This window comes from Metabacillus sp. 113a (assembly GCF_050107635.1).
Lineage (GTDB): Bacteria > Bacillota > Bacilli > Bacillales > Bacillaceae > Metabacillus_B.
This window is the reverse complement of record NZ_JBNILJ010000012.1, coordinates 1-100,875: the sequence shown is the minus strand read 5'-3', so window position 1 is coordinate 100,875 and position 100,875 is coordinate 1. Positions and strand designations below refer to the sequence as shown.

Here is a 100,875-nt window from a genome sequence, read left to right as displayed (position 1 = left end):
GACATATTTCTTCTTTACGTCCTCAATCGGACCATTCTTTCTTTTCATCTTGGCCTCATCTCCTCTGCCCTCATTATATTTAGAATGAGAGGAGGTGTCCAAACTAGTTAGGGGGCCTGAGAGATATTATTAAATTTCGGCCGATATATCTGAATCTCGGTCGATATAATTAAATTTCGGCCGATATTTCCGAATCTCGGTCGATATAGTTAAACTTTGACCGATATATCCAAATCTCGGTCGATATAACAAAACTAAGGTCGATATATCAGAATCTCGGTCGATATAAAAAATTTCGGCTGATATATCTGAATCTCGGTCGATATAATTAAACTACGGTCGATATATCAGAATCTTGGTCGATATAACTAAACTACGGCCGATATAAGCCCGCAGCTGCATCAAAATCATGCCGAATAGAGCTCCAAAAGTCACCTATTGTCTTTCTGGATGAGTCTAAACGGCCTTCAGATGGCCAAAAGATTAGAATTTGGCGTTATAACTTCACCAGACTGTATTTTATAACACCTCTTATAAAGTGCCATCCATTACCGCCCAAAGGTGAAAAACCAAGCCCGGATATGGAGACCTGCAATGTTGAAGCTTCATGGATCAGCAATCAAGTACATCCTTTATCCTATTTAAACAAAATCGCACTGCCTCATGCACGTGCCTCTATACCGATCATCCGCATATTATGAGCAGCCAAGATATGTCTGAAAGACTAGCCGATTGTTTTGGTCGTGCATTAGTATCGAGTTAAATTTACTCGTCACTCAGAATTTGAAAAAGGGGCAGTCGGCAAAACAACAACCCGCCCCTGCCGCACGTGCTCTGCCTCTAGCCCTGTTAGTCCTGCTGCTTCATGGACTGGAACATTCCCAGCATCATAGAGGCCATCTGCAGTGAATTGGAAAATTGGGCAACTTTGTGTGGTATGGTCTTTTGATAATAATGCATCATCGCCAGATTCATCTCTTCCTGGGCCTGCGGATTCCTGGATAGCTTTCTGTACCATTGCGGCTGTTCTCTCAAGAATTTAATAATCTCGGGTTTTGATTGGATATAATCCTGTACCTCTTTTCTCATCCCTTAGTCCTTTCTGAAGGAGAATGGGCCGCTCCCTCCTGCAGAAGGACCCCCTCCAGACCCTTTTGATACACCAAATGTTTCAAGCAGGTTTTGAACAGCAGATACTGCATTGCTCATTTTACTAAGGCTCACGTTCATTTCATTTGCATCCATGTTTTTTACTGCAGAGAAAAGCTGTGTGACAAACCCTTTTTCTTCCGCTGTTTCTTTTGGTTCTTCACTTGATTTGTAGTCCTTCCAATACTCATCCTGCTCACCGAGAAGGTACCAATTTTCGTAAAATTCCTGCCAGGTTTTACTGCCTGATTTTGCTTCTCGAATTATTTTCGGATGTTTTCGGACGAATTCCTTAAACTCTTCAATTTTTTGATTCTGTTTTTTTACTGCCATATGTTTCACCTCTTATTCATGCGCCTAGTATAGTGTAATCCGTATAACCGAAAGTGGTTCGCCCAATTTTCCCTGCCGGCCCCAGCAAATTATTGGTAAACTATAAAAAAAGACTCGGAGAGGGATGCAGCAATGAATAAGAATCAGCTCAATCAGAAGACAAACGAAATGATCGGCCAATTAAACCAAACGGAAACAGAGGAACTCCATTTATTGCTCGAAGCCATGAAACGTAAAAAAGAGAAGAACGGAACGTACATTGGCGCTCTCCTTCAGGCAGAAGGAAAAGAACACGGTGATGAATTTACGATTACCATTCCGAATACAGTACTTATCCAAAATTCACTCGAAATTGTTCATGGCGGTATAACGGCAACACTTGCGGATTCTGCTATGGGAACACTCGCTCACAAACAGCTTCCTGAATCCCTCGCTGCCGTAACCTCCGAGCTGAAAATGAACTATACCGCTCCGGGAATCGGCGCTTTCTTCACCTGCACAGCTAAGCTGATCCATAAGGGATCAAAAACGATGCTTCTTGAGGCGAGAATTTTCAGAGAAGACGGGAAGCTAATTGCTTACAGTACCGCTACCTTTTTTATAATTGAACGAAAAAAATGATAACCTCCACCGGTTATCATTTTTTACTTGCCTATAAAATTTTGTGTGTAGTAATCTTTATAGACCCCTACGCCGATATGTGTAAAGTCTTTATTCAGCATGGCTTTCCTATGCCCTTCGCTATTCAGCCAGCCTTCCGCAGAAGCAATGCTGTCCGTGTAATGGGCTGCTATGTTTTCCCCGGCTGTCTGGTAGGAAATGCTGTCCCGCTGCAGCCTGTCGGCGAGTGTGCCGGCCGAAGGAGACTCGTGAGCAAAGTATTCTTCGACAGCCATATCCTTGCTATGGGAATATGCAGTCTTGGAAACTGCTTCATCATACTCCAGCAGTTCCAGTCCATGCCGCTTCCGCATTACATTGGTTATATCAAATATTTGCTGTTCCTGGGCATTCCCGATTTCCTGCTCTTCTCCTTCTTGAACAGGCTCAGCGCTGATCAGCTCCCCGCGGTAAACCACTTCATACGGGCGCTGCTTAATAAACGTTTCTTTATCAGCAGCCCTTATGCTTGAAAGGGTTCCATCAAACCGGTCAATATAAAGCTGTATAACCACTCCATCTGTCTCAATTACCGGGCGTGTGTTCATATCTTCCTCTGATAGCTCAAAGCGGTATGAGTTTCCATTATGCTCCATTGAAAGAGTAGAAGAAACCGGTGCCTTCTGGTAAACCTGGCTGAGTGGTTCACCAATCTGATAAGGTTTTATGTCAACACCCTCTCCGATTGCATAAACAGAAACAACCTTATCGGATAAGACTCCAATTTGGATGTATTGATTGCTTCCTCCATTATAGATCCACCAGTGATAATCGAATTGTGAAGGATCTTTTCTTACAGGCTCTCCAAGCTGATCTAACACCTGATCAGAGGATTTTCCCATGAGTGAGAGGATGCCTTCTTCAGGCATTTTAAGTTTTTCGTCATCTGTTTCTTCGCTCGCAAGCTGCGTTTCCTGTTTTTCTTCTTTCCGGTCAGGCGGGTCCTCCGCGAATTTTATAAAAACGGTATATGTGCTAACGATAATTGCGATGACTAAAATGGTTTTTACGATTCTTTTCAGTTAAATTCCCCTCGCTTGTGTGAGTAAGATTTTGATTCTGTTACCTGTCATTTAATCAGAAAAAGAACCCAATTACAATCAATTAGATGGGATCTTACAGCAAATTATGTATAATCCATGTTCAATCCTGAAAACTACTCGGCTTTTCCAAAATTATCTAACCTTGGATTGAAAGTGCAGATGTTTCATACTATTATTAAGATATGAAAAATAAGCGTTTTCATAAAGCTGAAGGGGGAGTTAAAAAAATGAAGTTTGAAGGCACAGGCATAGACAATTTAACAGCTGAATTAACCCGCCTGGATGATGCGATGGAACAGCACGGCTTCATCCGAGCCGGCCAATGGGATTATGAAAGAGTTACGTATGACCGGAAGCTGGAACAGCGCGGGGAAATCTTTTATCTCAGGATCCAGGGCTTTACGACAGAGGGGGATACGGGCGGAAGGCACGCCATCGTCAAACTGATGACTCCGCTCCTCGGAAAGCATTATTATCCCCACGGCGTAGAGTATGGAGAAGGTGAAGATTTTCCAGAACAGATCGTTCAATCGTGCGAGAACACTTTAAAACGGCTGAAGCAGGAGCTTGAAGCGATTATACGATAAAGGATAATAGCCTGGCTATTGTCTTTTTTATTTAGCTGCGACCCAGGTTAAAAATGAATGCTCCTTCCGCTTGCATATCAGCCCGATCCTGCTGAAGATTCCGATCGTTTTATCCTGTTCCATATGACACTCTGTTGTAATGCGCTTTACTTTTTCCTGGCCAATCAGCCATTCAAAAAAGCTGCTTACCGCTTCAAAACCGAATTCTAAGCGATAATCAGGATCAATTCGAAAATCAAATTCAATTCCCCCCGAACTGTCCGGTTTTGAATAAATATAAAAATCCCCGATCATCTTTTTGTCTTTATGATGGATGATCAGCCAGATCCCCCACCCGTATTCAGATGGGTCCCGCTCAAGCCTCTCTATGTAATAAGGCAAAATCCCTTTGCTGATCAAAGAGGGCCAGTCTTCCGGTATGACGATAGGCGACCGCTTCGCCAGTTCTTTTTTGTGGAGAATCAGCGATTTCGCCAGATCCAGGGAACACGGGATAAGCAAGAGTTCGTCTGTTAAAATTTCCATCCGCTCGCCTCCTTCCGCGGAGAATAAAAAAAGGGTTACAGAATTATATTCTGCAACCCTTCTTCATTATGTTAAGCGATTAAACTTGCCCGGATGATCTCCTTAATCTGTCCTGTCATAAACCTTCAAAAAGGGTTAAAAACCGGTAATTGCTCTGATTAAGGTCGTCGTTTCCCCGCCGCCGTATATTATATATAAAAGCATATAAACGGTAACCCCGGTAACGGCTGTCGAAAACCAGATTACACTTGTAATCGGACCAAGCTTCCTATGCCTGATGATCTTCCTCCTGTAACCTGACCAGATCGAGATTAATCCAAAAACCCCTCCGGCAGCCGCAAGGAAAATATGAAAAATAAGAAATGAAAGATAAAACCCCTTAACCTCAGGCGGTCCTCCAAATGCAGTATTGCCGTCAAATACGGTTCGCGAGACATAGACAATAAAGAAAATCAGCGCAAATACACCAGCCCATGTCATGGCCTTGCGATGAGCTTCGATACGGCCCTTAGCAGCTAAATACCAGCCAATTGCGACGAATATGGCACTTATCACGATAAAAGCCGTGCTGATAGTCGGTAAAAGAGGCAAGTACATATTTGTTGACTCCTTTTTTGATAGGCTAGGGGTTAGCAAGGTCTCACTGGATTACCCTTTATCAGAGAGAATGGCCTGCAGCTCAAGCTTATCTTTTTCTCTTTCTTTTCTTACCCATTGGAAGAAGACAAAGCCAAGAATGGAGCCGTACACGATCTCCTGAATGATCTTCATGACAATGCCGCCCAGCTGCTGGTCCTCTGTTAGAGGCATGGAAGTAAATACTTCAGGGCCTGACAGATTTAAACCTGAGAGAGTTGCTCCAGGAACACAAAGCGCCATGGCTTCCATCCATGAGGCAGGATCCGAATAAGCAGAATAAAGGGGATCCGTTGCAAAAATGATAAGGGCGCATGCGGGTGTCAGCAAAACTCCGTTCGCAAAGATGTAACCAATTTTCAGAAGCCCTGACATTTCACCTGACTCCCCTCTTTTGCGGAATACGGGCCACCACATGCAAATGGAGGTGAAAAAGATAACAGCCGTAGCTGAGGCATGGTAAAATGGATTCGTTTTCACCACATCAAACACGAGCGGTGTATGGTATAAAGAGAAAATTCCGTTAAAAACAAGGATAGCCAATATTGGCTGAGTCAAAAATAGAAAACACTGCCTGAATGGCTTCCTCATTATAACCGCATTCCACATCCACCCCGGAATTCCTACAATCAGAAGCGGCGAAACGACCAGATACACCATAGCCATCTGAAACATATGAACACTGAAAAGAATATGTCCAAGCAAATCAACCGGGCTGCCTTTAAGGATATACAGAAGGGCCAATCCCCCGTAAAAAGCGGCTTGCTGCCTCGGTGCCGTCCTGGCAGAAGTCTTAAACCACCGGTTACGGTACCTGATCAGCAGATGATAGCCGGCAGCAGCCATGCAAAGGGCCAGAAAGTAGTAGGGACTCCATAAAGCTTCAAAGCCGAATAGCGATAAGTTCTCCAAGATGATCCCTCCTTTCTGGGCCCGCAAAGATAGGTATATCAGATGAATCCGACTAAATGAGCTTTGTTTTTAAGACGGCGGCCAGCCTCTCGAGGTCATAAGCCACTCATCCTGCGGAAGGAAGAACGTCTTCCTCCGGCTGATTGTCTTATGCTTGTCGAGGCTGCCCAAGCCGCCTCCGCTTTTCTTTTTGTCCAGCTCCGGGCGCTAGCGCTTCGGCCGCTTCCCTCTCTCGGTCAAGGCAAAATGCGCCTTTCGGTCGAGAGCTCCACCGTCTCTCAGCGCTGGGCAAGCGCCCTCCGCTTTTCTTTTCACCACCAGATGATGGTCATGAAGGTTAGGACGGTTAGGAATGCTACGAAAACTCCTGAGTAAAGGAACAGGGCTGGAGCTTCGTGTCCTTTATGGTTCATGTGCATGAAATAATATAGCTGAAATGCCACTTGTACCACCGCAAGCAGCAGAATAAACGGAACGGTGAACCAGTGTTCGATTCCTTTGTAGCCTACTGCAATAAAAGCAAGGATCGTGAGGAAAATCATCATACCGAATGAAACGACCTGATACTTCATGTCTTCAGCATTCTTTTTTTTCCGGTAGGCCAGATCGATTTTAGGATTTCCTGAGTTCTGATGTTGAGCCATTTATCCCACCATCCCCATTAGATATACAACCGTAAAAATAAATACCCAAACCACGTCAATAAAGTGCCAGTATAAACTTGCTACATAGTACTTTGGGGCGTTATAAAGACTGAGCCCCCGCTTATTGTTCCGGATAATCAAGGTCGTAATCCAGAGTAGTCCGAAGGTTACGTGAGCCCCGTGCGTTCCTACAAGTGTGTAGAATGCAGAGCTGTATGCATTTGTAGTGATCGTAAAGTCTTTCTCAGACACGTAATGGTAAAATTCGTAGATCTCGAGGGCAAGAAACCCTGCTCCTAAAAGGACGGTGATGCCAAGCCAGATCTGCATCTGCTTAAAGTTAAAGTTTTTCATATGGTACATCGCATACACACTGGTCAAACTGCTCGTCAATAATATCATCGTAGCAATAAAAACAATAGGCAGTTCAAACAGTTCTTCCGGCGGACCTCCCGTAGGGGATTCTCTTAGAGCAAGAAAAGTGGCAAATAGGGAGGCAAACAGGACCGTCTCTCCTCCGAGGAAGAGCCAGAATCCAACAAACTTGTTTTTCCCTTCAAGGGTTGCTTTTTCGGGAGAATCCGGGAATGTTTCGGCAGTCAGCTTTTCTTCTGCTTGCATTACGCCTTCACCCCTTTTTCATCATCTTCCAAATCTTCTTTATGAATATGGTATCCGTGATCGTCAACAACAGAGCGGAGGAACATCGCCCCAAGTGTAATGGCAAATCCAAGGAACAGTACAATCATGGCCCACGGCTCTTCCGTACGGTACATCAGGCCAAAAGCAGCTACAAACAAACCAAATGCCATGACAAGCGGAACGATTGAAGAGTTCGGCATATGAATATCCGATACAGGCTCAGCAGGTGTCATCCCTTTTTTGCCGGCTGTTTTTTCAACCCAAAGCGCATCAAGGCCGCGTACAAGAGGTGTCTGCTTAAAATTGTATTCCGGTGTTGGAGCTTCCACGGCCCATTCCAGTGTTCTTCCATCGATCCAAGGATCTTTCCCGGCGGCTTTGCCTTTCACAGCTGTCATCACAATATTGATCAGCAGGACAATCGTTGCGGCAGCCATAAAGGCAGCTCCAATCGAACTGACAAGATTTCCTGTTTCCCAGCCCTGGTTCGGCAGAAATGTGAAAACCCTTCTCGGCATTCCGTAAAGGCCGAGGAAATGCTGTATAAAGAAAGTTAAGTGAAATCCAATGAAAAACAATACAAATGTTATTTTCCCGAGCGTTTCGTTAAGGATCTTGTTAAACATCAGTGGCCACCAATAATGCGCCCCGGCAAACAGTGCGAACACAACTCCGCCAACAATGACATAGTGAAAGTGAGCCACTACAAAGTAACTGTCGTGATACTGGTAATCCGCTGCAGCACTGGCAAGCATAACTCCTGTCACTCCCCCGAGTACGAAAGAAGGGATAAATGCCACTGACCAAATCATGGCAGTCGAATACCTGATTATGCCTCCCCACATGGTGAACAGCCAGTTGAATATTTTAATGCCCGTTGGTACGGCAATGGCCATTGTAGCGACTGCAAAGATGGCGTTAGCAATCGGTCCAAGCCCAGTCGTGAACATATGGTGTGCCCATACCATAAACCCTAAAAACCCAATCAGAACTGTTGCAAATACCATGGAAGAATAGCCAAAGAGCCTCTTCTTTGCAAATACAGGAATAATATCAGAAAATATACCAAAGGCAGGAAGGATGAGTATGTAAACTTCAGGGTGTCCGAATATCCAGAATAAGTGCTCCCAAATAACCGTATTCCCTCCTTTTTCTGCCACGAAAAAGTTTGTATCAAACAATCTGTCAAACATCATGAGTGCAAGGCCTACTGTCAAAGCAGGAAAGGCAAATAGGATAAGTGCAGAGGCTACAAATGTCGTCCATGTAAAGAGCGGCATTCTCATAAATGTCATGCCGGGAGCTCTCATGTTGATAATCGTAACGAGAAAATTAATTCCCGCAATCAAGGTACCAATCCCGGAAATCTGCAGACCGAGCACATAAAAATCGATGCCGTGCCCTTCTGAATAAAGAGATAGTGATGCGTATGACGTCCACCCTGCATCAGGAGCCCCGCCTAAGAACCAGCTAAGGTTTAGAAATATCCCCCCAAAGAAGAAAAGCCAGAATCCCAGTGAGTTCAGGAATGGGAACGCCACATCACGCGCTCCTATCTGAAGAGGCACGACAGCATTCATGAATGCGAAAAGCAAGGGCATGGAAGCCAGAAAAATCATGGTCGTTCCATGCATCGTAATAATCTCGTTGTATAATCCTGCCTGCAGAAAACCGTTTTCCGGTACAGCAAGCTGTATACGGATCAGCATGGCCTCAAGTCCGCCAACCAGAAAGAAAAATCCCCCTGCGATTAAATATAAAATCGCGATTTTTTTATGATCAACGGTCGTCATATAATCCCAAACCGTTGCTCCAAACCCCTTTTTTTGTGCGATTGTACTCAATTCAAACCCTCCCCCTTTATAGCAGCAATGCCTACTCCACTTTCAATCCATTCATGTAAGCTGTAAGCGCTTCAATTTCATCGCCGGTTAATTCCGGATATTTTCCGGTCATCGTATTGCCCGGCTTGTATTTTTCAGGATCTTCAAGCCACTTTCGAACGTTTTCATCCGTATTCGGCAAAATACCGGCAACTTTGGTTCGATCGCCAAAATTCCCAAGGTTCGGAGCTGTCCGGACTTCTTCAGGCCGCTCATCGGATGGGGTTACAGCATGGCAGCCGATGCAGCTCTTTTCCTGGAAAAGCTGTTCTCCCTGTCTTTCTAAAGCAGTTTGAGGTGCAGACTTTGCCGATTTCATTTTCTCAGTCCACTGATTGAATTCTTCCCGGGGTACTGCCTTCACTTTAAAATCCATCAATGCATGTGATGGACCGCATAGCTCAGCACACTTACCGTAAAGGTATTCTCCGGCTTTACTCACCTTATCTGAGTCAAAAGTAAGCCAAAACTTATTTTTACTCTCTGTATTCGTATCCATTTTGCCTCCGGCTGAAGGAATCCAGAACGAATGTTTCACATCCGAAGCTACAAGATTAAAGTAAACCCTTTCATCTGTCGGCACAATTAAATCCTGGCTAGTAATGATTTTGTGGTCCGGGTATTCAAACTCCCACCAGTAAAGACTCGCTCTGACATTCACGACTAAAGCATCTTCCGGTTTACGGTTTTTATCTTCCATCGGTTCTACGTTTGCAAGTTCAAAGGTTGCTGCTACAACTGGCACCGCAAGGATAAGCAAAAGTAAAATAGGAATAACAGTCCAAATGATTTCTAAACGCTGATTTCCTTCCACCTGCTCCGGGATTTTCGCTTCATCCCCTTTTCGTTTTCGGAAGCGTACGATAACATAGAAAAAAATTACCGTTACGACCGCTACTACAACCACCATGATAATCGTGCTTAACATCATGATCCCAAACTGGTTTTCCGCTACTTCTCCTGCAGGCTGCAAGGTAGAAAGAAACGGTTCTCCGCATCCGGCCATAATGAGCGCTGATAAAATAAATAAGCTCAACAGACGCCCTGTTGTCCGCCATTTTTTCATACCCAAATCATACCCCTCTTCCAGTAATTTAATGATGCGCTACTGCAAACCTTTAGAATATTGAAAAAAATTAATTTATGGAAAATTCTTTTAAATAAAAGAATTTTTTACAGGGATCAGGATGAATAATGCGCGGCAGCTGCACACTGCCACGCTTATTCATTTGCTTAAACGATCGTGAAGAGGATCATAGATACGAAGAGGATCGTTAAATAGTTGAGTGAGTATATAAACATCCATTTGGCCCAAACCAGATCATCCTTCATCTTGAAGCCGGAGAGTGCCAGTACAATCCAGCCCGCATTCAGGGCGGTAGCTAAAATCAGAAATCCTGTTCCCAGATCATACAGATAAAATGGAAGTGGAAGAAGGCATGCGACCCAGACCATCATCTGTCTTTTCGTCATGGCAAAACCGCGTACGGCCGGAAGCATTGGAATGTTGGCTGCCTTATATTCATCCACTCTTTTCATTGCAAGGGCAAGAAAATGCGGCGGCTGCCATATAAACATGATCATAAACAGTACCATGGCCTGCACCGTAAGATTCGGATCTACAGCAGTCCAGCCAATCAGCGGAGGAACTGCTCCGGGAAGGCTTCCGATGACAGTGTTGATCGTATACCTTCTTTTAGACCACATCGTGTACAGAAAGACATACGAAAAGACACCGATTGCGCCGATTACGGCAGCCATCATGGTTGTCATCATCAAAGCCGCCATACCAAGAGCAATCAGAAAAATTCCAATCCATAGCGCCTGATTCGGTTCATACTTTCCTGTAACGGTAGGGCGGTTTTTCGTTCTTTCCATAATGGGATCAATATCCCGGTCGTAATAATTGTTTACTGCACAAGAGCCTGCCATGACAAGCGCAGAACCAACGAGCGCAAATACTACTGTATCCAGCGACGCCAGAAAGCTCTGGCCGCTGAAATAAAATGCAAGCCACAATCCCGCGAATGCAGTGATCATATTCGAATTTACAATTCCTATTTTTATGAGAGCCAGGAAGTCCTTCCAGGCGGAAGCCTTAGTGATCTCATGAGGACCGTGTTCGCTCATTGCTGTTTCGGCAGCTGTCCTCGTATTCGGCATAATACATCCTCCTTTGCTGTTGATGCCATTTATCCGGCATCCAAAACCTGTCTTATCACCAAAAATTTAGCCTGAATCTACTCATAATGATACAGGAAGTGCTTTGTGAACAAAATGCTCTAAATGATTTAAACAATAAATCGACAAATATTTATGGCGAAATCGTGAACATTATGTGTCAGCAAAGTGAAGATTTGTGTGAAACTAGACAGGAATCCAGCAATTTAATTTTAACATAAAATGATAGTGGAAGATAAAGGCTTTTTCAGGTTTTTATAACCTTCTTGCTGTCTCTGGGAAATCACCTTCCATTTACTGGTTTATTTCTATTTTAATGGTAATAAACCGGTCTTTTTTCAAGCGTTTTGTGAACAATAGGCCGAGCCTGTTGTATTTTAGCCGCTTATTTCTTACAATCAAAGACGTATTATGTCAAAATACGATTAAGATCCAATGTTTTGTTTCGATATAAGAATAAGAAGGTGAATGATTTGAAGCGTGTTATTGCATTAAAATGGCTGGCGGTTATTACCACGCTGGTTATGCTTGTGGTCCTATTGGGCGGAGCATTAGTTACAAAAACCGGTTCTGGAATGGGGTGCGGACGATCGTGGCCACTCTGCCATGGAAAATTTGTTCTGCTGCCCGGTGATGTTACACCGGAACTGCTCATAGAGTTAAGCCATCGTGCCGCGAGCGGCATCGCAGGAATTTTAGTACTGGCTCTTGCCATAGCATCCTGGAGGCTGATCGGCCATATTAGAGAGACTAAATTTTTAGCCGTGCTGGCAGTTGTCTTCTTATTGCTTCAGGCCTTTCTTGGTGCGGGAGCTGTCATGTGGGGACAATCAAGTGCGATGAAGGCCATTCATTTTGGCGTATCTCTCATTTCATTCGCTTCCGTTCTTATGCTCGCCCTGCTTATTTTCGAAGTAGACAGAAAATTTGATGCCAATTCTCTTATTATCGACAAGAAAATGCGGTTTCACATGCTTGGCGTTCTGATCTACAGCTATATTGTTGTGTATACCGGGGCATATGTTCGCCATCGGGGAGCCAGTCTGTCGTGCTCTAACTGGCCGCTCTGCAATGAGGGAGCGTTCGGGATGCCAGTCCGTTTCCAGGAATGGGTACAAATGGGCCACAGACTTGCAGCCGGACTCATCTTCATCTGGATCGCCTATGCCGCTTGGCAGGCAATCAAGCATTACAAGCACCAAAAAGCAGTATACTGGGGCTGGATCATTTGCTTCATACTCGTTTCCCTTCAGGCACTGTCCGGAGCACTAATTGTATTGACCGAGCTGAACCTCGCTATTTCACTCGCCCATGCCATTTTTATTTCATGTCTTTTCGGAGTATTAAGCTACTTCCTGCTGCTCATTTCGAGAAGCAAGGCAAATCAAATAAGGCTGTCAGAAAAGCAAACCGGTACAAATGAAGCTGGATAGAGATCCGTCATTACTAGGAAAAAAAGGACCCAGAGCATGCTCTGGGTCCTTTTTTCTGTCTGTCCTCAGCTGCGAGCTATCCTTCACCATTTACATGGCAGTACGCTTTCAGCTGCTGAGGATCATATGCCAGAGCTTTAGCGCTCAATCATAATAAGAGGGAGACGGCAGTGCAAAATAGAATTGAGGGCAACCAAAGCCTTTTCTGAAACTTCATTAAAAATATGAACCTTTATTTTTCATCCTTAAACATTTCAATTGCCAATTTTCTTTGTTTTTGATGGTCTACTATTGGTTCCGGGTAGTCTTTTCCAATCAGGCATGCCGCTTCCCTCTGGTCCTTGTCAGGCATTTTCCATGGTTCATGTATGTATTTGGAAGGTATATCCGCAAGCTCGTTTATATATTTACGGATATAGTCTCCTTTACTGTCAAACCGTTTGGATTGCGTTACAGGATTAAACACTCTGAAATAAGGGACAGCATCTGTACCGACGGAGGCTGCCCATTGCCAGCCGCCTATATTCGATCCGGGATCGTAATCGACAAGCTTGGAAGCAAAATAGTTTTCTCCGAGCCTCCAGTCAATCAGCAGATCCTTAGTTAGGAAAGATGCAGTAATCATCCGGAGGCGGTTGTGCATCCAGCCTTCTCTGTTCAGCTGCCTCATGCCCGCATCCACAATGGGATAGCCTGTCTGACCATCCTTCCACGCCTGAAATTTCTGCTCATCCTTATTCCAATCAAGCGACCGGTAAGCCTCGATAAATTCCTGATCTTTCGTTTCCGGGTAATTCGCAAAAATCATCTGATAAAAATCTCTGAATGCCAGCTCTCTGATATATGCTTCTTTGCTGTCTTCTGGAGCATCTGCCTGCTGAATAGCTGAAAAGACGGTCCGGGGAGAAATACACCCTGTCTTTAAATATCTGGACATCAGACTGGTGCCGTCGATCCCGGGTATATCTCTTCCTTCAGGGTATTCTTCAAGGGATTGATCCATGAATTTCTTCATTCTCTCCCTTGCTGCTTTCTCACCAATCTCCCAATCCTGTTCATCAAATCCTTTAGATAGCTTTTCGGCATCTTTCATCGCATTTTTTGAAAAGGGCTCCGCTTTCCTGGTAAACTTGCCCAGTTCATCAAATGACAATTTTTCACTCACAGGTTTGTCAAGTTTTTTCCAGGCTTTGTAGTAGGGGGAAAATACTTTATACACCGTACCGTCTTTTTTCCTAATTTCATTTGGACCATGTATGTATGCATCCTGAAAAGAATAGACATGAATTCCTTTTTCATCCAGCCAGCTGGTTATGCGCTCATCCCGTTCCTTGCCATAACCCGCTTCATCTTGATTAAAATATACAGCTTTTGCATCATTATGCTTGGACAGAAGCTGCTGAAATGCCTTTTCCGGCTCACCTTCCACCACCTGGAGCTCTGTTCCAAGCTTTCGGCATCTCTTTGCAAAGTCCAGCATTGTCGCCATAAAAAACTGATGGCGAAGGCTGTTGCTTTCATTTAAAAATTGCCGGTTTAAGTGAAAGGTAAATATTAGTTCGAAATGATGTTTTTTACAGTAAGATAAGGCTTCTGACAAGGCTTTATGATCTTGAAACCGGAAGTCTCTCCGAAACCAGACGATAACACTTCCCACTGCTCCTCCTCCTTTCTCCAAATGCATTCCCTTATTGGAAAGATTGTAACGGAATCATTAAAAAGAACATAGATTGGATGTGCTGAGGAACTTACAGCAAAAGAGCAGCCCCTAAGGACTGCTCTTTTGTTAGTTAGTGGGATAGCTCTATTAATAGGTCTCCGGTTTGGATTGCTTCCCCATTTCCAACATGTATATCTTTTACAGTGCCGGTGTACGGTGCCTGAACGGTTGTTTCCATTTTCATCGCTTCGGTAATCATCAGGTGATCCCCTTTATTGACTTTCTCGCCTTTTTGCACCAGTACTTTTATCACTGTACCAGGCATAGAAGCACCGATATGTTCCTGATTCGCGTGATCTGCCTTTGCTTTTGCAGCAACGGCTGATTTAATGCTTTCATCTTTAATGACTACTTCGCGCGGCTGTCCATTGAGTTCAAAATAAACGACCCTTGTCCCATCTGCTTGGGGTTCACCGATGGACACGAGCTTAACGATCAGTGTCTTTCCGTGTTCGATCACGACCTCAACTTCTTCTCCAAGTCTCATGCCATAGAGGAAAGTCGGAGTATCCAGTACAGAAACATCCCCAAACTGCTCAAATGTTTTCGCATATTCGAGAAACACCTTAGGATACAGTGCATGTGCAATTGCTTCAAAGCTTGTAACAGGTCTGTTCAAGGTTTGGAATAATTCCTCTTTGCTTCTGTCAAAATCAACAGGTTTAAGCAATTCGCCTGGCCTTACCCCTATTGGCTCTCTCCCTTTAAGAATTATTCGCTGCAGCTCTTTCGGAAAGCCGCCGTGAGGCTGTCCGAGATATCCTTCGAACATCTCCACTACCGAATCAGGGAAATCGAGTGATTCGCCACGCTCATAGACATCGTCTTCGGTCAGATTATTCTGGACCATAAACAATGCCATATCCCCGACCACTTTAGAAGAAGGAGTGACCTTTACTATGTCGCCGAAAAGTTCGTTCACCCGCTGATACATTTCCTTCACTTCATTCCAGCGGTCACCGAGACCGACTGCCTTTGCCTGCTGCTGCAGATTGCTGTACTGACCTCCCGGCATTTCATGCTGGTAAACCTCAGTATGAGGAGAAATCATACCGCTTTCGAAATCCTGATAGTATTTTCTGATACCCTCCCAGTAATGGGAAAGCTGCTCCAGAACCTCAACATCCAGCTTTGGCTGCCTATCCATTCCGGCAAGAGCATAATAGAAGGTGCTTGCACTCGGCTGTGAGGTCAGGCCTGCCATCGAGCTCACGGCTACATCGACAATATCTACGCCTGCTTCAGCAGCTTTTGCGTACATAAAGGTCCCATTCCCGCTCGTATCATGCGTATGGAGATGGATTGGAATGTCCACTGTTTCTTTTAAAGCAGAAATCAAATCGTAGGCAGCCTGAGGCTTCAGCAAACCGGCCATATCTTTAATAGCAAGGATATGCGCACCTGACTGTTCAAGCTCTTTCGCCATTTCTTTATAGTATTGCAGATCGTACTTTCTGCGTGATGGATCAAGAATATCCCCTGTGTAGCAAATTGCCGCCTCCGCTAGCTTTCCGCTGTCCCGCACCGCATCGATTGCCAGGGTCATGCCTTTGACCCAGTTGAGGCTGTCAAATATCCGGAATACATCAATGCCGGCGTTTGATGATTTTTCAACAAACTCTTTGATTACATTGTCCGGATAATTTTTATAGCCAACGGCATTGGAAGCCCGAAGCAGCATTTGAAGCAGAACATTGGGTGCTTGTTTTCTGACGGTCAGCAGACGGTCCCATGGATCTTCCTTAAGAAATCGGTAGGCTACATCAAATGTAGCACCGCCCCACATTTCCAGTGAGAAAAGCTCAGGCAAAAGCTTCGCAGTCGGTTCGGCAATTCTTTTTATATCGGCTGTTCTTAAACGGGTGGCAAGAAGCGACTGATGAGCATCCCGGAACGTCGTATCGGTCAAAAGAACCTGATGCTGATCTTTAATCCAGCTAACGAGCCCATCTGCTCCGCGTTCTTCCAGTATGTTTTTTGTGCCGCGTGGATAGTCGTCCAGCAGGCTGATCCCAGGAACAGGCGGTTTTTCAAAGACCGGTTTCTTTTTCTTGCCAATCCCAGGAAACCCATTAACCGTAACATTGCCGATATAGCTGAGCATTTTCGTTCCCCTGTCTTTCTTTTTAGGGAAAATGAAAAGCTCAGGTGAACTGTCAATAAAGGTGGTATCATATTGTCCGCTCAAAAACTGTTCATGCTTTACAACGTTTTCGAGGAAAGGAATGTTCGTTTTGATGCCGCGGATACGGAACTCTTTTAAATTACGGACCATTTTGGCTGCAGCCTGTTCAAACGTTAAAGCCCATGTGGAAAGCTTCACCAATAATGAGTCATAGTAAGGAGTGATAACTGCGCCCTGGAAGCCGTTCCCTGCATCAAGACGAACGCCAAATCCTCCGCCTGTCCGGTACGCCATGATCTTCCCGGTATCCGGCATAAAGTTGTTTAAGGGATCTTCAGTTGTTACACGGGATTGTATTGCGTACCCGTTCGTATGTATATGCTCCTGGGAAGGAATGCCGATTTCTTTGCTGTGGAGATCCATCCCCTCAGCAACCATTAGCTGCGTCTGCACGATATCGATCCCTGTAATCATCTCCGTAATGGTATGTTCAACCTGAACACGCGGATTTACTTCAATAAAATAAAAGTCATCGCCGGAGACGAGGAATTCCACCGTGCCTGCATTCAAATACTCTACTTTTTCCATTAGCCTTACAGCTGAATGGCATATCTCGAGCCGGAATTCCTCTGGAAGGGATACGCTGGGCGCAACCTCCACTACCTTTTGATGCCGGCGCTGAATAGAGCAGTCACGTTCGTACAAGTGAACGATGTTTCCGCTTTTATCCCCGATGATCTGTACTTCAATGTGCTTTGGATTTTCTATGAGCTTTTCAACATAAACCTCATCATTTCCAAATGCGGCTTTTGCTTCAGATTTTGCCCGCTCATAGGATTCCTTGACGCTTGCTTTGGAACGGACAATTCTCATTCCCCGTCCGCCTCCGCCCAGGGAAGCTTTAATGATAAACGGGTAGCCATGCTCATTCCCGAACTGAATGACTTCTTCCACCGTCTCAACTGGGCCGTCACTTCCAGGAATAACAGGTATGCCTGCTGACTCGGCCTGTTTTCTTGCCTTGACCTTATCTCCAAACATATCTAAGTGCTTTGACTCGGGTCCGACAAAAATAATGCCTTCCTGCTCACATCTTCTGGCAAAATGAATATTTTCCGAAAGAAATCCATAGCCGGGGTGGATGGCATCTACGCCATTTGCCTTGGCTATTTCAATAATTCCATCGATATCCAAGTAGGCATCAATCGGTTTTTTGCCTTCTCCCACGAGGTAGGCTTCGTCCGCTTTATAGCGGTGGTAGGCTCCAGCGTCTTCTTTAGAATAAATGGCAACCGTCCTTATATTCAGCTCTGTACAAGCCCTGAACACCCTAATTGCGATTTCCCCTCGATTGGCAACAAGCACTTTTTGGATTGTCTGCATGAGATATTTCTCCTCCTAAGGCAATTATATTAGTATGTCACTTTTAATAACAGTATATCACATTTTGCTGGACAAAGGTTTTTTATAGCCTGATGACGCCTTTTTAACTGGAGCCTTTACAGCCCCGCTTTTATACTTCTTTCGATAATTCACAAACATGGATACGTTGACAAGCAGGCCTGCCGAAGTCATTAACACAAGCATCGAAGAACCGCCATAGCTTATGAATGGCAATGTGACACCCGTGATTGGTATCAGTCCGGTAAGACCGCCGAGATTAATGCCTGCCTGAATGGCGATCATACTGGATATGCCGACTGCCAGCAGCGTACCGAATGCGTCTTCACACTGCCTGGCAATGTAAAACCCTCTGAAAATGAGCGTGCCGAGTAGACCAAGCACGAAAAGCACTCCTAGAATGCCAAGTTCCTCCGCAACAATCGACATTATAAAGTCTGTATGAGACTCTGGGAGGTAACCATATTTCTGTACGCTATTCCCAAGGCCAAGACCGGTAATGCCGCCTGATCCGATCGCGTACAGAGAATTTGCCAGATGGAATCCAGCGTCGTCCTCGTTGCTGAACGGGTCGGTGTAGCCTGCGAATCTTGATACCCGCTCGGGTGTGGCAAAGTTATCCCAGTTCATAAGGATAAAGGGACTGAATAAAGCGAGGATAGCCAGTCCCGCCAGCACAATTTTCATCAGGCTTTTCCAATTCATCCCTGAAGCTGAAACCATTGCCGACATAATCAAAGCAATAATCATAGCCGTCCCGATATCAGGCTGGATGATGATTAAAAAACAGATTGCTGTAGTAAAAATGAGCGGAGGCATAACGGCTTGTCCAAAGTGATTTATGTATGCCTGCTTTTTCTCATAAATAGCCGCCAGATAGATAATAATGCTCAACTTCACAAATTCCGCCGGCTGCATCGTAAAACCGGCAACCTTAATCCAGCTTTGGGCGTTGCCTGCCGTGTGGCCGTATACAAACAGCAGCAGCAAAAGCCCAATCGAAAGAAGCATAATCATTTTTAATAGCTTGTCAGTTAACAAGACCCGGTAAGGAATTGCTGCGGCCATAATAAAAGCGATGGTACCGATACAAACCGTAATCAGCTGTTTCTTGAAGAAGTAATCGTTTTCCGTTCCAAATCTTGCTGCTGCCGTAATCATGCTGGAGCTGTAAACCATCACCAGACCAAATACACACAGCAAAAAAACTGTAAAAATCAAAGTATAATCATATGATTTTAGGATTTTTCTTATCATAAACTCTCTTCCCTACTTTTTCAATTAATTCTTCAAAAAATTTAATATTTTCCGTATATTTAAATACAAGACGTTTCACAGCCTTTAAAACTATCCTATCAGGGTAAGCGGCATCGCACAACGAACGAATGGAGGAATTGGCCATCTAAAATTCCGGAAACATACCGAGTCTAAAGAATGTCTTTATAAGCTAAAAAAACTCAAACCATTGTCTTGCAAACAGTTTGAGTTCTAAGGTTTTTATTTTTTCGTAAATGCCTCATGCAAAGCAGATAACTCGCGTTCAAGGGAATCCAGAAGAACTTTTCCTTCGTGCTCAAATACCAGTCCGAGACGAACGGCAAAGTCAATTTCCCTGGATAATCCGAACATTTGCGTATCTAAAACCTCTTCATAGAGAGGGCATTGCGGCATAGTTAAATTGTCCATCTGAACCTTGATCAATTTCATGATTTTTTCAGCATCCGCTTTTAATAGAGCAAGCGCCTTCTCACGATGATCAATCGCAATCTCAGAAGCCAAATGAATCCCTCCGTTCCCGAGCGATTACCTCTAATCTATCTATTAATATTAAAGGGAAAAAAGGAAAAAAGCAAGGTATAATGGAGGACAAATCGTGCTGTTCTTCGCCAATTACCGGCACAGCTGCCGGATCTGCCGCTGCGCGATCCATGACAACCTCTGAGAAAGCGCTTATAATGGGTTTTGAGGAGTGATAGCCATGCATAGTATCATTACATTGACAGGCAAAGTAAAACATCCGATTACCATTGATCCAAGTGTGTGGATCTTTGACGAACGCAAAGCTGATCTTGAAACCTTTTTTACTGTGAATGATGAAACCTGCCATAATGACGAAGCGTATACGAAAGCCATTTCTAAGCATTGGGACCGCGAGATCATGCAAGGAAATGAAGCCCCTGCCCAGCCTGAGAAAAAAACGTTTAAGAAACAGGAAATAGCAAACGGGACTTTCGGGATTCGTTTTGCTCCCTTCTTGCTGAACGCAGAGCTGGAGGAATCCGCTTCCGAAGTTCAGATTCTCTCAAAAAATGGAACCGCTGTCCTCTCTTTGCGTGAAGCAGAGGAACTAGTCGCTTTATTCAGCAAAAATGGAAAACCTCTGAAAGATGACGGACCTTTACATTTTTATTTCGGAGATGGTTCCAATAAAGATCGCCCAATTAAAGGGGTTACAAAGATCATCGTAGCTTAACAAACTAAGCAGAGGCAAATGCAAAAAAGTGCTCAGAGTATGACTCTGAGCACTTTTTGCTATCCGGAGGTCTTTCCCAGCGCTTTAACGAGACAGCATTTTCTGTTTGCGGCCATGACTCAAGCCTTGTGAAGACCAGACAAATGCCTTACAGTAAATCTGCAGCGAGCTGGGCCAGGCCGGAACGCTCACCTTTTACAAGCTTAACGTGTCCTGCGATCTGCTGATCCTTAAATTTTTCCACCACATACGTTAAACCGTTATTGTATTCATCCAAATACGGGTGATCAATCTGTTCAGGATCCCCCATCAGCACAATTTTGCTTCTTTCCCCTACCCGAGTCAAAATGGTCTTAACCTCATGCTTTGTAAGATTCTGCGCTTCATCAATGATAATAAACTGGTCCGGAATGCTTCTCCCTCTGATATATGTCAAAGCCTCCACCTCGATGGATCCCATACCGGCGAGGATCGCATCCAGTTCCCCGGGTTTTTTTGTGTTAAATAGAAACTCAAGATTGTCATAAATAGGCTGCATCCAAGGACGGAGCTTTTCTTCTTTTTCCCCCGGAAGAAATCCGATATCTTTTCCAACCGGAACGATGGGTCTTGCAACAAGAAGCTTTTTAAACGTCCCCATATCCTCTGTTTGAAGCAGTCCTGCCGCAAGAGCAAGAAGAGTTTTGCCGGTACCGGCTTTTCCTATAAGGGTAACAAGCGGCAAATCGTTTCTCAGTAAAAGCTCGAGCGCCATCGTCTGCTGGACATTTCTCGGCCTTATCCCCCAAATATGATCATGGTCTGTAAAGAGCCTTTTCACTTTTTTTCCGGTCTTATCAACCATTCCCACTGCTGAGGCAGATCCGCCAAGGGCATCCTTCATAATGACAAACTGATTCGGATAAAACGGATGGTTCGTAACTTCTGTCAAAGTAAGCTCATTTTTCTCATAAAACCTGTCCAAGTTTCCCTTATCTATGTATAGGTCGAGGAAACCCGTATAAATATGATCCACTTCCACAACGCGGTCACTTAGAAAATCTTCTGCAATTAACCCGAGGGCATCAGCCTTTACACGGACGAGCGTGTCTTTGCTGACTATTATTACAGGCCGGCCGTTTTCTTTCGTTTTCTCTTCGTTTGAAAGGTTATTGGCTACAGCCAGGATGCGGTTGTCGTTCGTCTTTTCCACAAAAATGTCCTGTAATTCATGGAAAGACCGGTGGTTAAGCTCTATTCTTAAAACTCCGCCATTACGGAGCGGTATTTTTTCATGAAGCTTCCCTTCTTCCCGAAGCCCGTCAATCAGCTTCGAAACCTGGCGTGCATTACGTCCTACTTCATCCATATAGCGTTTTTTGGAGTCCACTTCCTCCAGCACAACGGCTGGGATGACCACTTCATTGTCATCAAATGAAAAAATTGAATTCGGGTCTTGCAGCAAAACATTTGTGTCCAGAACATAAACCTTATTCAATATTCCGCCTCCTAATCCGCATATGGCAGCCTGAGCCGCCTTCCCTCTCGTCACCAGTGCAAAGCCTGTTCACTAATCGTTGCTAAAATATATGATTTTGTGAATAAAGATAGAAGGTTAATTAGACAATAAAGTAAAAAGCCATTTAAAAGGAGTGCTCTTATGCTGCGATCGTTACTATATTCCGTCATTACTGCCCTTTTCATGCTGACAGCCTGCTCAGCAAATGAAAATTCCCAAGGTGAAACCTCCAGCGATTACAAATCTAAGCCCATTACAGTCAAGAACAGCATCGAACGCCCGGTAGAGCGTCAAACAGGACAGCAGATTTCGAAGCATCTTGTTGAAATCGCCAACCGTGTGCCTGACGTAAATGATGCGACCGCCGTTGTCCTGGGCAAATATGCCATCGTTGGGATTGATGTGAATGCAAAACTGGACAGAAGCAAAGTAGAATCCATCAAATACGCCGTGGCAGAAAGTCTTAAGGACGATCCATACGGGGCCACTGCCATTGTTGTAGCAGATGCAGATACGAACCAGCGTCTGCGCCAAATGGCGAATGAAATCCAGCAGGGGCGTCCGATCGGCGGCATCCTTGATGAGCTGGCTTCAATCGTTGGCCGCGTAATGCCGGATGTACCTAATGATACGATTGATAATCAGGAAAAAGAACCAACCGAGCAGGACAATGACCAGCTGCCTAAAAAAGAGCAGGATGAACTGGACAATGAACAAAACGACCAATCCAGAAAAGAAATTCAAAAGAATTGATTCCATACAGGGTGCAGACGCAAGCAGTTTGAGCTTTAGATTCCATTAAAACATGCAGCAGGTAAACGCATAAAAGCTTAGCCTGAAAATTTTGGGCTAAGCTTTTTTCATTGCGTCCATAACCTGCTGATCAAGCCGGGCAGCCGCCTTTTCGTCATACGTCTTTGCATACTGCGGTTCAGCAGATATTCGGGAACCGTAAAACATGACATCCCGGACCTCAGAAATTTCAAGCTCCACCAAAGCAAGCTTTAGAGGGACATTTTCAAGCTTCTCTTGTTTTACATGAGCATTTCCAATGATCGAATACGCAGACTCGTTCGCCAAAAGATTAATAACAGCAGCAGGATGCTTATGTATATTTTCTAAAATCCTTGAGCGGGTATCCAAAGCGAAATAAATCCTCTGCCGATCCGGCGCAAGCACCCATGATATTGCATTTACATTAGGTGCCCCCGTCTCTTGATCAATCGTTGCTATTGTCACAAACCTTTCCTTCTGCAAAGCATTAAAAAGCGGGTCAATCAGCTGATTCTCTACTTTGTTCGCCATATTCATCCCTCCAATGCTGCGGTATAGATCTATCATACCTATCATACCGATTTTTCACAAATGTTCCAATAAAAACTCTTACCGTAAAGCAACTTTTTCTGCCTGTGTTATAATCGGTCTATATAAACTGTTTAGAGGTGCTATCCATGAGAGTAAAATGTGTAATATGCGACCAAGTCCACACCATAGATGATGAAACCCTGCTGGCTAAAAGACTCCGCAACAGGCCCATTCATACCTATACATGCCCGGAATGCTACGACCGCATTGAGGTGCGAACGAAAGAACGCCTAAAAACTGGAAACTTCAGGTTATACCGCGATAAAGAAACCGGTGACTTCCTATCATGATCTTGCGGGGCGGGCTTTGCGGTCTGGCCGGCGGTTTTGCTCTTGGTTTTTTTCTAAAATGGACGCAGGGCGTAACAGGACTCACCGTTTATACCCTGCTCCTGAATATCGATTTTTTGTATCCATACCCGCTGCCCGAGTGGGTTGAATTTGCGATTCATTTAGGGGTAGCTGTTTTAATCGGAGCCGGGTTTGGAGCAATCGTTAAAAAAACCCGGATTTCACGTTTCAGAAACCAGCTCTTACTTGCTTCTCTCATAACTTTGCCAGCTGTGTTCTTATACTTTCCACTCTCATTACTAGCCATCAAAAGTGTCCCCTCTATCTGGAATGCTGCCGCTTTTGGATGGTGGTCAGCGGGGCATGCTGTTTTTGTCTTAGCTATGTGCGGGGGCGTATGGGCATTTACTTCAAAAAGAACAAATTAGATATCTGCTTCCCCTCGCAATACTCTCCTTATACATGGAATTTTATTTGACCCATCGTTTCTAGAAAGAGTGTTTTATTCAGCTTTAGATGAATGAATTAGACCCACATGCATTTTATTTCATTTTCCACAATCATGTAATTTGTCCGTGCCTTTATAGAGCAGGTACGCTTTTGCACGTGGAGCAGCCTGGACACAGGCATGTATATACATACCCCTATCCTATTTATATAGATAGACTTCCAAACCAAAAAAACCCCAATCCAAGGGGTTCACAAACAATAATTTCGATACCGGTCCGGTTCACGCCGCATCTGGTCTTTCATCACATCAATCAGCTCCGCAGGGAAGCGGGTGCGGTATTCTTTTCCGTTCTGCAGGCAGGTGATCCAATAAAGGCCCTCCTCCATTTTATAGGAGAGCTGATTGATTCCATGATCCTCTTTGAGAACGCTTTCAAAAAGTGCTGCGGTTTCAGCGGCAGATAGATCGTCAGGTCTGTCGAGAGCTACTACTTTAATAGAGAGCCAGTTATAGAGGGCATCCTGCAGGGATCTCATACGGACTGCTCCATTTTTTTATGGCGTCTTAGCCGGATTTTATAAATGATCAGGATCAGGGATGCGATGATTAGCCCTTCGGCTATCGGGAGAAAGATAGCTAGGAAGGTCAAGATGATGCAGCCGAGAAAAAGGAACAGATAAATGAGCGCGGCTTTAAGAGGCGGCAATTTTTTTGCGAAGCCCAGCTTAAACACAATAATAGAAAGAATTAGGACAACTGTGAGCATCGTCCATCCACCGGCAGCCGGGTTCAATGCAGTATAAATTAATTTCGCCACCGGCCACATGCTGCTGTATACATCCGGTTCCACATCGATTTCCTCCTATTCTGTTTTCCATATAAAAGAAAATGGTTTCTTTCAGAGTAGCAAAGAAACCATTTTCGGACAAGCTTTTATTCAGTTTACATGCCAGAGAGTTTCTTTTTCTTGGCAGCTCTTTCACGTTCGTTTTTATCGAGAATTTTCTTTCTCAAACGAATGGACTCAGGCGTTACTTCACAGTATTCATCATCATTCAAGTACTCGAGGGATTCCTCTAGTGTCATGATGCGCGGTTTTTTCATCGTTGTTGTTTGATCTTTTGTTGCTGAACGGACGTTTGTTTGCTGTTTCATTCTGCAGATGTTTACGACAAGGTCGCTGTCACGGTTATGTTCTCCAACGATCATTCCCTGGTAAACGTCTGTGCCTGGTTCAACAAAGATTACGCCGCGGTCTTCAATTCCCATGATTCCGTAACCGGATGACTTGCCGTTCTCCATGGATACAAGTACACCCTGACGGCGTCCTCCAACCTGGCCGGTCGCCATTGGCTGGTAACTGTCAAACGTATGATTGATAATTCCATAGCCGCGAGTCAGAGAAAGGAACTCTGTAGAATAGCCGATCAATCCGCGTGATGGAACCATGAAGATCATTCTTACTTGGCCGTTTCCATTATTGATCATGTCCAGCATTTCACCTTTACGGGCACCGATGGATTCCATTACTGCTCCTGTATAATCTTCTGGAACATCAATTTGAACGCGCTCCACAGGCTCGCAGCGGACACCGTCGATTTCCCGGACAATAACTTCAGGCTTTGACACTTGAAGCTCGTAGTTTTCGCGGCGCATGTTTTCAATCAGGATAGAAAGATGAAGCTCTCCGCGTCCCGAAACTGTCCATGCATCTGGAGAATCCGTATTTTCTACGCGCAGGCTGACGTCTGTCTGAAGCTGCTGCATAAGGCGCTCTTCAATTTTACGGGAGGTAACGAATTTCCCTTCGCGTCCAGCAAATGGACTGTTGTTTACAAGGAAAGTCATTTGAAGTGTCGGCTCATCAATACGCAGGATAGGAAGTGCTTCCTGGTGTTCTACCGGGCAAACGGTTTCTCCTACATTGATGTCTTCCATTCCGGAGACAGCAACGAGGTCTCCGGCGCGTGCTTCTTCAATTTCAACACGCTTCAACCCTTGGAAACCAAAGATTTTTGTTACGCGGAAGTTTTTCACTGACCCGTCAAGCTTCATGAGGGAGACTTGCTGGCCAACTTGCATCGTTCCTCTGAATACCCGGCCAATTCCAATACGGCCAACGTAGTCGTTGTAATCCAGAAGGGCTACTTGGAACTGAAGCGGATCTTCACTGTTATCAATAGGTGTCGGAATGGTTTCCATGATTGACTCAAAGATGCACTCCATGTTTTCTTCCTGTTCAGCAGGATCCGGGTTCATGCTCGCGGTCCCGTTGACAGCAGAAGCAAATACAACCGGGAATTCCAGCTGTTCTTCAGTTGCATCCAGCTCAATGAACAGGTCGATTACTTCATCTACCACTTCCTGCGGGCGGGCAGAATCTTTATCGATTTTGTTCACAACAACAATCGGAGTCAATTTTTGCTCCAATGCTTTTTTCAGAACAAAACGTGTTTGAGGCATGCATCCCTCATACGCATCAACAACGAGAAGTACACCGTCCACCATTTTCATGATCCGTTCTACTTCGCCGCCAAAGTCGGCATGGCCCGGCGTGTCCAGAATATTGATGCGTGTGTCTTTATATTGAATAGCCGTGTTTTTGGCCAAGATTGTTATTCCGCGTTCACGTTCCAAATCATTGGAGTCCATGGCACGTTCAGCAACCTGCTCGTTCGCACGGAATGTTCCAGCTTGATGAAGCAGTTTGTCTACCAGCGTCGTTTTCCCATGGTCAACGTGGGCAATAATCGCAATATTGCGAAGATCGTTTCGAAGTTTCACAATTTCATCTCCTATAATTTCAAAATACCCTCGATATTATAACACACACTGCTGGTAAAATAGAAAGTTTTTAAGTAAACTTAATTCAGAATCTTTTTTTATGTTAGGGGATGCAGCAAATGAAATCGGTTAAATGGAGATTTTTAGTGCTGGCCGTTCTGGCAGCAGTGATGATGATGATGATTGGAATTTCTGTCGGTCTGAGGAGTATCCTTGGCATCGTGGCCTCTATTATTGGATTGTGCGCAGTAATGGGCTTTGGTTTTGCAACGAAGAAGAGAATGCGGGAAAAGGGACTTTTATAATATAAATAAGACCGGGAGGACAGCCTCTGCGGTCTTATTTTTGTATACGCGATTCTGCTGTTTCAGCATCTACAAAGGAAAAATTAATACCATATATTCCTTATCCCCGATTTTCTCAAGCTTGTATTGCTCAAATCCGCCTGCGCTTAAAAATCGGATCCACTCAAGCCTGGCTTCCGGAACTCCAGCGAACAAAACTTTGTGTCCTTGAAGCCTCAATTCCTTTCCGATCAGAGAAAGGATCTCTTTTCCCGTTCCGCGGCCTCTGAAATCCGGATGAACCAAAATGGTGCCAAGCCAGGCCTTTTCATTGGAAGGAACCCACTCTGCTAAAAAGGAAATGGCCAGCGGAATGCCATTCTTCTCCCATATTCTCCATTCTCCCTGGTACATTTCATGCCGCTTCATATAATCAGATAATTCGTCTGGATCTGATTCTTCCTTAATCCAATCAGGACTATTTTGCGCGCATTGTTTAAAAAAATGAAGGTCTTCTTCGTGAAAAGCCCTGTATTGAAGCATGCTATGATTTCTTCAGGTACGTGCTGAATATTTCCTGATGAAGACCGTCTCTTGCTGCCAGTATGCTGTTCGGGCCGATTACATTCACATCTTCCCCATCCACTGTTGTTGCTACCGCACCGGTTTCCTCAAGCAAAATTAATCCGGCTGCAAAATCCCAGGGAGCGAGTCTCATCGTAATATAGCAATCCAGGCGACCTGATGCGACGTAAGCAAACTCCAGTGCCGCTGAGCCATATGATCTAGTACCGCGAGAATGGCGAACCAGCGGCGCTAAAACAGAAGGATCAATTCTTTTGTTTTCCGTGATCCAGGTTGCATTTAAGCCGATGATGGATTCTTTCACTTCTCTTTTTTCCAGTACAGGCAATGGGGTTTCATTCATAAATGCCCCCTGGCCTTTCACTGCATGATAAAGCTCATCTTGGACCACGTCGTAAATAAGACCGATCATCCCTATTCCATCCTCGTAAATTCCAATGGATATGGCAAAATTTCTTTGCTGATGAACAAAATTCATTGTGCCGTCGATCGGATCGATGATCCAGATTATTCCTTTTTCATCCTCTATTTCATGGCCATAGCCTTCTTCTCCTAAAATGCGGTGATCCGGATACGTTTCTTTAATTTTGCTGATAAAAAATTGTTCTGTTTCTTTGTCCATATTTGTAACAAGGTCATTTGGATTGGATTTTGTTTGAATAGAAAGAGAAGTTGCAAAAGAACTTCTGATGCGTTCACCGGCTTCTCTTACCCAGCTCTTTGCTTTCCCGTCAATTTCTTTCCAAATTGTCATGGTTAGCCTCTTTTCTGTTAGGACTAGTCAGATAAGCCTGTCCATATTATGTAATCGTTATGTTTTCAGGATACTTCATGGGGTTTCCTAATTCAAGCATGAAGGGGGAGGGCGAAGACGCAGATAAAAACGAACCTTTTAAAGGTTCGTTTAAAACATCTTCAGGCTATGCCTGCAGCTTAAGCCATTCTCTTCTGAGTTTTTCAAGTCTTTGTTTACTTGCGGATTTTTGATCTTCGTTGTTTTCCTCCATCGCTTCGAATAATGTGGCCAGTTCATAATCCAATTCCAGCTGGATCACACCAATACGATTTTTTATTTCTCTTGGCTGAGCGGCTTTAATGACCTGCTTCATTGAAAAACTCCCCTTTCATGCTTATTTCCTTTATAAAACTTCTAATGTTGGACCGATAAGATTTTGTATATCTTATGTTTATTTATTATGACAGGGAACACGGTAAAAAAAATTGTGTATCTACCTATAATTAGAAGGTGTTATCAATACTTTACCACTTTGCTGACCGCGCGAAACGTGCAACTTGATTGGACCTCCGCTGGGGGTGTGCTACAATATTTTTACCCATAAACAGGAGGTTGCACTCATCATGAATTTTACAGGATTCGAAGCAGAAGATTTTGAAGTATTTGCAGTAAACGGGCTGGAAGAGAGGATGGAAATGCTCGTTGAAACGGTAAGGCCGAAACTTGAAGCACTGGGGGTGCACTTCAGTGCAATGCTGTCCCAGTTGACCGGGGAGGAGATGTTTCCGCATGTTGCGAAGCATGCCCGCCGCTCTGTAAATCCTCCCAATGACACGTGGGTGGCCTTCGCAAGCAGTAAAAGAGGGTATAAAATGCTTCCTCATTTTCAAATAGGCCTTTGGGAAACGCATGTTTTTATATGGTTCGCCATGATTTATGAAGCGCCAGGAAAAGAAGCTTTTGGAAAAGCCGCTGAGAAGAAGATCCCGACCATTGTAAAACAGATCCCGGGGCACTATGTCTGGTCAGATGATCACACAAAACCCGGTGCCTCACCTCAAGAAGAGCTGGGAAAAGCCGGCCTGAAAAAAATGGCTGAACGCCTCCAGTCTGTTAAAAAAGCTGAAATGCTCTGCGGAGTGCATATAAACAGACAAGAGGCAGAAGCTATGAGCGGCGAGGAGATGATTACAAGGATTGAACAATCCTTCCAAACTCTTCTTCCCCTTTACCAGCTCGCCCAGAGAGCATAGCAAAAATCCCGGGATGCATATAATCCCGGGATTTTTATTAAGTCATTTTAATTTTTTCGCCGCTGTCGCTTGCTTTTGCTTTTTTAACCGTCCGATAGGAGGAATAGCCGCTCGCCTCTTCAAACTCATCGCACAGATTCTTCTCTTCCGCTTTGCCAGGGACAATTTCTTTAAACCTTCTGTAGCTGTTCATCAATTCTTCTCTTAGTATTCCTGTTTCATATGCTTTTTCTACGTTCTCAAAAAATTGTACGGCGTCAATAATTTCTTCTGTTGACCAATCAGCCGACAAAGGATATTGGTAGTCCATCGGTTCACCTCAAACCATTCAATTTATTCTCCCCACTGTTTCCGGATGATTTCTCCCTCACTCATCATTCTATCAAATAATTCCTTTACAGAGGGAATGTCATGGATTATTCCTGCAGCCTGGCCAGCCCATCCGAAGCCTTCCCCCCTTTTGCCCTCATTTATGTATTTTTTATTGGCAGCCCCGTCTATATACGCCCTTAACCCTTCAAATGCTGCTTTTGTGTCCTCCAAATCCAAAATCCTGGTGGTCCAGTCATTTGAGAGCGCGCGCCCGGGTGCTCCAATTGTTTTTTTAATCAGTACAGTCCCGTTCTCATCTGCATTGAGAAGATCCTCCTTATAGGTAGAATGGGCATGGATGCACTCTTTTACCGCGATGAACCTTGTGCCCATTTCAATTCCTTCAGCCCCAAGAGCTAAAGCAGCCATTAATCCCTTTCCATCAGCAATTCCTCCGGACGCTATGACAGGGATAGATACGGACTCAACAATACTTGGAATCAGCACCATCGTGCCAGTATCTGTTTTTCCAAGATGCCCTCCTCCTTCATGTCCCACAGCCATTACTGCATCAGCTCCGAGCTCCTCTGCTTTTTCGGCCTGCCTTCTTGCTGCAACTAAAACCAGTTTCCTCACGGGTACTCCCTCAAGCTGCTGAAAAACAGGGGCCGGATTCCCGCCAGTCATGGAAATGACCTGGACCTCCTCGTCGATGGCTGCCTGCAGCATCCGGGAAAACGGCCTCCCATGCTGCCCAATAGCAAAATTGACACCAAAGGGCTGAACGGTTTTCTCCCTTGTCTTTTGTATCTCTTTTTTCAGTTCTTCAGGTGAACTTAGTGACATCGCCGTGATCTGGCCGAGTCCCCCGGCATTGGAAACGGCTGCTGCAAGCTCCGAGTAGGCAAGGTAGGCAAGTCCTCCTTGAACGATTGGATACCGAATCCCAAGCAGCTCTGTCACTCTTGTTTTCCAATTCATTTTTCATCCCCCCCATATCCTTTTTTGATAGAAGGCATATAAAGCCCTCTGACAAGATCCTTGAAAATTTTCTTTATTATTAAGAGCACAAGTGATATAATTCATTTGTTTTAGATTAGGACGCATTTTGAATAAGAAGGTGGAATTACAAATTGAATCAAAACCTTACACCGCTTTATACCGGATTAAAAAAGCATATTGACCGGAATCCTGTTCAATTTCATATACCAGGACACAAAAAAGGCGCTGGAATCGACCCGGATTTCAGAGAATATATTGGCGAGAACGCTTTGAAAATGGATCTCATAAATATTGGTCCGCTTGATGACCTTCATTCTCCTAAAGGCATTATAAAAGACGCTCAGGAGCTTGCGGCTGAAGCATTCGGTGCAGACTATACATTTTTTTCGGTCCAGGGAACCAGCGGGGCCATTATGACGATGGTAATGGCAGTCTGCAGACCGGGAGACAAAATCATCGTTCCGAGGAATGTCCATAAATCAGTCATGACAGCTATCGTATTTTCAGGAGCCATCCCTGTTTTTATTCACCCTGAAGTGGATAAGGAACTTGGGATCTCCCACGGAATTACGACCGATGCCGTGCAGACAGCTCTTGATCAAAACCCCGATGCTAAAGGAGTCCTGGTGATTAATCCAACGTATTTCGGCATATCGGCTGATTTACAGAAGATCGTGGAAATTGCCCATTCCTGCCATGTGCCCGTATTAGTCGATGAGGCTCATGGGGTTCACATTCATTTTCATGAAGAACTCCCGTTATCAGCCATGCAGGCGGGAGCTGATATGGCTGCTACAAGCGTCCATAAATTAGGAGGATCGATGACTCAGAGCTCTGTGCTTAATGTTCGGGAAGGTCTTGTTTCTGCCCAGCGGGTTCAATCCATTTTAAGCATGATGACCACAACCTCCACTTCTTACCTTCTCCTCTCATCCCTTGATGTGGCTCGCAAGCGGCTTGCAATGGAAGGGAGAGAGCTGATCGATCAAACGATACAGCTTGCGCAGAAAACAAGGCATCAGCTGAACCAAATAGAAGATATTTATTGTGTGGGTCCTGAAATTTTAGGGACTAAATCCACTTTTGATTATGACCCGACTAAATTGATTATTTCTGTTAAAAGCCTTGGCATAAACGGTTACGATGTAGAAAAATGGCTTCGTGAAAAGCATAAAATTGAAGTCGAACTTTCTGATCTTTATAATATTCTTTGCATTATAACCCCCGGCGACACAGAAGAAGAAACGAGCCTGCTCGTGCAAGCCTTAAAAGAGCTGTCTGAGAGGTTTAAGCAGCGCAATCCCGGCCAGGCTGAAGAAACGTCCGTATTGCTGCCTGATATTCCAGTGCTTGCTCTCACGCCGAGGGATGCTTTCTACGCTCAGACCGAACTCGTTCCGTTCCAGGAATCAGCGGGAAGGATTATCGCAGAATTTATTATGGTTTATCCTCCTGGCATTCCAATTTTTATCCCAGGAGAAATTATTACAGAAGACAATCTTGCCTACATTCAAAAAAACATGGAAGTGGGATTGCCGGTACAGGGCCCTGAAGACCCTAACCTGAATTCCCTTCGTGTTATTAAAGAGCATAAAGCGATCAGATAGCACATATTAAAAAGCATGCATGGAGTATTCCATGCATGCTTTTCCCCTTTTTATGCTTAACCCCTGTTATTTATTACCGTTCTAATTCTGTCTTTTCACAATCACAATTCAAGCATTTTCCATACAGCGTGGATACTTTCTCATCATCAAAGTGGCTGATTGTGCTGCTGCATTCCTGACATACGATTGTTCCCATCTTCCCATCCCCTTTACATTATTGTAAGCGGTTTTAATTATCTGTTGTTTCTATATTATTATGTCACATTGTATTCGTCAAGTAGAAAAAGTATGTCACATTTGATTTTTTTGGGGTCCTAAATAAACCAATTTTGGATGCGATGGCTCAATGAGGCTCGGGGCTAAACTATGAAGAAAGAATGGACCATCTCTCCTGGTATATCCTATATAATAGAAGGAATCAGATTATTCAAACAAACGGGGAGGATTTCTGATGAAGCATGCGAGTATTGTTTTAAAAAGCCAGACTGAAATTTCTTTAAGCGATATCAAGAGTCTGATCGGTTATTATAGGGAGATTACAGAAAAAACCGGCCAGCAGCTTGGGTGGGAATACGGCTCATCTGCATTTCCTTATCACATATCTGAGCAGAATGATAAACTGATGGTGCTGGAAAGCAGTGAGCGGGGTTTTCATCAAATCTTTATTGGTCTTGCTAATGGGGAGCCAGCTGTCATTCAATTTTATCTTCCTGAGAATTCAGCACATGGGGATAAGGCAAAGGCAAATGAATTGTGTAAGTTTTTTGCCCGGAAACTGGGAGCGGAACTTCATCTCTTCAGCGGAAAAGTAATGAGGTTCGGCTGAGAAATCCTATATTCCGACAAAGTATATAACGATCTGCCGAATAATTTATGCCCGGATACCATCATTCGGGTTTATTTTTTTTTGATATAGGCTAAATATCATATGCAATGTTTCATATTTTACAGTTTAAAGATGCGTTAGACTGTATAGATTGAACTGTGATGCTTCAAACTAATCTCAGGACATGTTACAATATGAAACGTTGTGTTTATAACACAGACTAAGATAAAAGGAGCTGATGCGTATGAAACGCGTAACACCTGTATTTACTGTTTCACTGATCGTCTCCGCTCTGTTTATCTTATGGGGAGTCTTACCCGATAGTTTTTTGGGCAATTTCACTCTCTCTAAGGTTACAGCAGCAGTGCACGGTTTTATTATTGAGAAGTTTGGCTGGTTTTATCTTCTCACGGCAACATTCTTTCTGATTTTCGCTTTAGGCCTTATCTTTACTAAGTACGGGAACATTAAGCTTGGAAAAGACGACGATAAACCTGAATACTCGTACATATCATGGTTCGCCATGCTGTTCAGTGCCGGCATGGGGATCGGCTTAGTTTTCTGGGGAGCTGCAGAACCATTAAATCATTATATGACACCTCCTCTCGGAGAAGGCGGTACAGATGAAGCAGCCAGAGGAGCTCTCAGGTACTCATTCTTTCATTGGGGATTGCACCCGTGGGGTATTTACTCTGTAATCGCACTCGCCTTAGCTTATTTCACCTTCAGAAAAGGCCAGAATGGAGTCATCAGCAAAACGCTTGAGCCATTGATTGGGAAAAGATCTGAAGGCGGCTTCGGAATCCTCATTAATTTTGTTGCTGTTTTCGCAACGATTTTTGGAGTTGCCACTTCCTTAGGGTTAGGGGCCACTCAAATTTCCGGCGGGGTTTCACACGTATTCCCGGTCATCCAGAACAATTTGACCACACAGCTTATCATTATTGCGATTGTAACGGTTCTATTCACAATATCCGCCCAAACCGGACTTGATAAAGGTATTAAATATTTGAGCAACCTGAATGTCATTTTAGCCATTCTTCTTATGGCTGCACTTTTATTCATCGGACCTACTAATTTTATAATGGACTTCTTTGTTACAACTTTGGGAGGCTATATCCAAAACCTTCCCGCACAAAGCTTTAGACTGCTTCCTTTCCAGGAAGAAAATACATGGATTCAGGATTGGACATTGTTCTATTGGGCCTGGTGGATTTCTTGGGCGCCATTCGTTGGTACATTTATTGCCAGGGTGTCAAAAGGAAGAACCATCCGTGAATTCGTTATTGGAGTTCTAGCTGTCCCGACAATATTTGGAGCATTATGGTTTTCTGTATTCGGAGGCTCAGCGATCTACCTTGAGCATTTCCAAAACGTGAATCTTGTTGAAGCGATGACAGAAGGCGGTACAGAGATTGCTTTGTTTGAAACTCTCAGCAACTTTCCGCTGGGTACAGTATTATCCCTGCTCGCTATTTTCCTGATTGCTACATTCTTTATTACTTCTGCCGATTCAGCTACATTCGTACTGGGCATGCAGACTACGAACGGTGATTTGAATCCAAAGAATTCAGTTAAACTTGTATGGGGCATTATCCAATCAAGTATTGCTGCCATCCTTTTGTTTACAGGAGGATTGGAGGCTCTTCAGACAGCATCCATAATAGCAGCACTGCCATTTGCGATTATTATGATCATGATGGTGTTCTCTCTGGCCAAATCATTACGCAAAGAAAAGGTTATGATATACAAGCCAGTCGATAAAGAGACATTAGATAAATTAGATAAAAATGAAACATAATTCCTCTTCCCTCCGTCTTACTAGCGGAGGGTTTTATTTAATCTTTATTTATTGAAAATTCAATTTATCATTTGAGTAACATTTTGATGACATGATCTAGAACATGAAAACAGTATGGTAAAATGGGATTAATTTGATAGGTCTTTCTGGGCCTCGGGAGGGAAAATTGTGTTCACAGACAGAATGCTTCAGTTCAATCGGATCCTTCTTGCCGCCTTGATTGGATCCGTTCTAATTCTCTCTTCCTGCACATTCCCGGGAGTCATTTCCCAGACTGCAGTCCCCCCTGTTCATTCAAAAGAAAAGGTTATTCTTTTCTTCTCGGATGAAAAGAAAATAGAGGAGGAAGAGCAGTACTATGATGCGCTGCTTGCTATAAAGGACAAGTATCCTGCGGAGTATAAGAAAATGAGGATTTATCAGGAGGAGCAAAAAAATCCTTACGGAGTAAGCACTTATCCTGCTTTAATGATCATGGAAAATCACGAAATTGTTGTAAGAATTGAAGGAATAGTGAATAGCAAGGATGAAATACTTGCTCCAATCAAAAAAGCATTGAGTCCATAGAAAAAACCTCCGCAAGAGCGGAGGTTTTTTTGTTATTTTACGATGTGGATCGGGCTTCCAAGAGCAACTTCTGCTGCTTCCATTGTAATTTCTCCCAAAGTAGGGTGAGCATGAATGGTCATAGCGATATCTTCAGCAGTCATGCCGGATTCAATGGCAAGACCAAGTTCAGAGATCATATCAGAAGCGTTTGCACCAGCAATTTGAGCTCCGATTACAATTCCGTCCTCTTTAGTCGTCACGAGCTTCATGAAACCGTCTGTCTCGTTAAGTGACAGGGCACGTCCATTCGCTGCGAATGGGAATTTAGCCGCAGTTACTTCAAGTCCTTCTTCTTTAGCCTGAGCTTCTGTATAGCCTACAGTAGCCAGCTCTGGCTCAGAGAAGACCACAGCTGGAATTCCAAGATAATCGATTTCGGCCGGCTCGCCTGCGATCACTTCTGCAGCTATTTTGCCTTCGTAGGATGCCTTATGTGCAAGAGGCGGCCCTTCTACGATATCACCGATTGCAAAAATGTTGGAAACGCTTGTGCGGCACTGCTTGTCAATTTTGATAACGCCGCGGTCACTCATTTCAACACCAACCTGCTCAAGGCCAAGCTCATCAGTGTTCGGACGGCGGCCTACCGTTACCAATACGTAATCCGCTTCGACTGTTTGCTCTTCGCCTTTCACTTCAAATGTTACTTTCACGCCATTTTCTGTTTCTTCAACAGATTTAGCCATCGCTTTTGTATGAATGTCAACGTTCCCTTTTTTCTTCAGGTTGCGTTTAACCAGTGAGCTCATTTGTTTCTCAAAGCCCATTAAAATATCATCCAAAGCTTCAATGATGGTTACTTCAGTACCAAAGTTAGCATAAGCCGTTCCAAGCTCCGTACCGATGTAGCCTCCGCCGATTACAACCAGTTTCTTTGGAACATCTTTAAGAGCAAGAGCCCCGGTAGAATGGATGACACGGTCAGAGTACTTGAATGCTGGAAGTTCGATTGGACGGGAACCCGTCGCAATGATTGCATTTTTAAACTTATAAGTTTGGGAAGAATTATCATCCATTACTTTAATGGACTCTCCATCTACGAAGTATGCTTCTCCGCGGACGATTTCTACTTTGTTTCCTTTTAGAAGGCCTTCAACACCGCTTGTAAGCTTGTTGACAACACTGCCTTTCCACTCTTGAACCTTTGTAAAATCAACTTTTACGTTTTCAGCCGTGATTCCCATGTCTTCGGAATGCTTAGCATTTTCGAAGCGGTGGCCAGCTGAGATCAATGCTTTGGAAGGAATACAACCAACGTTCAGGCAAACTCCGCCTAAAGTTCCTTTTTCAACGATTGTAACTTTTTGTCCTAGCTGTGCAGCGCGGATGGCGGCTACATAGCCGCCAGGTCCCGCACCAATGACAAGAGTGTCTGTCTCAATAGGGAAATCTCCTACTACCATTGATTACGCCTCCATTAAAATAAGTTGTGGGTCATTCAGCAAACGCTTGATGTGGTTCATTGCATTTTGTGCAGTAGCACCATCAATCATACGGTGATCAAAGCTCAAGGATAGAGCAAGAACCGGAGCTACAACGATTTCTCCATCGCGTACAACAGCTTTTTCAGCAATGCGGCCAATTCCAAGGATTGCAACCTCAGGGTGGTTGATTACTGGTGTAAACCATTGTCCGCCGGCAGAACCGATGTTAGAGATTGTGCAGGATGCACCTTTCATTTCGGCACCGGAAAGTTTACCGTCGCGCGCTTTAACTGCAAGCTGGTTGATCTCATCAGAGATTTCAAATACAGATTTGCGGTCAGCATTTTTAACAACTGGTACTAAAAGACCTTTTTCAGTGTCTGCAGCGATCCCGATGTTGTAATAGTGTTTCTGAACAATTTCGTCCGTGCTGTCATCTAGAGATGTATTAAGCACTGGGAACTTCTTCAGCGCGGAAGTAAGAGCTTTCACAACGTACGGTAAATATGTTAACTTAATACCCTGGTCTGCCGCAACACCTTTAAACTTTTTGCGGTGTGCAACAAGCTCGGATACATCTATTTCATCCATTAGCGTAACGTGAGGAGCCGTATGCTTCGAGTTCACCATAGCTTTGGCAATCGCTCTTCTCATTCCGGACATCTTTTCACGGGTTTCAGGAAGCTCACCTTCCGGAATTGGTTGTGCAGCCGGTTTTGACTCTTGTTTAGATTCTTGTTTGCTTTCCTCTGCTGCTGGGGCTTCTGCCGGCTTCGCAGCTCCGCCTTTGCCGAATGCATCGATATCTTCTTTAGATACGCGGCCATTTTTGCCGGATCCGTTTACTTGACGGATATCAATTCCTTGCTCGCGTGCATATTTACGCACAGATGGCATAGCTACAATGCGTTTATTTGGGTCAGCTTCAACCTGATCCTGGCTTCCTGCACCTGTTTCGTCAGCAGGTTCCTGCTTTGGAGCTTCTTCTTTTTTCACATCTTGGCCCGCTTCACCTGTTGATTGAACCTGAGCCTCAGTTTTTTCTTCTTTCTTCTCATCGCTTCCATGATCGTCACCTTTAAACTTAAGGTTTTCGTAGCCTGGAGCGTCAAAAGTGATTAGAGTTTGTCCAACAGTTGCAACTGTTCCCTCTTCTACTTTAAGTTCTACTACTTTTCCTTTTACAGGAGAAGGAATTTCAACGACTGCTTTATCATTTTGCACTTCTGCCAGTACGTCGTCCTCTTCAATTTCGTCACCTGGCTTAACAAACCATTTTACGATCTCGCCTTCATGGATTCCTTCACCGATATCCGGCATTTTAAATTCGAATGACACGGTTTTTCAACCTCCCAGTTTTGTGTGATTTGCTATGAACGAAAAGAAACCAGCTTCACTGATTTCTTTTCGATTGATGTTTCGTCCTGTTTGATTAAAATTCCAAAACTTTTTTAGCTGTTTCAATTACATCCTTGTGGTTAGGCAGCCATACACCCTCTGCTTGAGAGAAAGGGAATACTGTATCAGAAGCTGTAACACGAAGAACAGGAGCTTCAAGGCTTAGGATAGCGCGGTCATTTATTTCAGCCACAACGTTTGCTCCTACGCCCGCTTGCTTTTGAGCTTCTTGAACAACGATTGCACGGCCTGTTTTCTCAACAGAAGCAATGATTGTATCGATATCCAGCGGCTGAACTGTACGAAGGTCAATAACCTCTACGGATTTGCCTTCTTTTTCAAGCTCTTCAGCTGCTTTAAGAGATTCATGAACCATTGCACCATACGTGATAATGGATAGATCTGTTCCTTCGCGTTTTACTTCAGCTTTGCCAAGTTCAATCGTATACTCTTCTTCAGGAACTTCCTGACGGAAAGAGCGGTAAAGCTTCATGTGCTCAAGGAAGATAACCGGGTCGTTATCACGAATAGCAGAAATCAAAAGGCCTTTTGCATCATAAGGCGTTGAAGGAATAACCACTTTCAGACCAGGCTGTTGAGTCATAAGACCTTCCAGGCTGTCAGCATGCATTTCCGGAGTATGTACTCCTCCGCCAAATGGGGAACGGATTGTGACAGGTGATGTCCATCTTCCGCCAGAACGGTAACGCATACGAGCCATTTGGCCGGAAATGGAATCCATTACTTCATATACAAATCCGAAGAACTGAATTTCAGGTACTGGACGGTAGCCTTGAAGACCAAGTCCAAGTGCAAGTCCGCCGATTCCGGATTCTGCAAGCGGAGTATCGAATACACGGTCTTCGCCAAATTCCTTCTGCAATCCTTCAGTCGCGCGGAAAACCCCGCCGTTTACGCCAACGTCTTCTCCAAATACTAGAACGTTTTCGTCATTTTTTAGTTCTGTGCGTAACGCATCAGTGATTGCCTGAATCATTGTCATTTGCGCCATGGCTTACTTCGACTCCTTCGCTTTATAAATTTCAAACTGCTCCTTGAGATTATTAGGCATTTCTTCGTACATAATGCCCATAAGGTCAGTTACTTTTTGTTTTGGATAATCGTCGGCTTTTTTGATTGCTTCTTTAATTTCTTCTTTCGCCTGTTCGATTACTTTGTTCTCTTCTTCCTCGCTCCAAAGCTTTTTGCCTTCTAGGAACTTACGGAAACGGACAAGAGGATCCTTTTCTTCCCACTCATTTTCAATGTCTTTTGTACGGTAGCGTGTCGGGTCATCCCCAGCCATTGTATGAGGGCCATAACGGAACGTAAGGGTTTCGATTAATGTTGGGCCTTCTCCGTCGATTGCACGTTTGCGCGCTTCAGCTGTAGCAGCATACACAGCAAGCGGGTCCATGCCGTCTACTTGAATCCCTACGATTCCTGCTGCAACTGCTTTCTGAGCAATTGTACGTGCAGCAGATTGTTTTTCAACCGGAGTAGAAATTGCATAGCGGTTGTTTTGCACAACGAAAATTGCAGGAGCCTTAAATGCTCCGGCAAAGTTAATTCCTTCATAGAAATCACCTTGTGAAGCTCCGCCGTCCCCAGTATATGTGATGGCAACTGCTTCTTTTCCACGCTTTTTCATTCCAAGCGCTACACCGGCTGTCTGGATGTATTGAGCTCCAATGATGATTTGAGGCGACAATGCATATACATCTTCAGGCATTTGGTTGCCGTGGAAATGTCCGCGGGAGAATAGGAACGCCTGATAAAGCGGAAGACCATGCCAAATGATTTGAGGCACATCACGGTAACCAGGAAGGATAAAGTCATCTTTTTCCAATGCAAAATGGGAAGCAATCTGAGAAGCTTCCTGTCCGGCAGTCGGAGCATAGAAGCCAAGACGTCCCTGACGGTTAAGAGAAATTGAACGCTGATCAAGGATACGAGTATATACCATACGGCGCATAAGCTCTTTCAATTGATCATCAGACAGATCCGGCATTGCCGCTTCATTCACGACTTCGCCTTTTTCATTTAAAATTTGTAACGTTTGGAACTGCTCGGCAATCGCATCAAATTGCTTTTTGCCGTCTACAAGTGCAGATTTAGTTTTAGCAGCCATCTAAGTCACCTCTTCCTTTCATTTAGACAAATTTGATAGCAGAATGATACAAGTCATATACAGATTTAGGATACCCTAAATTAACTCACAGACACATTTTTTCAAATACATTCCACTACCATTTACCACATTGGAGCAACTTAAAACTTTTATGTATGCAATATTTTAAGCTACAGAAACTGTATTAATTTTATTACAGACAAAATTAATACAATCCAATTATCACAACCATAGTTTACACCTCATAAAAATGGAAGTCAATCGGTTTACATCAGGATTATTTCAGTATTAAAATGGAATTTGCTAATACCTTATTATGGAAATGAATAAAACTGTATTAGTACAAAAACTATAACTGTACTACAATAGTAGCGTTTTCATTTTAAAAAACAAAATGCCGGAGAAACCTCTGCAAACCTCGGAGTGTCTGCAGCCGTCTGTTCCGGCACAATCTTTATTCTTCCGTATTAATGTCTGCTGCCTGATAAAATTCCTTTTTTCCTGCGTTATACTTTTCAGTATAGCTGTTAAAATCTTCATTCAGTTCCTTTACTTCGTCATAAGCTGTATTGATTTTGGAAATGTGCGCCTCCAGGTCTTTGAGCTTAAGGTCTTTATTTTGAAACATTTTATAAAGCTCTTCATCAAGAGCCATCGCTGTGCTGTATGACTTTGCGAGGCTGTCATAGGATTTATAGCGTTCAGCCATCAGTTTTTTCAGTTCTTCTGCTTCTTTGGACGCTTTTTCATTTTCAATTTTGTTTAGTGCTTCTTCAGCCTCTTTAAATGCTTTCTCGGATTCTTCAATGCTATTTCGCTCTGCTTCGATTTTCTCCTTGCGGTTTTTTACAATCTCGAGCGCATCTTCAGAAAGAGATTTGATTTTTTCAAAATCCTTCATGCCAAGTGCAATAATTTCGCTGTAGATTTCATTTTCTTTTTTTTCAAGTTCAATAAGAGGTTTTTGCTCCTCTTTGAATGAACTTTCCTTCGACACCACATTTTCCAGTGCTTCATAAGCCTGTTCGGATGGCGAAGCCCCCATACACCCTGTCAGAAGTGAGCCTGTCAGCACAGCCCCCATGCCAAGCATGAGCCACTTATTCGTTTTTATCACAACTAATCCCCCTTACTATACAATAACTAACTATAAAATCTCTTAGGTTGGAACACAATACATCCGGAGAAAGTTTTAATCCTAAAACGTAAAAAATAGGTAATTAGACGGTACTTATCTTCTATCCGCTGGTCTTTTGCCTAAAAAATTTGAAATTGGGCGGATGACTATACACATCTGCCCCCTGAGCATATGGTATATCAGACGCTCAAGCAAGAGCGCTATTTAAAAGGAGGTCACCACTATGTATTGTTATCCTGCATATCCTGCATATGGCTGCGGCGGCGGCTACGGCGGCGGACGCACATTTGCTCTAATCGTCGTATTGTTCATCCTATTGATCATCGTTGGAGCAGCATACCTCGGCGGAGGCTGCTAATAAGAAAAGCGGAGGGCGCTCGCACAGCCCCGACAAGCATAAGACAATCAGCCGTAGGAAGGCGCTTTTCCTTCCGCAGGATGAGTGGCTTATGACCTCGAGGGGCTAGCGCCCGGAGCTAGACACCAAATCCCGGTGCATAGCTCTACATAAATAAGAAAAGCGGAGGGCGCTGAGATAAGGATGTTCTGCTAAGTGCGCGGCGTCCTGCCGCAACGCAGAACGGACCTGCCTCCTGCAGGCCCCCGACAAGCATAAGACAATCAGCCGTAGGATGGCGGGAAAAGGAAGTTCGGGAGAAGTGCGCGGCGTCCTGCGGGCCTGAGTGGCTTATGACCTCGAGGGGCTAGCGCCCGGAGCTAGACACCAATCCCGGTGCATAGCTCTACATAAATAAGAAAAGCGGAGGGCGCTGAGGTAAGGATGTTCTGCTAAGTGCGCGGCGTCCTTCCGCAACGCAGAACGGACCTGCTGTCTGATAATAACCAGGCTACTCGCAGGTATCTGTCCCTGTTTTTCTTTTTCCCTCAAAAGAAATCTTCATTTGTCTTGAACCGTATTTTTAAATAGACTTTGTTAAAGCATGGTGTTGATTTTTCACACCTGTTAATTGGAGCGGAAATCAACAGCCAAGTTTAACAGAACTTTTAAATAATATAAATGATTGGACAGACTTTAACCTGTTATTTAAAATATGGCTTTGGAATAGCATTTTTTAAACACAGCAGAAGGGCGAACGCCGGCAGCTGCAATAAGCCAAGGGGAGATAAGAAATTATCCCAATTAAAAATAATTTATATCATCTTTCATTCAAAATATGGATTCTATATAATAAGAAAGATACGTGTTGAAACGATGAGAGGAAGTGCTCAATATGCTTACCAGCAAAGACATCATTAGAGAAGGCCATCCAACTTTGAGGGAAACAGCAAAGGAAGTGCCTCTTCCCGCATCTCAAGAAGACAGAAAAACCCTTGAAGAAATGCTGGAATATCTAAAACAAAGCCAGGACCCTGAGCTTGCAGAAAAACATGATCTCCGCCCGGGGGTCGGGCTTGCTGCCCCGCAAATTAATGTAAGCAAGAGGATGATCGCCGTTCATTTTGAAGATGAAGGCAAAAAATACAGCTATGGTCTTATTAATCCCCGAATAATCAGCCACTCTGTTCAGCAGAGTTTTCTTACGTCGGGAGAAGGCTGTCTTTCAGTTGACAGACCCGTTCCGGGCTACGTCCCCCGCTATTCGAAAATACGGGTGAAAGCGACCTTACTGGACGGAACAGAGCTGGATTTGAAATTAAAAGGGATGGCAGCCATCGTGCTGCAGCATGAAATTGATCACCTTAACGGAGTAATGTTTTATGACCATATGAGTGAAACGGAGCCTTTTTCAATTCCTGAGGGCGCTATAGCAGTTGAACGCTAAGAAGGCCTCCTCATCCAGGCTGCTATGTTAAGCCCGGTATCAGGATGTGCGGTAAATGGGTTAAGTGAAGATGGCATCTCTTTTTACAAGGCTTGAAAAAAAAGAGGGTCCTAAAAGATTCTGACTTTTAGGACCCCTTTTCTTTTTATTTATATTTTTTCGGCCTTAGAGGACAGCAGCCCCAGCTGCTGAACCGCGTATTGGATACCATTGTCATCCACAGGTCTGGTTATATAATCTGCAATTTCTTTCAGTTTCGGATTGGCATTGCCCATGGCTACGCCGGTACCTGCATATTTAATCATCTCTAAGTCGTTTAATTCGTCCCCAAATGCATAAATGTCTTCGCGGTCAAATTTTAGACGCTCAACAAGTTTTTTTATTCCTTCTGCTTTGGAACCGCCCGTTGGCAAAATATCAGTAGCCAATTCATGCCAGCGTATAAAATTCAAATCCTTATATTTTTTATATGGCTCCTCTTCCCCTGTTTTGCAGAAAAGCAGGGTCTGATAAATCTCAGCTTCATTAAAAAAAGAAGGGTTCACTTCCGGATGCGGGAATTTAAGAGAGCCCATGCTTTCCTCTATATACGGGTGATTACTCTCTGAAGCCATCATGGTTTCATGATTCATAAATACGAGAGGATGTTTTGTCTCTTCAGAAAATTCCAGCACTTTTTCCAGGGTTTCAGTTTTCAGGGGGTTCTTGTAAATAACTTCGCCTTCAAAAACGACGTATTGGCCGTTAAACGATACAAAGGAATCGATTCCAAGTTCTTCACGAAGGTCTTTAAACATAAATGGAGCCCGCCCTGTTGCAATGGCTACATGATGTCCTGCTTCGCGCAAGTCATCTAAAGTCTGCCTGGTGGACGCTGGAACTTTCTTATCGTGGTCAAGCAGTGTTCCGTCAATATCAAAAAAAACTACTTTTTCTTTCATCATCAGACTCTCCTTTTCACGATGACTTTTGCTAAGTCCATATCAGATATACTATAACAAAGTTTGAATGGCCGGCAAAACATTTATTTCCCTGCAAAGTGGGGGCAAACGGCAATTTCCACGATTACCCATGAAATTATCAGCGGATTTTTCATATAATAGAAGTAATAAAGAAAAATGCACCGGAATAAAGCGTTTTGGACAAGTTTCCTTCAAAGGAGGGTTTGCTGTGCTCAGAAGATTGAGAAATAAACTTAAGGACCAATGGAAACATTTGCTTCGAAAAAAGTCAATCGCTTAGGGGTCAGACTCATTGAGAGGGTCGGCCCCCTTTTCTTACGGGGAGTTATCGAATATAATGTTAGAAGGCAATCTAACAAACGGTATCTAAGGAGAGATTTGGCAAATGATTTACAAAGTATATTTTCAAGAATCTGCACTTGAGGTGCCTGTACGGGAAAAGACACAAACCCTCTATGCAGAAGCAGACTCTGAACGGGATGTCCGGCTAAAGCTTAAAGACCGGAATTACAATATTGAGTTTGTGGAACTTGTTAAAAATTCTTATCTTCAATATGAAGAGAAGAGTGAAAATTATAAAGTATTGGAGCTATGATCAATGAAATTCGTAAAAAATGACCAGGTGGCCGTTTTTGCCCTCGGAGGTTTGGGTGAAATCGGAAAGAACACGTACGGTGTTCAATTTCAGGATGAAATCATTCTGATCGATGCAGGAATCAAATTCCCGGAAGAGGAACTTCTCGGAATTGACTATGTAATTCCTGACTACACATATTTAGTTAAGAACGAAGACAAAATTAAAGGGCTTTTCATTACGCACGGACATGAAGACCATATTGGCGGAATTCCTTATTTGCTTCGTCAGGTGAACATTCCGATTTATGGCGGTAAGCTTGCACTGGGCCTTATCAAGAACAAACTTGAGGAGCACGGACTGCTCAGATCAGCAAAGCTTCATGAAATTCAGGAAGAGGACATCATAAAATTCAGAAAGACGTCCGTTACCTTCTTCAGAACAACACACAGTATTCCAGATTCTTACGGGGTTGTCGTAAAAACTCCTCCCGGCAGCATCGTACATACTGGAGATTTCAAGTTCGACTTTACTCCCGTTGGAGAACCTGCGAACTTAACCAAGATGGCTGAGATCGGAAAAGACGGCGTTCTATGTCTGCTTTCTGATAGCACAAACAGTGAAGTGCCTCATTTCACTATGTCTGAACGCAAGGTCGGAGACAGCATTAACGAGATTTTCAGAAAAATTGACGGCCGTCTTATTTTCGCCACCTTCGCTTCCAATATTCACAGACTGCAGCAGGTGGTGGAAGCAGCTGTCATCAACAACCGTAAAGTAGCTGTTTTTGGCAGAAGCATGGAAGCCGCAATTTCAATCGGACAAGACCTGGGGTACATCCAATGTCCAAAGGATACGTTTATTGAACCGAATGCAATTAACCGGATGCCAGCTAACCGGGTCGTTATTCTGTGTACCGGAAGCCAGGGGGAACCGATGGCGGCCCTTTCAAGAATCGCCAACGGCACACACAGGCAAATTCAGATTATTCAGGGTGATACCGTCGTATTTTCTTCTTCCCCGATTCCAGGAAATACAGTCAGTGTAAGCCGTACGATCAACAAGCTTTTCCGTGCAGGGGCTGAAGTCATTCATGGACCATTGAATGACATCCATACATCCGGACACGGAGGACAGGAAGAACAAAAGCTCATGCTGCGTCTGATGAAACCAAAATATTTCATGCCAATTCACGGCGAACACCGTATGCAGAAAATGCATATGAAGCATGCTACTGATTGCGGAGTACCTGCCGAAAACTGCTTTATTATGGATAACGGCGAAGTGCTTGCACTTGGTGGAAGCGAAGCCGGCGTTACCGGTAAAATCCCTTCCGGGTCCGTCTATATTGACGGAAGCGGGATTGGAGATATTGGCAACATCGTTCTGCGCGACCGCCGTATCCTCTCAGAGGAAGGGCTGGTTATCGTTGTAGTCAGCATCAACATGAAAGATTTCAAAATAGCAGCCGGCCCTGATTTGATTTCCAGAGGTTTTGTCTATATGAGAGAATCAGGAGATCTGATCAACGATGCTCAAGACTTAATCACAAAGCATTTAACAAAGATAATGGATAGAAGAACAAGCCAGTGGTCAGAAATCAAAAACGAAATCACCGACACCCTTGCTCCTTTCCTTTATGAAAAAACAAAACGCCGCCCAATGATTCTTCCGATTATCATGGAGGTATAATGAAAAGCGTCCGCTTACAATGAGCGGACGCTTTTTTTCATTTAAAGCAGAATGAAATGGATCCCATTAATAGGAGATCCATTTAAATTCATTCACTTGGAATAAGCCGTTTACCGTTAGCTTGATCTCGGGGATAACAGGCAATGCTAGGAATGACATCATAACAAATGGATTAAAGGCTTCCTTAAAGCCGATTTGCTGCAATGCCTTATGGACCTGCGCCATATTTTCAATAACTTCTTCATACCGGCGGCAGGACATTAGTCCGCCGACAGGCAAGGGCAGCGATGCCAGGATTGAACCATCTTCGTCAGCAACAGCCATCCCCCCGTTCATTTCCTGGAGACGAACGATGGCTTCATAAATCGCGTCATCATTCGTGCCCAAAGCCATAATGTTATGTGAATCATGCGAAATTGATGCAGCAATAGCCCCGCGCTTCAGCCTAAACCCCTTTACGATCCCTGTTCCGGTTTTTCCATCAGCTCGATAACGGTCGGCGCAGACAAGCTTTAAATGATCAAGCCCGGTATCTGGAATAAAGATTCGATTTTGACTATTCGTTTTTTCCATATCCATTATAGTTACAAGTTCATTCGGAATAATACGAATGATGGGCACATTCCTCTCAGGCTGGATTTCCAGATTCAAATTCTTTTTGGAAAACCTGTCCATCTTCACTGTGTTAAGCAATTCCTCTTCCATTTTAGTTTGGACCGGCCAGTCCTTTGCAGTGATTTTTCCATCTGCAGCTATCTCTTTTCCAAGTCTGTACACGGCTCTCACCTGGAGGTTTTCCACGTCATCTGTTAGAATAAAATCCGCTTCATAGCCCGGAGCAATGGCCCCTTTTTTTGAAAGCCCATAGCATTCCGCCGCATTAAGTGAAGCCATTTGGAACACGGTTAAGGGCTCGATCCCGCTTTGGATGGATAATCTGACAAGGTGATCAATGCTTCCCTCTTCCTGCAATTCATCTAAATGTTTATCATCCGTACAAAAAATAAACCGCCTTGAATTTTTTAATGTGACCGCCTTTATTACGGCAGGCAAATTCCTGGCAACGGACCCTTGCCGGATTTGCACGTACATTCCCCGGCTAATCCGGGCTATTGCCTCTTCTGCAGTAGTCACTTCATGGTCGGTTCTCACTCCGGAAGTGCGGTATAAATCAATCATTTCATGAGAAAGCCCTGCCAGATGTCCATCAATCGGCATATTGTGCCCCCTGGCCAGCGCGAGCTTATCAAGCATTTGCTTTTCTCTATGGACAAGGGATGGATAATCCATGATTTCTGCTAGCCCCAGCACACGCGGATGATCTGTAAAAGCCTTTAAATCTTCTGCGGCAAGGACCGCTCCATTTTCTTCAAAGCTCACAGCCGGAACCGATGAAGGCAGCATAATACGCACATCCAAAGGGAGATTCTCTGATTGGTCCAGCATAAACTGAATGCCCTTTCCCCCTGCCACATTGGCTATTTCATGCGGATCCGCAATGACGGTTGTGACACCATGAGGCAGAACAACTTTAGCAAATTCCGGCGGGGCTACCATGGAAGATTCAATATGAACATGCGAATCAATAAAAGAAGGGATCATATACATGCCTTCTCCATTTACCACTCGGTCAGACTTCATGCGGTTGAACCCGACAAACTCACCATTTTTAATGGCAACATCTGCCTTCATCCACTCATGGCTGAACACATCTGCAACCGTAACATTTAACATAACTAGATCAGCCGCTCCATCTCCAGCTGCTGCCTCCATTCTTGCATTCAAGTCATCTGTAAACATAAAAAAACTCCTCTCAACCATGCTGGGATTTTGAACAGAGCAGCTGATTCCCCTCCACATTTATACTGTGTGCGGCAAAGACGGAAGCTTATCAGCCTTCCCCCTAAAATAAAACAAACAAAACATAGCGGATTAGCTAAAAAGAGTCCGCGGAAACTGCTGAAGCTGAAATAATTGGAATAGAAACCCCGGACCGCTGTGAGCAACCCGGGGATTATGTTATAAACTAATAAGGTAAACTGGCCAGAACATATTGGGAGAACCTTTGAGGAAGCGGCAGGAAACACGGAACAGGCTGTGAGATCTTAATTAAGGCAGCATCCATAAATTAGCCGGTTAAACATTAAGGACTTTTCGTTCAAAGCGGTCAATGTCGGTATCGGCTCCGATAACAATTAAAATATCATTCAATTCGATTGTTTCATCAGCCTGCGGGGAAACGATAATATCTTTACTGCGTTTTATTGCGACGATGTTAATTCCATAGTTCGCACGGATATCCAGGTTGATTAGTGTATTACCCGCGAGCTTTTTATCGGCCACAATCTCAACAATACTATGCTCATCAGATAGCTCTAAATAGTCGAGTACATTGTTTGAAATAATATTGTGAGCAATCCGCCGGCCCATGTCCCGTTCAGGATGAACAATTTTATCGGCCCCTATTTTCGCCAGCACTTTTTCATGGTAATCATTCTGGGCTTTTACAGTAATATTCTTCACCCCTAGATCTTTAAGAATCAGGGTGGTGAGGATACTTGCCTGAATGTTTTCCCCAATTGCTACAATTACGTGATCGAAGTTTCGAATTCCCAGACTCTTAAGCACTGCTTCATCTGTCGTATCCCCTACGACAGCATGGGAGGCAATGTTAGCAAATTCATTTACACGGTCTTCGTCACTGTCAATAGCCATGACTTCCATGCCTTCCTCACTAAGAGCACGGCAGATGCTGCCGCCAAATCGTCCAAGACCTATAACAGCAAATTCTTTTTTCATTTGTAAGTTCCTCCAGCTTATTCGTGTGAATCTTCTAAATCAGATTTTACCATTCCTAATTATGAAATACCAATGGTGTTCATTTTTTAAGGTCTTTAAAACTGGCTGTTGATTACAGCTAACAGACGTTCGCTCTTCCACGGGTCCTGAGGTGAGCCTTCTCTTTGCTTCGCGGATCCCGCTCTGCTCTCAGTTCGGAGTTTAACGCTTCAAACAATAGACTACAACAAAGTTCTTTAATAAGAATGCTTCTTTACCGTTCCTTTCATTGGCAAGAATATAATTATTTCTCTGGAAATAATTTCTGAAAATTCTGTTTCCAAATCCCCCATATATTCTTAGCCCTTGGCAAGCAAAATCACTTCTGTAACAGTCATTGAACGGCAGCACCCTATCTTCCTTCTCTTATGGCAATACATACTCCGCACCCATAAGCTGCTTGCCAGCCAGATTTTTTCATTAATTTATACTAATGATCCTTGAAACCCTCTCCTAGTTCAGCATTTGTCACGATGGACGATTTAAGCTTGCTCTGCATGTCACCAATCCCTTTCGAACCGGCCAAAGGAAAATGGATCTCATTATCAAGAAGACTGCGAAGAATCGGCTCATACTTTTTGCCTCCCAGCATGATTACCTTATCAGCTTCTTCCAGCCTCAGTCTTGCCGCTTGCTTTTTTAGCTCCAGAAGGGTTATTATATCCTGATCGTCCATGTGGAAGCCGAGATCGTAATCACCCGGAACGATGTCTTCAGGCTTTAGAAAGCCGTGTTTGGCGGATAGAATGATCCATTCTTCATAGAATTGTCTTGCATATTGCTGGCACAATTTATGGAAAATACCTGTATAGGCATAGTGCGCCTTTGCAGGACCGTGATCCGGCTGGTCCTTCCAGATTTTTCTCTTACCGCACGGAATGATACAGATCCTTCTCATCAGCATTCCTTCCTTTTTCTCTCTTCAAGCTCTTTCATGACTTCAGGAATCAGCTCACAGATATCACTTGCCATCATCGTCCGCTTTCCATACTTTTCAGTCCATAACTCAGCTGTTCTGCCATGAGCGTATACAGCGTTTGCAGCTGCTTCTTTTATACCATTATGAGTGCATAGGAATGCAAGAAGCATGCCGGTTAATGTATCACCGCTCCCCCCCTTAGCCAATGCCTGACTTCCTGAGGAATTGATGATTGCCTCCCCGTCCGGAAAAGCAAGGATGGTATACATTCCTTTTAAGATCACAATCGTGCGATTTTCTTTTGCATAATTCAAAGCTGCAGAAAGCCTTGTGCTTTGAACCTCTTTACCTGTTAACCCTGTCATTCTGCTGAATTCACCTGGGTGAGGAGTGAGGATAACAGGGTGCGGTCTCTGCGGATATTCTCTCTGATTTAAGGCACCTGCATCAAGAACAATTGGAAGTTCTTTTTGCAGCAGAGTCTGAATGGCATGTTCTATGGCGTCATTTTGTTCCAAGCCAGGCCCAATCGCAGCCGCTTTAAGGTTTTCAGGAAGTTCTCCTCCTGCCGCTTTTTCCAGGGCATCCCATTCATAAGTAGCTTCCGGAATCTGACCGGCAATTATCCCGGCTGCAGTCTCACTGGTGCCTACAATCAGTTTGCCAATTCCGCTACGTAACGCTCCCTTCGCTGCAAGGAGTGCGCTACCGGGCATATGGTCGCTTCCTGCTATGATATATCCTGTACCAAACGTTCCTTTATGTGCAGAACTATCCATTTCAGGCAAAGCTGCAGCCGCTTCTTTCTCTGTCCATAGCCTCACTTTCCCCCGCTGCGGAAGGCCTATATCTGCGATAAACGTTTTTCCGTAGTGCTTTAAGGAAGGAAGCAGGAATGCAGATGGCTTGTATCCATGCAGGCAGATGGTCATTTCTGCCTGAAAAGCTTCTTGATCTGCAATTCCCCGGTCAGCCTCCACTCCCGAAGGAATATCAATGGAAATTTTCCTTCCCTTTTGAAGGTTTAGTTTACGGATTACATCACGCACCTTCTCGTCCAAGGGGTAACGGAAACCAATGCCCAAAAGAGCATCAATCAATATATCCGCCTCTCCCTGCCCCCCGCTGAAGGAATATCCGGATGCTAAAGCGTACTTCCAATGACGGTCAGAAGGTCCTCCTTCAGCTGGCATCCCCAGCGGAAAGACAAGTTCAGTCTGATAACCATTTTGAAGCAAGTACCGGGCGAGAACAATTCCATCTCCTCCATTGTTACCCCTTCCTGCAAAAATACAGATTTTGTCGTCGTGAGATATAAAATTCGTTATCTCTCTAAATAGGGCAGCTCCGGAATTTTCCATTAGGGTGAAATCATCCATCCCTCTTTCCTCTGCTAATTTGTCAAACTGGCGAATTTCGTCTTTTGTATAGATAAACATGTCCTTAGGACCCCCTCATGATAAGATATAGTCAGATGATTGGAGTGTTTTTAGGATGAAATCAACCTTAGCTCTCGCAAAAACCTTTGTAGCATCCGTATCGGGCGGGCTGATCTTTTATTTTCTGCATTTGCCGCTCCCATGGATTTTAGGTCCGCTTTCCACTCTGCTGCTCTATAAATCCATTCGTCCAGGTACATTTTATACTCCTGGTTTTTTAAAGAATACAGCCTTTACGATCACTGGTATTTATTTTGGCGCATCCTTTACGATCGAAGCTCTTGCAGCAGCAGGCCCTTATTTTTTACCATATACCCTTTTAACCATCATTCTATTGACGTTCAGCACAGCCTCGGGATTTTTTCTTGCAAAAAAAACAGGTCTTGATCAAATCACCAGTGTATTTGCAGCGATCCCCGGCGGACTCTCTGAAATGGTGGCAGCAAGTGACTCTTTAAAAGGGAATGTCGGCATTGTATCCGTTCTTCAGACAATCAGAATTCTGTCCGTTGTATTTCTCATTCCTTTTTTCGTGACCTATGCGTTTGCTGATATAAATGCAGGAGCATTCAATTCCCCTGCTGCCTATTCTGGCGCTGATCATCCCGAAGCGTACCTGTTATGGATCATTCCTATTTTGTGCGGCTTTCTGTTTAGAAAAAGCATTCCTGCTTCCTTTATTGTTATGCCGCTGCTTGCATCTGCCTTGCTGAACATTTTTGGTATGCCCGTTCCGCAGCTTCCACATTGGCTTGTGACAGCGGCGCAGGTAATCATCGGAACTAGCATAGGCTCAAAAATGTCCATTTCCGACCTTAGAAAGGCAGGTAAAGCAGGTCCGCCTTTTTTTGCCTACACAATTTTGCTGATCTCTTTAAGCCTTGGACTCGGTTGGCTATTCTCCCACATAACAGGAGTGCCAATTGAAACCGGGCTCCTCAGTCTTGCTCCAGGGGGGCTCGTCGAAATGGTTCTGACCGCTGAGAGCATAGGCGGGGATGCTGCAGTCGTCAGCTCGCTGCAATTGATTCGGTTTTTATTCATTGTTCTTGCTGTACCTGCCTTGCTGAAGTGGTACTTTAACCGGAAAAATCTTCATAGCTAACCGGACCGCTATAGGTAAGCGGTCCGTTTTTTAGTACAGAATATGGATTATACTCCGGAAGAGATGCGGATCCATTTATTGTGAACGGCTTAGCATATGGAATCATTGGGCTTTAAGTATTTCAGTACGGCATCTGTATGGCCTCTCATTATACTGATCAATTCTATCGGAATTCAGTAAAAAGGATAGCGCGTATTGAGTTATTTGAAAATAGATTGAAAATACACGAACAAAAAAGGTCCCTGTACAGGAACCTTTTCAACATCCTACTCTATGTTAAGCTTTTCAAGACCAAATTCTTCAAAGTACTGGTGGTATTTTTCTTCAATTTCCATAAGCCGTTCAAAACGCTGTTCAGGACTGTATGTATTGACAACCGTTTCTTCTTTCATTAAATCCCGGCGTGCCAGCAAAGCGCACAGCTTGTCCCAAAAAACTTCCTCTTCATAATCTGCAATAATATCCTCCAGTTCCTCATCAAGCTGGCGGGAAGCATAGTATTTGTCTTCAAGAGAATCATAATCAACGAGGTGCTCTACACCATATGATTTTGCAAAGGAGAGAACATAATTTTCAAGATCAAAAAACTCCTCCGCCTCATCTTCATGCTCTTCTCTTGCCCCCACCCAAGTTGAGAGGTAAAGCATTTTCAAAAGAGTGTGATATTGCTGTTTTGTAAAATTAATCTTCATAACTGGATCCTCCCTGAACCGTAATGCTTTATACCCTCATTAAAGCACAGTTGACTGTTAAAAAGAAGAGCCGCCGCTTAAATTTTCTGCCCAGATTATGGAATGGAGTGAAACGTTACACTCGCTTCCTTTACCAGGGCATATCAGTGCCAAACATCTCAGCCATTTTTTCAAACTCCTGTTTTCTGTTTCTTCTCGCCTGTGCTCTTGCTTTGGCTGTTTCATTCAACTGCTTTTCCATTTCTGTTTGCGGCACCACCTGCGGAACGGGTGTCGGTTTATTGTTCGCATCCACTGCGACGAATGTCAAAAAGCTTAAAGCGCAAACGTTTCGGTCTCCTGAAAGCATATCCTCGGCTACCACTTTTACAAATATCTCCATGGATGTTCTCCCGGTATAGGTCACAAAAGCTTCTAAACAAACAGAATGACCAACCATAATGGGATGCAAAAAATCAACTGAGTCCGTTGATGCTGTAACAACAAGCGTTCTTGAATGTCTGGTAGCCGCTATAGCCGCAACATCATCAATGTAAGCCATCAGTCTTCCGCCGAAAAGTGTACCATGATTATTTGTATCAGGCGGCAAAACCATTGATGTTTTGACTACGAAGGATTCCTTGCAGGACTTTGTTGGAGTTGTCATTTCTGTATCCCCTTTCCAGAATAGTCTATCGAAATTTATTATATCACTCCGCAGTTCATTCATGCGGGCATGAGGCTTCTGCCAGAGGTTTCCCGAAGCAGGCAGGCTTCATTACTATTCTGAAAGATAAATGTTTAGTGTCTGACCGGGCATCAGTACATTAAATTTCTTATGAAGTTGAAATCTGCATACGAAATCAGATACTATTAGTAAATCGGATGACAGAATAGGAGCTGCCATGAAAAAGTGGACAATTGGAATATTACTTAATCTGCTGATTTTTGCGCTGCTGATTTTTTCCATCAGACAGCTTGGAAACATGGACAAAGAGCCCGTGAGAGTGGCGGTGTTCTGGACAGTGGCTGCTTTCCTCATTGCAGGAACCGGTCATATACTAACAAAAAGGACTTCAGAAGAGAGGCATGCTTTTTGGCTTGTTTTTCTTGCAGGGTTTGCAGCAATTGGTATTTGTATGTTTTTCATTTATTAGCTCCCAGCACGTCCATGTCCGTTTGCGGATGCAGAGTGGAACGGGCAGTAAGCTTTCGCAGACCTAAGGGATCAATCGGTATCTAAAAACAATCTGCTCTATATGCGTGAAAACGCTGCGGAAACAATGGCTTTATTCAAAATCTGTATATAACAGGCTTATCAGTCCGCAGAGTACACCCTTTATGCGGCAAAGCTGCCTCAGGTTCCAGCCGCATACATTTTTCTTATCTGCTGAACCCCGGTTCGTAAGGCCGCTGCTGCCGCGCTATATTATGGCATCAAAAAAAGCTGCCTGCATCTTTCGGACAGCTCTCATTTATTCTACTGTGATTTTTCTCCCTTTCTTTTTTGGAAAGCGGACTGTGAGAAGTCCATTACGGTACTGAGCTTTCATCTCCTGCAGCATGGCATTCCCCGGGAGATCGATCGTGCGGCTGGCTCCCTCCCATTTGGCCCCATCTTTGTTCTTCTTAGAAGGGAATAAGCTGATAGTGAGCTGGCGGAACTTTAATTCCAGATCGATTTCTTCTTTTGTCAAACCTGGCAGCTCTGCCTTAATCATGTAATGGGACATGGTTTCGGTCATCTCGGCATTAAAATACAGCTTCCCTGCCTGCCTTGTAAATAATCCATCGATCGTATCAAGCAGGGATTTAGAAGGACGCTGTTCAAAAAAATCGTTAATCATCTTCATTGGATTCTGGCTGTTCCTGTTTTTTCCTTCTTCCACGGCTTCAGCAGCTCCTTTCAGTGTTATTCCTGCTATAGCCTATGCGTTTTCCCTATCTTTTGACCATTTTAAATACTTGGATATAGCAAGAAGAGGAAAAATAAGATCGTAGCTGTGGTAGTGGATATAAAACTGGCCTGCAAAGCCTTGGCCCTTTGGATAATGAGAGGTCCAATCCGTCTTATTCAGATTGCTCAGCAAATAGCCCATCCCTTTTTCAATAGCAGAGGAAGGGTGCTCCGTACAGCAAATAAGCGCTTCGAGTGCCCAGGCAGTATGAGTTAGAGTGCTTGCTCCCAATGGGATATACCTCGAATATACGTCGCTTTTACAGGATTCACCCCATCCGCCATCACGGTTTTGAATCGTCTCCAGCCATTTACGGGCACGGCGAACCGCAGTCTTCTCCGCTTCATACCCTGCAGCTCTTAGACCGGTAAGGGCAGCCCACGTTCCATATATATAACAAATCCCCCATCTGGATTTCCAGGAACCGTCCCGCTCCTGATTATTAAGCAGCCACTGGATACCCTTGGCTACAGCTTCACTTTCCATGTCCATTTCTGCATAGCCGCATAAAAATTCGATCGTTCTGCCAGTTAGATCAGCTGATGAGGCATCTGAAATAATAAACTCTGCCCTGCTAATCGGAATAAAATGTACATAAGGAGGATTGGCATTCCGCTCGAATGAGGCCCATCCACCATCCCCATTTTGCATGCTGAGGACCCAATTAAGCCCTCTTTTCCAGGCTTGAAGACTTAGCGGATCTGATGCTGCTTCTTTTTGTATTGCCCTTAGAGAGGCACACGTATCATCGACATCCGGATTCATCGAATTAATATCTGAAAAACCCCATCCTCCAGGAATTCCTTGAGGGTTATGAATCACCCAGTCTCCAAAGCGGCTGTGCTGCCTGACAAGAAGGTAGCGGTTGGCCCTCTTAACCATTTCATCTTTCACTCCGGCTTCCTGAAGGGCGCAGGATAGCAGAGAAGTGTTCCAGATATGGGCTGTCGTATATTGCATATGCACCCCATCATAAGATTGAGCGGCCATAGCTGCCAGTCCCCGGACAGCTTTCACAATAACAGGATGCGTTTTCTCATATCCTAAAGCCATTAGGGCATAAATCATTAAAAATGTGCAGCTGAAATAACTGTATAGGGTCCCGTCTGATTCGAGTCTTGAAAGCATATACGTTTCAGCTTTTTTAAAGGCAGCTTCCTTTAGTCTGCCTGGTCCTTCTGCCATGGATTGAACTCCGGATGATATAAGACTGAAAATCCCTCTCCACTCTCCGCTTCTGTAGAGCTCAGGCTCCGTGACTCTCTCCTCTTTTAAACAGGAAAGATCCGGAGCATCCTGGATTTCCAGCTGAAATTTTTTTCCTGCAGCAACAAGGATCGGCACTAGATTTGCCCTGCCGTAGACTGAAATGTCGTACATATTTACCGGGAAGTTTTTCGGGAGCAATATCGCTTCAACCGGAACCGGCAGCAGCGCCGGCCAGCTTTCCTGCGAGGTAAGGGCCAGAAGAATTTTCGTAAACAATCCTGCCTTTTTGATTCCCCCTTTAGACAAAATGAATTCTCGTGCAGCAACCATCCGGGGAGAGGATTCTGCGTAATATCCTGAGAGAATTAGTGCATAATAAGCTTCAATAACTGTAGACAAATCCCCATCTTCCTGGTCATGAAAGAGTCTCCAGGAGCCATCCTTCTCCTGTCTCCCGGCTATTCTCTCAGCTATTGGTTTCGTCAGCTTAAAATCATGAAGGTTCAATGACCGGATAAGCACAATCATAAAACAGTCCGTTTTGATGCCTGTATCAAATAGATAATCCCAGGAGCCATTGGAAAGCTGTTCTTTTCTTAATTTCTCTGCTAAATACAGCCGCCCCTGTTCCGCTTCCCGAATCATAAGCACACCCCTTATTATGGAATAAGTAAAAATATATGAGTCTTGTAAAATTTTTATGATCAGGAGTTAGTAATTCGGGTAAGAATCAAATAAGATAGTAGTAACTAATCTTAGGGGCGCGGGATAATGAAGGATTCAATAACGGACGAAAATTTGAGCAAGCTGCTGCAGATCTATTTCAATCAAACCAATGATGCAATCGTTATTACGGAACTCACATCATTGCGGCCCCTTACTGCACATTTTTATCACGTAAATAGAAGAGCATGTGAAATTCTCGGCTGCACGAGTGAAGAAATACTTCAAATCGATCCACACTCTCTTTTTTTCAGCAAGATTGCTCCGAAAGTTTACCGCTCCATCGAGGAAAAGCTGATAGCAGACACCCATATCACGATAGAAATGGAAATAGAAAACAAATACCAGGAGAGCATCCCCATAGAAGCCAGCTGCCATTTGCTTGAGGCTGGGGAAAAACACTTCATTTTTTATTCAATCAAACAAATTGCCCGAAGAAAGAGAGAGTTTTATCAGCTCCTTTCAGAAAAAGAAACTTCCCATGTAATTATGAACACCATACAGGCCTTTGTGGTTCTGCTCAGACCGAATGGCCAAATAGAGGATTGGAACTGGCATTGCACGTATCATACTGGATATTCGTATAAGGAAGCGGCGGGAGCATTCATTTGGGATTTAATGCTTGAGAAAGAGCACAGAAAAAGCGCGATGGACTATTTCTCAGGCAAAATCGACCCCTTCCCAAAGTACTACGAGAATTACTGGGTGACGAAGACCGGAGGGAAAATGCTGATCCGGTGGTCAAATAAAGAAATCTATGATGGGGATGGGAATGTCCTGTACATCGTATGCACCGGCATTGATTTAACAGAAAACAAGTCCTATGAAAGAAAATTAAAAGAAAGTCATGATAAAATCCAGCAGCTTATTGAGCACAACCCCGATGGAATTGCCATTTATGAGAACGGCAAGCTAACCTATTTAAATCCTGAAGCGGAAAAGATGCTTGGAATTCGCTGCGACCAGGCCTCCGGGTCTTTACTGGATCGAATTCATCCTGCAGATCAAAAGCTCGCTTATGAATCGATCCGATCACTTCTCCAGCATGAAACAGAAATCGCCGGTCCGGTTGAATTAAATTTTTCAATGGATGATGGAAGCATCGCGACTGTGGAAGCAAAAGGCATTTCTGATTGGAATCAAAATGAAGCTTCTGCTCTCGTGATGATGCGGGACATTACCCAGCGCAAAAAAGCGGAAGCAGAAATTCAAACTGCCTTTAATCAGATTCAGGATATATTGTGCTCAAGCGTAGAAGGCATATTGGGAATGAATGACCAGGGCGAAGCAGTTTTCGCAAACTCTTCTCTTTCACTTGCTTTACATTTGGACAACTCTCAGATCATTGGCAAGCCTGTTGAAACTTTTCTTAATAAGATCCTGGCCAACAGCAGCTTAAAGCAGCTTCTTTCAGAAGGCCAGCCCATTGAAGCCGCTATTGAAACCGACGGAGCAACCAAATATTTTGAGCTCTCCGCAAACCCGATGCGAAATGGGAAAGGCCATGTCCTGACATTCTATGATCAGACAGACCGAATTCTTTTAGAGAATGTTAAATATCGGTACTACAATGCCATAACATGCGGAATAACGGTGCAAAACGCAGATGGAGACATCATTTTTGCCAACGAATGCGCCTCAGAAATACTTGGATATTCCAGCTCCGATATATTAAATATGAATTCCTTCAACGAGGAATGGCAGGCAAGGGATGAAACCGGACAGCTCCTAAAAGGCCAGGAGCACCCCTCTATGACAACACTGCGGACAAAAAAAGAAATTTCCCATTTTGTTATGGGGGTATATAACCCGGAACGGAGACAAAACCGGTGGATATTACTTGATACACGAATCCTTTATGCGGATCAGGGCGAAGCGGTCGAATACATCATCGCTACCTTTCAGGACATTACGGACCGCATTGAAATGGAAAAAATGCTGAAAAGCCAGGAAAAACTGGCACTTGCAGGGAATATGGCTACCGCCGTTGCACACGAGGTGCGCAATCCGCTTACCTCTGTTCTTGGATTCGTTCAGCTGCTGGAATCTTCTGATGAGCTGAACAGAGAGTATTTAAGAGTTATGAAAAAGGAGCTTGAACATATCAGACTCATAACCAATGAGTTTTTAACTTTAGCAAAACCTGAAGACGCCGAAGTGGTAAAGCTGAACCTCGAAACAGAAATTATCGAACCGCTGATTCGGATGCTATTGCCAGATTTGCATGACCGCGGCATTGCAGTTGAGTTCATCCGTAACCCTGATGAAGCCTTTTTTATAGATGGAAAAGCGGATTCCCTTAAGCAATTATTTTTAAATTTCTTAACCAACTCTATAGAAGCCATACCTAATAAAGGGACCATAACCATCGGAGTGATGCAAAGCGAAAATAAGCTGATCATTTCAATCGAAGACACCGGCATTGGAATACCGGAGGAACGGATCCCATTTTTAGGAGAGCCCTTTTATTCCATAAAAGAAAAAGGAACCGGTTTAGGTCTTCTTATCTGCCGGAAAATCCTGGAGGATCATATGGGGGATTTGACTATTGAAAGTACCCCGGGCACCGGAACGAAGGTGATTGTAACTCTTCCCGCTTCTTCTGGGACAAACAGCGAAACAGCATGAGTCAACAGATCCTGCTCCAGGATCTGTTTTTCTATTGATTAATAAACAAATAAAAACGGACAGCAGCTGCTGTCCGTTCTATGTAACATTCTGAGTTAGAGATTTGCAGAATCCTTTGAGCGATTGGATTGGCTTGGCACAGAGGATTCAAAGTTATCTGTGCTTATAGAGGAGGTTGTTTTCTCTGTTTCAGAGCTGAGGGGTTCAGTCAGTTCCGAACCGGCTTCTGCTACTTTTCCGCCAACCTCTTTAACATCTTCTGCTGCTTCTTTTACATTCTCGAAGGCTTCCTGAGATGTGGAAGCAGCTTCATTCAATTTTTTAAACACCCCGTTATTTAAGCTCTCATAAATATTCTGCGCATCCCTGATTGCGGACTCGAGTGTGTTTTTTGCCGTATTGAATTGGGATACAAATTGGTTCTTCACTTCTCCCGGATTATCCTTTACATTTTGGACGATTCCCACCGTGGAATCCTTTAAACCAGTGGCACCTTTTGTTACTTTTTTCCTTGTATTGGAATCAAGCATAGCTACTGCCCCGCCAATTACAGCACCTATAATCATCCTTCTTACAAGCTTGCTGTTTTTTGCGGTCTGTTTTTTACTGTCCTGAATCGTAACTTGAGTCATTGCCTGAATTCCTCCTTAAAATCGATTTGTCTTACAATACCCCTGCTTAAGCAGGGGTAAACACGAAAGATGTACTTTTTATATTGCTTTGGATCAGAAGTCTCTATAGACCCAGAGAAATGTATTTCACTTCCAGATACTCTTCGATTCCCTGTCTCCCGCCTTCCCTGCCAAGTCCGCTCTCTTTCATTCCGCCGAAAGGAGCTTGAGCAGTAGAAGGGAGTCCGTCATTCAAACCGACAATTCCGTATTGGAGTGCTTCTACAATCTTAACACCCTGTGATATATTTTCCGTGTATACATAGGCAGCAAGACCGAATGGAGAACCGTTCGCCCTCCTGATAGCCTCTTCCATGCTCTGAACCTTTGTGACAGGAGCAACCGGGCCAAATGTTTCTTCATTCATGCAGAGCATATCATCCGTTGCTTCACTGACTATAACCGGCTCGATGTAATACCCTTTTAAATCAGGAATGCCCTGAGGACTTCTTAGCAATGTGGCTCCTTTTTTTTCCGCATCTGCTATATGCTCTTTTACTTTTTCTAAGCCATCATCATCAATTAGAGGACCGACAGCGACATCCTCATCCATTCCATTCCCAACTTTTAATTCAAATACAGCCTGTTTAAATTTTTCTATAAACTCTTCATAAACTGCTTCGTGGACATAGGCTCTGTTCGTGCATATGCAGGTCTGGCCGGAGTTTCTGAATTTAGAAGCTGCCATTGCCCTGGCTGCGTTTTGAAGATTAGCATCATCCATTACGATAAACGGGGCATGGCCTCCCAGTTCAAGGGAAACCTTTTTCATTGTATCAGCCGAACCCTTCATCAGCGTTTTTCCGACCTCTGTTGAGCCTGTAAAAGACAGCTTTTTTATTCTTTCATCAGCAAGCCATGTTTCAGAGATTTCCTTGGAGGACCCTGTGATGACATTCAATACACCTTTCGGCAGGCCGGCTTCCTCTGCCAGCTCGGCTAATCTCAGGGCTGTCAGGGGAGTGGCTGAAGCTGGTTTAACCACAACTGTGCAGCCAGCTGCAAGGGCAGGTCCTACTTTCCTCGTAATCATGGCAGCAGGGAAATTCCATGGAGTGATGGCCGCCACTACCCCCACAGGCTGTTTAATGACAAATAGACGTTTATTGGGGGAAGATGCCGGAATGGTCTCACCGTAGACCCTCTTTCCCTCTTCTGCATACCATTTAATAAAACTGTTGGCATAGCCGACCTCACCGATTGCTTCCTTCAAGGGTTTTCCCTGCTCTTCTGTCATAATTGCCCCGATTTCATTCTGGTGCTCCTTTATCAAGGCATACCATTTCTCCAGATATTCTGCACGGTCATAGGCAGTCAGAGCTGACCATTCAGACAGTGCCTCATGGGCTGCATCCGCAGCTGCTTTCGCTTCAATTGCCCCGCCTTTTGGTACGGTAGCAAACACCTCTCTGGTTGCAGGGTTTTCTATACTGATTTTCTCATCCTTGTTCATCCAGTTTCCATTTATATACGCTGGCCAAGCTTTCATAAGGAACCCTCCTGTAAACTTTACTTTCTGTTTTTTTCCACTAAACTAGATGCTAGTAAACATTAATTTTTAAATTTGAAGGCTTTGATAAAGCTTATTGTTTTAATTGGAGCGGAAAGCGTAAGACGCCTGATGGAGCACCTTGGCCGCACATTGATGAGGGGGCTCACACGCCTTTGGATAGGCGCACAGCCTGTCAGTTGCTTTTAACAGCTGAGTTCAGCAGAACGAATGGAAAAAAAGGAGGAATGAAACATATGGATAAGAAGGATGGATGGAAAGCTGCTTGCGGAATCGGTCTTTTCGCCTTTCTAGCCTGGAATGAGTTCAATAAGTTTAAAAAGGAATTGAAACGATCAGGCGGGCGGGAATGGTGCACTGAAAAGAGCGGGAAAAATGAAGGAAAAGAGCATTAAAGAGCCTCAAAGAGCCGGGCCGGGATAATCGGGCCAGCTCTATCCATTTAGTGATTAATAGGTGTTTTCAAATTGCCGGGCTGCTTCTTGATCAGATCGGGACATTTCTGAAGGAGTCTTTTCTGCGATTTCTGACAGCTGAGACATGGCTTCAATCAATTTTTCGAGCTCTTTTTTTATGCAATCAGAATGGTATGAAACCTCCAGCAGTTTAAGGTTGGGATAATGGGAGGAAGCTTTATAGTATGAATGCACAAACCCCTGCTGTACTTCAAGCAATTCTTTTTCACGCGCTTTCAGCTGGCTGCTTAAAGCAGTCAATTCATCGGCGCGTAATTTAATTTGATGGCTCATTAAATGGTATCTCTCGCTTTCTCTTCTAGCTGTTCAGCAAGCTCCGACAGCCGCACTTCCTCGTTTTGCAGACCGGAAATCATTTGATTCATATGGTTGTATATCGAGACAAATGCATCTGTTGCATCTTCCATTACCCTGTTAAATCCATCCGCGCTTTTCCCTGTCCAATCATAAGCTGCTTCCGATACATGGTTGGTTGTCTGGTGAATAATACCGGTAAACTGGTCCATAAGTAAAACGAGTTCGCCTCTGAGCTGCTGTACCGCATAGCAATCACCTTCCGTGTTCATTACGCTCCTCATAAGCTGATTGAAGCGATCCATCTCATTCACCATTTTTCACCCCATCTTCTTCTTTCTTCAAGTATAGGAGATATTTTGAAATAAGCACAACGGAAATTTGGATTATTATAATAGGAAGAACACCTGAAGATTTTGTCGATTTAAGTCGAATCGATAGTCCTTGTTTTCGTTTTATGAGCTGTAATGCTTAGACTAAGATAGAGCAATAGGACTCATCCATGTCATTATTCACCTATTTTTTAAATAAAGAATCTTTATAGATGTATTTCAGCACGTCTAAAACACATCTATCCTCACAAATAATACCCTTAAAATGGAATTTATTTATCTGTTAACAAGTCCTTTCATCGTGTTAGGATTTGCGTCTTATTTTGAAGGACTTTATTCAATAGAAAGAATGGGATTAATGCCAGGTTCCATCGTTCTGCAGGTGAATTCTGATTCAACCGCCTTTTAGCAATTAATGCGCTAATTTGGCAATGCTGCGGCAAACCCTGCCCTTGAGCCACATGGTTTCCGGCCTAAAGGCCTTCTATTAGCTCCGCTGCCAGCATGTCACTTGGAGCAGCTATGATCATTGCAATCGGCATATTGGATTCTCTTCACTATTATGACGTTTATCTTATTAATCCACAGGGTAAAAGAAACCATGCTTTTCTATATTTTACTAAATTATACATATTGAGAGGAAGTGTTTTGTTTCATGGGTAGAAGGTATGCCGGCGCAGGACAGCGTCTTGTTGCCCAGTTGATTGATTCATTGATGATAATGGGAATTTGGGGATTGATTTTATTGATTCTTGCCCTTATCCCGGATACAGTCGTGAAGTCTCCCGTTTCAGTCATTATTTTTATCCTGGGGAGTGCTGCCAGCTTCTTTTATCAAATTGCAATGCCTGCTTCACATTTCCAGGGAACATTGGGGAAATATTGGATGGGGCTGAAAATTGTAGATGAATCTGGGGGACAGATTTCAATAGGCAAATCAATTGTAAGGGTGATTGGACTTAATGCCACCGGGGCCTTCCCTTTGCTTTATTTGTTTGTTGTTTTCAATACAAATCATCAGGGACTGCATGACATGATGGCAAGTACAAGCGTGCTCAAGTATGACAAAAATCCGGCGATGCAGCCAGGTCATGTCCCTAATGCCGCCTCGTAGCCTGAATACCTAATTTTTAAACCGGACTGCTTTGGCAGACCGGTTTTTTCGTGTTAAGCGCTGTGCAACTTCACCCCTGGTTGGGAATAATATAGGTTAACCTATTAAAAAAGGAGGAGGAACAATGGTTGGTGAGGGACTTCTTGAACTGACAGGTGCATCCATTCAAGCTGTCGGGACAGCGATTGCCGCAGCAGGAGAAGCACTTGTTGCGGGGAGTTCTCCTATTCTGGGTGAAAAATTAGTCGTGATTGGAAATGGTACAGAAGCTTCTGGAAACGCACTTCAGGCTGTGGCCCTATCTGCAGGAAGACGTTCATTTGCTGCATCCGGCTCCTGGTTTCAAGCTGCAGGGAATGCTGCGAATACAGTGGCAGGTGTATTTATCCTGAACGGAGATCGGGAAAACGGGCTCAGGCTTGATATACTGGGAGATTCTGTCCAGGCCGCGGGAGCTGCAATTGAGGCGGCTGCAGTTGATCCGTACTCTCCTTTAGCGGATATAATTGCAGCAGGTGAATACCTTGTTTCATTCGGAGCGGCGATAGAGGCCATTGGTGCCTGTTACCTCCTCAAAGGAAAGGAAGAGGAAGGAAACTCTATTCAGGCATTTGGAAGCATCCTTCAATTTTCAGGCGCTTCAACCATCTCAGCTGCTCTTTCTAAAAGATACATAATAAACAGAAATGCCCCGCTCCAGTATCCTCAAAGGTCTTAACCCTTTTGCTGGAAGTCAATACTGACGAATGCCCGTTCCCCATAAAACCGTCCAAATAAAAACAGCCCCCAGAATGAATCTGAGAGCCATTTTATTAAATCTTCACTTCTACTTTAGCTGATTTCTTCAGTTCTTCCACTTTCTTGCCAAGTGATTCGTTTTGCTTTTGCTGGGTAAGCTGCTCTTTAATCTGAGGTTTTACTTCCTCAAGCTTAGGCGGCTTTTGGCCATTTGCACCGCCTTGCTCAGCAAATTGATTGTAATACTCTTCAATTTCCTTATCGGTTACTTCCGGCGCAGGAATTTCTTTTTCTACATACTTATTCATTTTAATGCTTTCTTTGACTTGCTCATTCAGCTGCTTTTCATCCATGCCCTGCATTTTTAAAGCCTCTTGAAATTTCTTATCATCGTTATTGTACTGTTTTTTTATTTCCTCTACTTGCTTAGTAACTTCTTCATCCGAAGCCTTATACCCCTTTTTATCCGCTTCCTGCATGAGAATGTTCTGCCCGACCAAAGTATTCACCGTCTGATCCTTCACTTGCTTCTCAGCTTCTTTGGACGTAGGGTCCTGTCCCATTTGCTGCATTTGCATTTGAGTAGAAGATAAAGCGGCATTGTATTCTTTTCCTTTAATCGGCTGATCGTTAACAACAGCGACCTCTTTATTATCTTCTACTTTTTGAGCATCCATCTTTTTCTGCATTTCTTCCATCTGCTTTTGCTGTTCTTCCTGGCTTGGCTGTTTAGCATTAGCCTGCTGTTCCGTTTCTTTCGTTTCTTTTTTTTCTTCTTTTGCCTCATCCTGTGCTCCGCATGCTGCTAGAACTAAGCTCATTAATCCTATGGTGAGAGGATACATTATTTTTTTCATCTTTTCTCCTCCTGCTGCAAGTTATAGTTGCTTTAATAGCTACAGTAGGCATTGTATCGGACCGGCAATAAAAAAGAAACCGCAATAGCCCAATTGTTATCTCTTTGAAACCTCTGTAATACTTTTAGAAATTCTGTGGTATTTCGTGGTGCATGGTTGGAAACAAGTACATCTTTAACAGTTTCTCCATATAATACCTGCTTTAATCGCTCTCTTTAAAAGAAACGTTCACTTCTTTCTGATGGGAAGTTTCCCTCTTGTGGGTGAGGATCCATATCGGCTTGGGCAGGAACACAGAAGATTCAGCCATTCCCGCACTTCTGCTTAGCAGTGGGTGGGCTTCTTGTCCGGGCGAAGTCTGGCAGCCAAGGATATCTATTAAGGAATCGTTGAAGATGCTTTATTTAATGAGGGGATAAAAACAATTTGTTTGAATAATGAATATCGTCAGGAGGAGGGCCGGGGCAAGTGACTATTGAATGGGCTGCCGGCCGCTTGCATAGAGGGATTGTATAGTAGAGGAAAAAGAATCGGTAAATACTTATAGTCATCATGGGCCAATGCCAAAGCATACTTCAGAATTTGTTGAAACAACACATCCTTACCAATCCATGATTGTGCAAAAACCGGGCTCGGCCGTGCAGGGCGTTCATCTGCACATAGCTTCACAGCAAGAGGATCTTAGAAAAACTATCGGCTTTTACAACAATTGAATTTGCACGACTCTTTAATACCACTGTCGACTGCAGATAATAACTCATTGTTTCGTACAATCCAAAAACTGCTCCTAATCAAGCGTTGTTATCCGCTTGCATCTGAGAGCAGTTTTTTTAACTGATTAAGTTTCATTTTGTATTGAATCATGTTATAGTCCATTTGCTCTTTTAAATGTTCAATGGAGTCGGATGAGGTGTTAGAACTGTCCGGGTAGTCGGCGTCGAACATCGTATTCAATATTCTCGTTGCTTCTGTAGCAGAAGCTTCAGCTCTATCTAGCTCCGTTTGCAGTTTCAGCAGGTCCTGGCGTCTCTTGCTCATTCTGCTGTCTCCATTTGAATGAGCCGTCTGTTCATTTCTGATTGGAGTTCCGTGCCGATTTTCTTAATTTCTTTTTCAGTTTCCATTAATTCTTTGGCTGCTTTTTCAAATTCAGACGAGTGCTTCTTATTTTTAAATGCATTTTTATATATAAAAAACTCGGTTTCAGGGAGCTCCTTTAAAAAATCCCCTACAATGTCTGTTTTATATATTAGTACAGCGGCTTCAGCAGACGGCTGAATGTTAACTTCTAATCGCATCATCTCTATGCCTCCTCATTAAGCATTTCTACTGAATGACAAACTCTCATTATTTTGATTAAGCCATGCCTGATATGTGTAAAAAATTGTATGATTAGTGTACAGTACCCGTTTTAGTGCATAGGTAAAACGGACTTTGACGCCTGTTCTTTAGTTTTCCTCTTTTGTCTCACTTAAACATATCTAGCAGAGATATTTATTCTTCTCTGATGGAAGTCTATGTTTGTATCCCAAAGCCTGAAGTAAACCAAATGGTGATCTGCCGTGAAAAGCAAAAAAAACCTGCTTTTTCAGCAGGTTTTTCCCAATTTCTTTAGCGGGCACAAAATTCTTTGTACTGGTTTTGATTGCTCTTGTTTAAAATTTGCTCCCAGATGCTGCAAATTCTTTTTTTCGAGCTGAAATCTGTTTGAATTAATAAAGGATCATGATCGCTCGCGCGTCCCTGTTCTTCCATGAAGGCTGAGTTGATATGAACAATATCAGCTTTTGTCGTTTTCGCAAGATGCTTGGATACTAAGATGTGATCAAGTACTTGAGAGTTTCCCTGGTAGATGTAAGAGTAACGTTCTTTAGCAGGAATTTTATCAACCATGTTTTTAAGCTCGGAACCTTCTAAGATATCGAATGTTTTTGAGAATTCAAAGTCATTGAAATCTCCAAGAACGATCATATTAGCATCCGGGTTCTTCTTTTCCACGTCTTTAACAAATCCATTGATAATCGCAGCAATTTTATGTCTTTGCTCTTCACTTTTCAATTCCGGAGGCTGGTTTTTTCCGAAAAGCGGCTGGTCTCCACCTTTGGAGTTAAAGTGATTGGCTACGACAATGACGTCCTCGCCGTTAAATTTGAATTGAGCTGCCAGAGACTTTCTGCTTGATTCAAAGGCTTCATTTGCAGGATCAATCCGGCCGGGATTTAAAGTCAATTTGCCTTTCTCATATCCTACCGCTTGTGTAGCCGTCCCTTTCTTTCCAGGAGCAAGCTTGACCCTGTCTTCGTTGTACAGAAATCCAACCCGGATGTTTCCGCCCGGCTGTCCGCCGTCTTTTTTATCTTCTGGTGCAATGTCTGTATATGAATATTCAGGTCCGCCTAATTCTTTGATCTTATCAATAAGCTTCTTATAGCTTTCACCAGCAGCTGTCGTTCCAGTATCAGCCGGACCATCATTGTCCTGCATTTCAGTAAGGCCAACAATGTCTGGTTTGTTTAAATTCGTAACAATTGCCTGAGCAAGCTTTGTAACCTTTTCATCGCCGTCTGCCGCAGAAAAGTTCTCAACATTATAGGATGCAACAGTCAATTCATCCTTTTTGCTCTTAATATGGGTGATTTCGCGTTTTGTATTTCCCGGCACAAACTCAGGAAGTTCATTTTTGCTGCTGAGAATTTTGTAATTGCTGAAACCGTAGCTCACAACACCATTTATCATTCCTTTGAAGGAATCACCTGTTTTGGCAAGGAATGACTCATCGTTAATATCAATGTGCAGACGTTCAGGGTTAAAGTCATTTTTCTTTGCCCGAAGTCCGCCATCCTTCGTATTCGATTTTACACTTTCAGGAACCACAACTAGTTCGCCGTATTTTTGAGGAGCAACAACTTTGGGATTTTCCACTCCTACTCTCATTCCTTCTAAACTTTCATAAAAATCAATTCCGTCCTCTTCAGGGTCAAATGCCGCAAATTGATCGTTGTCAATTACTTTTGCAGGGGCGATTCGGTCCTTGCCGATCATCACAGGTGCCGGAAGTTCATTATTAGAAGAAACCTTCTCAATGCCCGCTGCGTTGATTTCTGTTACCGGTAAATCAGTCTGGAGCTTTTCGCTGTATCCTTCAAGGACCCATTCCTTTACTTGTCCGCTTGCTTTTACAATGTCCCCAGCTTTCATGCCGTGAGAGCGTTTGTAGACTAAAATTCCTTCAGAAGTGTTTTCGTTGCTGTCGGGGTTCATGTCCTGCATGTAGAAATTGCTGCTGTCTGCAACGTGCGTAACGATTCCTTCCACATCGGCAACATTTTGTCCGTTATAAGGAGATGTATGACTTTCCCCTTGAATGTCATGAATGCGGATAGCTTCTTTTTGTATTTTGTATTCAAATGCAGACGAGTCACTGTTTTTTAAACCATTCTTAACAGCAACAGCCTTGATTACCGTATCCTTTTCAACTTTAATTGGTCCTTCGTATCGAATGCTTTGAGTATTGGGTTCGCTTCCATCGACTGTGAAATAAATAGCGGCGCCCTCCGTCTCTGTTGAAAGAGCAACCTCCGTTCCTGATTGAATAAAACCAGGAGCAGGATCTGCAGTGACAGGGCGAACCGCTGACTCATCTTCCACTGCATCCTGAGAGAATCTCGGAACAAGCTTGTACTCGTTAAAGTTATAATCGATGACTCCGGTAATTGAATCGTATGTCTTCCCGGATTCCAGAAGTGCGCTGTCAGAAGGTTTTATGACAAATTTGCCATTTGCATCCTCTGCAGAAAAATTTCCATTGCTGTCTTTGGACCCGACAGATGCATTTTTAACGGTAACGAGTTCCCCTTCGATCTCTTCATTAAAATTCTGTGAAGATACGATTTGAGCTTCCGGCACCCCTGCGTCTGCCTGTTCAACAGATACAGCTTCAGCAGACGTATCGAGCTGGGACATTCCGTAGTAATCGTTCACTGAGCCTGAAGCCTTGATTCTGTCACCCGCCTTAACTTTTGCATCAAGGCTGGCTCCTCTAATAATCATGCCGGCTGTATCATCCTGGATGTAGACATTGTTCTTTCCGCCCGCTGTAAAAATCGCCGTGACCGTTCCCGTTACTGCAGCTGAAGACCCTTTTGGGAGCACACGGGCTTCGGCAATCGTTTTTAGTTCATCCGTTGGAGGCTCACTTACGGCATCTGAAAATTCAATAGCGGATGCGTTTTTAACCCCCGGCATGCTATTGTAAGCAAGCAATTCGCCGGTCACTTTTATTTTCTTTCCGATTAAAGCAGGATTTGACTGCAGTCCGAAAGTGGATCGGAAGCTTGATGGAAGCTGTACAGAAACCATTTTGCTTACGTCTTTTTCTGCACTGCTGTCCGCGATTGCAACATTGTAATCGTTGCCAAAAGGGGGGTCAAATTTGACTGATTTTGCACCGGTTGTATGAGCTGTAATATATCCTTCAACCGTTGCAGTCTGGCCGTTATTGTTCGCAATTGCTTCCGCTACGGTCAGTACATCCGCTGCTCTTGAAACATTCGCCCCTGCTGGAGCAAGCAGGCTGAAAATCATGGCAAAAGCAATAGATAAGTGCATAAACCATTTCATACTCTTTTTATTCATCCTCATATCCTCCTCTATAAAATCCTCGTACAAAATATATATCAATGCTAATGGTAAATCTATGCGATTTTTGTAAATTTTACTTGATCGAGTGTAAACAATATGACGCTATTTTAAAAGAATACGAGAATAACGTCATAAAAATAGGTCGAAAGAATGAAAAATAAGGAAGGTCCTTGAGCGCTGAAAAGGGCATAATTGGAAGGATCCCTTAAATTCGACATCATCTACTAAGTTGTGCCTCATCATTAATCTTGCGCCATTCTCTTTGCGTATGTAAAAAGACTGAAAATTAGTAGACATATAGAACCGTGTCCAATGATACGGTTTATAACGCCGAAAAATTTACATTTTCTCTATTGAGTACAGCTTGCACTTATCATATAAACTCGTTTTCCCAATTCCAAGAAGCCTTGCTGCTTTTGCTCTATTTCCGCCCGTCATTTTCAAAGCCCCGATAATGGCTGCCTTTTCAGCATCGCAAACACTCTCCTTCAGCGTCCTAATGGGCTCTCCCATAAAATGTTTGGCAGATGAAGACGGTACCCCACGGGTCCCATTGTTTTCTTCACTTTGCAAATATAAGGGCATATGCTCCGGGAATATTGTAAGACCATCCAGGACATTAACCGCTCTTTCAAGAACGTTTTCAAGTTCCCGAATATTTCCCGGCCAGTCATGCTCTTCAAGCAAAGCAGCGGCTTCCTCGGACAGCTTTAAACCATAATGATGAAATTTCCCTTCGAGCTTTCTCAACAGAAGGGTGCTTACAGGCAGGATGTCCTCTTTCCGGTCCCTGAGGGGAGGGATCTCAATTTTTATAACGTTCAGCCTGTAGTAGAGATCCTTGCGGAAAGACCCTTCTTCCACCATTGTTTCAAGACGGCGATGTGTGGCAGCTATGACCCTGACATCAATTTTTATGGGCCCTCTCCCTCCGATTCTCTCAATCTCTCTTTCCTGAAGCACCCTTAATAATTTGCTTTGCATTTGCAGCGGAAGGTCGCCGATTTCATCTAAAAAGATCGTTCCGCCATTAGCAAGTTCAAATTTTCCTTTCTTTCCTCCTTTTTTAGCACCCGTAAAGGAACCTTCTTCATACCCGAATATCTCTGATTCAAATAAATGTTCAGGAATGGATGCACAATTGATTCTCATAAAAGGCAAATGCTTTCTTCCGCTCGTCTGATGAATAGCATGGGCAAAGAGTTCCTTTCCAGTACCTGATTCCCCTAAAAGAAGAATAGCTGAGTGACTTTCCGAAACGCGCTTAGCGAGATGCTTTGCCTCAATAAATTTCCGGCTCTCCCCAATCAAATCGCCAAAATGATATTTGCTTTGCAGCTCATTTTCATAACGGTTTTTATAATAGTTTAATTCATCCATCAAAGGCTGCAGCTTTCTGGAATAATCAAGCCATTCCTGCGGATTCCTGAACATTACCGTACCGACTGCCCCAACAAGCTGCCCTTTTACATACAATGGGTATCGGTTTGCGATCATTTCACTCCCGTTAATTGGATGAATAGAGGCAACCTCTGCTTTGCCCGTTTTAGCGACAATTTGCATCCTGGAGTTTTCAATGATCTCCTGGACAGGTCTGCCTATCGCTTCGTCCGGAGAAACTTTCAAAAAATCACAGTAAGCATGATTCAGATATAGAATAGTCCCTTTGTGATTAACAACAACTGTGCATTCTGCCGCCAGATTGATCACTTCTTCAAGCCAGTCCGGCGGGATGAGTTCCAATAATCCTTTCACCTTAAACTCTCCTTCGTAAATGTTAACGTTTTCATATATAGTAACGATTTCACGGTTGAGCTGTCAAAAGCAGCTTGAATTACTCATGAGAAAATTCCGCTGTTAATTCGGCTGATAAACTATACAATTCGCATGATTATGTTTGCCTGGCGCGATTCAGGGGGCTGCGGAACGGTTTTTTCAGCTATAGATTGGACCGCATCTTCGTTTTATTGTCCGTACTCATCGTTTTATTGTCCGTACTTTTGTTTTATTGTCCGTACTTTTCATATAAAGACTTTTCGATGTAATTCGACAGGCTGGGCGGACTCATTGCTTACCGTTTCCTTCTGTTTTTGAGATACAAGCTGTACCAAATCGGTAAAACCATTCGGATTTCGCCCGGGTTTGGTCATGGAACTTTTTATTGTCCGTACTTTTGTTTTATTGTCCGTACTTCTGTTTTATTGTCCGTACTTTTCATATAAAGACTTTTCGATGTAATTCGACAGGATTTGCGGACTCATTGAGTACCGGTTCCTTCTGTATTTGAGTTACAAGCTGCTCCAAGTAGGGAAAATGATCCAGATTCCGCCCGGGTTTGGTCCTGGAACTTTTTATTGTCCGTATTTTTGTTTTATTGTCCATACTCATCGTTTTATTGTCCGTACTTTTATTTTATTGTCCGTACTCTTCGTTTTATTGTCCGTACTTCTGCTTTATTGTCCGTACTTTACGTATATTTACTTTTCGACAAAATTCTCTATTTCTCAGCTGTCTTTTATCCACCGATATTCTCACATAAAGCGTGTAACCGGTGATTGCGGGAGAATACTCCAATGAGGTGATTTCCACTCTTAAGAACGCAAAAACGACAAGAAGCGCTCAGGTCCACTGAGCGCTTTTTTCCGTTAGCAGTTCACCAGCCGGCAAGGGACCCGATGCGCTTGAACTGCCCCCCCCCCCCCGCTTATTTTTGGGAGAGTTTGAAGTGGGGGCTGGCGTAACCAACCGTCCGTATTGTAAATGGCACCGCACAACACGGCCTTCCCCCACCTAATCCAATTCATACTATTGAACAGTATAGCCGCCATCCAGGACAACAGCCTGGCCTGTAATCCCTTTAGCACCGCCGCCTGCAAGGAAAGCCGCATACCCGGCAATTTCCTCAACATCGAGCAGCCGCTTTTGGGGGACAAGGGGATAGATGACTTCCTCCAGCACTTTTTCAAGCTCTACATTCCTCGTTTGCGCTAAATCTGAGAGCTGATTGCGTACAAGCGGTGTGTCTACATACCCCGGGCAGATCGCGTTAACGGTTATGCCGTGCTCTGCCCCCTCCAGCGCTGCTACTTTTGTAAGTCCGATGACTCCATGTTTTGCGCTGTTGTAAGCAGCTTTTCCAGCAAAGCCAATCAGACCATTGATAGAAGCCATATTGATGATCCTGCCATGCTGCTGTTTTTTCATGATTGGAAAGACGTGCTTGATGGCTATAAACGGAGCAGTCAGCATCACTTTTATTAAAAATTCAAACCGCTCTGTTGGAAATTCTTCTATTGGTGAGACGTGCTGAAGACCTGCATTGTTCACCAGAATATCCAGCCGGCCATACTTTTCCATAACAAGCTGGATCACTGCCTCTACCTGCTCTTCTTTCGTTACATCGCAAGCAGCGGATACAGCTTCCCCGCCTGCATCCCTAATAGTTCTGGCTGCTTCTTCAGCCGCTTCTTCTTTCAAATCTGAAAGGACGACGGAAACTCCCTGCTGCGCGAATTCTTTCGCTGTTTCGAATCCAATGCCGCTTGCTGCCCCTGTAATCAAAGCCACTTTATGTTTAAGCGAATTCTCCATTTCCAGCTCCTTTTTAAATTTTTAACGGGCCGCCATCAGGCTGCTGCTTATCGTAAACGATGCTTCCGTTTTCTCTTTCACTTCATCTATAGTGGTACCCTCCTGAAGCTCTACAAGCTCCATCTGGCCATTGTTGAAATCAAAGACTGCCAGGTCGGTTATCAGGCGGTTTACTACTCGCTTGCCGGTCAGCGGAAGGGTGCAGGCTGGTTTTACCTTCGATTCACCGTATTTATTGACATGATCCATAATGACAACAATCCGCTTCGCGCCATTTACTAAGTCCATTGCACCGCCCATGCCCTTCACCATTTTACCGGGGATCATCCAATTGGCTAAGTCGCCCTCTTCTGATACTTCCATTCCCCCTAGAATGGCGAGGTCAATATGGCCCCCTCTGATCATGGCAAAGGATTCGGCACTGTCAAAATAAGAAGCACCCGGGACGCTTGTAACGGTCTCTTTTCCAGCATTGATCAGATCCGGATCCTCAGAACCTTCGGCAGGATAGGCCCCAATTCCTAAAAGTCCATTTTCAGACTGGAGAAGGACGCTGTAATCCTCAGGAATTTCATTGGCGACCAATGTTGGCATCCCGATCCCCAGATTTACGTTCATGCCATCTTGAATTTCCTTAACCGCTCTTTTTACCATTTTCAACCTGTTTTCCATCATTCTATACAGCCTCCTTTACTTCGCCTGAAGCACAGTTCTGCGTTCAATGCGTTTCTCGTAGTGTGAGCCTTTGAAAACATGCTGGACATAAATCCCCGGCGTATGGATTTCATCCGGATTCAATTCGCCAATTTCAACGATTTCCTCCGCCTCTGCAATTGTAACTTTCCCTGCCATTGCAGCTACAGGATTAAAGTTTCTTGAGGTTTTTCTAAACACAAGATTTCCAAGCGGGTCTGCCTTCCATGCTTTCACCAGCGCGAAATCTCCTGTAATTCCGCGCTCAAGAATATAGGTTTTTCCGTCAAAATCCTTATGCTCTTTGCCCTCCGCCACCTTCGTGCCGACACCTGCCGCTGTGTAGAAGCCGGGGATGCCGGCTCCTCCTGCCCGCATTCTTTCTGCCAGGGTACCTTGCGGAATCAATTCAACTTCAAGCTCTCCGTTCAAATATTGCTGCTCGAAAATTTTGTTTTCACCCACGTAGGAGGACATCATTTTCTTAATCTGTTTATTTGCCAGAAGCAGGCCAAGTCCCCAGTCATCCACCCCACAGTTATTGCTTATTACTGTAAGGCCTTTTACTCCCTTTTCTTTCAAAGCCAGTATGCTTTTTTCCGGGATTCCGCATAATCCGAATCCTCCTACTACTAGTACCGCTCCATCATGAATAAGCTCAACGGCCTCTTCAATGGATTGAATGACTTTCCCATTTCCCATCTCCGTTCGCCTCCCCTAGTGATTTGCATTAAACAAGTCCTGTCAAACTATACAGACCGATAATAACGAATACAGCAATCGTCTTAATAATCGTAATGGCAAAAATATCCCTATACGATTGCCGGTGGGTCAAGCCTGTAACAGCTAGCAACGTAATAACCGCTCCGTTATGAGGGAGCGTATCCATCCCCCCGGAAGCCATAGAGATAACTCTATGCATCACTTCGGGCGGAATGTTGTATTTCTCTATGGCCTGGAGGTACGTTTCAGACATTGCACTTAAGGCAATCCCCATTCCTCCTGAAGCCGAGCCGGTAATCCCTGCCAGAGCGGTAGTCGTGACTGCCCCGTTTACGAGCGGATCGGTAAAGGTGCTCGAAATTCCCGAACTTACTGTTTTAAAGCCGGGAAGAGCTGCGATGACTCCCCCAAATCCATATTCCGCTCCGGTATTCATAGCCGCCAGAAGGGCCCCGCCTATTCCGGCATTCAATCCTTCTTGAATATTGGCGGTTACCGCTCTCCAGTCAAACGCTATGGTGGCAATAATTCCAATCAGCAGTGCGAGCTCCACTGACCATATCGCCACAACCGATGAAAGTTCAATTTTCCCGAAGGCTTCAAGACCGATCGCAGAAAAATCAAATCCGTTCGGATACCATTGCGGGAGAGATACAGTAAAATATTTATTCATGACTCCTACAAGAATCAGCGGAACAAACGCAAGGACCCGCCTTACAGGGCTAGGCTCTGCATTTACCGAAAGCGATGCCTTTTCTTTCTCCAAAGCAAGATCAGATCCTTCAGAAGCTGCAGCCGTTTCGGAGTCAAGCCCGGCATACCCCTCTCCTTCTTTTTGTGCTTTCTTCCGGCGCGATTCCAGATAGAGCATCCCAAGTGTAAGGACAAAAACGGCCCCGATGATTCCAAGCACTGGAGCTGCATAAATGTCTGTCTTAAAAAAGGTTGTCGGGATTACATTTTGGATTTGCGGTGTTCCGGGGAGAGCATCCATCGTAAAAGTAAAGGCGCCAAGCGCGATCGTACCCGGAATCAGCCGTTTTGGGATGTCTGCTTCAATAAACATGTTTTTAGCAAACGGATAGACTGCAAACACAACTACAAATAAACTGACACCGCTGTACGTCAGGATAGCACCCATTAGCACAATAGCGAGAATGGCCCGTTTAGCTCCCACCAGTTTTACAATGGTTTTGGCTATCGTTTCAGCTAAACCGGACATTTCAACCACTTTTCCGAAAATGGCGCCGAGCAGGAATACCGGAAAATACAGCTTGATAAAGCCGACCATTTTTTCCATAAAGACATTCGAGAAAAATGGAAGCACAAAGCTTGGGTCTGTGAGCAAAACAGCGAAAAGCGCACAGATGGGAGCAAACAGAATGACGGAAAATCCTCTGTAAGCAACAAACATCAACAAACTTAAAGACAATAAAATAATAATGATTTCCACATATATCCCCCTTTGCTGCGATCTTTAACCAGTTTAGGAAGCGCTTACAACCAGTTTGTTATTTAATAAGCAAAAAGCGTGCCACAAAAACGGACATGCAAAAACCGCCGATGTTAATGACGTTCTGAGCTGAATTAGCCACCCTGGACCCTCTTATTTTCCACTATTTCGGAATCAGCATTTAATTCACTCCGGAATCTCGGAATTTTTCCGTTTTTACGGAAGTTTCACCTCTCACGTGTTTATGAGATAATTTTTTAATCAAACCGTTTAAAAAGCAACTGAGATTTTATGGCAGCAGGTGCTATAATAGAATAGGATTTTCTTTTCTTCGCAGGGAATCCTGTCTTTTTTTTAAGCAAAGGGGGATAAAGGAATGCTGCAATATGAGATTCAGCCAAAAATGGGATATGACCAGAGGATCGGGGAGCTTGTCTGTATGCTTGAACATACCCGGGCACTCACTCTGCAGGAAGGCGCAAAGCTTTCTCAGGCAGAACTGGATAGGAGAGTCAGTAACGGAGGCAATAGCATTGGTGCTCTCTTTACTCATATCGCAGCGATTGAAACGGTACATCAGCTGATTTCATTTGAGGGACGCAGTTTTAATGAAGAAGAGGATTCAATTTGGGGTCCCGCTCTAGAGCTTGGTACAAAGGCAAGACAAACGATTAAAGGCAAAAGCTTCGATTTCTACCGCTCTCTTTTTTCAGAAACGAGGGAAAAAACGCTCCGTAAACTGCAGACCAAACAGGATGAATGGCTTTATGATAAACGTACATTCCCAAATGGAACCCTCTATAATCCTTACTATCTATGGTTTCATGTCATGGAAGACGAAATCAGTCACAGGGGTCAGATTAAAATGCTGAAACGCCAGCTTGGGATACTTGATACGGAGGCATGACAAAATTGGTTACAATTAAAAAAACGCTTTTAGATCGCGGCAAACTGAAGGTATGATTGCATTCTATCAATGGCTCGTTTGGATTGTGCTTCTGTTGCTTCTGTTTTATGGTGCTGCACATTGGATTTGGGAGGAGCGGGTTAAAAAAGCTTCTGAGTCCATTCGCAAAACATGGTACCTTCTTTATTTGATAGGTGCTGTCATTTACTGGACCTTTTTCCCTGTATCTCTTTTCACAGACTGGAAAAATTATTTAATTGTTTTTGCTGTCTTCATTTTAATTGATGCTTTTGTTTTCCTAAGCATGTACATAAAAAAACTGGGCGCCAACGAGCTTGAACGGCACACGAAGGTGCTGGAGGAAAACGCGAGGCTTGTGCAGGAAAACAATCATCGCCTGAAGACATTTGCCGGTCTCCTTCAGAACACATCTATTAACCTCTACCAGGGCGGACTGCCGGAATACATGCAGGGATTGAATGAACTTATCCAGTCCTTCGCAGATAAAAGTGATATGACCGCATCGTTTCATCCCTTTGATACGGATGAGGAAAAAGAGCAGCTGCTCGGAGTGATCGAGAGGCGGGGAAGCGTTCGCTCTGCCTTGGACCGGGACGAAATCTTTTATCAGCCGGAAATAAAAAATGCACTGATTCCCATCGAAATCCAAGGGGTGACTTTCGTCCTGAAAATAAGGGCTGCTGCAGATGAAGTAAATGAATCAGACTGTCTCCTTTTCCTTTCTTTAATCCATATGTATGATATAATTTATTAAAAGACCTAAAGGGCGGTGGCAAACAATGAGTTCTAAACCCATTGAACACGACTTCGGGGACAACAGGGCAAAACGTGTTAAGAAATCAAGCATTAAAACACCGGCGGTTACAATGTCTCCTCAGACAAAACGGCTGCTTGAAGCTAACAGCAAAATCCTCTCAGAGTATAAAAAAACCCGGTTTTCTTCATAATAAAGACGCATGAGATTCTCCAGTGCGTCTTTTTTCTTGCCCTCGGCATACATTAAATTAAAAAAGCAGGTGATTATAATGCCAAAGAGGACAGTAGCCTCAACGATTAAAGCCCCTGTCGTCACAGATTCCCCCAAAACCATACTGCTGCTTCATAACAGCAAAAAAGCAATCCGCTTTCTGGAAGAATTAAAAAACAAGTGGATGATTGGGTAACTGCTAAGATTTTATAAGGGACATCTGCTGACTCTTCCTTACCGCTCCAATCACGGCATTGAACTGCCTGCCGCTTCCCCGATTTTTACCTTTTCGCCGCAACGATTAAATCCCGTATCATCGGCTAAGCTATCCAAGGTGAGATTAGTTGAAAAAACCTGTCCTTCACATCCCCGGAACAGTTTTGGAAAAAACATTATTCATTAGCAGCATCGTCTATTTGGTTTGCACTATTCTCCCCTTCCCAATCATACCGTCTCGCTTTAATTAGAAGGGGGAAGCTGACCGGTGATCCGGGAAAGAATTTATCTGGTTTATGCCGAGTTTGGGGTTCATGGATAACCGTCCCGGGAAAAATATCCTCACCTTTATCATTTCTGAATCCTACGGTACACAACACCTCTGAACAGTATAAAAAAGCCCGCTTAATGGTTAAATATTGGTTATTCTTAATTTGTTTATTTACTGTTGAAACGGCTGCAGGAAAAACAGCCGGCCTGATGCCATGGCCGGTTCTGATTATTGCTGCCTTCCCCCTGTTAATTGGTGCTGTGTACCTTCGTTCTTTAAGGGTTTGATTAGCGGCAGTCGCTGACAGCCGTTACTTTTCGGACAGCGTCCTCTATTGCTTTTTCTTTATCCCGGTGGCTGGATCTGGCATATTGATTTCGTTTAATGGGATGCTGCGCTACGGCTGTATAAGATTTGTTCTTCTTTGTCACTTTTACCCAAATCGTGATCATATCCTGGTAATTATAAGCCAATGTTTCAGTTTGCTGCGCGAGCATTTTGTTTCCTCCGATAAGTAAAATTAAATGATGTATTTTAAATATCGGTTTGATATAAAGAAAATTCTATAGAGCAAAATCCCTGATTTAACTAAGTGAAATAGTCGCTGATCTTCCCTTATTCTTCAGAAGCCCTCCTTCAAAAGGAGGGCTTCGATTTTAATACGCATGAAAAAAGACTCCCCTGACAGGAGTCCTTTGTCTCATTAATCTTTAATGCTGCTTATTGCCTGATGCAGACTTGAAAAGGATTTAACTTCAAAATTCACCCCAAGCTGTGTCATCGTAATGGCCAGTTCAGGTCTGATTCCGCTGATTTTGCTCGTTACACCGGATATTCGCAGCGCTTCAAGCACTTGGAAGATTTGCTGTGCGACCATTGTATCAATGACAGGCACCCCGGAAAGGTCTAGTATTAAATACTCCAGCTGAAACTCCGCACTCTTCTCTAAAGCTGTTACCATAAGCAGCTGGGCTCTTCTCGTATCAATATCCCCAATAACAGGCAGAATCCCAATTCCTTCTTCAATCTTCACGACAGGAATTGAAAGTTCATCTACCGCGTGCTGTGCTGAAGAAATCTTTTCTTCGTGAGCTTTCATATAACAAACGGAGACAAGCTGCAATGCTTGATCTGCTGTGATATCAAATGAAGAGTAGATGGAAAAAAAATCTTTAACGGTCAAACCCTGTCTATCCGATTCATCCTTAATTATATTTCCAACGTTCGTTTTAGCCTCCCTCATTTCAGCAATTGCAGCATCAAGAGGCAAACCTAGCTCAACAAGTTGATTTGCGAAATTCTTGCCCCAGCTTTTAATTTTTTCTGCTGATGCATTTCGAGTCAACGTTAGTGAGTCCGCATATATTTCAACTAATTTTTTTCTCCAGTTCGTGAGATCCTGAGTATTCTCATCTGGTTTTCCCATGCTTTTCTCTGAATGCTGAAGGACTAAATCCCTTAATATGTTCAAATTTGTATTCGCTTGTGTTTCCAACATGTTCTCCTCCTTGCGGGTAACTACAAGTAAAAAAATCTCCTACTATCTTAACGCATATGAACGAAAGAACCAACCCATTTGAAAAATGTTCCTGTTCTCGCCCTTTTTATGAGAGTGAAATTTTAAGCTCTTTTGGCTTTCTTAATAGTCTGAACTTTTATATAATGGCCTACATACTTATTAAAAAGGAGCTAAGAAAATGAAAATTGCTGATCGTGACCGTGAACAGCTGATTCGCTGGAGGAGGCATCTTCATCAATATCCTGAGCTTTCTTTTAAGGAAACAAATACTTCAGCTTTTGTATCGGAGGCCTTAAAAAGGATGCCGTTCCTGGAGATCTCACGCCCTGCACCAACTGCGGTAATGGCTGTGCTGCGGGGCCGAAACCCTGGAAAAACGCTGGCAATCCGTGCCGATATGGACGCTCTCCCAATAGAGGAAAAGAATACATTTGAATACCGTTCATCCGTACCTGGTGTTATGCATGCATGCGGCCACGACGGTCATACAGCTATGCTGCTGACCACTGCGAAGCTATTATCTGAAAATAAAGAAAAACTCTCAGGGGAAATCCGGTTTATTTTCCAGCACGCCGAAGAAACTCCGCCCGGGGGTGCGGATGAGCTGGTGAATGCCGGGGTGATGGACGGTGTGGATTATGTAATAGGAACCCATCTATGGTCTCCTTTAGAGACAGGGAAAATCGGCATTGTTTACGGACCGATGATGGCGGCTCCCGACACATTTAAAGTAACCGTTATCGGAAAAGGAGGACATGCCGGACTCCCTCATGAAACCATTGACAGCATCACTGCAGCTGCCCAGACAATCTCAAGCCTGCAGCAGATTGTATCAAGAGCAACAGATGCCTCAGAGCAGCTCGTAATTTCTGTCACGCAAATAGCAGGAGGATCCGCTGATAATGTCATTCCAGGTTCTGTCGAATTTGGAGGGACGGTTAGAAGCTTTAATGAAGAACTCCGCAATCAGATACCCGGTAAAATAGAGCAGATTGTAAAAGGGGTCACAGACGCCCACGGGGCATCCTATAAGTTTGATTATACTAAGGGCTACCGGCCAGTCATTAATGAAGAAAGAACAACCCGCATCCTTCATCAAACCGCCGCTGGATTATTCGGAGAGGATTCGGTTACTTTGATGAAGCCGGTTATGGTAGGAGAGGATTTTTCTGCCTATCAGCAAAAGGCGCCTGGATGCTTTTTCTTTACAGGAGCCGGAAACAAAAAGGAAGGCATTACGTTTCCCCACCATCATGCGAACTTCACCATTGACGAAAAGGCACTTGAGATCGGAGTGAAGATGCTCACTAAGGCGGCAGAAGCCTTCCTTTCCTCTGATCATGAATGAATCTGAGCTCTCCATTATGGGCATTTTCTCTGGGAGCTTCGTTTCATAAAAGTGCTGACTGCATGGATTTGGATAGAATGCCGTTTATCTTTGAATCGTGTGACGGGCAGGACTGAACCGGTCACGATAACAGGTTGTCCTTTATTAGGATAATGTTGCTTAAAAGAGCATATCGGATCAGGAAAATCCTGCAGGTGCTTTTACGCCTCCTCTGCATTTCAGCAAAAAAGCAGCACATTGTGGCATGTGCTGCTTTTACAGGCTGGGAAACAAATGACTAGATCCCCTTTAAAAACAGGGATTCCCCGGTTTTTTTAGGTTCTTTCTGTAAATATTCCAGGGCATGTTTCACCTCGGGAAATACTTTTACCGAATTTAACTCTTCATAATCTTCCAATGCGGTGACAGCCATACGGGGATATATTCCAGTAATCATAAGTTCAGTGCCAAGCAGCTTTAACCAGCCGTTCAGGTTTACAATATAGTTGGATAATGCCTGATCAAAAACAGCGAGTCCGGATATATCAAGAATCAAAATCCGGTCTCTCGTTTTATCCTTGTGCTCCATAATATTTCGCATTAAAATGGTCAGCCTTTCACTTGGGAAAGACCCGATAAGCGGAAGGACGGAAATCTGGTTCCCGAGAGAAATAATAGGGGTAGAGCGCATATCTGCCTCTGTTTTAGCCTGCTCCATGAGGGTTTGATAATGCTTTTCCATGGTGACATCCTTTTGAACCCCAATAAAATAATAGAGGTCTTCATCTTCTAAATAAATCGGGTCAATATTCAGCTGATTGTAAAATTGAGAGCCGTCCTTTTTATAATTCAGAAGTGTGACGGACACGGAAGATTTTTCCCGTACAGCAGTTCGGATTTTGTCCACTTCTTTTTGATCTGTTTTTTCTCCTTGCAGAAAACGGCAGTTTTTTCCAATAACTTCATCTTCTTTGTATCCCGTTACATCTGTAAATCCTTTTGACATGTAAACGATAGGATTCTCTTTAGCAGCAGGATCTGTAATGATAATGCCAGTTTGAGATGAATCCAGCGCTTTCAGTAACAGCTTAAGCTGCGGATGGTCTAATTTACCGTTAAGAAACATCATTTATCCTCCATCCATTATCCATCATTTGCTAATTTTACTATAGCAAGGCCGGAGAAATCCTACAAACTTGTGTGTGTTCTCGAAGATTTAGAGGAACAGTTCAAGGAAAAACAGAACGGATGTCAAATCAAAAAAATGATCTCTTTAGTGTCAGAGATCATTCTTTCATTTCAACATTCGAGAGGATTCTCTCCATAACGCTCCCACAGTTTTGGGAAGCGGATTTGCAATCCTTTTTCGTCCTCCTCATCCCAGTCAAGCTCGATTTCCGGTTCGAAGCACGGATCAGCTACTAGCTGATCATACAGTTCATAATAAGATGTATCATCCCTGCCGGTTTTTTCTTCAAATGCAAGGGCACCTAAATAGGTCAAATCCTCAAACTGAGGCATTTCCCCTTTTTCTTCAAGTTCCTTCAGGATAGGAATCATGCTCTCGGGATCATGGATGGCTGTTTCGTATACGCCTTTTCCCTGAAATAACAGCCAGGCCCTGAAATAGTCAAAGCAATCATCTGAACATCCTCCCATGATGATGCAGGCTGCGGCCCACAGTGAGGAGGTGCAGGAACGGACAAAATACCGCGCAAAAATTTCATCAAACTTAATGATATCCTGAAGAGGCTTTTTCGAAAGATGCTCTACCAGCCATTCGAGCTGTTCTTCCTGTTCCTCTCCTTTTTTCTTGGCTTGCTCAAGGAGACTCCAAAAGCTGTCATCTGTAATAGTGCTTTTCTTTATTAGCTGCATGGAGGAGTGCCCCGGCTTGTATCCCTTTTTCAGTTTTGATTGGATCATGCTTTCCGCTTCTTTTAAACATTCTGCAGCATGATCAAATTTTTTTGAACGGATCGTTCCAGTGGTTCCTGCTTTACCGAAAGTAACCACGTAATCGACTCCGGTCACTTTAATTTTCCAAAATTTATTTGATGAATCATTTCGAAAGTATAAAATAGTTTCCACTTTATTCTCCTCGCGGCCCTGTTTTCTTTTCCATTCATTCTCTATTATAGTACTTCGTTTAACAGCCCGTCATGCATGTTTTGACTGTAAATGAAAGAATAACCCCGATTTTACGGGGTTATTTTTTATCTTTGCTGCGAAGCCGATTTTCTGCCTCATCATCCGGACCCTGCTTTGCGTTTTTTACTGCTCTTATAATGACAGCGCCGATCATAACAAAGATAGCAGCCAGTACAATCGCTAATACAGTGACTAGAATCATAAAAAAACCATTACCGGAAGCCATAGTAAAACTCCTTCATTACTCATTTATCATAGTTATTATACCGTGCCGTAATTCAGTCCACAATGGATTACGGCACGGTACAGGCAGTTTAGCCGGCAGCCTTACGCTTCACTGCTTTGCGGGATCGGTTTGAATCGGGAGTATCCTGGCTGATTTTAAGATAGAATATGGGACTCATAATAAAAAGACAGCTTGGATTTACTGTCTTTTACAGGGGGCTGCCCTGGCAGAGGAGCATGAATCTACTTTTTTTTAAGAACGCCCTTTAAACTTGTCTGTTCATTGCAGCCAGCGGGCATTTGCTCATTGAGGGGCGGGCGGCGGGTCTCCTCCCTGTCCGCCCCTTCTGGACTCCCCTGTGCCGCTGATGGATCGGGAGAGGAGCCCTCTAGGGGAAGCCCTTATTTTTTTGACCAGGCTTCTATTTCATCCAGAACAGCAATGATCGGAATGCTGAAACCAATTGTTCCCTGATCAGTGGCAGCGGAATTAATGCCGATCACTTTTCCGGACTTCTTGTCAATTAGAGGTCCTCCGCTGTTTCCAGGCGCAATCGGGGCTGAAATTTGATAGGCGTCTTTATAATAGGTTTCCTCAATGTTTATTTCTCTGTCAACTCCGCTGATTATTCCGTCCGTAACGGTGTTTTGCAGACCGAGCGGGCTTCCGAGGGCAAGTACTTCGTCTCCGATTGCTGATTTTTTCTCTCTTTCAACAGAAAGAGGATCGGTTCCCTCCAAATCTTTTACTCTCACAACTGCAATGTCACGGGTCGGATTCACTCCTATAACCTCACCAGGCATTTCCCTGGAGTCTTTAGTCAGGACAAGGACATTTTCAGAGTCTGCGACGACATGGGCATTAGTAATCACATCCCCTTTTTCATTGTATAAAAATCCAGAGCCGATCGAGCCGCCCTCGAGCTGGATGGTGACCACGAGCTTTTGGGATTCATCTATGATTTCTTTCACGTCACCTGAGGTGCCCGATGAGGCAGCTTTAGCTGCATCAAGTTCGACTACTTTGGAGGAAAGCTTTAGTTCGTTCGGAATTTCATTAAGGATAAAAAAGATGCCCCCAATCCCTGCGATCCATATAAATAACGTAATGATTCCGCTGGCTATCCATTTTTTCAAGTTTTTCACCTGTCCTTTATTTTATGTAGGTCACCTGGTCGATTACTACTTTAATGTCTTTTCCATAATCTTTATCGAGGAAAAAGAAAAACTCTGCCTCTTTGCCTGCTTTAATGGCTACATCTTTTGACGAAACCGTATCGTTGTATAGGAATTTTCCTTTTTTGTTATAAATTTTTATATAAAGCTGGGGATTATTCAATGTGATTTTAGTGGTATTTTTAATACTTCCTGTTACGACATACGTAAATTGGTCTTCTTCGAAAATGAGCTTACCAAGTTTAAGAGGAGGATTTTTGGATTTCATCGCTTTAGAATCCAGGACAGCCATATTCTCCTCCAGGAAGACCGGAAGTGACCCTTTGTAGCTTGCTCTGGCATTCTCTAACTCATTTAGCCTGGTTATTAGCTCCTCATTCTCATAGTTTGTATACCTTTGAGCTTCTCTGAGTGCATCAATCGCCTTATCAAAATTTTCCTTTTCCATGTGTTTATCTGATGTGTTTTTTGATAGTTCTACTATTTTATCGATCAGCTTGCCTTTGACTTCTTTAGCCTCAGCGCTTTCCAGATCCTTGATTTTTTCCAATTCCACGCCAATTTCTTTTACGGAATCCATTTCCTGGGTATCGTATTTAACCATTTCAATGATTAAATCCGTCTCTTGCTTAGAGGTTCTTGTCTCCAGTGGTGCAAAAATCGGGCTCTTCCGGGTCTGGATATCGTTGCGCACACTCGTAAGCGTATCTTTTGCTTCCCCGAATTCTTTGCTGTCGATCTTTTCATCTACAGCGGTCAAGGTCTTATCGACTTTTGATGCGGATTCAACTTCTCTTTTCACTCTTGTAATAACTGAATTACCAGGCCTAAGTTCTGATGCTTCATTCAGCTTTTTAACCGCCTGATCATAGTTTCCATCCAGAGCATACTCTTCCCCTTCATAGTGAAGGGCTTCTGCCCTTTGGTTTGTATTTTTCTCACTGGAGTGAATGGCAATGGCACTGCCCGAAAATATCAGCAGACTTGCAGCTGGAATCCCAAAGGCCAAAATTGCCTGTTTTTTAGTAATTTTCCGTTTAGGTTTCGACGGAGCGGATACTTGTCCGTGTGGAGTGTGCTCACTATTTCCAGGTATGGGATCATGTTTATTCTGGCTCTCCGCCAGATGAGGGTCCGGCTGTGATTGTGCATACAATGGTCCATTTCCAGGGTGAAACTGATCCTCTGTTTTGTGCTCTCTTTCGTGTTCATCTGGGGGGTGCCCCAAATGTTCGTTCTCTCTTTCATTGTGGGCCGCTTCATCGCTCCACCCTGTATGATTGCTGTAACCATCCATCGGTTTATCATGATTATGATTCTCCATGCCAGGGTCAGATCCGAATGAGGTTCGTGCACTTATTGAATCATCCTCTTCTCCCGTAACCTCCTCGTGATCGGATGAAAACGGCATGACTTTCGTACCACACATCGGACAAAAATCTTCTTCTCCAGTTAATTTATTTCCGCATTCACGACAAAACATGTAACCAGCCTCCTGCCATTCTTTCTATTCATTTACATTAGATAGTAAATATTAACATTAATCTTTAACCAATTTCCTACAATATGAAACATTTTTTACTGTCAATGCTTTATAAGTAAATTCGTCCTAGGCCAAGTAAGACAAAAAAGCCCTTTTTCAAAGACTTCTGCTGACATCTATAGAACACTGCGCAAATAAAAATTGGTGATGGAAAGATATTCACGCAAATATGACTTAACCAGTATAACAGTGGGAGTTTTGGCTGGAAGCCCTGTCACTTTAAGGCCCACCTGGGAAGCAATCGCTACAGAACGGTAAACATGGAAGTCATTAGTAGCAATGACACCATGCTTCGCCCCATTTGGAACCAGTTTTTTTGAAAAGGCTATGTTTTCAGCTGTACTGGAAGACTCGCTTTCTAGAACGATCCTTGAAGATTCAACGCCTAGACGGATTAAGCCTTCTCTCATTGCATCCGCTTCAGTCCTATTCTCACCGTTTCCTCTTCCTCCTGAAACGATAGCTAACGTTTTTCTGTTTTTCTTTAAATAATCTGCTGCGGTATCAATTCGGTTTTGTAAAGCATGGGACGGAACATCCCCATTCACTCTTGCACCGAGTACAATTAAGTAGTCTGCATCAGGGGCAGGCTCTGCTCCTGCATATTCCTGGATTTTAACATGTATGCAGAACAGATAGATTAGGGCCGAAAGCAATAAACCCGCTGCGGCAAATTGCATTGTTTTCTTTCTCCCCACAGTTAACCTCACCTTCATGAACCTGAGTTTATTTCCTTTTATTGTAAATAAAATACACTTTTGTGTATACCAAAAAGAGGGAGCCACGGGAAATAGCTTTTGGCCCCCTCTCTTTTTCATACGGAGCAAATCTATAAGCAGGTGCTCTGCTCCGCTCTTATTGTGTCTTCAAACTGGATAAGTACTTTCTTATTATAGGAAAGTAAATAAAACAAGAGAAACAATCATGTAGGCGATCATAACACCAAAGGCGATAAGAACACCTGCAGGGCTAGTACCGCCTTTGCTGGCTGCCATCCGCTGTTTTTCTTCACGTGAAGCTTGTGAATACCTAATTGAATCAAGCTGTTCCCTTGCATGGCTTAAATAAATCCTGTTTCCTAAAAAACCGGACGCTGCAAGCATAATCGGTACAATGAGGGCGGTGAGCCAATAGATTCCGCTTGCTGCCACTCCAAGTCCAAGGAGAATATAAATTCCTGCCGTAATGATCATCGGTGCAATCATTTTTCTATAGCCCATCCAAAATATCGTCAGGAAAAACGCCGCCCAGTTTACACTGAATTGTTTTTGCCAGCTTGAAAGATAGTAATCCCGTTTTGTCCCGGCAAAAGCACCAAGCAGCTCAGCCCCCTGCGTATTTGCGTTCACTGGCCCTGTTGTGTGCTGTGCTGGAGGGATGTGCGCTGTATTAGCCTGCCCTGAATATTCTGGCCGGTATGGGGCGGACTCGAAATGTCCGCTGCTATGTTTTTGCAGATTTAATGCAGTGTTCCCCTCATTCCTATAATCATAGGATTCCCGGCTGGGCTGCACTGAATCCGAGTGATTCGGGCTGGAATAGCCTGCAGGATGCTGGTGTCCTCCTTCATTTACTCTATGATATTCATTCTGAATAGGCTGCTGCGCAGATACTGGCTGAGATGGGTGTTTTTCTCTATCTTCTGTATGTACAGAAGCCCTTTTTTCATAATACTGCTGATCGGCTGTCTTGGTCTGGTCAGCCTGATCAGAAACTGCAAAGAGCCCCGCGTAAGCTAATTCAGGTGCCTCTTTTCCAGCATGGACAGGCTGATTATGCGCCGCCGCTCTCCCTGAATCGTAATTACCTTCATTTGGGATTTTGACAGCCGTTCCTTTTCTCTGTGGAGCTTTTTCAGGTGCATCAGTTGCCTGATGGAAAGAAGGGGCTGATAACTCTTTATCTTCTCTTAATGGAAGACTTTCCCTATCTTCAGCCTTTGCTGTTTTTGCCGAAGCTTGAGACAGCTGAGCTTCCTCAGCAGCAGCAGCCTGTTCGTGGTGTGCAGGCTCAAACGGCCTTTCTTCCTTACTGATCATGGTGCCGCATTTCGCACAGAACTTGTCCTCTGCTTTAAGCTTCATTCCGCATTTTGTACAAAACATTGGGGTGTCCTCCCTGCTATTAAATTTTTATGCAGCAAAAGTCCGCTGCTTTTACCTGAACATATTTCACATACCCTTTCCAAATATTCCAAAAACCTGTATTTTTATGGTTTGTTTGTATTTTGTATCTTGCATTAAAAAAATCCTCCTGCTGGAGGATTTTCATCTTATGCGGGGGGATGCAGCTTTACTTCCAGTCGGTAGCCAATGCTTTTCAGTGCCCGTTCAAATGCTTTCCGTGAAATTTCAAGCATGGCAGGGTCATGGCTGTTCTCTTCAATTAGCGCCCTGTAATCATTTTTTAATGCCTGAATCTGGTAAGGGTGAAGCTGCTGGGGGATATCATTATGTTCATCAATGGTAATATGGAACTCGCTGGCAGGCAATCCTGGCATAAAAACCCCTCCTACAATGAGATATAGGACGTTATTCCCTCGTCATTAAGGAACGAAACAATGACTAAAATCCGTGTATCGTCATTCCTCCATCGACAAATAATGTCTGCCCTGTTATGTAGTTACCTGCTTCTGAAGCTAAAAATGCGGCCGGCCCTACAAGTTCAGGCAGCTGTCCGATTCGTTTGAGGGGAGTAACGGCAAGCAGTCTGCTGACGTATTCTTCATCCTGCAGAAGTTTCTCCGTTAATGGAGTTTCGAAATACCATGGACCTAACGCATTGACGCGAATTCCGTATTTTCCCCATTCATAAGCAAGTATTTTGGTCATTTGAATAAGTCCTGCCTTTGCAGCGCCGTAGACGACTCCTGTAGGAAGTGCAGTGTGCCCTGCAACGGATGCAATATTGATTATGCTCCCTCCATGATTCTTCATGAAAGCGGCTGCTTCCTGTGAGGCGAAGAACGCAGATTTTAAATTGGTATCCATAATTTGATCCCATTCTGCATCCGGTACTTCCATAGCCGGTGTCCGTATATTTATTCCGGCGTTGTTAACTAAAATATCAATTCTTTCAGTTTGATCGGCAATTTCATTAAATGCAGCTTTCAATTCTTCTCTTTTCGTAACATCTGCCTGAACGGCAAAGGCTTTTTTCCCATAATCCTGTTCGATGACATTTTTCACTTCATCAAGGTCTATTTTCGTGCGGGCTAAAAGGGCAACATCTGCACCTGCCTCCGCAAAACCTATCGCAATCGCTCGGCCAATCCCTCTTCCTGCACCTGTCACGATTGCTGTTTTTCCTTCAAGACTAAATGATGGCAAAAACATGGTGGCTCCCCTTTCCTAAGTACTGATCTGAATGCGAGAATTTGCGTTCAGCCTTGTGCGGTTCCAGCACTAGTTGGACGATTACCTGCCTGTTAGTGCTGAAAAGCCATTACCTTCACTTTAAGCGGAACAAGCATTCATGTAAACTGAACAGGCCCGAAACAAAACAACCCGCGGATTTTTAACAAAAACCTTGCTAAAACAAAAAAGACCAGAGTCCGGTCCTTTAAGAGTCCATCAAATGATGTTTGTTCAAAGCATGAAACCAACTGCAATCCCCGGTGAAGCCGCTCCGGTTATGCAGTGTATTCTTCCTCATTCATATAAGATACTTTCCTCAGAATTGAATATTCCTCTGAAAGTTTTTTCACCCGGTTTAGCATCTCCAATCGTTTCGTCGTTCTCAAAAAAAGATTCTATCAGGAATTGTTCACTAGTAAAATTTTTTTCATTTTCGAATAATTGATAGGTTCCTGTAAGCAAAAAATCAGCACCCTTATGGTAAAGCGGAGAAGTTGAGGAAGGCGATAGTCTGCCGCTTTGCCCCTTTCCATTAACTCCTGCACTGATTTTCAGCAGTTTAAACCGGAAAGGTCCGTCTTTCCCCTGGTTAGGAATGGGCCCTGTATCCCTGATTTTCATTACGTATGTATAGGTTTTTTTGTTGCTGTTAAATAAGGCCTCTATTTCAAAATCGATATTGTTGACGTTGCCATGCAATTTTGACTCAGATGAGGTGTAGCGTACAAGCTTGTTCTTGCCGCTGCTTAAGTACTGAACATTCATTGTTGATTCTAAAGATTTTGGTGCAGTTTTTAATACGCCCTTAGATTCAGCAGGCTGACAGGCTGATAGAAAGACTAGCAAAAAGACAGTAATTGCTATCTCCGTTCTCATCCTAGCGCCGTACCGGAGATAAGCACGCCATTTGGATCTGTACCACTTGCAATGTTAGATAGCTTTACCTCTTTTAATGAAGGAATCTCCTCCAATTCGGTCTTAACAGAAAGATTTCTGCCAAACAGATAGACCAGATCTTTTTCCAGCCCCGCTTTCAAAACACCAAGTCTAATTTCTTCAATGGCGGGCTCTCCGGTGTCCAAAACGTCGGAATGGGTTTGAAGCTCAAGGCGAAAACCGTACGGTGTCGGGATAAAGGTCCTTCGTTCTGCCTCATCCGGTTTCCATCCAAGCTCTCTCGCCTTCTTGCATACAGTATCGTGTTGGTCTTTAGTTACAAGGAATCCAATATGGTCGAACATCACTTTCTTCCCGAAGCCGATTGTCACATTCACTTGACCCTTTTTCATTTCAATGATTCTGAACAATGGCGTCTCCTTACGAAAATCGTCCCAGGTAAGCGGAGGATTATAGGATTGAAAGGTCCTGTCTTTTTTTCCAATCCGCTGGCGGACTGTAAACCCCAGCTGTGTATAAAACTGTTCGGTTTCCTCTAAATTTGGTGTCCAGTAATGGTAATGGAAAATCATCGGCGGCCCCCCCTGTTTTCTATGTCCCTCTATGAACCATTTTATCACGAAATATTCTGCAATTTAATCTTTGTGCCCGTTCAGCCTGTAAGCAATCAGGAAAGTAAAATCCGATAACACTCAGGATGAATGATGAGTTCACAGCATGCGTGCGGTGCGTAAACACTTCAATGCATCCCAGCGGACGAAAGAAGCGCATCGCTGGGATGCACTTTAAGAACTTACTTTGGGGATTGCGGCAAAGGGTTTGGGGAAGACTAGGCATCAAATGCACTTAAGGAGTTTCTGGTTTGGGACTATTCATACGTATTTCGCTTGCCATGACGCTTTTCATGACTTCAGGTACTGCCAGAGCAAAAGAGGCAGACTGTCCAGATGCAAGCTTAATTGAAAGGACATCCCTTAGAGACCGGGATGCACTAATCGCCTCTCTCGGCAGACTGGTACCGGAAACGTTTGGCAAGAACAGCCGCTATGTCCGGTGGGAAGCCGGCCGCGTTCTCCCGCTTCCGCTCGCGAAAGGGCGGTGGGAATACAATCATTACAACATGGCAAAGCATTTTTGCGGGAAACCGATCGCCCGCCAATCCTGGCTTGTTCATCTCTCCTTTAAAGCCTGGAAAGACCGGTATGGACCCGGTCAAGATAATCAAATTTATGCAGTTAAATTAAAAACAACAGGCTGGACAGTATGGTTTCGTTATTATTAAAGAATGCAGCTATCTTTTTTTTGCCCCATTTAACCAGCCGACCGGACGCTGCCGATGGAGCAGCTTATCAATTTACAGCGGCAATCAAAAATCTGCCCCGTCACGCCCCTAATATGAAAGGTTACGCCGGCAGCAGATTAGGTTTATAGACTGTTCAGCATCTGGGCTACACCGTTCTCGTCATTTGTTCCACAAATGGTCTGGCTTATTTTCTTGATTTCATTTCTTGCATTGCCCACTGCAAAGCTTTTTCCTGCCACCAGGAGCATGGATTCATCGTTCATGCTGTCACCGATTGCCGCTGTTTCTTTAAGCGGGATGCCAAGTTTTTCTGCAAGCTTGCCCAAGGCGATTCCCTTCGATGCAGATTCGTGCTCCAATTCAAAGTTGTGGTGTGCAGATGTAACAATCGTCAGTCCTTCAGTATCTTTGAATTGATTCCATCCTTTCAGCCGTTTCTTTTCATTGAAGGAAAAGGAGAGAATATTGTAAATTTCCGCATGCTCCGGAATGCTTTTGAAGGAATCAACAAAAGCAAAACCCGATTGGCTGTATTGTTTGGATGCCGCAAGCTGCAAATCTTTCAGTGAAACTTCAGGGTTCGCACTCACAAGCCGGTCCATTTCTATTTCCAGCAATTCTCTGCCGCTTTGGGGTGTGTAGATAGCTTTTTCGCTGAATACCTCATAATAAAATTCCTGCTGTTCCAGCCATTCCAGTATACCTTCAGCCTTTTCCCTGCCAATCGGTACAGAATGAAATATATTGCCTTGCGGATCATGGATGGTCGCACCGTTGGCGCCAATAACCCAAGGCTTCAGACTGCTGTCCCTAAAGATTTCAATAACGTCAAAATGAGCTCTGCCTGTGGCAATGATGACCTCAATTCCTTTATCTCCCGCTCTTTTTATAGCTTCAGCATTTTCCTTGCTGATTTCACTTTTGCTGTTTAAGAGTGTGCCGTCTAAATCGATCGCTGCAAGTTTAATCATCCTGTTTCCTCCGCATCTGCAATCAGCAGTTCCACTTTGTGTTCATCCAGCCTCTCCAACATCTTTTTTGAGGGCTCTTTATCGGTAATGAGCATATCTATTTCTTTTAAGTCCGCAAATTTAAAAAAGTCGGTATGTTCCATTTTTGAATGGTCCGCAAGTACGATAACCTGAGCTGCCTGCAGCAGCATTTTTCTTTTCACCATTCCGTCTTCCTCATGGGCTATAGTCAGCCCGCCTCCGGACAACCCAACTACTCCTATAAATGCTTTATCCACATGATATCTGGAAAGCTTATCCAAAACAGCAGCGCCGTATAAAAACCCATGTTCTTTTTGAAGCTCTCCTCCAAGCAAATGGATCCTGACACCGCTTTTCGAAGCAAGAATTCCCGCTTGATGAACGGAATTGGTGATCAGGGTGCATTCTCCTTCGCTGATTTCTTCAGCGCATGCCTGTACAGTAGTTGAAGCGTCGAGGATGATGGTATCTCCTGCCTGAATGAGCGCCGCAGCTTTTTTCCCAATTCTTTTTTTCTCTGCAGAAACGTGATTCAGCCGGTTTGTATAATCTTTAATCACATGATGGGCGGATGGCAAAATGGCTCCGCCGCGGGTCCGAATAATCGATTGAAGCTCTTCAAGCTTTACAAGATCTCTTCTGGCTGTATCACGGGAAACTTGAAAGATTGAACATATTTGATCAACTGATATCCGCTTTTCCTTTTTTAGCACATCCAATATGGCTTTCAGCCGCTCTTCCTGATACATAACCATCCGCCTTTATAAGCTTTTGTAAGTATTACATAAGTTATTATAAGTTTTATCCTTAAAGCATGCAATAAAAAATAAAAAACAAATCCAATTACATATTTTTTGTTTTTTGGGGTATGGATTGGCATAAGGAAATTTACTTGGGGGAGAGCTGTACAATGAGGGAAACGACGATACAAGTAAAAGAAGCGCTGACAGAGGAGAAAATTCAAATGATTGAATCGCGCTTAGCGCAAACGGAAGGAATTGAACGTTCGCTGGTGGATGTCCAGTCCGGGAGTATTTGGGTGTCTTATAACGAAATGAAAATGGCTCCGGAATTAATTATGAAAGCCCTGAACGAGCATGGCATGGAAGCAGAGGAAATCCAGAACGCGTAACCGTGTAATATTGTTCTGCCTCCCAATTAGACAGGCTGCAGCCGTGCTGGCTGGATAGGCGGGTGCAAGAATGTGGCTCAAATTCCACAAACCTGCCGACAGAATGAAATCAGCCCCTTCACACACTTATGCTGAAACTTAAACAAATCACCGGCAAAAAAAAAGACTCAGAGCATGCTCTGAGCTTTTTTATTTTCCCAGTGACCGAGGCTCTTTCCTTCCGCACGATCAATGATTCCCGCTGTGCAGGAATAGGGTTTTACTGGACTTGGCCACTTTAGAAGCAAGGCTTGCAAAGATGATCCAAAACAAATCATTGCTTGAACCTGTTACCTGTTTTGCAGCCTCGAGCAGCCGTGAAGCCCAGCCTTTCCCCACTGATCCACCCCATGTTTCTCCAATTTGTAATAAAAGCAGCAGATTGAATTACACGCTCTCAGCTTCTTATCAAAATTTTTTTAAGCAACGGGAGGCTGTCACCCTCTCCAGTCCTTAATTTATGTGTACGAAACCGCTTCTACACAAAATCCCCCCGGGTATCTGCCGGGGGGTACTTTTCAGCTATTTTTTTCAGCAGGATTTATCCTTCAAGCCCCTTCCGGTTATTCGGCTGAGAAGGCCCACTTCGTTTGAGCCCGGTATTCCTCCCCGCTTATTAATACAATGGAAGGAAACGTTTCGTGATGAACTGCATCCGGAGGCATCTGGGTTTCCAGGCAAACAGCCATATGCTTTTCTGCCCTTTTCCCCTCCTGAAGCACAATATCATTTCCCATGGAATTGCTAGTATAGACAATGACAGCAGGCTGATCGGTTACCGCCCTCAGAAGTCTACCGCTGTTTTTCTCATAGAGCACCATTTCCTTTCCTTCATCCAGGAGAAAAGGATGGTCATACCCTCCCCCGGCAAGGCAAATCTGTTCATGACCTGAATGAATTCCATTAGCAAGCACTCTGCCATTGCGAAAATCGAAAACCGTTCCTTCCGTTTCCAAGGCTCTCCCGGTAGGCAGGGAATGGTCATTCAGCTCGAGAAAGTGTGCGCTCGGAAGCGTTAGCTGATGGCTAAGTACGGAGTCCTTTAAAGATCCGCTCAGGTTGAAGTATGTATGATTGGTCATGTTAAGAACCGTATCCCGGTCTGACTCTCCATAATAGGTTAAAATCAGCTCATTTTCCTCTGTAAGTTCATAACAAACCTTCAGTTTCAGATTCCCCGGGAACCCCTCTTCCCCATCCGGGCTTTCACAATAAAATTCCACACCAGATTCTGTTTGGCTAGAGGACCATACCCTGTGTGTTAACCCCTTTTCACCGCCGTGGAGATGGTTCCCCTCCTGATTTTTAGTAATTGAGAACGTTTCGTCACCAACAGGCAATTCACCGTTTCTAATTCTGCCGCCAACCCGGCCGACAATTGCACCAAAATAGGGAACTTTGCTTATGTAATCTTCCAATTGGCTGCAACCGAGCACAACGTTCTCGAGCGCTCCATTTCGGTCGGGTACAAGAATTCTGGTAATGGCACAGCCATATTCTATGCAGGTTACTTCCATTCCGCTGCTGTTTTGCATGGTATACCTATATACGGGGCGGTTATTCAAATGCCCAAAAACGCTTTTCTCAACTTTCATGATGGACTCCTTTCAGCTGCTCCAGTCTTTTGCTAGATTGAGCATAATCCTAATTCAGGTGATTGTAAAGAATTCAAATAACCATCTTTTGTCATAATTTCAGGGTTAGGGTTGGGTATACAGGGTATTAAAAAACTGTCTAACTACTTAACTGGGAGAGTGAAAAATGAAGGCCGTTACGTACCAAAGCAGTGAGAAAATTGAAGTTAAACAAGTTGAGGATGCTCGGATTCAGGAAAACACGGATATGATTGTGAAAATTACATCTACAGCCATTTGCGGTTCTGATTTGCATCTCTATCAAGGCAACATGCCAATAAATAAAGATTATGTCATCGGACACGAGCCGATGGGTATTGTCGAAGAGGTCGGTTCTGATGTAAGCAATGTAAAAAAAGGAGACAGGGTTGTCATCCCCTTCAATATTGGCTGCGGTACTTGCTTTTACTGTGCCAATCAGATGGAAAGCCAATGCGATAACTCCAATCCGCTTGGTGAGCAAGGCGGGCTGTTTGGTTTCACAGAAATGTTCGGAGGGCATCCGGGAGGACAGGCCGAATACCTTCGAGTGCCATATGCTGATTTTACCTCTTTCGTCGTTCCTCCATCGTGTGAACGCGAGGATGAAGACCTCCTGTTTATGTCGGACGTTCTTCCAACCGCGTATTGGAGTGTTGAGAATGCTGGAGTTAAAGCTGGCGATACCGTTATTGTTCTCGGCTGCGGACCGGTGGGACTGATGGCTCAGAAATTTGCAGCAATGGCAGGTGCTGAACGGGTCATTGCAGTGGACCAGCTGGACTACAGACTGAAAAAAGCAAAACAAATGAACCAGGTGGAAACTTTTGATTTTACTTCACAGGATGATGCAGGCTCTTATTTGCATGATTTTACGAATGGAGGAGCAGACGTTGTCATCGATTGTGTAGGTATGGACGGCAGAATGACAGCGATGGAGAAGATTGGCCAAAAGCTGAACCTTCACGGCGGCAGCCTGGGCCCCATCCGGATTGCTTCTGAAGCAGTGCGCAAGTTTGGAACAATTCAGCTGACAGGAGTATACGGAGCTTCCTATAATGAATTTCCGCTTGGAGATATTTTCTCAAAAAACATTACGATGAAGACCGGACAGGCTCCCGTCATTCATTTCATGCCAAGGCTGTATGATATGATTGAATCCGGGCAGCTCACTCCGTCAGAGATTGTATCCCATCAGATTCCGCTCGACGAAGCCTCACATGCCTACAGCATCTTCAATGAACATGAAGATGCCTGTGTAAAAGTTGTTCTAAAGCCATAATAACAGGGCGATCCTATCCGGATCGCCCCATTTTTTTCATTAGCAGAAACAGCAGGCAGCCTATACCACCGCCAAGCGTATTCAACAGCAAATCATCCACATCAAATACACCCAGGGCTAAGGAGAGCTGACTCCCTTCAAGCAGTAAACTAAAAAGAAAAGAAAGGAAAATCATCAGCCAGATATTCCTTAGCTTTTTCAGAAATACAGGCAATAAAAATCCAAAAGGAATAAATCCTGCTAAATTCCCCATAAGATTAGGGATGCTTAATCCCGGTCTGCTTTCGGCCACCATCAAATACCTTTTAACAGTAGAAAGCGGGACCATATTGCTGTAAGCCAGATTCTGCTTAACGGTGTCCTTGCTCAGACCCGCAATATGGCCCGGTGTATCTGCAAGCGGAATATCCTTAAACAGGATCAATTTGAGCAAAAACGCCAAGTATATGATGAACGCTGCTGCCGCTACAGTTTTTATCTGTTTTTTTACCATTGTTTATCAATCCAGCTTTCATTTGCGAATCTGTACCACATTCACCTATACTTCCCCTCTTATCCAGCATTGTAACCCTAACTTATCGGCGCTGCTAAATTTGACAGCCGATTTCAGCCAGCTGGCGTCCGCTGATAATCCTTGGACGGGCGGTAAGCTTTCTTACTGCTTTGCGGATGCGTTATCTTACCTGTCCCGCTGCTCTCAAGCTTAAAGTCTTACGTCTACCGCTCCAATCAATAGCTGTTAGTAAAATAGCCAGCTTACTAAAATACTGTATCAGATTGTAAAAGAGAATAATAGAAGGATTTCCCGGTTTATAAAGACGCTCTTTAATCGAGATCGGGTATAATACAAAATCAGAGTATAAGATTTCCCGGTAAGGCAGGGTGAAAAGCTCTTGCAGATTCCGGTTGCGCCTATCTCTTTGATAATTTTTCGCATTCCCACAACATTCCATTGAAACCAACCCCCATAAATCGACATAATGAGGAGAAGCCATATATAAGTCTCGAATTCTATAAAGAATGGGTGAAACGATGTTTTCTAATACTGAAATAGGAATTGATCTTGGAACAGCCAATATATTGGTTTACACGAAAAATAAAGGGATTGTGTTAAATGAACCGTCCGTAGTTGCCATTGATACTGAAACAAAAAATGTGCTTGCAGTCGGTGCCGAGGCAAAAAGCATGATCGGGAAAACCCCCGGCAAAATTGTAGCCATCCGTCCATTGAAAGATGGAGTTATTGCTGATTATGATGTCACAACAGAAATGCTAAAACAAATTATGAAAAAGGCTGGCAAACAGCTCGGTTTTTCAATTAGAAAGCCTAGTGTAGTTGTCTGCACTCCATCCGGTTCCACTTCCGTCGAACGCCGTGCCATCCATGATGCGGTTAAAAACTGTGGCGCAAAGCATGTTCATTTGATCGAAGAACCTGTTGCCGCAGCGATTGGAGCGGACCTCCCGGTAGCTGAGCCTGTTGCCAATGTGGTTGTAGATATCGGAGGAGGCACAACGGAGGTTGCGATTATATCATTTGGAGGAATCGTTTCCTGCCACTCGATCAGAATTGGCGGAGATCAGCTGGATGAGGATATCGTGACATACGTCCGAAAAAAATACAATTTGCTAATTGGAGAACGCACAGCCGAGCAAATAAAAATTGAAATTGGCTATGCTTTGACCGATCATGAGGAAATTACGATGGAAGTACGCGGGCGTGATCTCGTAACCGGTCTGCCTAAAACCATAGAGCTTCGTTCCACTGAAATTCAGCAGGCGATGAAAGAATCCTTGTCGCACATTCTCGAAGCAATCCGGGCTACTCTCGAAGATTGCCCGCCTGAACTAAGCGGAGATATTGTGGATCGCGGAGTCATTTTGACCGGGGGAGGAGCTCTTCTTAACGGAATGCAGGATTGGCTCAGCAATGAGATCGTCGTTCCTGTCCATCTGGCACCGAACCCTCTTGAATCAGTAGCGATTGGAACCGGGCGTTCTCTTTCTGTTATTGATCAGCTCCAAAAAGCAGCTAAATAAACAGAGTCTAAAACCCTGCTCCTGCAGGGTTTTTACGTACTTAAGAGTGGCCTGCGAAGCTCCGGGACCTCCACGCATGTTCAGTGCAAATATGTGATTCCGCTATCTTTATTATCAGCTCATTACCGGTATAGACTGCCTCGTTACGTCATGGGGATTGCTTATTATGAAGAGACGCTTAGCTTTTTTTGTTCACTTTAAACTGATCTTCCTTTTAATCATGCAAAATTGGCGAATTAACACATTTTTTGTCGAAAAGTCGATATATAAAAATAATAGCCGATATAACAAAATAATAGCCGATATATAGAAATTTCGGCCGATATATGAAATAATCGGTCGATATCGGTTGAGCCCCCTAATTTTGGACACGCTCTTCCGAATTCTAATCTTTTCTCCGTTTTTCAAAGAACGATTTTTCTGGGTTTTACTTCCCCTTTTTTATATTTCTGAAAATAGACG

General features: G+C 43.9%; 103 protein-coding genes. 32 read left to right on the top strand and 71 right to left on the bottom strand.

The window, feature by feature from the left end:
• Positions 1-849: 849 nt before the first annotated feature.
• Together ACQCVE_RS15295 and ACQCVE_RS15290 are read right to left on the bottom strand one after the other, a co-directional pair.
• Positions 850-1,089, bottom strand: coding sequence for a YlbE-like family protein (locus tag ACQCVE_RS15295; protein ID WP_426844581.1), 240 nt, complete (start codon positions 1,087-1,089; stop codon positions 850-852).
• Positions 1,090-1,092: 3 nt separating this feature from the next.
• Positions 1,093-1,482: a YlbD family protein gene (locus ACQCVE_RS15290; protein WP_426844582.1), complete on the bottom strand. Its 390-nt coding sequence runs from the start codon at positions 1,480-1,482 to the stop codon at positions 1,093-1,095.
• Positions 1,483-1,614: 132 nt separating this feature from the next.
• Here ACQCVE_RS15290 and ACQCVE_RS15285 point away from each other — a divergent pair, with 132 nt between their 5' ends.
• Positions 1,615-2,103: a PaaI family thioesterase gene (locus ACQCVE_RS15285; protein WP_426844583.1), complete on the top strand. Its 489-nt coding sequence runs from the start codon at positions 1,615-1,617 to the stop codon at positions 2,101-2,103.
• 23 nt (positions 2,104-2,126) lie between these two features.
• Here ACQCVE_RS15285 and ACQCVE_RS15280 read toward each other — a convergent pair whose 3' ends face one another.
• Entirely contained in the window at positions 2,127-3,164 is a 1,038-nt protein-coding gene (locus ACQCVE_RS15280; protein WP_426844599.1) for a CAP domain-containing protein, read from the bottom strand.
• A gap of 248 nt (positions 3,165-3,412) precedes the next feature.
• Between ACQCVE_RS15280 and ACQCVE_RS15275 the strand changes: the two genes are divergently transcribed.
• A complete protein-coding gene (locus tag ACQCVE_RS15275; RefSeq protein WP_426844584.1) occupies positions 3,413-3,772 on the top strand; it encodes a YugN family protein in 360 nt (119 codons plus the stop codon).
• Between the two features lie 27 nt (positions 3,773-3,799).
• On the opposite strand, the gene ACQCVE_RS15270 is transcribed toward ACQCVE_RS15275, so the two are convergent.
• From ACQCVE_RS15270 to cyoE, 8 genes are all read right to left on the bottom strand, one after another.
• A complete protein-coding gene (locus tag ACQCVE_RS15270) occupies positions 3,800-4,297 on the bottom strand; it encodes a GNAT family N-acetyltransferase (protein ID WP_426844585.1) in 498 nt (165 codons plus the stop codon).
• Positions 4,298-4,432: 135 nt separating this feature from the next.
• Positions 4,433-4,894 carry a DUF420 domain-containing protein gene (locus ACQCVE_RS15265; protein ID WP_426844586.1) on the bottom strand — a complete coding sequence of 154 codons (462 nt, stop codon included), beginning with the start codon at positions 4,892-4,894 and terminating at the stop codon, positions 4,433-4,435.
• A 51-nt stretch (positions 4,895-4,945) separates the two neighbouring features.
• Complete coding sequence (gene ctaG, locus ACQCVE_RS15260; protein ID WP_426844600.1) at positions 4,946-5,848, bottom strand: cytochrome c oxidase assembly factor CtaG; 903 nt, start codon at positions 5,846-5,848, stop codon at positions 4,946-4,948.
• Between the two features lie 308 nt (positions 5,849-6,156).
• Positions 6,157-6,489 carry a cytochrome c oxidase subunit IVB gene (ctaF, locus tag ACQCVE_RS15255; protein ID WP_426846897.1) on the bottom strand — a complete coding sequence of 111 codons (333 nt, stop codon included), beginning with the start codon at positions 6,487-6,489 and terminating at the stop codon, positions 6,157-6,159.
• A complete protein-coding gene (gene ctaE / locus ACQCVE_RS15250) occupies positions 6,490-7,110 on the bottom strand; it encodes a cytochrome c oxidase subunit III (protein ID WP_426846898.1) in 621 nt (206 codons plus the stop codon).
• Complete coding sequence (ctaD, locus tag ACQCVE_RS15245) at positions 7,110-8,924, bottom strand: cytochrome c oxidase subunit I (RefSeq protein WP_426846955.1); 1,815 nt, start codon at positions 8,922-8,924, stop codon at positions 7,110-7,112. Before ctaD ends, ctaE begins: the two co-directional genes overlap by 1 nt.
• An 82-nt stretch (positions 8,925-9,006) precedes the next feature.
• A complete protein-coding gene (gene coxB / locus ACQCVE_RS15240; RefSeq protein WP_426863320.1) occupies positions 9,007-10,080 on the bottom strand; it encodes a cytochrome c oxidase subunit II in 1,074 nt (357 codons plus the stop codon).
• A 167-nt stretch (positions 10,081-10,247) separates the two neighbouring features.
• Positions 10,248-11,177: a heme o synthase gene (gene cyoE / locus ACQCVE_RS15235; RefSeq protein ID WP_426846899.1), complete on the bottom strand. Its 930-nt coding sequence runs from the start codon at positions 11,175-11,177 to the stop codon at positions 10,248-10,250.
• A gap of 482 nt (positions 11,178-11,659) precedes the next feature.
• On the opposite strand from cyoE, the gene ACQCVE_RS15230 reads away from it, so the two are divergent.
• Complete coding sequence (locus ACQCVE_RS15230; RefSeq protein WP_426863319.1) at positions 11,660-12,628, top strand: COX15/CtaA family protein; 969 nt, start codon at positions 11,660-11,662, stop codon at positions 12,626-12,628.
• 232 nt (positions 12,629-12,860) lie between these two features.
• Here ACQCVE_RS15230 and ACQCVE_RS15225 read toward each other — a convergent pair whose 3' ends face one another.
• From ACQCVE_RS15225 to ACQCVE_RS15210, 4 genes are all read right to left on the bottom strand, one after another.
• On the bottom strand, positions 12,861-14,285 hold the full coding sequence (locus ACQCVE_RS15225) for a cryptochrome/photolyase family protein (RefSeq protein ID WP_426863317.1): 1,425 nt from the start codon (positions 14,283-14,285) through the stop codon (positions 12,861-12,863).
• Positions 14,286-14,418: 133 nt separating this feature from the next.
• Positions 14,419-17,856, bottom strand: a complete 3,438-nt coding sequence (pyc, locus tag ACQCVE_RS15220) for a pyruvate carboxylase (RefSeq protein ID WP_426863316.1) — start codon at positions 17,854-17,856, stop codon at positions 14,419-14,421.
• A gap of 57 nt (positions 17,857-17,913) precedes the next feature.
• Complete coding sequence (gene ftsW, locus ACQCVE_RS15215) at positions 17,914-19,131, bottom strand: putative lipid II flippase FtsW (protein ID WP_426863315.1); 1,218 nt, start codon at positions 19,129-19,131, stop codon at positions 17,914-17,916.
• Positions 19,132-19,371: 240 nt separating this feature from the next.
• Entirely contained in the window at positions 19,372-19,653 is a 282-nt protein-coding gene (locus tag ACQCVE_RS15210; RefSeq protein ID WP_426846903.1) for a YlaN family protein, read from the bottom strand.
• Positions 19,654-19,852: 199 nt separating this feature from the next.
• Between ACQCVE_RS15210 and ACQCVE_RS15205 the strand changes: the two genes are divergently transcribed.
• Positions 19,853-20,347, top strand: a complete 495-nt coding sequence (locus tag ACQCVE_RS15205; RefSeq protein ID WP_426846904.1) for a peptidyl-prolyl cis-trans isomerase — start codon at positions 19,853-19,855, stop codon at positions 20,345-20,347.
• 148 nt (positions 20,348-20,495) lie between these two features.
• Here ACQCVE_RS15205 and ACQCVE_RS15200 read toward each other — a convergent pair whose 3' ends face one another.
• Positions 20,496-21,827: a PhoH family protein gene (locus tag ACQCVE_RS15200; protein WP_426846958.1), complete on the bottom strand. Its 1,332-nt coding sequence runs from the start codon at positions 21,825-21,827 to the stop codon at positions 20,496-20,498.
• A 159-nt stretch (positions 21,828-21,986) separates the two neighbouring features.
• On the opposite strand from ACQCVE_RS15200, the gene ACQCVE_RS15195 reads away from it, so the two are divergent.
• Complete coding sequence (locus tag ACQCVE_RS15195; protein ID WP_426846905.1) at positions 21,987-22,598, top strand: YhcN/YlaJ family sporulation lipoprotein; 612 nt, start codon at positions 21,987-21,989, stop codon at positions 22,596-22,598.
• A gap of 96 nt (positions 22,599-22,694) precedes the next feature.
• Here ACQCVE_RS15195 and ACQCVE_RS15190 read toward each other — a convergent pair whose 3' ends face one another.
• Positions 22,695-23,150, bottom strand: a complete 456-nt coding sequence (locus tag ACQCVE_RS15190; protein ID WP_426863314.1) for a pyridoxamine 5'-phosphate oxidase family protein — start codon at positions 23,148-23,150, stop codon at positions 22,695-22,697.
• A 146-nt stretch (positions 23,151-23,296) separates the two neighbouring features.
• On the opposite strand from ACQCVE_RS15190, the gene ACQCVE_RS15185 reads away from it, so the two are divergent.
• Together ACQCVE_RS15185 and ACQCVE_RS15180 are read left to right on the top strand one after the other, a co-directional pair.
• Positions 23,297-23,500: a YlaI family protein gene (locus ACQCVE_RS15185; protein ID WP_426846907.1), complete on the top strand. Its 204-nt coding sequence runs from the start codon at positions 23,297-23,299 to the stop codon at positions 23,498-23,500.
• Positions 23,497-23,928 (top strand): hypothetical protein, encoded by a 432-nt coding sequence (locus tag ACQCVE_RS15180; RefSeq protein WP_426846908.1) that lies wholly within the window; start codon positions 23,497-23,499, stop codon positions 23,926-23,928. The genes ACQCVE_RS15185 and ACQCVE_RS15180 overlap by 4 nt, the downstream gene beginning before the upstream one ends.
• A gap of 271 nt (positions 23,929-24,199) precedes the next feature.
• Here ACQCVE_RS15180 and ACQCVE_RS15175 read toward each other — a convergent pair whose 3' ends face one another.
• The 3 genes from ACQCVE_RS15175 to typA form a co-directional block, all read right to left on the bottom strand.
• Entirely contained in the window at positions 24,200-24,487 is a 288-nt protein-coding gene (locus tag ACQCVE_RS15175; RefSeq protein ID WP_426863313.1) for a hypothetical protein, read from the bottom strand.
• Positions 24,484-24,777, bottom strand: coding sequence for a YlaH-like family protein (locus ACQCVE_RS15170; protein WP_426846959.1), 294 nt, complete (start codon positions 24,775-24,777; stop codon positions 24,484-24,486). The genes ACQCVE_RS15175 and ACQCVE_RS15170 overlap by 4 nt, the downstream gene beginning before the upstream one ends.
• Positions 24,778-24,893: 116 nt before the next feature.
• Positions 24,894-26,735, bottom strand: coding sequence for a translational GTPase TypA (gene typA / locus ACQCVE_RS15165; RefSeq protein WP_426846910.1), 1,842 nt, complete (start codon positions 26,733-26,735; stop codon positions 24,894-24,896).
• 119 nt (positions 26,736-26,854) lie between these two features.
• Here typA and ACQCVE_RS15160 point away from each other — a divergent pair, with 119 nt between their 5' ends.
• Complete coding sequence (locus tag ACQCVE_RS15160; protein WP_426846911.1) at positions 26,855-27,040, top strand: YlaF family protein; 186 nt, start codon at positions 26,855-26,857, stop codon at positions 27,038-27,040.
• 69 nt (positions 27,041-27,109) lie between these two features.
• On the opposite strand, the gene ACQCVE_RS15155 is transcribed toward ACQCVE_RS15160, so the two are convergent.
• From ACQCVE_RS15155 to ACQCVE_RS15145, 3 genes are all read right to left on the bottom strand, one after another.
• Positions 27,110-27,562 carry an N-acetyltransferase family protein gene (locus ACQCVE_RS15155; protein WP_426846912.1) on the bottom strand — a complete coding sequence of 151 codons (453 nt, stop codon included), beginning with the start codon at positions 27,560-27,562 and terminating at the stop codon, positions 27,110-27,112.
• Between the two features lies 1 nt (position 27,563).
• Entirely contained in the window at positions 27,564-28,358 is a 795-nt protein-coding gene (locus tag ACQCVE_RS15150; RefSeq protein WP_426846913.1) for an inositol monophosphatase family protein, read from the bottom strand.
• Between the two features lie 166 nt (positions 28,359-28,524).
• Complete coding sequence (locus tag ACQCVE_RS15145) at positions 28,525-28,713, bottom strand: hypothetical protein (RefSeq protein WP_426863312.1); 189 nt, start codon at positions 28,711-28,713, stop codon at positions 28,525-28,527.
• Between the two features lie 250 nt (positions 28,714-28,963).
• Between ACQCVE_RS15145 and ACQCVE_RS15140 the strand changes: the two genes are divergently transcribed.
• The gene (locus ACQCVE_RS15140) at positions 28,964-29,593 is read left to right on the top strand and encodes a YktB family protein (RefSeq protein WP_426846915.1); all 630 of its coding nucleotides are present in this window, start codon (positions 28,964-28,966) and stop codon (positions 29,591-29,593) included.
• Positions 29,594-29,630: 37 nt separating this feature from the next.
• Here the strand turns inward: ACQCVE_RS15140 and ACQCVE_RS15135 are convergent, their stop codons facing one another.
• Together ACQCVE_RS15135 and ACQCVE_RS15130 are read right to left on the bottom strand one after the other, a co-directional pair.
• Positions 29,631-29,903, bottom strand: a complete 273-nt coding sequence (locus ACQCVE_RS15135; RefSeq protein ID WP_426846916.1) for a UPF0223 family protein — start codon at positions 29,901-29,903, stop codon at positions 29,631-29,633.
• A 23-nt stretch (positions 29,904-29,926) separates the two neighbouring features.
• Positions 29,927-30,886, bottom strand: coding sequence for an NAD(P)H-dependent flavin oxidoreductase (locus ACQCVE_RS15130; RefSeq protein ID WP_426863311.1), 960 nt, complete (start codon positions 30,884-30,886; stop codon positions 29,927-29,929).
• Positions 30,887-31,038: 152 nt separating this feature from the next.
• Here ACQCVE_RS15130 and ACQCVE_RS15125 point away from each other — a divergent pair, with 152 nt between their 5' ends.
• Positions 31,039-32,514: an aminotransferase class I/II-fold pyridoxal phosphate-dependent enzyme gene (locus ACQCVE_RS15125; protein ID WP_426846918.1), complete on the top strand. Its 1,476-nt coding sequence runs from the start codon at positions 31,039-31,041 to the stop codon at positions 32,512-32,514.
• A 73-nt stretch (positions 32,515-32,587) separates the two neighbouring features.
• Here the strand turns inward: ACQCVE_RS15125 and ACQCVE_RS15120 are convergent, their stop codons facing one another.
• Positions 32,588-32,710 (bottom strand): GapA-binding peptide SR1P, encoded by a 123-nt coding sequence (locus ACQCVE_RS15120; protein ID WP_426846919.1) that lies wholly within the window; start codon positions 32,708-32,710, stop codon positions 32,588-32,590.
• Positions 32,711-32,965: 255 nt separating this feature from the next.
• Between ACQCVE_RS15120 and ACQCVE_RS15115 the strand changes: the two genes are divergently transcribed.
• From ACQCVE_RS15115 to ACQCVE_RS15105, 3 genes are all read left to right on the top strand, one after another.
• A complete protein-coding gene (locus tag ACQCVE_RS15115) occupies positions 32,966-33,340 on the top strand; it encodes a DUF1885 family protein (RefSeq protein ID WP_426846920.1) in 375 nt (124 codons plus the stop codon).
• 244 nt (positions 33,341-33,584) lie between these two features.
• A complete protein-coding gene (locus ACQCVE_RS15110) occupies positions 33,585-35,141 on the top strand; it encodes a glycine betaine uptake BCCT transporter (RefSeq protein ID WP_426846921.1) in 1,557 nt (518 codons plus the stop codon).
• Positions 35,142-35,309: 168 nt separating this feature from the next.
• Entirely contained in the window at positions 35,310-35,708 is a 399-nt protein-coding gene (locus ACQCVE_RS15105) for a hypothetical protein (protein WP_426863310.1), read from the top strand.
• 32 nt (positions 35,709-35,740) lie between these two features.
• Here the strand turns inward: ACQCVE_RS15105 and lpdA are convergent, their stop codons facing one another.
• The 5 genes from lpdA to ACQCVE_RS15080 form a co-directional block, all read right to left on the bottom strand.
• Entirely contained in the window at positions 35,741-37,153 is a 1,413-nt protein-coding gene (gene lpdA / locus ACQCVE_RS15100) for a dihydrolipoyl dehydrogenase (RefSeq protein WP_426846923.1), read from the bottom strand.
• Between the two features lie 3 nt (positions 37,154-37,156).
• Positions 37,157-38,512 (bottom strand): dihydrolipoamide acetyltransferase family protein, encoded by a 1,356-nt coding sequence (locus tag ACQCVE_RS15095; RefSeq protein ID WP_426846924.1) that lies wholly within the window; start codon positions 38,510-38,512, stop codon positions 37,157-37,159.
• A gap of 94 nt (positions 38,513-38,606) precedes the next feature.
• The gene (locus tag ACQCVE_RS15090) at positions 38,607-39,584 is read right to left on the bottom strand and encodes an alpha-ketoacid dehydrogenase subunit beta (protein WP_426846925.1); all 978 of its coding nucleotides are present in this window, start codon (positions 39,582-39,584) and stop codon (positions 38,607-38,609) included.
• A 3-nt stretch (positions 39,585-39,587) separates the two neighbouring features.
• Positions 39,588-40,703, bottom strand: a complete 1,116-nt coding sequence (pdhA, locus tag ACQCVE_RS15085; RefSeq protein WP_426846926.1) for a pyruvate dehydrogenase (acetyl-transferring) E1 component subunit alpha — start codon at positions 40,701-40,703, stop codon at positions 39,588-39,590.
• A gap of 454 nt (positions 40,704-41,157) precedes the next feature.
• Complete coding sequence (locus ACQCVE_RS15080) at positions 41,158-41,820, bottom strand: YkyA family protein (RefSeq protein WP_426863309.1); 663 nt, start codon at positions 41,818-41,820, stop codon at positions 41,158-41,160.
• A gap of 244 nt (positions 41,821-42,064) precedes the next feature.
• Here ACQCVE_RS15080 and ACQCVE_RS15075 point away from each other — a divergent pair, with 244 nt between their 5' ends.
• On the top strand, positions 42,065-42,199 hold the full coding sequence (locus tag ACQCVE_RS15075; protein WP_426846928.1) for a YjcZ family sporulation protein: 135 nt from the start codon (positions 42,065-42,067) through the stop codon (positions 42,197-42,199).
• Between the two features lie 874 nt (positions 42,200-43,073).
• Positions 43,074-43,625, top strand: coding sequence for a peptide deformylase (gene def / locus ACQCVE_RS15070; protein WP_426846929.1), 552 nt, complete (start codon positions 43,074-43,076; stop codon positions 43,623-43,625).
• Positions 43,626-43,774: 149 nt separating this feature from the next.
• Here def and ACQCVE_RS15065 read toward each other — a convergent pair whose 3' ends face one another.
• A complete protein-coding gene (locus ACQCVE_RS15065) occupies positions 43,775-44,566 on the bottom strand; it encodes a Cof-type HAD-IIB family hydrolase (RefSeq protein ID WP_426863308.1) in 792 nt (263 codons plus the stop codon).
• Between the two features lie 406 nt (positions 44,567-44,972).
• On the opposite strand from ACQCVE_RS15065, the gene ACQCVE_RS15060 reads away from it, so the two are divergent.
• Together ACQCVE_RS15060 and rnjA are read left to right on the top strand one after the other, a co-directional pair.
• Positions 44,973-45,182, top strand: a complete 210-nt coding sequence (locus ACQCVE_RS15060; protein WP_426846930.1) for a DNA-dependent RNA polymerase subunit epsilon — start codon at positions 44,973-44,975, stop codon at positions 45,180-45,182.
• Positions 45,183-45,185: 3 nt separating this feature from the next.
• Entirely contained in the window at positions 45,186-46,853 is a 1,668-nt protein-coding gene (rnjA, locus tag ACQCVE_RS15055; RefSeq protein WP_426846931.1) for a ribonuclease J1, read from the top strand.
• 66 nt (positions 46,854-46,919) lie between these two features.
• Here rnjA and ade read toward each other — a convergent pair whose 3' ends face one another.
• From ade to ACQCVE_RS15035, 4 genes are all read right to left on the bottom strand, one after another.
• Entirely contained in the window at positions 46,920-48,653 is a 1,734-nt protein-coding gene (ade, locus tag ACQCVE_RS15050) for an adenine deaminase (protein WP_426846932.1), read from the bottom strand.
• Between the two features lie 336 nt (positions 48,654-48,989).
• Entirely contained in the window at positions 48,990-49,652 is a 663-nt protein-coding gene (locus tag ACQCVE_RS15045) for a potassium channel family protein (RefSeq protein ID WP_426846933.1), read from the bottom strand.
• A gap of 469 nt (positions 49,653-50,121) precedes the next feature.
• The gene (locus ACQCVE_RS15040; protein WP_426863307.1) at positions 50,122-50,589 is read right to left on the bottom strand and encodes a DUF6884 domain-containing protein; all 468 of its coding nucleotides are present in this window, start codon (positions 50,587-50,589) and stop codon (positions 50,122-50,124) included.
• The gene (locus ACQCVE_RS15035) at positions 50,589-52,049 is read right to left on the bottom strand and encodes an NAD(P)H-hydrate dehydratase (RefSeq protein ID WP_426846935.1); all 1,461 of its coding nucleotides are present in this window, start codon (positions 52,047-52,049) and stop codon (positions 50,589-50,591) included. The genes ACQCVE_RS15040 and ACQCVE_RS15035 overlap by 1 nt, the downstream gene beginning before the upstream one ends.
• Positions 52,050-52,104: 55 nt before the next feature.
• Between ACQCVE_RS15035 and ACQCVE_RS15030 the strand changes: the two genes are divergently transcribed.
• Positions 52,105-53,154 carry an AbrB family transcriptional regulator gene (locus ACQCVE_RS15030; RefSeq protein ID WP_426846936.1) on the top strand — a complete coding sequence of 350 codons (1,050 nt, stop codon included), beginning with the start codon at positions 52,105-52,107 and terminating at the stop codon, positions 53,152-53,154.
• A gap of 266 nt (positions 53,155-53,420) precedes the next feature.
• On the opposite strand, the gene ACQCVE_RS15025 is transcribed toward ACQCVE_RS15030, so the two are convergent.
• Positions 53,421-53,846: a hypothetical protein gene (locus ACQCVE_RS15025; protein WP_426846937.1), complete on the bottom strand. Its 426-nt coding sequence runs from the start codon at positions 53,844-53,846 to the stop codon at positions 53,421-53,423.
• 130 nt (positions 53,847-53,976) lie between these two features.
• The gene (locus ACQCVE_RS15020) at positions 53,977-54,492 is read right to left on the bottom strand and encodes an acyl-CoA thioesterase (RefSeq protein WP_426846938.1); all 516 of its coding nucleotides are present in this window, start codon (positions 54,490-54,492) and stop codon (positions 53,977-53,979) included.
• A 238-nt stretch (positions 54,493-54,730) separates the two neighbouring features.
• On the opposite strand from ACQCVE_RS15020, the gene ACQCVE_RS15015 reads away from it, so the two are divergent.
• Entirely contained in the window at positions 54,731-54,982 is a 252-nt protein-coding gene (locus ACQCVE_RS15015) for a hypothetical protein (RefSeq protein WP_426863306.1), read from the top strand.
• Positions 54,983-55,300: 318 nt separating this feature from the next.
• Here ACQCVE_RS15015 and ACQCVE_RS15010 read toward each other — a convergent pair whose 3' ends face one another.
• Positions 55,301-55,714, bottom strand: coding sequence for an Hsp20/alpha crystallin family protein (locus ACQCVE_RS15010; RefSeq protein ID WP_426846940.1), 414 nt, complete (start codon positions 55,712-55,714; stop codon positions 55,301-55,303).
• 39 nt (positions 55,715-55,753) lie between these two features.
• A complete protein-coding gene (locus ACQCVE_RS15005) occupies positions 55,754-57,637 on the bottom strand; it encodes a squalene--hopene cyclase (protein ID WP_426863305.1) in 1,884 nt (627 codons plus the stop codon).
• A gap of 126 nt (positions 57,638-57,763) precedes the next feature.
• On the opposite strand from ACQCVE_RS15005, the gene ACQCVE_RS15000 reads away from it, so the two are divergent.
• Positions 57,764-60,343, top strand: coding sequence for a PAS domain S-box protein (locus tag ACQCVE_RS15000; RefSeq protein WP_426863304.1), 2,580 nt, complete (start codon positions 57,764-57,766; stop codon positions 60,341-60,343).
• 95 nt (positions 60,344-60,438) lie between these two features.
• Here the strand turns inward: ACQCVE_RS15000 and ACQCVE_RS14995 are convergent, their stop codons facing one another.
• Together ACQCVE_RS14995 and ACQCVE_RS14990 are read right to left on the bottom strand one after the other, a co-directional pair.
• Positions 60,439-60,975 (bottom strand): YtxH domain-containing protein, encoded by a 537-nt coding sequence (locus tag ACQCVE_RS14995; protein ID WP_426863303.1) that lies wholly within the window; start codon positions 60,973-60,975, stop codon positions 60,439-60,441.
• Positions 60,976-61,078: 103 nt separating this feature from the next.
• Positions 61,079-62,503 carry an NAD-dependent succinate-semialdehyde dehydrogenase gene (locus tag ACQCVE_RS14990; RefSeq protein ID WP_426863302.1) on the bottom strand — a complete coding sequence of 475 codons (1,425 nt, stop codon included), beginning with the start codon at positions 62,501-62,503 and terminating at the stop codon, positions 61,079-61,081.
• A gap of 257 nt (positions 62,504-62,760) precedes the next feature.
• On the opposite strand from ACQCVE_RS14990, the gene ACQCVE_RS14985 reads away from it, so the two are divergent.
• Positions 62,761-62,919, top strand: a complete 159-nt coding sequence (locus ACQCVE_RS14985; RefSeq protein WP_426846945.1) for a hypothetical protein — start codon at positions 62,761-62,763, stop codon at positions 62,917-62,919.
• Between the two features lie 54 nt (positions 62,920-62,973).
• Here the strand turns inward: ACQCVE_RS14985 and ACQCVE_RS14980 are convergent, their stop codons facing one another.
• Entirely contained in the window at positions 62,974-63,273 is a 300-nt protein-coding gene (locus ACQCVE_RS14980; RefSeq protein ID WP_426846946.1) for a hypothetical protein, read from the bottom strand.
• Complete coding sequence (locus ACQCVE_RS14975) at positions 63,273-63,566, bottom strand: hypothetical protein (RefSeq protein WP_426863301.1); 294 nt, start codon at positions 63,564-63,566, stop codon at positions 63,273-63,275. The genes ACQCVE_RS14980 and ACQCVE_RS14975 overlap by 1 nt, the downstream gene beginning before the upstream one ends.
• Positions 63,567-64,281: 715 nt before the next feature.
• On the opposite strand from ACQCVE_RS14975, the gene ACQCVE_RS14970 reads away from it, so the two are divergent.
• Together ACQCVE_RS14970 and ACQCVE_RS14965 are read left to right on the top strand one after the other, a co-directional pair.
• Positions 64,282-64,740: an RDD family protein gene (locus tag ACQCVE_RS14970; protein WP_426863300.1), complete on the top strand. Its 459-nt coding sequence runs from the start codon at positions 64,282-64,284 to the stop codon at positions 64,738-64,740.
• Between the two features lie 124 nt (positions 64,741-64,864).
• Positions 64,865-65,458, top strand: coding sequence for a DUF6944 family repetitive protein (locus tag ACQCVE_RS14965; RefSeq protein ID WP_426863299.1), 594 nt, complete (start codon positions 64,865-64,867; stop codon positions 65,456-65,458).
• Positions 65,459-65,552: 94 nt separating this feature from the next.
• Here the strand turns inward: ACQCVE_RS14965 and ACQCVE_RS14960 are convergent, their stop codons facing one another.
• The 9 genes from ACQCVE_RS14960 to ACQCVE_RS14920 all read right to left on the bottom strand — a co-directional run bounded on the left by ACQCVE_RS14960 (position 65,553) and on the right by ACQCVE_RS14920 (position 77,436).
• Complete coding sequence (locus ACQCVE_RS14960) at positions 65,553-66,335, bottom strand: SurA N-terminal domain-containing protein (protein WP_426846950.1); 783 nt, start codon at positions 66,333-66,335, stop codon at positions 65,553-65,555.
• 801 nt (positions 66,336-67,136) lie between these two features.
• The gene (locus tag ACQCVE_RS14955; protein WP_426863298.1) at positions 67,137-67,373 is read right to left on the bottom strand and encodes a hypothetical protein; all 237 of its coding nucleotides are present in this window, start codon (positions 67,371-67,373) and stop codon (positions 67,137-67,139) included.
• Positions 67,370-67,636, bottom strand: coding sequence for a hypothetical protein (locus tag ACQCVE_RS14950; RefSeq protein WP_426846952.1), 267 nt, complete (start codon positions 67,634-67,636; stop codon positions 67,370-67,372). The genes ACQCVE_RS14955 and ACQCVE_RS14950 overlap by 4 nt, the downstream gene beginning before the upstream one ends.
• A gap of 310 nt (positions 67,637-67,946) precedes the next feature.
• Complete coding sequence (locus tag ACQCVE_RS14945; protein WP_426863297.1) at positions 67,947-70,970, bottom strand: DUF6359 domain-containing protein; 3,024 nt, start codon at positions 70,968-70,970, stop codon at positions 67,947-67,949.
• A 345-nt stretch (positions 70,971-71,315) separates the two neighbouring features.
• Positions 71,316-72,731, bottom strand: a complete 1,416-nt coding sequence (locus ACQCVE_RS14940) for a sigma-54 interaction domain-containing protein (protein WP_426863296.1) — start codon at positions 72,729-72,731, stop codon at positions 71,316-71,318.
• A 1,050-nt stretch (positions 72,732-73,781) separates the two neighbouring features.
• Positions 73,782-74,567, bottom strand: coding sequence for a 3-hydroxybutyrate dehydrogenase (locus ACQCVE_RS14935; RefSeq protein WP_426863295.1), 786 nt, complete (start codon positions 74,565-74,567; stop codon positions 73,782-73,784).
• Between the two features lie 21 nt (positions 74,568-74,588).
• A complete protein-coding gene (locus ACQCVE_RS14930; protein ID WP_426863294.1) occupies positions 74,589-75,242 on the bottom strand; it encodes a 3-oxoacid CoA-transferase subunit B in 654 nt (217 codons plus the stop codon).
• A 15-nt stretch (positions 75,243-75,257) separates the two neighbouring features.
• Complete coding sequence (locus tag ACQCVE_RS14925; RefSeq protein WP_426846773.1) at positions 75,258-75,962, bottom strand: CoA transferase subunit A; 705 nt, start codon at positions 75,960-75,962, stop codon at positions 75,258-75,260.
• 28 nt (positions 75,963-75,990) lie between these two features.
• Positions 75,991-77,436 carry a GntP family permease gene (locus tag ACQCVE_RS14920; protein WP_426863293.1) on the bottom strand — a complete coding sequence of 482 codons (1,446 nt, stop codon included), beginning with the start codon at positions 77,434-77,436 and terminating at the stop codon, positions 75,991-75,993.
• A 376-nt stretch (positions 77,437-77,812) separates the two neighbouring features.
• Here ACQCVE_RS14920 and ACQCVE_RS14915 point away from each other — a divergent pair, with 376 nt between their 5' ends.
• From ACQCVE_RS14915 to ACQCVE_RS14900, 4 genes are all read left to right on the top strand, one after another.
• The gene (locus ACQCVE_RS14915; RefSeq protein ID WP_426846777.1) at positions 77,813-78,343 is read left to right on the top strand and encodes a DinB family protein; all 531 of its coding nucleotides are present in this window, start codon (positions 77,813-77,815) and stop codon (positions 78,341-78,343) included.
• 52 nt (positions 78,344-78,395) lie between these two features.
• Positions 78,396-79,118, top strand: a complete 723-nt coding sequence (locus tag ACQCVE_RS14910) for a type II toxin-antitoxin system SpoIISA family toxin (protein WP_426863292.1) — start codon at positions 78,396-78,398, stop codon at positions 79,116-79,118.
• Positions 79,119-79,143: 25 nt separating this feature from the next.
• Positions 79,144-79,311 (top strand): hypothetical protein, encoded by a 168-nt coding sequence (locus tag ACQCVE_RS14905; RefSeq protein ID WP_426846781.1) that lies wholly within the window; start codon positions 79,144-79,146, stop codon positions 79,309-79,311.
• Positions 79,312-79,389: 78 nt separating this feature from the next.
• Positions 79,390-79,527, top strand: coding sequence for a hypothetical protein (locus ACQCVE_RS14900; protein WP_426863291.1), 138 nt, complete (start codon positions 79,390-79,392; stop codon positions 79,525-79,527).
• 578 nt (positions 79,528-80,105) lie between these two features.
• Here the strand turns inward: ACQCVE_RS14900 and ACQCVE_RS14895 are convergent.
• Positions 80,106-80,315 (bottom strand): hypothetical protein, encoded by a 210-nt coding sequence (locus ACQCVE_RS14895; protein WP_426846785.1) that lies wholly within the window; start codon positions 80,313-80,315, stop codon positions 80,106-80,108.
• A 206-nt stretch (positions 80,316-80,521) separates the two neighbouring features.
• Positions 80,522-81,316 carry an STAS domain-containing protein gene (locus ACQCVE_RS14890; RefSeq protein WP_426846787.1) on the bottom strand — a complete coding sequence of 265 codons (795 nt, stop codon included), beginning with the start codon at positions 81,314-81,316 and terminating at the stop codon, positions 80,522-80,524.
• A 199-nt stretch (positions 81,317-81,515) separates the two neighbouring features.
• Between ACQCVE_RS14890 and ACQCVE_RS14885 the strand changes: the two genes are divergently transcribed.
• Positions 81,516-82,685, top strand: a complete 1,170-nt coding sequence (locus ACQCVE_RS14885) for a M20 family metallopeptidase (protein ID WP_426863290.1) — start codon at positions 81,516-81,518, stop codon at positions 82,683-82,685.
• A 277-nt stretch (positions 82,686-82,962) separates the two neighbouring features.
• On the opposite strand, the gene ACQCVE_RS14880 is transcribed toward ACQCVE_RS14885, so the two are convergent.
• The 11 genes from ACQCVE_RS14880 to ACQCVE_RS14830 form a co-directional block, all read right to left on the bottom strand.
• Positions 82,963-83,790 (bottom strand): PAS domain-containing protein, encoded by an 828-nt coding sequence (locus tag ACQCVE_RS14880; protein WP_426863289.1) that lies wholly within the window; start codon positions 83,788-83,790, stop codon positions 82,963-82,965.
• Positions 83,791-83,963: 173 nt separating this feature from the next.
• Positions 83,964-84,755: a DUF4240 domain-containing protein gene (locus ACQCVE_RS14875; RefSeq protein WP_426863288.1), complete on the bottom strand. Its 792-nt coding sequence runs from the start codon at positions 84,753-84,755 to the stop codon at positions 83,964-83,966.
• Between the two features lie 118 nt (positions 84,756-84,873).
• Positions 84,874-85,041 (bottom strand): hypothetical protein, encoded by a 168-nt coding sequence (locus ACQCVE_RS14870; protein WP_426846794.1) that lies wholly within the window; start codon positions 85,039-85,041, stop codon positions 84,874-84,876.
• Positions 85,042-85,442: 401 nt separating this feature from the next.
• Entirely contained in the window at positions 85,443-86,177 is a 735-nt protein-coding gene (locus ACQCVE_RS14865) for a S1C family serine protease (RefSeq protein WP_426846796.1), read from the bottom strand.
• Positions 86,178-86,193: 16 nt separating this feature from the next.
• The gene (locus ACQCVE_RS14860; protein ID WP_426863287.1) at positions 86,194-87,699 is read right to left on the bottom strand and encodes a hypothetical protein; all 1,506 of its coding nucleotides are present in this window, start codon (positions 87,697-87,699) and stop codon (positions 86,194-86,196) included.
• Between the two features lie 176 nt (positions 87,700-87,875).
• Entirely contained in the window at positions 87,876-88,457 is a 582-nt protein-coding gene (locus ACQCVE_RS14855) for a YdcF family protein (protein WP_426863286.1), read from the bottom strand.
• 192 nt (positions 88,458-88,649) lie between these two features.
• Positions 88,650-89,864, bottom strand: a complete 1,215-nt coding sequence (locus tag ACQCVE_RS14850; protein WP_426846802.1) for a zinc-ribbon domain-containing protein — start codon at positions 89,862-89,864, stop codon at positions 88,650-88,652.
• Between the two features lie 167 nt (positions 89,865-90,031).
• Complete coding sequence (locus tag ACQCVE_RS14845; protein ID WP_426846804.1) at positions 90,032-90,259, bottom strand: hypothetical protein; 228 nt, start codon at positions 90,257-90,259, stop codon at positions 90,032-90,034.
• A 64-nt stretch (positions 90,260-90,323) separates the two neighbouring features.
• Entirely contained in the window at positions 90,324-91,094 is a 771-nt protein-coding gene (locus ACQCVE_RS14840) for an SDR family NAD(P)-dependent oxidoreductase (protein ID WP_426846806.1), read from the bottom strand.
• Between the two features lie 315 nt (positions 91,095-91,409).
• A complete protein-coding gene (locus ACQCVE_RS14835; protein WP_426846808.1) occupies positions 91,410-91,991 on the bottom strand; it encodes a hypothetical protein in 582 nt (193 codons plus the stop codon).
• Positions 91,988-92,584 (bottom strand): VOC family protein, encoded by a 597-nt coding sequence (locus ACQCVE_RS14830; protein ID WP_426863285.1) that lies wholly within the window; start codon positions 92,582-92,584, stop codon positions 91,988-91,990. Before ACQCVE_RS14830 ends, ACQCVE_RS14835 begins: the two co-directional genes overlap by 4 nt.
• A gap of 290 nt (positions 92,585-92,874) precedes the next feature.
• Between ACQCVE_RS14830 and ACQCVE_RS14825 the strand changes: the two genes are divergently transcribed.
• On the top strand, positions 92,875-93,294 hold the full coding sequence (locus ACQCVE_RS14825) for a hypothetical protein (protein ID WP_426846812.1): 420 nt from the start codon (positions 92,875-92,877) through the stop codon (positions 93,292-93,294).
• Between the two features lie 143 nt (positions 93,295-93,437).
• On the opposite strand, the gene ACQCVE_RS14820 is transcribed toward ACQCVE_RS14825, so the two are convergent.
• Positions 93,438-94,283, bottom strand: coding sequence for a Cof-type HAD-IIB family hydrolase (locus tag ACQCVE_RS14820; protein WP_426863318.1), 846 nt, complete (start codon positions 94,281-94,283; stop codon positions 93,438-93,440).
• Positions 94,283-95,056 (bottom strand): DeoR/GlpR family DNA-binding transcription regulator, encoded by a 774-nt coding sequence (locus tag ACQCVE_RS14815; RefSeq protein ID WP_426846814.1) that lies wholly within the window; start codon positions 95,054-95,056, stop codon positions 94,283-94,285. The genes ACQCVE_RS14820 and ACQCVE_RS14815 overlap by 1 nt, the downstream gene beginning before the upstream one ends.
• A 161-nt stretch (positions 95,057-95,217) precedes the next feature.
• Here ACQCVE_RS14815 and ACQCVE_RS14810 point away from each other — a divergent pair, with 161 nt between their 5' ends.
• Positions 95,218-95,439 carry a heavy-metal-associated domain-containing protein gene (locus ACQCVE_RS14810; RefSeq protein WP_426846816.1) on the top strand — a complete coding sequence of 74 codons (222 nt, stop codon included), beginning with the start codon at positions 95,218-95,220 and terminating at the stop codon, positions 95,437-95,439.
• A gap of 228 nt (positions 95,440-95,667) precedes the next feature.
• Here ACQCVE_RS14810 and ACQCVE_RS14805 read toward each other — a convergent pair whose 3' ends face one another.
• Complete coding sequence (locus tag ACQCVE_RS14805; RefSeq protein ID WP_426846818.1) at positions 95,668-95,817, bottom strand: hypothetical protein; 150 nt, start codon at positions 95,815-95,817, stop codon at positions 95,668-95,670.
• 224 nt (positions 95,818-96,041) lie between these two features.
• Positions 96,042-97,073, bottom strand: a complete 1,032-nt coding sequence (locus ACQCVE_RS14800; protein ID WP_426863284.1) for an aldose epimerase family protein — start codon at positions 97,071-97,073, stop codon at positions 96,042-96,044.
• Between the two features lie 166 nt (positions 97,074-97,239).
• Between ACQCVE_RS14800 and ACQCVE_RS14795 the strand changes: the two genes are divergently transcribed.
• Positions 97,240-98,373 carry a zinc-dependent alcohol dehydrogenase gene (locus ACQCVE_RS14795; RefSeq protein WP_426863283.1) on the top strand — a complete coding sequence of 378 codons (1,134 nt, stop codon included), beginning with the start codon at positions 97,240-97,242 and terminating at the stop codon, positions 98,371-98,373.
• Between the two features lie 13 nt (positions 98,374-98,386).
• Here the strand turns inward: ACQCVE_RS14795 and ACQCVE_RS14790 are convergent, their stop codons facing one another.
• The gene (locus tag ACQCVE_RS14790) at positions 98,387-98,866 is read right to left on the bottom strand and encodes a VanZ family protein (RefSeq protein ID WP_426846824.1); all 480 of its coding nucleotides are present in this window, start codon (positions 98,864-98,866) and stop codon (positions 98,387-98,389) included.
• Between the two features lie 539 nt (positions 98,867-99,405).
• Here ACQCVE_RS14790 and mreBH point away from each other — a divergent pair.
• On the top strand, positions 99,406-100,413 hold the full coding sequence (gene mreBH / locus ACQCVE_RS14785; RefSeq protein ID WP_426863282.1) for a rod-share determining protein MreBH: 1,008 nt from the start codon (positions 99,406-99,408) through the stop codon (positions 100,411-100,413).
• Positions 100,414-100,875 lie beyond the last annotated feature (462 nt).

Excerpts from the sequence above, each read along its gene's own strand:
- def (WP_426846929.1), top strand. The coding sequence starts at position 43,074 with ATGCTTACCAGCAAAGACATCATTAGAGAAGGCCATCCAACTTTGAGG.
- ACQCVE_RS14985 (WP_426846945.1), top strand. The coding sequence starts at position 62,761 with ATGGATAAGAAGGATGGATGGAAAGCTGCTTGCGGAATCGGTCTTTTC.
- ACQCVE_RS15135 (WP_426846916.1), bottom strand. The coding sequence starts at position 29,903 with ATGGACTACCAATATCCTTTGTCGGCTGATTGGTCAACAGAAGAAATT.
- ACQCVE_RS14900 (WP_426863291.1), top strand. The coding sequence starts at position 79,390 with ATGCCAAAGAGGACAGTAGCCTCAACGATTAAAGCCCCTGTCGTCACA.
- ACQCVE_RS15060 (WP_426846930.1), top strand. The coding sequence starts at position 44,973 with ATGATTTACAAAGTATATTTTCAAGAATCTGCACTTGAGGTGCCTGTA.
- ACQCVE_RS15270 (WP_426844585.1), bottom strand. The coding sequence starts at position 4,297 with ATGGAAATTTTAACAGACGAACTCTTGCTTATCCCGTGTTCCCTGGAT.
- ACQCVE_RS15205 (WP_426846904.1), top strand. The coding sequence starts at position 19,853 with ATGCATAGTATCATTACATTGACAGGCAAAGTAAAACATCCGATTACC.
- ACQCVE_RS15015 (WP_426863306.1), top strand. The coding sequence starts at position 54,731 with ATGAAAAAGTGGACAATTGGAATATTACTTAATCTGCTGATTTTTGCG.
- ACQCVE_RS14850 (WP_426846802.1), bottom strand. The coding sequence starts at position 89,864 with ATGTTTTGTACAAAATGCGGAATGAAGCTTAAAGCAGAGGACAAGTTC.
- ACQCVE_RS15115 (WP_426846920.1), top strand. The coding sequence starts at position 32,966 with ATGAAGCATGCGAGTATTGTTTTAAAAAGCCAGACTGAAATTTCTTTA.
- ACQCVE_RS15140 (WP_426846915.1), top strand. The coding sequence starts at position 28,964 with ATGAATTTTACAGGATTCGAAGCAGAAGATTTTGAAGTATTTGCAGTA.
- ACQCVE_RS15005 (WP_426863305.1), bottom strand. The coding sequence starts at position 57,637 with ATGATTCGGGAAGCGGAACAGGGGCGGCTGTATTTAGCAGAGAAATTA.
- ACQCVE_RS14870 (WP_426846794.1), bottom strand. The coding sequence starts at position 85,041 with ATGGCTTCCGGTAATGGTTTTTTTATGATTCTAGTCACTGTATTAGCG.
- ACQCVE_RS14815 (WP_426846814.1), bottom strand. The coding sequence starts at position 95,056 with ATGTATCAGGAAGAGCGGCTGAAAGCCATATTGGATGTGCTAAAAAAG.
- ACQCVE_RS15120 (WP_426846919.1), bottom strand. The coding sequence starts at position 32,710 with ATGGGAACAATCGTATGTCAGGAATGCAGCAGCACAATCAGCCACTTT.
- ACQCVE_RS15180 (WP_426846908.1), top strand. The coding sequence starts at position 23,497 with ATGATCTTGCGGGGCGGGCTTTGCGGTCTGGCCGGCGGTTTTGCTCTT.
- ACQCVE_RS15195 (WP_426846905.1), top strand. The coding sequence starts at position 21,987 with ATGCTGCGATCGTTACTATATTCCGTCATTACTGCCCTTTTCATGCTG.
- ACQCVE_RS15190 (WP_426863314.1), bottom strand. The coding sequence starts at position 23,150 with ATGGCGAACAAAGTAGAGAATCAGCTGATTGACCCGCTTTTTAATGCT.
- ACQCVE_RS14990 (WP_426863302.1), bottom strand. The coding sequence starts at position 62,503 with ATGAAAGCTTGGCCAGCGTATATAAATGGAAACTGGATGAACAAGGAT.
- ACQCVE_RS14845 (WP_426846804.1), bottom strand. The coding sequence starts at position 90,259 with ATGCCAGGATTGCCTGCCAGCGAGTTCCATATTACCATTGATGAACAT.
- ACQCVE_RS14795 (WP_426863283.1), top strand. The coding sequence starts at position 97,240 with ATGAAGGCCGTTACGTACCAAAGCAGTGAGAAAATTGAAGTTAAACAA.
- ACQCVE_RS15155 (WP_426846912.1), bottom strand. The coding sequence starts at position 27,562 with ATGCTTCAATACAGGGCTTTTCACGAAGAAGACCTTCATTTTTTTAAA.
- ACQCVE_RS15065 (WP_426863308.1), bottom strand. The coding sequence starts at position 44,566 with ATGAAAGAAAAAGTAGTTTTTTTTGATATTGACGGAACACTGCTTGAC.
- ACQCVE_RS15175 (WP_426863313.1), bottom strand. The coding sequence starts at position 24,487 with ATGAGATCCCTGCAGGATGCCCTCTATAACTGGCTCTCTATTAAAGTA.
- ACQCVE_RS15275 (WP_426844584.1), top strand. The coding sequence starts at position 3,413 with ATGAAGTTTGAAGGCACAGGCATAGACAATTTAACAGCTGAATTAACC.
- ACQCVE_RS14835 (WP_426846808.1), bottom strand. The coding sequence starts at position 91,991 with ATGAGAACGGAGATAGCAATTACTGTCTTTTTGCTAGTCTTTCTATCA.
- ACQCVE_RS14975 (WP_426863301.1), bottom strand. The coding sequence starts at position 63,566 with ATGAACACGGAAGGTGATTGCTATGCGGTACAGCAGCTCAGAGGCGAA.
- ACQCVE_RS14995 (WP_426863303.1), bottom strand. The coding sequence starts at position 60,975 with ATGACTCAAGTTACGATTCAGGACAGTAAAAAACAGACCGCAAAAAAC.
- pdhA (WP_426846926.1), bottom strand. The coding sequence starts at position 40,703 with ATGGCTGCTAAAACTAAATCTGCACTTGTAGACGGCAAAAAGCAATTT.
- ACQCVE_RS15090 (WP_426846925.1), bottom strand. The coding sequence starts at position 39,584 with ATGGCGCAAATGACAATGATTCAGGCAATCACTGATGCGTTACGCACA.
- ftsW (WP_426863315.1), bottom strand. The coding sequence starts at position 19,131 with ATGATAAGAAAAATCCTAAAATCATATGATTATACTTTGATTTTTACA.
- ACQCVE_RS14945 (WP_426863297.1), bottom strand. The coding sequence starts at position 70,970 with ATGAATAAAAAGAGTATGAAATGGTTTATGCACTTATCTATTGCTTTT.
- ctaE (WP_426846898.1), bottom strand. The coding sequence starts at position 7,110 with ATGCAAGCAGAAGAAAAGCTGACTGCCGAAACATTCCCGGATTCTCCC.
- ACQCVE_RS14885 (WP_426863290.1), top strand. The coding sequence starts at position 81,516 with ATGAAAATTGCTGATCGTGACCGTGAACAGCTGATTCGCTGGAGGAGG.
- ACQCVE_RS15150 (WP_426846913.1), bottom strand. The coding sequence starts at position 28,358 with ATGACAATTTGGAAAGAAATTGACGGGAAAGCAAAGAGCTGGGTAAGA.
- rnjA (WP_426846931.1), top strand. The coding sequence starts at position 45,186 with ATGAAATTCGTAAAAAATGACCAGGTGGCCGTTTTTGCCCTCGGAGGT.
- ACQCVE_RS14790 (WP_426846824.1), bottom strand. The coding sequence starts at position 98,866 with ATGGTAAAAAAACAGATAAAAACTGTAGCGGCAGCAGCGTTCATCATA.
- ACQCVE_RS15185 (WP_426846907.1), top strand. The coding sequence starts at position 23,297 with ATGAGAGTAAAATGTGTAATATGCGACCAAGTCCACACCATAGATGAT.
- ACQCVE_RS14960 (WP_426846950.1), bottom strand. The coding sequence starts at position 66,335 with ATGAAAAAAATAATGTATCCTCTCACCATAGGATTAATGAGCTTAGTT.
- ACQCVE_RS15145 (WP_426863312.1), bottom strand. The coding sequence starts at position 28,713 with ATGAAGCAGGTCATTAAAGCCGCTCAGCCAAGAGAAATAAAAAATCGT.
- ACQCVE_RS15030 (WP_426846936.1), top strand. The coding sequence starts at position 52,105 with ATGAAATCAACCTTAGCTCTCGCAAAAACCTTTGTAGCATCCGTATCG.
- ACQCVE_RS14840 (WP_426846806.1), bottom strand. The coding sequence starts at position 91,094 with ATGTTTTTGCCATCATTTAGTCTTGAAGGAAAAACAGCAATCGTGACA.
- ACQCVE_RS15075 (WP_426846928.1), top strand. The coding sequence starts at position 42,065 with ATGTATTGTTATCCTGCATATCCTGCATATGGCTGCGGCGGCGGCTAC.
- cyoE (WP_426846899.1), bottom strand. The coding sequence starts at position 11,177 with ATGCCGAATACGAGGACAGCTGCCGAAACAGCAATGAGCGAACACGGT.
- ACQCVE_RS15160 (WP_426846911.1), top strand. The coding sequence starts at position 26,855 with ATGAAATCGGTTAAATGGAGATTTTTAGTGCTGGCCGTTCTGGCAGCA.
- ACQCVE_RS14980 (WP_426846946.1), bottom strand. The coding sequence starts at position 63,273 with ATGAGCCATCAAATTAAATTACGCGCCGATGAATTGACTGCTTTAAGC.
- ACQCVE_RS15045 (WP_426846933.1), bottom strand. The coding sequence starts at position 49,652 with ATGAAAAAAGAATTTGCTGTTATAGGTCTTGGACGATTTGGCGGCAGC.
- ACQCVE_RS14910 (WP_426863292.1), top strand. The coding sequence starts at position 78,396 with ATGATTGCATTCTATCAATGGCTCGTTTGGATTGTGCTTCTGTTGCTT.
- ACQCVE_RS14955 (WP_426863298.1), bottom strand. The coding sequence starts at position 67,373 with ATGAGCAAGAGACGCCAGGACCTGCTGAAACTGCAAACGGAGCTAGAT.
- ACQCVE_RS14950 (WP_426846952.1), bottom strand. The coding sequence starts at position 67,636 with ATGATGCGATTAGAAGTTAACATTCAGCCGTCTGCTGAAGCCGCTGTA.
- ACQCVE_RS15295 (WP_426844581.1), bottom strand. The coding sequence starts at position 1,089 with ATGAGAAAAGAGGTACAGGATTATATCCAATCAAAACCCGAGATTATT.
- ACQCVE_RS15000 (WP_426863304.1), top strand. The coding sequence starts at position 57,764 with ATGAAGGATTCAATAACGGACGAAAATTTGAGCAAGCTGCTGCAGATC.
- ACQCVE_RS14810 (WP_426846816.1), top strand. The coding sequence starts at position 95,218 with ATGAGGGAAACGACGATACAAGTAAAAGAAGCGCTGACAGAGGAGAAA.
- ACQCVE_RS14965 (WP_426863299.1), top strand. The coding sequence starts at position 64,865 with ATGGTTGGTGAGGGACTTCTTGAACTGACAGGTGCATCCATTCAAGCT.
- ACQCVE_RS15110 (WP_426846921.1), top strand. The coding sequence starts at position 33,585 with ATGAAACGCGTAACACCTGTATTTACTGTTTCACTGATCGTCTCCGCT.
- ACQCVE_RS14915 (WP_426846777.1), top strand. The coding sequence starts at position 77,813 with ATGCTGCAATATGAGATTCAGCCAAAAATGGGATATGACCAGAGGATC.
- ade (WP_426846932.1), bottom strand. The coding sequence starts at position 48,653 with ATGTTTACAGATGACTTGAATGCAAGAATGGAGGCAGCAGCTGGAGAT.
- mreBH (WP_426863282.1), top strand. The coding sequence starts at position 99,406 with ATGTTTTCTAATACTGAAATAGGAATTGATCTTGGAACAGCCAATATA.
- ACQCVE_RS14925 (WP_426846773.1), bottom strand. The coding sequence starts at position 75,962 with ATGGGAAATGGGAAAGTCATTCAATCCATTGAAGAGGCCGTTGAGCTT.
- coxB (WP_426863320.1), bottom strand. The coding sequence starts at position 10,080 with ATGAAAAAATGGCGGACAACAGGGCGTCTGTTGAGCTTATTTATTTTA.
- ACQCVE_RS15025 (WP_426846937.1), bottom strand. The coding sequence starts at position 53,846 with ATGAAGATTAATTTTACAAAACAGCAATATCACACTCTTTTGAAAATG.
- ctaD (WP_426846955.1), bottom strand. The coding sequence starts at position 8,924 with ATGACGACCGTTGATCATAAAAAAATCGCGATTTTATATTTAATCGCA.
- ACQCVE_RS15285 (WP_426844583.1), top strand. The coding sequence starts at position 1,615 with ATGAATAAGAATCAGCTCAATCAGAAGACAAACGAAATGATCGGCCAA.
- ACQCVE_RS14905 (WP_426846781.1), top strand. The coding sequence starts at position 79,144 with ATGAGTTCTAAACCCATTGAACACGACTTCGGGGACAACAGGGCAAAA.
- ACQCVE_RS14970 (WP_426863300.1), top strand. The coding sequence starts at position 64,282 with ATGGGTAGAAGGTATGCCGGCGCAGGACAGCGTCTTGTTGCCCAGTTG.
- lpdA (WP_426846923.1), bottom strand. The coding sequence starts at position 37,153 with ATGGTAGTAGGAGATTTCCCTATTGAGACAGACACTCTTGTCATTGGT.
- ACQCVE_RS14890 (WP_426846787.1), bottom strand. The coding sequence starts at position 81,316 with ATGTTGGAAACACAAGCGAATACAAATTTGAACATATTAAGGGATTTA.
- ACQCVE_RS15130 (WP_426863311.1), bottom strand. The coding sequence starts at position 30,886 with ATGAATTGGAAAACAAGAGTGACAGAGCTGCTTGGGATTCGGTATCCA.
- pyc (WP_426863316.1), bottom strand. The coding sequence starts at position 17,856 with ATGCAGACAATCCAAAAAGTGCTTGTTGCCAATCGAGGGGAAATCGCA.
- ACQCVE_RS15035 (WP_426846935.1), bottom strand. The coding sequence starts at position 52,049 with ATGTTTATCTATACAAAAGACGAAATTCGCCAGTTTGACAAATTAGCA.
- ACQCVE_RS14895 (WP_426846785.1), bottom strand. The coding sequence starts at position 80,315 with ATGCTCGCGCAGCAAACTGAAACATTGGCTTATAATTACCAGGATATG.
- ACQCVE_RS14935 (WP_426863295.1), bottom strand. The coding sequence starts at position 74,567 with ATGGAGAATTCGCTTAAACATAAAGTGGCTTTGATTACAGGGGCAGCA.
- ACQCVE_RS15040 (WP_426863307.1), bottom strand. The coding sequence starts at position 50,589 with ATGAGAAGGATCTGTATCATTCCGTGCGGTAAGAGAAAAATCTGGAAG.
- ACQCVE_RS15265 (WP_426844586.1), bottom strand. The coding sequence starts at position 4,894 with ATGTACTTGCCTCTTTTACCGACTATCAGCACGGCTTTTATCGTGATA.
- ACQCVE_RS14830 (WP_426863285.1), bottom strand. The coding sequence starts at position 92,584 with ATGATTTTCCATTACCATTACTGGACACCAAATTTAGAGGAAACCGAA.
- ctaF (WP_426846897.1), bottom strand. The coding sequence starts at position 6,489 with ATGGCTCAACATCAGAACTCAGGAAATCCTAAAATCGATCTGGCCTAC.
- ACQCVE_RS15020 (WP_426846938.1), bottom strand. The coding sequence starts at position 54,492 with ATGACAACTCCAACAAAGTCCTGCAAGGAATCCTTCGTAGTCAAAACA.
- ACQCVE_RS14860 (WP_426863287.1), bottom strand. The coding sequence starts at position 87,699 with ATGTTTTGTCGTGAATGCGGAAATAAATTAACTGGAGAAGAAGATTTT.
- ACQCVE_RS14930 (WP_426863294.1), bottom strand. The coding sequence starts at position 75,242 with ATGATGGAAAACAGGTTGAAAATGGTAAAAAGAGCGGTTAAGGAAATT.
- ACQCVE_RS15170 (WP_426846959.1), bottom strand. The coding sequence starts at position 24,777 with ATGTGGCCGGTGGCGAAATTAATTTATACTGCATTGAACCCGGCTGCC.
- ACQCVE_RS14800 (WP_426863284.1), bottom strand. The coding sequence starts at position 97,073 with ATGAAAGTTGAGAAAAGCGTTTTTGGGCATTTGAATAACCGCCCCGTA.
- ACQCVE_RS15290 (WP_426844582.1), bottom strand. The coding sequence starts at position 1,482 with ATGGCAGTAAAAAAACAGAATCAAAAAATTGAAGAGTTTAAGGAATTC.
- ACQCVE_RS14880 (WP_426863289.1), bottom strand. The coding sequence starts at position 83,790 with ATGTTTCTTAACGGTAAATTAGACCATCCGCAGCTTAAGCTGTTACTG.